The organism is Nonomuraea endophytica (assembly GCF_014203235.1).
Classification (GTDB): domain Bacteria; phylum Actinomycetota; class Actinomycetes; order Streptosporangiales; family Streptosporangiaceae; genus Nonomuraea; species Nonomuraea endophytica.
The window spans coordinates 506,564-603,932 of sequence record NZ_JACHIN010000007.1; the positions used below are offsets into that span (position 1 = coordinate 506,564).

The 97,369-nt window shown below is 71.3% G+C and carries 75 protein-coding genes (1 of these 75 only partly in view); 25 read left to right on the top strand and 50 right to left on the bottom strand.

All coding sequences use genetic code 11. From position 1 onward, the window contains the following. Window positions 1-356, bottom strand: the beginning of a protein-coding gene (locus tag HNR40_RS27460) for a TIGR04028 family ABC transporter substrate-binding protein (protein WP_184966173.1). It extends 1,270 nt beyond the left edge of the window; the window shows 356 of its 1,626 coding nt (coding positions 1-356); its start codon is at window positions 354-356; the stop codon falls past the left edge of the window. Between the two features lie 85 nt (window positions 357-441). On the opposite strand from HNR40_RS27460, the gene HNR40_RS27465 reads away from it, so the two are divergent. The 3 genes from HNR40_RS27465 to HNR40_RS27475 all read left to right on the top strand — a co-directional run bounded on the left by HNR40_RS27465 (window position 442) and on the right by HNR40_RS27475 (window position 2,716). Beyond that, on the top strand, window positions 442-1,395 hold the full coding sequence (locus HNR40_RS27465; RefSeq protein ID WP_184966175.1) for a hydroxyacid dehydrogenase: 954 nt from the start codon (window positions 442-444) through the stop codon (window positions 1,393-1,395). A gap of 118 nt (window positions 1,396-1,513) precedes the next feature. Then, window positions 1,514-2,266 carry an alpha/beta fold hydrolase gene (locus HNR40_RS27470; protein ID WP_184966177.1) on the top strand — a complete coding sequence of 251 codons (753 nt, stop codon included), beginning with the start codon at window positions 1,514-1,516 and terminating at the stop codon, window positions 2,264-2,266. Window positions 2,267-2,311: 45 nt separating this feature from the next. After that, a complete protein-coding gene (locus HNR40_RS27475) occupies window positions 2,312-2,716 on the top strand; it encodes an SRPBCC family protein (protein ID WP_184966179.1) in 405 nt (134 codons plus the stop codon). Between the two features lie 8 nt (window positions 2,717-2,724). Here the strand turns inward: HNR40_RS27475 and HNR40_RS27480 are convergent, their stop codons facing one another. Then, on the bottom strand, window positions 2,725-3,972 hold the full coding sequence (locus HNR40_RS27480) for a hypothetical protein (RefSeq protein WP_184966181.1): 1,248 nt from the start codon (window positions 3,970-3,972) through the stop codon (window positions 2,725-2,727). A gap of 112 nt (window positions 3,973-4,084) precedes the next feature. Between HNR40_RS27480 and HNR40_RS27485 the strand changes: the two genes are divergently transcribed. Further along, window positions 4,085-4,486 carry a DUF7144 family membrane protein gene (locus HNR40_RS27485; RefSeq protein ID WP_184966184.1) on the top strand — a complete coding sequence of 134 codons (402 nt, stop codon included), beginning with the start codon at window positions 4,085-4,087 and terminating at the stop codon, window positions 4,484-4,486. Between the two features lie 30 nt (window positions 4,487-4,516). Here HNR40_RS27485 and HNR40_RS27490 read toward each other — a convergent pair whose 3' ends face one another. From HNR40_RS27490 to HNR40_RS27505, 4 genes are all read right to left on the bottom strand, one after another. Then, window positions 4,517-5,011 (bottom strand): beta-class carbonic anhydrase, encoded by a 495-nt coding sequence (locus HNR40_RS27490; RefSeq protein ID WP_184966186.1) that lies wholly within the window; start codon window positions 5,009-5,011, stop codon window positions 4,517-4,519. Between the two features lie 53 nt (window positions 5,012-5,064). Then, the gene (locus HNR40_RS27495; protein ID WP_184966188.1) at window positions 5,065-6,546 is read right to left on the bottom strand and encodes an alpha/beta fold hydrolase; all 1,482 of its coding nucleotides are present in this window, start codon (window positions 6,544-6,546) and stop codon (window positions 5,065-5,067) included. A 283-nt stretch (window positions 6,547-6,829) separates the two neighbouring features. Further along, window positions 6,830-7,786, bottom strand: coding sequence for an aldo/keto reductase (locus HNR40_RS27500; RefSeq protein WP_184966190.1), 957 nt, complete (start codon window positions 7,784-7,786; stop codon window positions 6,830-6,832). Between the two features lie 34 nt (window positions 7,787-7,820). After that, window positions 7,821-8,444 (bottom strand): serine hydrolase domain-containing protein, encoded by a 624-nt coding sequence (locus tag HNR40_RS27505; protein ID WP_312896526.1) that lies wholly within the window; start codon window positions 8,442-8,444, stop codon window positions 7,821-7,823. Window positions 8,445-8,485: 41 nt separating this feature from the next. On the opposite strand from HNR40_RS27505, the gene HNR40_RS27510 reads away from it, so the two are divergent. Beyond that, a complete protein-coding gene (locus tag HNR40_RS27510; protein WP_184966194.1) occupies window positions 8,486-11,521 on the top strand; it encodes an AfsR/SARP family transcriptional regulator in 3,036 nt (1,011 codons plus the stop codon). Window position 11,522: 1 nt separating this feature from the next. Here HNR40_RS27510 and HNR40_RS27515 read toward each other — a convergent pair whose 3' ends face one another. The 6 genes from HNR40_RS27515 to HNR40_RS27540 form a co-directional block, all read right to left on the bottom strand. Then, window positions 11,523-12,809: an MFS transporter gene (locus HNR40_RS27515; protein ID WP_184966196.1), complete on the bottom strand. Its 1,287-nt coding sequence runs from the start codon at window positions 12,807-12,809 to the stop codon at window positions 11,523-11,525. A gap of 43 nt (window positions 12,810-12,852) precedes the next feature. Next, window positions 12,853-14,103 (bottom strand): erythromycin esterase family protein, encoded by a 1,251-nt coding sequence (locus HNR40_RS27520; protein ID WP_184966197.1) that lies wholly within the window; start codon window positions 14,101-14,103, stop codon window positions 12,853-12,855. Window positions 14,104-14,253: 150 nt separating this feature from the next. Then, complete coding sequence (locus HNR40_RS27525) at window positions 14,254-15,555, bottom strand: mannitol dehydrogenase family protein (RefSeq protein WP_221340846.1); 1,302 nt, start codon at window positions 15,553-15,555, stop codon at window positions 14,254-14,256. After that, window positions 15,552-16,760, bottom strand: coding sequence for a D-mannonate dehydratase ManD (gene manD, locus HNR40_RS27530; protein WP_184966198.1), 1,209 nt, complete (start codon window positions 16,758-16,760; stop codon window positions 15,552-15,554). The genes HNR40_RS27525 and manD overlap by 4 nt, the downstream gene beginning before the upstream one ends. Continuing rightward, window positions 16,757-17,482, bottom strand: coding sequence for a 6-phosphogluconolactonase (locus HNR40_RS27535; RefSeq protein WP_184966199.1), 726 nt, complete (start codon window positions 17,480-17,482; stop codon window positions 16,757-16,759). Before HNR40_RS27535 ends, manD begins: the two co-directional genes overlap by 4 nt. Continuing rightward, window positions 17,482-18,681, bottom strand: coding sequence for an AGE family epimerase/isomerase (locus HNR40_RS27540; protein ID WP_184966200.1), 1,200 nt, complete (start codon window positions 18,679-18,681; stop codon window positions 17,482-17,484). The genes HNR40_RS27535 and HNR40_RS27540 overlap by 1 nt, the downstream gene beginning before the upstream one ends. Before the next feature lie 81 nt (window positions 18,682-18,762). Between HNR40_RS27540 and HNR40_RS27545 the strand changes: the two genes are divergently transcribed. The 3 genes from HNR40_RS27545 to HNR40_RS27555 all read left to right on the top strand — a co-directional run bounded on the left by HNR40_RS27545 (window position 18,763) and on the right by HNR40_RS27555 (window position 22,500). Next, on the top strand, window positions 18,763-19,746 hold the full coding sequence (locus tag HNR40_RS27545) for a LacI family DNA-binding transcriptional regulator (RefSeq protein WP_184966201.1): 984 nt from the start codon (window positions 18,763-18,765) through the stop codon (window positions 19,744-19,746). A gap of 467 nt (window positions 19,747-20,213) precedes the next feature. Continuing rightward, a complete protein-coding gene (locus HNR40_RS27550) occupies window positions 20,214-20,978 on the top strand; it encodes a sugar isomerase domain-containing protein (protein WP_221340847.1) in 765 nt (254 codons plus the stop codon). Window positions 20,979-21,015: 37 nt separating this feature from the next. Beyond that, window positions 21,016-22,500 carry a sodium:solute symporter family protein gene (locus HNR40_RS27555; RefSeq protein ID WP_184966202.1) on the top strand — a complete coding sequence of 495 codons (1,485 nt, stop codon included), beginning with the start codon at window positions 21,016-21,018 and terminating at the stop codon, window positions 22,498-22,500. On the opposite strand, the gene HNR40_RS27560 is transcribed toward HNR40_RS27555, so the two are convergent. From HNR40_RS27560 to HNR40_RS27590, 7 genes are all read right to left on the bottom strand, one after another. Then, on the bottom strand, window positions 22,484-22,621 hold the full coding sequence (locus HNR40_RS27560) for a hypothetical protein (RefSeq protein ID WP_184966204.1): 138 nt from the start codon (window positions 22,619-22,621) through the stop codon (window positions 22,484-22,486). The two genes, HNR40_RS27555 and HNR40_RS27560, sit on opposite strands and share 17 nt — an antisense overlap. Window positions 22,622-22,736: 115 nt before the next feature. Further along, a complete protein-coding gene (locus tag HNR40_RS27565) occupies window positions 22,737-24,647 on the bottom strand; it encodes a M14 family metallopeptidase (protein WP_221340848.1) in 1,911 nt (636 codons plus the stop codon). Window positions 24,648-24,912: 265 nt separating this feature from the next. Further along, a complete protein-coding gene (locus HNR40_RS27570; protein WP_184966208.1) occupies window positions 24,913-26,850 on the bottom strand; it encodes a family 10 glycosylhydrolase in 1,938 nt (645 codons plus the stop codon). A 22-nt stretch (window positions 26,851-26,872) separates the two neighbouring features. Next, window positions 26,873-28,549: a glycosyl hydrolase family 28-related protein gene (locus HNR40_RS27575; protein WP_184966210.1), complete on the bottom strand. Its 1,677-nt coding sequence runs from the start codon at window positions 28,547-28,549 to the stop codon at window positions 26,873-26,875. A gap of 11 nt (window positions 28,550-28,560) precedes the next feature. Next, entirely contained in the window at window positions 28,561-31,392 is a 2,832-nt protein-coding gene (locus HNR40_RS27580) for an alpha-L-fucosidase (RefSeq protein WP_184966212.1), read from the bottom strand. 75 nt (window positions 31,393-31,467) lie between these two features. After that, window positions 31,468-32,244: an SDR family oxidoreductase gene (locus tag HNR40_RS27585; RefSeq protein ID WP_184966215.1), complete on the bottom strand. Its 777-nt coding sequence runs from the start codon at window positions 32,242-32,244 to the stop codon at window positions 31,468-31,470. 48 nt (window positions 32,245-32,292) lie between these two features. After that, complete coding sequence (locus HNR40_RS27590; RefSeq protein WP_184966217.1) at window positions 32,293-33,153, bottom strand: 3-methyladenine DNA glycosylase; 861 nt, start codon at window positions 33,151-33,153, stop codon at window positions 32,293-32,295. Window positions 33,154-33,208: 55 nt separating this feature from the next. On the opposite strand from HNR40_RS27590, the gene recD2 reads away from it, so the two are divergent. Both recD2 and HNR40_RS27600 read left to right on the top strand, forming a co-directional pair. Continuing rightward, window positions 33,209-35,311, top strand: a complete 2,103-nt coding sequence (gene recD2, locus HNR40_RS27595; RefSeq protein WP_312896527.1) for an SF1B family DNA helicase RecD2 — start codon at window positions 33,209-33,211, stop codon at window positions 35,309-35,311. A 412-nt stretch (window positions 35,312-35,723) separates the two neighbouring features. Further along, complete coding sequence (locus HNR40_RS27600) at window positions 35,724-36,008, top strand: hypothetical protein (protein WP_184966219.1); 285 nt, start codon at window positions 35,724-35,726, stop codon at window positions 36,006-36,008. Window positions 36,009-36,013: 5 nt separating this feature from the next. On the opposite strand, the gene HNR40_RS27605 is transcribed toward HNR40_RS27600, so the two are convergent. Continuing rightward, entirely contained in the window at window positions 36,014-36,358 is a 345-nt protein-coding gene (locus HNR40_RS27605) for a hypothetical protein (protein ID WP_184966221.1), read from the bottom strand. Window positions 36,359-37,300: 942 nt separating this feature from the next. On the opposite strand from HNR40_RS27605, the gene HNR40_RS27610 reads away from it, so the two are divergent. From HNR40_RS27610 to HNR40_RS27620, 3 genes are all read left to right on the top strand, one after another. Continuing rightward, window positions 37,301-38,071, top strand: a complete 771-nt coding sequence (locus HNR40_RS27610; RefSeq protein WP_184966223.1) for a GntR family transcriptional regulator — start codon at window positions 37,301-37,303, stop codon at window positions 38,069-38,071. Between the two features lie 10 nt (window positions 38,072-38,081). Beyond that, window positions 38,082-38,732, top strand: a complete 651-nt coding sequence (locus HNR40_RS27615; protein WP_312896528.1) for a YdcF family protein — start codon at window positions 38,082-38,084, stop codon at window positions 38,730-38,732. Between the two features lie 534 nt (window positions 38,733-39,266). Next, window positions 39,267-40,094, top strand: a complete 828-nt coding sequence (locus HNR40_RS27620; protein WP_184966225.1) for a class I SAM-dependent methyltransferase — start codon at window positions 39,267-39,269, stop codon at window positions 40,092-40,094. A gap of 168 nt (window positions 40,095-40,262) precedes the next feature. Here the strand turns inward: HNR40_RS27620 and HNR40_RS27625 are convergent, their stop codons facing one another. The 8 genes from HNR40_RS27625 to HNR40_RS27660 all read right to left on the bottom strand — a co-directional run bounded on the left by HNR40_RS27625 (window position 40,263) and on the right by HNR40_RS27660 (window position 49,530). Beyond that, entirely contained in the window at window positions 40,263-40,613 is a 351-nt protein-coding gene (locus HNR40_RS27625; protein WP_312896529.1) for a nucleotide pyrophosphohydrolase, read from the bottom strand. Beyond that, window positions 40,610-41,062 (bottom strand): hemerythrin domain-containing protein, encoded by a 453-nt coding sequence (locus tag HNR40_RS27630; RefSeq protein ID WP_221340850.1) that lies wholly within the window; start codon window positions 41,060-41,062, stop codon window positions 40,610-40,612. The genes HNR40_RS27625 and HNR40_RS27630 overlap by 4 nt, the downstream gene beginning before the upstream one ends. A gap of 11 nt (window positions 41,063-41,073) precedes the next feature. Further along, a complete protein-coding gene (locus HNR40_RS27635) occupies window positions 41,074-42,519 on the bottom strand; it encodes an alpha/beta fold hydrolase (RefSeq protein ID WP_184966229.1) in 1,446 nt (481 codons plus the stop codon). A 133-nt stretch (window positions 42,520-42,652) separates the two neighbouring features. Beyond that, window positions 42,653-43,981, bottom strand: a complete 1,329-nt coding sequence (locus HNR40_RS27640; protein WP_184966231.1) for a family 2B encapsulin nanocompartment shell protein — start codon at window positions 43,979-43,981, stop codon at window positions 42,653-42,655. After that, window positions 43,978-46,128, bottom strand: coding sequence for a terpene synthase family protein (locus HNR40_RS27645; protein ID WP_184966233.1), 2,151 nt, complete (start codon window positions 46,126-46,128; stop codon window positions 43,978-43,980). Before HNR40_RS27645 ends, HNR40_RS27640 begins: the two co-directional genes overlap by 4 nt. Then, window positions 46,128-47,516 (bottom strand): family 2B encapsulin nanocompartment shell protein, encoded by a 1,389-nt coding sequence (locus HNR40_RS27650; RefSeq protein WP_184966235.1) that lies wholly within the window; start codon window positions 47,514-47,516, stop codon window positions 46,128-46,130. Before HNR40_RS27650 ends, HNR40_RS27645 begins: the two co-directional genes overlap by 1 nt. After that, complete coding sequence (locus HNR40_RS27655; RefSeq protein WP_312896530.1) at window positions 47,513-48,466, bottom strand: 4-hydroxy-3-methylbut-2-enyl diphosphate reductase; 954 nt, start codon at window positions 48,464-48,466, stop codon at window positions 47,513-47,515. Before HNR40_RS27655 ends, HNR40_RS27650 begins: the two co-directional genes overlap by 4 nt. After that, window positions 48,463-49,530, bottom strand: coding sequence for a polyprenyl synthetase family protein (locus tag HNR40_RS27660; RefSeq protein WP_184966239.1), 1,068 nt, complete (start codon window positions 49,528-49,530; stop codon window positions 48,463-48,465). Before HNR40_RS27660 ends, HNR40_RS27655 begins: the two co-directional genes overlap by 4 nt. A 164-nt stretch (window positions 49,531-49,694) precedes the next feature. Here HNR40_RS27660 and HNR40_RS27665 point away from each other — a divergent pair, with 164 nt between their 5' ends. Both HNR40_RS27665 and ispG read left to right on the top strand, forming a co-directional pair. Next, window positions 49,695-51,431 carry a 1-deoxy-D-xylulose-5-phosphate synthase gene (locus HNR40_RS27665; protein WP_184966241.1) on the top strand — a complete coding sequence of 579 codons (1,737 nt, stop codon included), beginning with the start codon at window positions 49,695-49,697 and terminating at the stop codon, window positions 51,429-51,431. After that, window positions 51,428-52,522 carry a flavodoxin-dependent (E)-4-hydroxy-3-methylbut-2-enyl-diphosphate synthase gene (ispG, locus tag HNR40_RS27670; protein WP_184966243.1) on the top strand — a complete coding sequence of 365 codons (1,095 nt, stop codon included), beginning with the start codon at window positions 51,428-51,430 and terminating at the stop codon, window positions 52,520-52,522. The genes HNR40_RS27665 and ispG overlap by 4 nt, the downstream gene beginning before the upstream one ends. On the opposite strand, the gene HNR40_RS27675 is transcribed toward ispG, so the two are convergent. The 3 genes from HNR40_RS27675 to HNR40_RS55020 form a co-directional block, all read right to left on the bottom strand. After that, window positions 52,516-52,674, bottom strand: a complete 159-nt coding sequence (locus HNR40_RS27675; RefSeq protein WP_184966245.1) for a hypothetical protein — start codon at window positions 52,672-52,674, stop codon at window positions 52,516-52,518. The two genes, ispG and HNR40_RS27675, sit on opposite strands and share 7 nt — an antisense overlap. A gap of 67 nt (window positions 52,675-52,741) precedes the next feature. Continuing rightward, window positions 52,742-53,302 carry a Rossmann-fold NAD(P)-binding domain-containing protein gene (locus HNR40_RS27680; protein ID WP_246509499.1) on the bottom strand — a complete coding sequence of 187 codons (561 nt, stop codon included), beginning with the start codon at window positions 53,300-53,302 and terminating at the stop codon, window positions 52,742-52,744. Then, a complete protein-coding gene (locus tag HNR40_RS55020) occupies window positions 53,260-53,538 on the bottom strand; it encodes an SDR family oxidoreductase (protein ID WP_246509570.1) in 279 nt (92 codons plus the stop codon). Before HNR40_RS55020 ends, HNR40_RS27680 begins: the two co-directional genes overlap by 43 nt. 105 nt (window positions 53,539-53,643) lie before the next feature. Here HNR40_RS55020 and HNR40_RS27685 point away from each other — a divergent pair, with 105 nt between their 5' ends. Further along, window positions 53,644-54,933, top strand: coding sequence for a sulfatase family protein (locus tag HNR40_RS27685; protein WP_221340851.1), 1,290 nt, complete (start codon window positions 53,644-53,646; stop codon window positions 54,931-54,933). On the opposite strand, the gene HNR40_RS27690 is transcribed toward HNR40_RS27685, so the two are convergent. From HNR40_RS27690 to HNR40_RS57385, 4 genes are read right to left on the bottom strand one after another with little or no spacing between them, the layout of a single operon-like run. After that, window positions 54,910-55,302, bottom strand: coding sequence for a VOC family protein (locus HNR40_RS27690; RefSeq protein WP_184966249.1), 393 nt, complete (start codon window positions 55,300-55,302; stop codon window positions 54,910-54,912). The genes HNR40_RS27685 and HNR40_RS27690 overlap by 24 nt on opposite strands. Next, the gene (locus HNR40_RS27695; protein ID WP_184966252.1) at window positions 55,286-56,599 is read right to left on the bottom strand and encodes a HAMP domain-containing sensor histidine kinase; all 1,314 of its coding nucleotides are present in this window, start codon (window positions 56,597-56,599) and stop codon (window positions 55,286-55,288) included. The genes HNR40_RS27690 and HNR40_RS27695 overlap by 17 nt, the downstream gene beginning before the upstream one ends. Beyond that, window positions 56,596-57,270, bottom strand: coding sequence for a response regulator transcription factor (locus HNR40_RS27700; RefSeq protein WP_184966254.1), 675 nt, complete (start codon window positions 57,268-57,270; stop codon window positions 56,596-56,598). Before HNR40_RS27700 ends, HNR40_RS27695 begins: the two co-directional genes overlap by 4 nt. A gap of 52 nt (window positions 57,271-57,322) precedes the next feature. Beyond that, window positions 57,323-60,424 carry a bifunctional cytochrome P450/NADPH--P450 reductase gene (locus HNR40_RS57385; protein WP_184966256.1) on the bottom strand — a complete coding sequence of 1,034 codons (3,102 nt, stop codon included), beginning with the start codon at window positions 60,422-60,424 and terminating at the stop codon, window positions 57,323-57,325. 239 nt (window positions 60,425-60,663) lie between these two features. Between HNR40_RS57385 and HNR40_RS27710 the strand changes: the two genes are divergently transcribed. Further along, the gene (locus HNR40_RS27710; RefSeq protein ID WP_184966258.1) at window positions 60,664-61,296 is read left to right on the top strand and encodes a TetR/AcrR family transcriptional regulator; all 633 of its coding nucleotides are present in this window, start codon (window positions 60,664-60,666) and stop codon (window positions 61,294-61,296) included. 87 nt (window positions 61,297-61,383) lie between these two features. After that, entirely contained in the window at window positions 61,384-61,581 is a 198-nt protein-coding gene (locus tag HNR40_RS27715) for a hypothetical protein (RefSeq protein WP_512699315.1), read from the top strand. Here HNR40_RS27715 and HNR40_RS27720 read toward each other — a convergent pair. Continuing rightward, the gene (locus HNR40_RS27720) at window positions 61,566-62,543 is read right to left on the bottom strand and encodes an aldo/keto reductase (RefSeq protein ID WP_184966260.1); all 978 of its coding nucleotides are present in this window, start codon (window positions 62,541-62,543) and stop codon (window positions 61,566-61,568) included. The two genes, HNR40_RS27715 and HNR40_RS27720, sit on opposite strands and share 16 nt — an antisense overlap. Before the next feature lie 189 nt (window positions 62,544-62,732). Here HNR40_RS27720 and HNR40_RS27725 point away from each other — a divergent pair, with 189 nt between their 5' ends. Then, the gene (locus tag HNR40_RS27725) at window positions 62,733-63,539 is read left to right on the top strand and encodes a phytanoyl-CoA dioxygenase family protein (protein WP_184966262.1); all 807 of its coding nucleotides are present in this window, start codon (window positions 62,733-62,735) and stop codon (window positions 63,537-63,539) included. 14 nt (window positions 63,540-63,553) lie between these two features. Then, window positions 63,554-64,582: a polysaccharide deacetylase family protein gene (locus HNR40_RS27730; protein ID WP_184966264.1), complete on the top strand. Its 1,029-nt coding sequence runs from the start codon at window positions 63,554-63,556 to the stop codon at window positions 64,580-64,582. Between the two features lie 9 nt (window positions 64,583-64,591). On the opposite strand, the gene HNR40_RS27735 is transcribed toward HNR40_RS27730, so the two are convergent. Beyond that, a complete protein-coding gene (locus tag HNR40_RS27735; protein WP_184966266.1) occupies window positions 64,592-65,755 on the bottom strand; it encodes an MFS transporter in 1,164 nt (387 codons plus the stop codon). Between the two features lie 88 nt (window positions 65,756-65,843). Here HNR40_RS27735 and HNR40_RS27740 point away from each other — a divergent pair, with 88 nt between their 5' ends. Continuing rightward, entirely contained in the window at window positions 65,844-67,001 is a 1,158-nt protein-coding gene (locus tag HNR40_RS27740; RefSeq protein ID WP_184966268.1) for a glycosyltransferase, read from the top strand. Window positions 67,002-67,014: 13 nt separating this feature from the next. Beyond that, window positions 67,015-68,301 carry a D-arabinono-1,4-lactone oxidase gene (locus HNR40_RS27745; RefSeq protein WP_184966270.1) on the top strand — a complete coding sequence of 429 codons (1,287 nt, stop codon included), beginning with the start codon at window positions 67,015-67,017 and terminating at the stop codon, window positions 68,299-68,301. Window positions 68,302-68,578: 277 nt separating this feature from the next. Here HNR40_RS27745 and HNR40_RS27750 read toward each other — a convergent pair whose 3' ends face one another. Together HNR40_RS27750 and HNR40_RS27755 are read right to left on the bottom strand one after the other, a co-directional pair. Then, window positions 68,579-69,319, bottom strand: a complete 741-nt coding sequence (locus tag HNR40_RS27750) for an LLM class F420-dependent oxidoreductase (RefSeq protein WP_184966272.1) — start codon at window positions 69,317-69,319, stop codon at window positions 68,579-68,581. A 51-nt stretch (window positions 69,320-69,370) separates the two neighbouring features. Beyond that, on the bottom strand, window positions 69,371-70,090 hold the full coding sequence (locus HNR40_RS27755) for a GbsR/MarR family transcriptional regulator (protein ID WP_184966274.1): 720 nt from the start codon (window positions 70,088-70,090) through the stop codon (window positions 69,371-69,373). A gap of 262 nt (window positions 70,091-70,352) precedes the next feature. Between HNR40_RS27755 and HNR40_RS27760 the strand changes: the two genes are divergently transcribed. The 3 genes from HNR40_RS27760 (at window position 70,353) to HNR40_RS27770 (ending at window position 73,960) form a co-directional block, all read left to right on the top strand. After that, the gene (locus tag HNR40_RS27760) at window positions 70,353-71,486 is read left to right on the top strand and encodes a serine hydrolase domain-containing protein (protein WP_184966276.1); all 1,134 of its coding nucleotides are present in this window, start codon (window positions 70,353-70,355) and stop codon (window positions 71,484-71,486) included. Between the two features lie 635 nt (window positions 71,487-72,121). Further along, entirely contained in the window at window positions 72,122-73,105 is a 984-nt protein-coding gene (locus tag HNR40_RS27765) for a GlxA family transcriptional regulator (protein WP_184966278.1), read from the top strand. Between the two features lie 246 nt (window positions 73,106-73,351). Beyond that, window positions 73,352-73,960, top strand: coding sequence for a cysteine hydrolase family protein (locus tag HNR40_RS27770; protein ID WP_184966280.1), 609 nt, complete (start codon window positions 73,352-73,354; stop codon window positions 73,958-73,960). Window positions 73,961-74,357: 397 nt separating this feature from the next. On the opposite strand, the gene HNR40_RS27775 is transcribed toward HNR40_RS27770, so the two are convergent. From HNR40_RS27775 to HNR40_RS27825, 11 genes are all read right to left on the bottom strand, one after another. Next, the gene (locus HNR40_RS27775) at window positions 74,358-77,261 is read right to left on the bottom strand and encodes an AfsR/SARP family transcriptional regulator (protein WP_184966282.1); all 2,904 of its coding nucleotides are present in this window, start codon (window positions 77,259-77,261) and stop codon (window positions 74,358-74,360) included. Between the two features lie 194 nt (window positions 77,262-77,455). Beyond that, a complete protein-coding gene (locus HNR40_RS27780; RefSeq protein ID WP_184966284.1) occupies window positions 77,456-86,008 on the bottom strand; it encodes a non-ribosomal peptide synthetase in 8,553 nt (2,850 codons plus the stop codon). A gap of 18 nt (window positions 86,009-86,026) precedes the next feature. Further along, the gene (locus HNR40_RS27785; RefSeq protein ID WP_184966286.1) at window positions 86,027-86,194 is read right to left on the bottom strand and encodes an MbtH family protein; all 168 of its coding nucleotides are present in this window, start codon (window positions 86,192-86,194) and stop codon (window positions 86,027-86,029) included. Between the two features lie 13 nt (window positions 86,195-86,207). Further along, window positions 86,208-89,306 carry a non-ribosomal peptide synthetase gene (locus HNR40_RS27790; protein ID WP_184966288.1) on the bottom strand — a complete coding sequence of 1,033 codons (3,099 nt, stop codon included), beginning with the start codon at window positions 89,304-89,306 and terminating at the stop codon, window positions 86,208-86,210. Continuing rightward, entirely contained in the window at window positions 89,303-90,664 is a 1,362-nt protein-coding gene (locus HNR40_RS27795; RefSeq protein ID WP_184966290.1) for an AMP-binding protein, read from the bottom strand. Before HNR40_RS27795 ends, HNR40_RS27790 begins: the two co-directional genes overlap by 4 nt. Next, window positions 90,661-91,386: a thioesterase II family protein gene (locus tag HNR40_RS27800; protein WP_184966292.1), complete on the bottom strand. Its 726-nt coding sequence runs from the start codon at window positions 91,384-91,386 to the stop codon at window positions 90,661-90,663. Before HNR40_RS27800 ends, HNR40_RS27795 begins: the two co-directional genes overlap by 4 nt. Window positions 91,387-91,388: 2 nt before the next feature. Further along, window positions 91,389-92,549: an acyl-CoA dehydrogenase family protein gene (locus tag HNR40_RS27805; protein ID WP_184966294.1), complete on the bottom strand. Its 1,161-nt coding sequence runs from the start codon at window positions 92,547-92,549 to the stop codon at window positions 91,389-91,391. Beyond that, complete coding sequence (locus HNR40_RS27810) at window positions 92,546-92,782, bottom strand: phosphopantetheine-binding protein (protein WP_184966296.1); 237 nt, start codon at window positions 92,780-92,782, stop codon at window positions 92,546-92,548. Before HNR40_RS27810 ends, HNR40_RS27805 begins: the two co-directional genes overlap by 4 nt. 3 nt (window positions 92,783-92,785) lie before the next feature. Further along, window positions 92,786-93,028 carry a phosphopantetheine-binding protein gene (locus HNR40_RS27815; protein WP_184966298.1) on the bottom strand — a complete coding sequence of 81 codons (243 nt, stop codon included), beginning with the start codon at window positions 93,026-93,028 and terminating at the stop codon, window positions 92,786-92,788. Between the two features lie 14 nt (window positions 93,029-93,042). Next, the gene (locus HNR40_RS27820) at window positions 93,043-96,015 is read right to left on the bottom strand and encodes a non-ribosomal peptide synthetase (protein WP_184966300.1); all 2,973 of its coding nucleotides are present in this window, start codon (window positions 96,013-96,015) and stop codon (window positions 93,043-93,045) included. 69 nt (window positions 96,016-96,084) lie between these two features. Beyond that, window positions 96,085-97,281 (bottom strand): ATP-grasp domain-containing protein, encoded by a 1,197-nt coding sequence (locus tag HNR40_RS27825; protein WP_184966302.1) that lies wholly within the window; start codon window positions 97,279-97,281, stop codon window positions 96,085-96,087. Window positions 97,282-97,369: the final 88 nt, after the last annotated feature.

The window sequence follows — 97,369 nt, forward strand, 5'->3', positions numbered from 1 at the left end:
CTGCCGTCGCTGAAGGTCACGCCGTCGCGCAGGTGGAAGGTGTACTCGGTGGCGTCGTCGTTCACCTGCCACTTGGTGGCGATCCACGGCTCGATCTTCAGGGTCTCGGGGTTCTGCCAGGTCAGCTTGTCGGTGATCTGGTTGAGCACGCCGCCGTTGGGATAGAACCCGGCCGCCGGCAGATAAAGGCACGTGGGCGGCTGGTGTTCCAGGTAGGTGAGCGTGCCGCCGTACACGGGCTTGCCGTCGGCGGCTTTGGCTCCCGCGGCCGATCCGGTGCCGCCTCCACAGGAGCTCAGCAGCCCTACGACGGCGAGCATGGCGACGCTGAAGACCGCAGGTCTGGTTGAGGACATGGAATGACGACCCTTCACTTCTGGGGACTTACGCGACAAAACCCTAATACCTACCAGAAAAGTAGGCAAATGCAGGATCTTCGGTGTGCTGTCCGCGGCCTTCGTGCTCGACCCTCAGGCCTTCCCCGACGTCTACGCACCCGTCCTCGACCGCATCCGTTCTCAGGCCGACATCGTGTACGGCCCCGCCGCCCACCCCGCCCCCACCCAGGCCGACGTGCTCTGCACCAGCTGGGGCGCCCCGGTGCTCGACCGGGCCCTGCTGGAGGCGATGCCCCGCCTCAAGCTCGTCCTCTACGCCGCCGGATCGGTCCGCAAGATCGTCACCCCGGAGTTCTGGGACCGCGGCATCCCCCTCGTCTCCGCCTACACCGCCAACGCCGTCCCCGTCGCCGACTTCACCTACGCGCAGATCGTCTACGCGCTGAAGGGCGGCTGGCGCTACGTCCTGAACGCCCGCGCCACCAGGTCGCCACTCCCCCGCACACCCCAGCCCGGCCTGTACGGCTCCCGCGTCGGCCTCGTCTCGCTGGGCGCGATCGGCCGATTGGTCGCGGACCGGCTCCGGGCGCTGCGCCTGGAGGTGATCGCCTATGACCCGTCAGCCGGCTACGAGGGGGTGCGGATGGCCGGGCTGGACGAGGTGTTCGCCACGAGCGACGTGGTCAGCGTGCACACGCCGCTGCTGCCGGAGACGCGCGGGCTGGTCGGCCGGTCGCTGCTGGCGTCCATGAAGCCGGGGGCGACGCTGCTCAACACCGCCAGGGGCGCCGTCCTTGACCAGATCGCGCTGCTGGAGGTGCTGGCCGAGCGGCCCGACCTGTTCGCCGTCCTGGACGTGACCGACCCCGAGCCGCCCGTGCCGGGCTCGCCGCTGTTCACGCTGCCCAACGTCGTGGTGACCCCGCACATCGCGGGCAGCCTCGGGGCCGAACGCGGACTGCTGGGCGAACTGGTCGCCGCGGAACTCGAACGCTTCGCCACCGGCCAACCGCTCCGGCACGCCCTGACCCGAGAAGCCGCCGCCCGCCTCGCCTGACCCACCACCCTCACCCCGAAACCACGACAAGCGGGCGAAGGGCCTTGTCGCGCGCACGGGAGTGGTGGGGTGGGGGAAGAAGCGCGCGGGGGGTGGGTGGGGCGCGCAGACTGGGGGCATGGAGCTTCCGTGGTCGGAGTCGGGCGCCGGTGAACCGCTGGTCGTGTTGCGGTGGTTCACGCCCGAGCACTCCGCCAAGCCCGCCACCGGCGAACGCCCCGTCCTGAACGCGCTGGGCAAGCACTTCCGGGTCCACGCCGTGAACCGCGCGCCCGGCATGCCCGAGGGCACCACCATGGCCGGCATCGCCGAGCAGCACGCCGAGGCCATCGGCAGGCGGTTCGGCGGGCCGGTGGACGTGCTGGGCATGTCCTCTGGCGGCTCACTGGCCCTGCAACTGGCCGCCGACCATCCCGAGGCGGTGCGCCGCGTGGTGGTGGCCGGAGCCGCGTACACGCTGACGCCGCGCACCCGGCTGGCCCAGCGCCGCTACACCGAGGCCGTCGCGGCGGGCCGCCGGGGCGCCCACTATCTGGCTCCGCTGGCCGGGTCCAACCCGCTGACCAGGGCGTTCTTCACCGCGCTGATGTGGCTGGCCGACCCGGCGATCCGGCCGGCCGACCCGCGTGACATGCTGCGGTTCGCCCAGGCGGAGGACTCCTTCGACCTGCGCGACCGGCTGCCGGAGATCGAGGTTCCCGCCCTGGTCGTCGGCGGGGAGCGTGATCTGGCCTACACGCCGGAGCTGTTCCGGGAGACCGCGGACGGCCTGCCGTACGGGAAGCTTCTGATCTATCCCGGAGCCAGCCACCTAGGGACGTTCCGCCACAAGCGGTTTGCGGCCGACGTCGTCGGGTTTCTTCGCCCTTAAGCCCGCGGGAAGGGGACCGTAAGGGCGGCGGCGCACCGTGGGGCCATGCAGTACTCCATCGAACGCACGCTCGCCGCCTCCCCCGACCAGGTGTACGCCGCCTGGACCACGCCCAGGTGCTTCGCCCGCTGGTTCGGTCCCCGGATCTTCACCACGCTCGCCGACCGGGTCCTCCTCGACGCGCGCCCCGGCGGCGTGTGGGAGGTCACGCTGGTCGGCGAGCACGGCTTCGAGACCACGCTGGGCGGCGTCTACCACGAGGCCCGCGCCCCCGCCAGGCTCGTCTTCACCTCCGGCGACGCGGTCGTGACCGTGACGCTGGCCGGGGACGGAAACGGCACCGCGCTGCGCTTCCAGCACCGGGGCGACGGCCAGGAGCACGTCAGGGCCGCTTGGCTGGAGTCCCTGGACCGCCTCGGCGAACACCTATCAGGCGCTCGACTCAGGTAGCGCCGCGTTCATGGATCTCGTGCCAGCAACTGGACCACGCCCAGGAGCAGCAGGGTCGCGACGGTGATCCCGAACACCACCGCGCCGGTCGGGCGGTCCCAGAAGACGAAGACCAGGGCGGCCAGCGCCACCAGCCCGGCCCGCGCCACCGTGGCGTTGCGGGCCAGCCAGGCCCCGAACCGGCCGGTGTTCAGCCGGGAACCGGCCACGCCGATGGCCCGCTTCAGCGCGGACCGGGTCCTGACGGCGGTCGCGGACGGGCCGGTGAAGAACGCGGCGGCGGCGATCACCAGGCCCAGCACCAGCACCGTGCGCAGCCCGCCTCTGAGGAAGCGGGCCAGCGTGTCGAACAGGTCGGCCGCGGCCGCCTGGTCCAGCCCGTGCCGGGCGACCGACCCGAGGGAGGCGGCGCGGAAGGCGGCCAGGGCGGCGGCCAGCACCAGCATGCCGGCCATCAGCCCGATCCCCACCCCGGCCAGGGCGCGGCGGCGGCTCTTGGCGACGTAGACGCCGAGGGCGAGCAGGATCAGCGCCAGTACCGGCAACGCCCACCTGAGCGTGATCAGCCAGCTGTACCAGCGCTGCCAGGTGACCAGCGCGGCCGAGTCGAACAGCTCGATCGTGGGATGGAGTTCGGGGATGGAGGCGGCCAGGCCGAGGCCGGAGGCGACCAGCTTCTGCTTGACCCGGTCGATGATCGGGCCGAGGTCGAGGCTGACGGCGCCGCCGTTCACCTTGAGGAGCTGACTGCCCTCGCCGGACAGCACCGCGACGAGTTGCTTGTGGGCGGCCCGGTTGGCCTGCACCCACACGGTCTGGAACGTGTCGCTCGCGATGACCTGGCCGACCTTGTCGCGTACGAAGCCCTGGACGCCGTCGGCCATCGGCCCGGAGAGCCCTTTGAGCTTGTCCCCGACGCGCGGCGGGAGCCTGCCGGCGATCTGGCCCACGATCGCCTGGACGTCGAGTGCCCGCATGACCTCGCCGGTGACCCGGTTGGCGGCGGCGTTCCGGATGGCCGGGTCACCGGCCAGCGGCGTCACGTTCTCGACGTAGCGTTCGGTGTCCGAGACCTCGTTGGCGGCCCAGAACCCGACGCCGGCCAGCGGGACGAGCACGCAGCCGAGCGTGATCAGCACCGCGGAGACGACCGCGCGCCACCTTCCCCCGCCGGTACGGCCCCGCAGCTCGGCGACCTCGTCCCGCAGCCGCACCAGCTCCGCCCGCACGTCGGCGTCCAGCGGCTCCTCGGACATGCGCACCCCCTCGTTCAGAGAGGAATGCCCGCTCGGCGGCCATCGGGCGGCAAATTCTCGGCCCGCATCCGGCAAGGGCCTGTCGCGCCCCCTCCCACGGGGGCACGTCCACATGATGAACGCTTACTACACGGAACCCGCCGGCCGCTCGGGCTGGCTCGGGTTCGCCGGAATGCTGGGCGTCATCCTCGGCTTCTTTCACGTGATCCAGGGGATCATCGCCTTCTTCCGCCAGGAGTACTATCTGACCTCCGGCGGGCAGCTCCTGGTCCTCGACTACACGACCTGGGGCTGGATCTGGCTGATACTCGGGCTGGTCCAGGTGGCGGTGGCGCTCGGCATCCTGGCCGGGAAGATCTGGGCCAGGTGGCTGGGCGCCATCTTCGCCGCGCTGGCCATGATCGGCCAGTTCGCCTTCCTCAGCGCCTACCCGGTCTACTCGGTGATCAGCATCGCGCTCTGCGTGCTGGTGATCTACGGGCTGATCGCCGCGCCGCGGCAGGCGACGGGCTGAGCGCCGGAGGCGAGCCCCCGGCGCCCTCCATCAGGCCTTCACCTCGCGGAGCCGGCCGGTCTCCACCTCGTAGACGAAGCCGCGTACCTCATCGCGGTGCGGGATGAAGGGGTCGGCCTTCACCCGCGCCACCGACTGGGCGACGTCGCCTTCCAGGTCGGAGAACGCCTCCGCCGACCAGTCCGGCTTGATGCCGGTCTCGGCCCTGATGGCCTCCTTGAACGCGTCGTCGGTGAAGGTCAGCATGCCGCAGTCGGTGTGGTGGATGAGGATGATCTCAGTGGTGCCCAGCAGCCGCTGGCTGATGGCGAGGCTGCGCCGTTCGTCCGCGGTGATGACGCCACCGGCGTTGCGGATGACGTGCGCGTCGCCCTCCCGCAGGCCGAGCAGGCCGTAGACGTTGAGCCGCGCGTCCATGCAGGCGACGACGGCGATGCCTTTCGCGGGCGGGAGCGGCAGCTCACCCTTGTCGAACGTGGCGGCGTACCGGTCGGCGTTGGCGAGCAGTTCGTCGGTGACGCTCATCGCACTACCTCCCAGGGGTCGGGCCTCTCAAATTACCCTCATTCCCTACACAATCAATAGGGCTTGTTCACTTTGAGTGGCGGGATCTTCGCCAGGCACGAGGTGTCCCCGAGCCGCTCGTCCCTGATGAACCCGCTGACCAGGCCAACGGCGCACCCCGAGGCGTCCATCTCGGCGACGTGCCCGGTGTTCGGGACCGACAGGAACCGCGCCCTGGGGAACTGGGCCGCGCTCAGCCTGCTGTTCTCCGCCGCCGTGTTGTTGTCCAGGTCGCCGGAGACCACCAGCGTGGGCACGTCGGGGAGCCTGCCGCTCAGCGCGTACGGCCGCGCCGTGCCCTCCTTCGGCCACCCGATGCACACCTCGCCGCCGTCGGGGATGCTGTAGGCGTAGCCCTCGCGGCTGAAGGCGCCGAACCCACGGGGGTCGGCCCGCTGGAGCGCCCGCTCGAACTGCCGCCACCGCTGTCCGATCGGCGCGTCCGCCGACCACGGCCGCGTGTAGTCGTTGCAGACCACCGCGATGGTCAGGCCCATGTCCGGGATGTCCTGGTCGGCGGTCTGCTGGAAGAGCGCGGTCATCGCGGTGATCAGCGGTCCGGTGTCGCCCCTGGCCGCCCGGTGCAGGTGCGCGGGCATCGTGCCGATCAGCGAGACCTCGTCGGGGCTGCCGCCCAGGCCGCCGCTGGCGGTGAACGTGAGGATCTGGGCCAGGACGCTCTCGGTCAGCTTCACCGTCTGAGGCCGTCCGCCGACCGTGATCGTGAGGTCGACCGGCCGCGCGCGCAGCACTGCGGCCACCTTGCGCAGATCGCGTACGGCCGCGCCGCCGTCACAGGCGCCGCTGCGCTCGCAGATCCGGCGCAGGCTGAGCGAGATCGCCCGAGCACTGGGGCCGCCGAAGGGGTCGAAGGTGACCGGGTAGGCGCCCGACAGGATGATCGAGCGCACGGTGCCCGGGTGGCGTTCGGCGTAGATCGGCATCAGGTAGGTGCCGTAGGAGATGCCGTACAGGACGACCTTGCCGAGGCCGAGCTTCCCCCGGACCGCGTTGAAGTCGTCGGCCGTGGCGGCGGAGGTGTATCCGGCGGCGCGCGGGCCGAGCGTGGCGCCGCACCGGTCCACGATGCGCCGCTGCTCGGCCCGGCCGGCCCACAGGAAGCCGTCGGTGCCGCAGGCCACCGGACCGGAGTGGCCGGTGCCGCGCGGGTCGATCAGCAGGAGGTCGTGGTCGGGGCCCAGGGAGCCGAGCAGCATGGAGAACCAGCCGGCCAGGTCGATGGGCGCGCCGCCCGGCCCGCCCGGGTTGACCATGACGGTGTTCTTGGCTGGGGCGGCCTCGTTCTCGCGGCGCACCAGCGCGTAGGCCACCTCGACGACGCCCAGGTCCGGCCTGCCGGCGACCAGCGGGCGCGGCTCGGTGCCGCACTCCACCCGCCGGCCCGGCACCGCCGGACACCAGGGCGGCGCGCCGGGCTCGGGGGTGTGCGGGGCCTTGGACGCGGTGTCCAGGCCAGACGGCAGCGGAAAGGGCACGGGCGCCACCGGGAAGGGCACGGGCGCCGCTGGGTAGGGCCGGGCCTGCTGCGTACCCGGGACGGGCTGCGTACTCGGGACGGGAGGCGGCGGTGTGGGGACGATCGGTGAGAACCCCACGGCCGCCGCTAAAACCACGGAAATCAACGACATACGGCAAGCCTGGTGGAGCCGCGATCAGCCCACCACCGCCGCAGGTCTCATCCTCCTAGTACGGCCGCGCCAGGGTCCGGCTCATCCTCAGGTGCCAGGCCCGGCGGCGGGAAATCCTCCCTGAGAGCCGTCACGCGTGCCCGCTCACAGCGTGCGGCCGGTAGGGCGCCTCCAGCGCGGCGACCTCGTCCGCGCTCAGCGAGACGTCGACGGCGGCGATCGCGTCCTCCAGTTGGGCGAGCTTGGTGGTGCCGACGATGGGCGCGGTGACGCCCGGCCGGCCGAGCAGCCACGCGAGCGCGACCCTGGCCGGGGGCAGGCCCTTGGCCTCGGCCACCGACCTGACCACGTCGACCACGGCCAGGTCGCTCTCGTCGTACAGCTCGTCGGCGTAGGCGTCGCTGCCCGAGCGGACCGTCTCGCCGGAGCGGGCCAGCAGTCCGCGGGCCAGCGGGCTCCACGGGATGACGCCCACGCCCTGGTCGAGGCAGAGGGGCAGCATTTCGCGCTCCTCCTCGCGGTAGACCAGGTTGTAGTGGTTCTGCATGGAGACGAACTTCGTCCACCCGTTCTTCTCGGCCACGTGCTGGGCCTTGGCGAACTGCCAGGCGTACATGCTGGAGGCGCCGAGGTAGCGGGCCCGGCCCGACCTGACCACGTCGTGCAGCGCCTCCATCGTCTCCTCGATCGGCGTCTCGGGGTCCCAGCGGTGGATCTGGTAGAGGTCCACGTGGTCCACGCCGAGCCGGTCGAGTGAGGCGTCGATCGCGCCGAGCACGTGCTTGCGCGACAGCCCTCGGTCGTTGGGCCCCTCGCCCATGGGGAAGTAGACCTTGGTGGCCAGCACGTAGTCGTCGCGCTTGGCGAAGGTCTTCTTCAGCAGCGTGCCGGTGATCTCCTCGCTGGCGCCGGCCGAGTACATGTCGGCGGTGTCGAAGAAGGTGATCCCCGCCTCGGCCGCACGCCGGACGATCGGCTCCGCCGCGTCCTCGCCGAGCTGCCAGGCCCGCGAGTAGCCGAAGCTCATCATGCCCAGGCAGACGCGCGAGACCTTCAGTCCCGAGGACCCCAGCCGGGTGTATTCCATGCCAACCCCTCCACGCTCGATCAGGTCATTCACGTTACCCGGCGATCGCCTCCCGCTCCTGGTCGATGATCTTCTGCATGTCCCGCAGGTCGTCGTTCCACTCGGTGTCGAGGTAGATGGCCCAGCTCGTCGAGCCGCCGGCGATGCCGCCGCCTCCCCCGATGAAGCCGCGGGCCGAGTTCGAGCCCTTCACGCCGAGCGTGCCGCCCTTGTCGAGGTTGCGCACGCCGTCGATGCGGGAGCCGTCCTCCTGCAGCATGTACGGGTGCGCGATGCGCTCGTCGTCCAGCCATTGGGGCCTGGTGTAGTAGGCCGAGTGCTTCATCCCGGCGGGCAGGAAGACGTGCTCGCGCATGTACTCGTGGAACGGCATGCCGGAGACCGCGGCCACGATCTGGCCGAGGACGGTGTAGCCGGTGCTGGCGTACTCCTTCTTGGTGCCGGGGACGAAGCGCAGCTTCTGCTCGCGGACCTGCTTGCGGGCCTCCGCCTCGGCCTCCTCGACGCTGTTGAAGATCCGGGTGTCGGGGCCGGTGTCGGTCGGGTCGGACATGCCGCCGGTGTGGGTGAGCATCTGGTGCACGGTGACCGCGCCGACGTCGGGACTCCGGGGTTTCGATGGTGCCGCCGATACCACTGGAACGCCTGCTAACTCCACGTAAGAGCGGGCATGTCGTCCAGCGCCTTAGGGTGCTTCGTATGCGTTTTGGAGTACTGGGACCGCTGACCGTCTGGACGGACGCCGGAGAGGTCGTCTCGATTCCGGGGTTGAAGGTGCGTGCCCTGCTCGCCGACCTGCTGGCCCACGACGGCCGGGTGGTGTCCACGGACCGGCTCGTGGACGACCTGTGGGGCGACGACGCGCCCGCCAACTCGGCCGCGGCGCTGCAGGTGCGGGTCTCCCAGCTGCGCAAGGCGCTGGAGGACGCCGAGCCAGGCGGCAAGAACCTGATCGTCTCGCGGGCGCCCGGCTACCAGCTGCAGGTCTCGCCGGATGCGGTGGACGCGCTGCGTTTCGCCCGGCTGGCCGGTGAAGGACGGCTGGCCGAGGCGCTGGAGCTGTGGCGCGGCTCGCCGTACGCCGACTTCTCCGACATGGAGTTCACCCGCGCGCCGATCACGAAGCTCGAGGAGCAGCGGCTGACCGCCGTCGAAGAGCTCGCGGAGGTACGGCTGGCCGCCGGCGAGCCGGTCGACGTGGCCGAACTGGTGGCCGAGCACCCGCTGCGCGAGCGGCTGCGTGCCGTGCACATGACAGCCCTGTATCGGGCGGGACGGCAGAGCGACGCGCTGGCCACCTACGGCGAGCTGCGCGAACGCCTGGCCGACGAGCTGGGCCTCGACCCGTCCCCCGAGCTGGCCGACCTGCAGGCGCGTATCCTGCGCCAGGACCCGGGTCTCAGCGGCCCGGACCGGCGCCCGCTCACCAACCTGCCCGCCACCGTCGACGACCTCATCGGCCGCGACCAGGCCGTGGCCGAGGTACGCGAGCTGCTCGACACGAGCCGGCTGGTCACGCTCACCGGCTCCGGCGGCGTCGGCAAGACCCGCCTGTCCATCGCCACGGCCGCCCAGCTGACCTTCCCGGACGGGGCGTGGCTGGTCGAGCTGGCCGCCTACGACCGCGACACCGCCTCGCTGGCCGACGCCGTGCTGGCGGCGCTGGACATCCGCGACAGCGCCGGGCCCGGCGACGCGCTCGACCGGCTGGCCGACACGTTGCGCGCGCGGCGCATGCTGCTCGTCCTGGACAACTGCGAGCACGTCATCGACCAGGCGGCGAAGCTGGCCGAGTCGCTGCTGCGGGCCGCGCCGGGGCTGCGGATCCTGGCGACCAGCCGGGAGCCGCTGAGCGTGGCCGGCGAGACGCTGTGGAGCGTGCCGCCGCTGGGGCTGCCCGAGGAGGAGGGGCTCGACGCGGTGGCGGGCTCCGACGCGGTACGCCTGTTCATGGCCAGGGCCACCGCGTCGGCGCGCGGGTTCGTGCTCGACGAGTCCACGGCGGCGGCCGTGGCGCAGCTGTGCCGGCGGCTCGACGGGCTGCCGCTGGCGCTGGAGCTGGCGGCCACCCGGGTGCGTTCGCTCGGCATCCACGAGCTGGTGGCGCGGCTGGACGACCGGTTCCGGGTGCTGTCCGGATGGCAGCGCGGGGTCTCCGACCGGCAGCAGACGCTCATGGGGATGATCGACTGGAGCTGGACCCTGCTCACCGACGACGAGCGGGTGGTGCTGCGGCGGCTGGCCGTACACGCGGACGGGTGCACGCTGGAGGCGGCCGAGGAGGTGTGCGGCGACGGCGGGCTCGACGTGATGGAGCTGCTCGCGCGGCTGGTCGACCGGTCGCTGGTGACCGTGGTGGAGGGGCCGTCCGGGGTGCGGTACCGGCTGCTGGAGTCGGTCGCCGCCTACTGCCGCCGCCGTCTGGACGACGCCGGGGAGATCGATCGGGTACGGCGGGCGTACGTGGCCTACTACACCTCGCTCGCCGAGCGGGCGGAGGGTCACCTGCGCGGCGCGGAGCAGGTGCGCTGGATGCGCGACCTGGACGCCGAGGCCGCGAACCTGCGCGGCGCCCTCGACTCCGCACCCGCCCCCGAGGCGTTGCGGCTGGTGAACGCGTTGTCCTGGCACTGGTACCTGCGCGGCCGCCTGCACGAGGCACTCCGCTCCCTCGACCTCGCGCTGTCGGGTTCTGACCTGCCGGACGGGGTCGAGGTGGAGAAGGCGCGGGCCTGGCGGGCCGGGTTCGCGTTGCTGCTGGGCGAGAGCGTGGACTGGGAGGCGGCGCTGGAGATCGCCGACCCGGCCGTGCGGGCGCGGGCGGAGCTGTTCGTGCAGTACGGGGTGACCGACATGCCGACCGCGACCGCCGTCGTGGACCGGGCGCTGGCGGCCTGCCGCGAGCTCGGCGACCGGTGGGGCGTCGCGGTGGCGCTGAGCCGGCAGTCGCGCGACGCCTTCACCCTGCGCGAACTGGACAAGCTCGACCGGGTCGGCCACGAGAGCAGGCGGCTGTTCACCGAGCTCGGCGACCGGTGGGGAGTGTTGCAGGCCAACGAGTGGCTGGGCGGCCTGGAGGAGATCCGCGGCGACTACGACGCGGCCGTCCGGATCTTCACCGAGGACGCCGGAGTGGCCGAGGAACTGGGCCTGTGGCCGGACAAGGTACGCCGCCTGTCGTGGCTGGGCTGGATCGCCACCTACCGGCGCGACTACGACCGCGGGATCGAGACCTGTCTGGAGGCGCTCCGCCTGGCCGACGGCCAGGGCTACAAGGAGGGCACGATCTTCGCCAGGATGGGCCTGTGCATCGCGGCCCGGCGCTCGGGACGGCTGGAGCTGGCCGAGGAGCACATCGCCGCCATGCTGCGGGGGGTGCCGCGCGGCCCGGACGTCGATCCGCTGCTGTTCATGCCGACCGTGCTGAACGAGCTCGGTCATGTCCGGCAGCTGCAGGGCAGGGAGCCGGAGGCCCGCGAGCTGTTCCGGGAGTCGCTGGTGGCCTCCAGGAAGATCGGCGACCCGCGGACGATCGCGGGCACGATGGAGGCGCTGGCCACGGTGGCCGAGCCCGAGGAGGCCGCCCGCCTGCTGGGCACGGCCGCCGCCGCCCGCGCCGCCCACGGCACCCCGGCCTCCCCCGACGAGATCGACGACATCGCCCGCGCGACGGACCGGGCCAAGGCCGCCCTGGGCGAGGCGGCCTTCGCCGCCGCGTACACGAGCGCCCCGTGAGTCAGGGGCGCAGGCGTTCGGTGTGGGCGGTGCCGCGGAGCGTCAGGAGGGCGGCGGTGCTGATCAGGCAGGTGGCCATCACGTAGTAGGCGGGGATGTCGGCGTCGCCGGTGTTCTTGATGAGCTGGGTGATGATGAGCCCGGCCGAGCCGGAGAACACCGCGTTCGACAGCGAGTAGGCCAGGCCCAGGCCGGTGTAGCGGACGTTGGTGGGGAACATCTCGGCGAGCATCGCGGGCCCCGGCCCCGCCATCAGGCCGACCACGGCTCCGGCCACGAAGACGGCGGCGGCCTTCAGGGTCAGGGAGCCGCCGGGGTCCTGGAGGACGTTCATGAGAGGCAGCGCCAGGACGACGATGAGGGCGGCGCCGGTGGTCATGACGACGCGCCGGCCGTAGCGGTCGCTGAGCATGCCGGCCGGGATGATGGCCAGCGCGAACCCCAGGTTGGCCACGACGGTGGCGATGAGCGCCTGCTGGAAGGTGGCGTTGAGGGTGGTCTGCAGGTAGGACGGCATGACGACGAGGAAGGTGTACCCGGCCGCCGACCAGCCCATGAGGCGGGCGATGCCGAGCAGGATGGCGCGCGCGGTCTCGCCCGCCGAGGGCTTCACCTGGGTCTCGCGGTTGGTGAACGACGGCGTCTCCTCCAGCCGGAGCCGCAGCCACAGGGCCAGCGCCCCGAGCGGGACGGCGAGCAGGAAGGGGATACGCCAGCCCCACGCCTTGAGATCGGCCTCGGTCAGCAGGGTGGCCATGACCGCCGCCGCCCCGGCCCCGCCGAGCAGCCCGAGCGCCACCGTGAACGACTGCCACGACCCGTAGAGGCCGCGCTTGCGGTCGGGGGCGAACTCGGTCATCAGCGATACGGCCCCGCCGAACTCCCCGCCCGCGGACAGCCCCTGCAGAATCCGGACGAGCGTCAGCAGCCAGGGAGCCGCCGCGCCGATGGTGTCGTAGGTGGGCAGGACGCCGATCAGCGCGGTCGCGGCCGACATGAGCAGGACGACGAGGATGAGCAGCGGGCGGCGGCCGATCCGGTCCCCCAGTCGGCCGAAGACGGCCGCGCCGAGGGGCCGGAAGAAGAACGCCAGCGCGAACGAGGCATAGGTCTTGACCAGGGCTTCGAGGTCGCTCGCCCCGGCGGGGGCGAAGAAGTTCGCCGCGATGATCGTGGCGAAGTACCCGTAGACCCCGAACTCATACCATTCGATGAAATTTCCGACTGATCCGGCTACGAGCGCGCGACGTGACCGCGCCGTGCCGGTTCCATCCGCCTTACCCGTCATGCGCGAAAAGCTTCACGCACCGGCTGCATCGTGTCAATAAGCTTCAGCCCAGCATGCGCAGCGGGGTGACGGACTGCCGGTGCACGATCACGTCGAACCACTGGGTGATCGCGCCGCCGTACATGTAGTAGTCGAAGGGGCGTTTGGGGTCGTAGTTGGCGATGCCCCGCATCTTCTTGGGCTGGTTGAGCTGAGGTGGCGTCTTGACCCGCAGGTCGATGGCGTACTGGGAGATTCCGGCGTCGCCGAACGGGCGGTCGGCGAAGCTGCGGGGCGGGCGGGGGATGCGCACCGGCTTGCCGCCGACCTTCAGGGTGCCGTGGTCGAAGGTGAAGCCGATGGACAGGTAGCGCGGGCCGTACCAGCGGCGCAGGTGTGAACCCGCGCTGGCGAAGCGGCGCTCGGGGGCGGGCGGCAGCGACAGGCGCAGGTCCGGGGCGTTGGCGGTGTGCGCGCTGGCGGCCCAGTAGGCGACCTTGTCGCCGGAGAAGCGCTGCCACCAGCGCAGGTTGCGCGAGGACTGCTGGTCGCGGTAGCCGGTGTCGGCCTTGCGGTCCAGGTACTCGAAGAACGAGACGATCTGGCGGGCGTTGTGCAGGGCCAGCGCCTGCGCGCGGGAGTCCGGCAGCGCCTTGACCACGTCGTAGGCGGCGCGGGCGTGGGCGATGTACGGCTTCATGTCCCGGCCGCTCTCGAACAGCTCGCGCAGGTACTTGCCGACGTCGTCGGAGGGCGGGCGGATCTCCGCCAGGTGCTCCCTGACCGCGTCGAGCTTGGCGGGCGCCGCCTTCGCCACGTGCTTGATCACCGCGTCGTACGCGGCGGGGCGGGTGGCGTAGAACTCCACGCCGACGAAACGCACCTTGTCGGCGTGCTTCGCGTTGTAGGCGCGCAGCCAGCGCAGCACGTCCCTGACCTCCTCGGCCTGCCAGGTCGTGGTCATCTGCTTCACCACCGCGTCCAGGTCGCCCTTGCCGGTGACGACGTAGCGGTCGACGAGCTGTCCCGTGGTCCAGTCCTCCTCCCACGCGATCGTGCGGAACCCGCGCTTCTCCACCAGGTACCGCAGGAGCCGGTGCTTGAGCAGCGCCTCCTCGCGCGCCCCGTGCGTCGACTCGCCCAGCCCCACGACCTTGGCGTCCCCGACCATCCTGGCCAGCGGCGCGAGGTCGTCCAGCGGCGCGGCCGGGTCGATCGTGGCCAGCGGGACCGCGTGTTCCTTCACCCAGTCGACGACCGGTCCCGTGGTGAGCGAGAACGCGGTGGCGGCGGCGAGGGCGGCGTGCGTGATCATCTGAGGTCTCCTTCGCGATCGGCTACGCCCCCTACCGTCCTGCGGGCCGCCGTCCGCCGCGTCCGCCGCGGAGCGCCGTCACCGCTACCCCAGCCGATGTAGCACCGCGGGCCGGTCTCCTCCCGGGAGCGGATTCCGGGAGCGGTGACCTTATGGCGTGGCGAGGTACGCGCGCACGGTCGCCGCCGCCCCCTCGGCCATGAGCCGCTCCAGCGCCTCGGTCACGAGCTCACGGAACCCCGCGTGCTCAGGCAGGTCCTCGCCGAACACCTCCCTGACCGCCAGCAGCAGCCCCGCCACCCGCGCCGCGTCACCGGTGACCCTGAGCCGACCGGCCAGCGGGTCGTCCACGGCGGCAGCCGTACTCACGTGTGCCATCCACCCCGCCACGACCAGCGCGATCCACCGCGGCTCGCGCCCGGCGGCGAGCAGTTCGCGGGCCGGATCGAGCAGCCGCTGCGGCAGTTTCTGCGAGCCGTCCGCGGCGATCTGCGCGGTGCGGTGGCGCAGCTCGGGGTTGGCGAACCGCTCCAGCAGCGAAGCCTTGTACGCGCCCAGATCCACGCCGTCAAGCTCCCCCAGGGTCGGCGTCACCTCGTCCATGAGGCGCACGAGCGCCTCACGCAGCTCGCCGAGCGCCTGCGCGACGTGCTCGCGCGCGCTGAGGTAGGCGAGCGCGGAGTGGCTGCCGTTCAGCAGCCGCAACTTCATCACCTCGTACGGCCCCGCCCGCGCCACCAGCAACGCCCCCGCCTTCTCCCAGACGGGCCGCCCGGCGGCGAAGTCGTCCTCGATCACCCACTGCCTGAACGGCTCGGCGACCACCGCGCCCCGGTCCTCCAGCCCCAGCCGGGCCGCCGCCTCGGCCAGGTCGGCGGGCGTGCTGGCGGGCACGATCCGATCGACCATCGTGCACGGGAACCGGACCTGCTCGTCCAGCCAGCCGAGCAGCCGCGAATCCGCCGCCTCCCTGACCAGAGTGCCCAGCCTGACCCCGTTGGAGGGCAGGTTGTCGCAGCTCAGCACCGTGATCGGCCCCGCGTCAGCGGCAGCTCGGGCCCGCAACCCGCGCACCAGCCGGTCGACGGCAGGCCCAGCGCGATAGCCCTTCTCGGTGATCGTCACCGTGACCACCTGGGTCCCCGGCGCGGCCAGCCGGTCGGTGAGCAGGTCGTCGCCGGGCCGTAGCACCTCGGTGACCGCGCCGACGACGCGCAGGTCCGCGCCCGCGCGCACGCTGTAGAGGCCGTCCTGCGGCCCGAGCTGGTCGGCCACACCGGGACCGCGCATGGTGGCGCCGCAGATCCCCCACCGGTCGTCGCCGGTGGCCGCCATGGCCTCCTCGGTGAAGACGGCCTGGTGCGCGCGGGCGAAGGCGCCGATCCCGAGGTGCACGATCCCCGTCGCCCCCGGCTGGAAAGCCCCCTCATACGAGGTACGGCTGAGCCTCACCAATGGTGCATGCTCCCGTCCAGCAGCCGGTTGACCGGCAGGTAGGCCGGGTCGTAGGGGTAGCGCGCGGCGAGCTTCTCGTCGATCTCCACCCCGAGCCCGGGTTCCTCGCCCGGATGCAGGTAGCCGTCGGCGAAGCGGTAGCCGTGCGGGAAGACCTCGTCGGTCAGCTCGGTGTGGCGCATGTACTCCTGGATGCCGAAGTTCGGCACCGCGATGTCCACGTGCAGCGCGGCCGACATGCACACCGGCGACAGGTCGGTGGCGCCGTGCGAGCCGGTCCTGACGTGGTAGAGGGCGGCCAGGTCGAAGATGCGCCGCAGGTGGGTGATGCCGCCCGCGTGCACGACCGTGGCCCGGATGTAGTCGATGAGCTGCTCGGTGATGAGCTGCTGGCAGTCCCAGATCGAGTTGAACACCTCGCCGACCGCGATCGGCGTCGTGGTGTGCTGCCTGATGAGCCGGAAGCCCTCCTGCAGCTCGGCCGGGACCGGGTCCTCGATCCAGAACGGCGCGTATTCCTCCAGGCTCGCGCCCAGCCTGGCCGCCTCGATCGGGGTCAGCCGGTGGTGGACATCGTGGAGCAGGTGAAGGTCGGGGCCGAAGCGGTCACGCGTCGCGGCGAACAGCTCCGGGACCATGCGCAGATACTTCTCGCTCGACCAGGTCGCCTCCACCGGCCGTCTGGCGGCGGCGGGCTCGTAGAACATCTTGTCCTGGCTGACGCCGTAGGTGACGGGCAGGCCGGGGACGCCGCACTGGACGCGCACCGCCTTGTAGCCGAGCTCGGTGTAGCGGGCCACCTCGTCCAGGACCTCCGCGACGGTCTCGCCGTTGGCGTGGCCGTACACGGTGACGCCGTCGCGGGAACGGCCGCCGAGCAGCTGATAGACCGGGAGCCCGGCCACCTTGCCCTTGATGTCCCACAGAGCGGTGTCGACGGCGGCGATCGCCGTCATCGTGACCGGGCCGCGCCGCCAGTAGGCGCCTCGGTAGAGGTAGTTCCAGGTGTCCTCGATGCGGGCGGGGTCGCGGCCGATGAGCAGCGGGGCCACGTGGTCGCGCAGGTAGGAGGCGACCGCGAGCTCGCGGCCGTTGAGCGTGGCGTCGCCGAGACCGGTCACCCCGTCGTCCGTGGTGATCTTCAGGGTGACGAAGTTGCGGCCCGGGCAGGTGACGATGACCCGCGCGTCGACGATCTTCATCCGTGTGCCTCCTGGTCGGCGAAGAGCGTACAGCGAGGGTGGGTGCGCAGGGCGGAGGCCGGGCAGGCGGTGGTGAGCGGGCCGTGCAGGGCGGCCTGGAGCGCGGCCTTCTTGCGCGCGCCCGGGACCGTGACCACCAGGCGGCGCGCCGCGAGCAGCGCGGGGACGGTCAGCGTGACCGCGCGGCGCGGCACCTCGTCCAGGGTGGCGAAGCAGCCGTCGCTCACCTGCTGCCTGCGGCACGGCCCGTCCAGTTCGACCACCTTCACCGCGAGCGGGTCGGCGAAGTCGGCGACCGGCGGATCGTTGAACGCCAGGTGGCCGTTGTCGCCGATGCCCAGGAAGGCCAGGTCGAGCGGGGCTTCCGCGAGCAGCGCGGCGTAGCGTTCCGCCGCCGCGTCCGGGTCGGCGCCCGGCACGATCTCGTGCACGGCCCCGGGCCCGACTCCCCCCCAGATCTCCTCGCGCAGAAAGGCCGCGAAGCGCTGGGGCGCGTCCGGCGGCAGATCCACGTACTCATCCAGATGGAACGCCACCACCCGCGACCAGTCGATGCCGGGGGCGGCGCGCAGACCGGCGAGCATCTCGCGCTGCGACGGCGCCGCGGCGAAGGCCACCCGCGCCTCGTCCCGCTCCGCCAGGATCTCCCGCAGCGCCTCGGCCGCCGCCAGCGCCGCCGCCGCGCCGGTGGCCGTCCGGTCGGCGTGGACGCTGACCCGCATCAGCCCTCCCCCAGTTCGACGATCTGCATGAGGTTCCTGGCGATGTGGTACGGATCCTTGACCGGCAGCGCCACCACCTCGTCCAGCGGCCGCCCGTCCCGGTCACGGATCTGCACCCACTCCGCCCCGTCGTCCCGCCCGGGAAAGATGTCCAGCGTGTAGTCCCAGACCTTCCCGAACCACCTTTCCGCCGATTTATCGCCATATTTCACGGCGGCGAGGCGGGTGCTGTAGGCGGCCTCCGTGTGCACCCACCACAACTTCGTGGTCCACGTCCTGACGATCAGTTCCTCGTACGGCCCGCCGCCCCTCCGGCCCGTCACGTCGGTATAGCGCAGCAGCCCGCCCCGCTCGATGTCCCAGCCGGTGGCGCAGAGCTTGGAGATGCTGTCCAGCACCGGCTTGTCCGCCCGGTGATCCCCGAGCAGCTCCCCGGCCTCCAGCACCATCCACGCGCCTTCGAGGGCGTGGCCGGGGTTCCGGTGCCTGGCCAGGACGGTGTCCCGCTGGCCCGGATCGTCGACCAGGATCTCGGCGAACAGCCCGGTCTCCTCCCGATGCGCCAGCACCCCCTGCAAGGCGCCGGCCAGCTCCCCTCGCGGCCCCGCCGCCTCTCCCCCGGTGCGCTCGTGGGCGCGGACCTGGTCGAGGCGGGCGTTGAGCAGGATCATGCGGGCGCCGAAGCCCGAGTGGCCGGGCGGCAGCGGGTAGGGCGGGGTCGGCGGGTCGCCGTCCATGATGTCGGCGGCGACCCTGGCCAGGATCGGGTCCACCACGTCGAGCCACTGCGCCTGTCCGGTCTGCCGTGACAGCTCGGACAGGCCCATGGCCACGAAGCAGTCGGCGTAGACGCTGCGTTCGGACGGCTTCTCGGCGCCTGTCTCGTCGAGGAGGTAGGCGCAGGTGCCGCCGGGGCGTACCGCGTGATCGACCAGGAAGCGGGCGCCGCGCTCGGCGTGGGCGAGGAGCTCTTCCGGGTCCAGGGCGAGCAGGCCGCGCTCGGCGAGGCGGGCCGCGCGGGCCAGCAACCAGACGAAGCGGCCCTGCGACCACGTGTACTTGTCGGTCGACAACCTGGTCCTGCCCCGGTTGTCGAAGCAGGTGTAGTAGCCGCCGTTGACCTCGTCGATGCCGTTGGCCAGCCAGAACGGGAAGATGACGTCCTCGAGTTGCCGTCGTGCCGCGTGTTCCGGCCCCATGCCGCCCCTAGGGTCGTGAAATGAAAGCGATTGCATGGATTCTGTCTTCGCTAGAGTTACCCGTCAAGAAGGGAGCGTGAGGTGGGCCGCGCGACGATCTACTCCATCGCCGCCATGTGCGGGGTGTCGGCGGCGACCGTGTCGCGCGCGTTCAACCGGCCGGAGCTGGTCAGCCCCGTCGTCCGTGAACGGGTGCTGCGGGCCGCCCGCGAGCTCGACTATCAGCCCAGCTCGGCGGCGCGCGGGCTGGTCACCGGGCGGGCCGGGATGGTCGGGCTCCTCGTCCCCGACATCACCAACCCGTTCTTCCCGCTGCTGGTACGCGCCGTGCAGCGCACCGCCGACCGGATCGGCAGCGCGCTCATGCTCATCGACGCCGAGGAGAGCGCGGCCACCGAAGTACGCCTGGTCAACCAGCTCCGCGGCAAGGTGGACGGGGTGATCGCCGCCTCGCCCCGCTCACCCGCAGCCGCCCTGCGCGAGGCGGCCGGCGAGCTGCCGATCGTGCTGGTGAACCGGACGTTGCGCGAGATGTCCTCGGTGGTGTGCGACAACACGGCCGCGCTGTTCGACGCCGGTGAACATCTTTACGGGCTGGGCCACCGCTCGTTCGCGCTGCTCGCCGGGCCGAGCGCGTCATGGGCCGCGGGGCGGCGCGCGCAGGCGGTGCGGCGGTGGGCGCGCGGGCGGGGCGTGGACCTGGTGGAGCTCGGGCCGTTCCGCGCCACGTACAAGGGCGGGCGGCAGGCCGGCGAGGCCCTGATCGGCACCCCGGCCACGGCCGCGTTCGCCTTCGACGACCTGATGGCGTGCGGGGTGCTCGCCGAGCTGGCGGCGCGTGGGGTGTCGGTGCCCGGCGACCGCAGCGTGGTGGGCTGCGACGACGTCCTGCTCGCCCAGACCGTCACCCCCCGCCTGACTACGGTGTCTGCCCCCATGGACGACCTTGGCCAGACCGCCATGGAGGTCCTGACCAGGCACATCGAGGCCCCCGACGCACCCCCGGAGTCCCGCCGCCTCCCCGGCGTCTTCACCCCCCGCGACTCCACCGGCCCCACCCCCTGACCAGGACACCGCCCGCCTCCCGGACCAGGCGGCACCCGCACTGCGTGCTCCAGGCAACGCCCGACAGAAGCCGTCCCGGCACACACGCGGCACACGACGCCCATGCCGAGACGCAGCGGGCATGGCGAGGGGGCGCAGGCAAAGCCTGGCGCGCTGTGGCGCAGCGCAGCGTGCCGCAGCGCAGGGCGGCACAGGGGAGCGCAGCGTGGCGCGGCACCGCGTGGCGCAGCGCAGCGCAGCGCAGCGCAGCGCGGCACGGCACGGCGCGGCGCGGGCAAGGCCTGGCGTGACCTGGCGTTGTGAGGCGTGGCGTGGCCAGGCGGGCGAGGCGAGGGGTGTGCGGGCTGGGGTGGTGGGGTTGGTGGTGTGGTCAAGGGTGGAGAGGTTGTGGGGGGTTGACCTCGGGTGAGGGGGCGGCCTAGATTCCGTGCAATCGCTTTCATGCCCCGGCCGGAGGAGTCGAGCCCGTGACCGGACCCGCCGCGCTCATGCGCGCCTACTTCGAGACGATCACCGACCTGCTGGCCCGGATCGAGGCCGAGGAGGCCGACAGCATCCGGGCCGCCGCCGTGCTGGTCGCCGACCATGCCGCGCGAGATCGGCTGATCCATGTGTACGGACCTGGCGGCCATTCCAACCTCGCGGCCCAGGAGGTGTTCTTCAGGGCGGGCGGCCTGGTCAACGTCTCGGCCGTGCTGGACGAGGGCACCCTGCTGTCCGGTGGCGCGCTGCGCTCGATGGCCATGGAACGCACCCCCGGCTACGGCAGGCTCGTGGTCGAGGACAACCGGATCGGCGCCGGAGACCTGCTCATCCTGGTCAACGCCTACGGGATCAACGCGGCGCTCATCGACGCGGCCCTGACGGCCGGGGAGCGGGGCGCCACGGTGATCGGGGTGTCGTCGCGGATTCATGCCGATTCCACCGCCCCTGATCACCCGGCCCGTCATCCGTCGAAGAAGAACCTGCACGACCTGGTGGACGTGCACGTGGACACGAAGGTGCCGGTCGGCGACGCCGTACTGGAGATCGACGGGATCGATGAGCGGGTCGGCGCGATCTCCACGTTCGCCAACGCCTACGCCCTCAACTGCCTGATGGCCGCGGCGATCGCGCTGCTGGCGGAGCGGGGCGAGAAGCCTGACATCTGGCGCAGCGGCAACGCGCCCGGCGGTGACGAGGCGAACGCCGTGTTCCTGCACCGCTTCCGGGGGCGGGTGCGCTGGTTGTGATCTGACCTCCTTCCCTCAACCCCCCAAGGGAGCCTCGATGGGCGTGCTCGACTGGTTGGTCATCTGCGGATATTTCCTCGTGATGCTGGCGATCGGATGGTGGGCCAAGTCCCGCATTCATGACGCCAGGGACTTCTTCACCGCGGGCGGCCGGATGCCGTGGTGGTTGTCGGGCATCTCGCACCACATGTCCGGCTACAGCGCCGCGGTGTTCGTCGGCAACGCGGCCATCGCCTACACGGCCGGTTTCACCCTCTACGTGTGGTGGGCGCTGGGCATCACGATCGCGATGCTGATCGGGTCGGCGTTGTTCGCGCCCAGGTGGCCGAGGTTGCGCCGGCGGCTGGGCATCATCTCGCCGCTGGAGTATCTGTCCACGCGCTACAACGTGCCCACCCAGCAGGTGCTGGCGTGGAGCGGCACCGCGCTGAAGGTGTTCGACGTGGGCGCCAAGTGGGCGGCGACGGCGCTGCTGCTGCAGGTGTTCGCCGGGGTGCCGATCGCGTGGGGCGTGCTGCTGACCGGCGGCGTGACGCTGATCTACTCGACGATCGGCGGGCTGTGGGCGGACGCGCTGACCGACCTGGGGCAGTTCGTCATCCAGCTCGTCGCCGGGATCACGTTGTTCGTGGCGGTGCTGGCGAAGCTGGGCGGCGTACCTGCTATCTGGACTCTTTGGGACCGGCTGCCGGAGGGGCACGGACAGCCGTTCAACGGCTCCTACACGATGGCGTTCGTCATGGTCTACCTGCTGATCAACACGCTGTCCTACAACGGCGGCACCTGGAACCTGGCCCAGCGCTTCATCGCCGCGCCCGACGGGGCGTCGGCGCGGCGGGCGGCGCTGCTGTCGGCCGGGCTGTATCTGGTCTGGCCGCTTGTGTTGTTCTTCCCGATGTGGGCGGCGCCTGTGCTGCTGCCGGGGCTGGAGCAGCCGGACCAGTCGTACGCGCTGCTCACCCAGTCCTTGTTGCCCAGCGGCCTGATCGGGCTGGTGCTGGCCGGGATGTTCGCGCACACGATGGCCATGACCTCCTCCGACGCGAACGCGATCTCCTCCGTGGTGATCCGCGACATCGTCCCCGCGGTCTGGAAGCGCGCGAGTCACCTGTCGTCGGCCACGGAGCTGCTGGCCGGGCGGGTGGCGACGTTCCTGTTCATCGCGCTGTCGATGGGCATCGCGCTGACCGCCGACAGCTTCGGCGGGGTGCTGGGGCTGATCATCCTGTGGTTCGGCGCGCTGGTCGGGCCGATCGCGATCCCGATGCTGCTGGGCATGCTTCCGGCGTTCCGGCGCTGCGGGCCGTTCGCCGCGATCGCCTCGTGGGCCACGGGACTGGTCGTGTTCGCGCTGGTCAAGTATGTCGTGGTGGTTCCGCGGTGGGTGGAGGTCGGCGGGCCGGTGCTGTGCTCGCTGGCGGTGTTCGTGCTCATCGGCCTCCTGCTGCCGTGGCGCAGTCAGGAGGCCGACGAGCTCGTGGACTCGCTGGACAGTGAGCCCGAGGTCAGCGCCCGAGCTTGATCCGGACCAGGTTGCGGGCCTTCAGCGCGTAGAGCGTGTCGCCGCCGGGGGCGGCGGCCAGCAGCGGCTGGTCGCTGTAGGCCTGGGCGGCCAGGCCGTCGACGACGGTGGTGACGGTCATCGCGCGCGGTCCAGCCAGTAGATCTGCCCAGGCCGTTATTTGCGCAATTCGTGTCACGCACGCGCAGAAGTGAGCAAGAGTGGTGCCCGCCCCTCACGGAGCGGGCACCCGTGACTCAACCCTTGTGCCGGTAGTCGGCCGCGACCCCGATCAGGCTGATCAGCCCGGTGGCGAACTCCAGCGCCTCCTGATGCCCCTCCTCGAAGGGCGGCTGGAAGCCGACTCCCTGCCACGTCTTCGTGACCGGGTCCCAGATGTCGCTGCCGACCTCGAAGTCCCAGCCGTAGACGCCGTAGTCGTACCAGAGCTCGTCGGCGGAGTTGCCGGCCGCCGAGTAGAGCACGTCGGTGACCGGGCCCGTCTGCTGCGGCCAGGTCACGGTGCCGCGCGAGGAGGCGATGGCCTCCTCGATCGTCCGCGCCGACTTGAGGAAGTAGGCCTCCTCACTGGCGCTCGGCCGGGGCAGCGGGACCCGGCCGTCGAGCTTGTAGGCTCCGGGCGGCCACATGAAGTAGCCGCCGTAGCTGTGGACGTTGAGCGCGAACTTGATGTTGCGGAAGGTCTTGGCCAGCCAGATCACGTTGCGGCTCTCGGCCTCGGAGTGCTCGGCGGGACCTGCGTAGTTGCCGCTCTGGCAGTTCGGCGAGGCGCCGAAGTAGCCGTCGAACAACGAACCGGTGGCGTAGTTGCGGTTGATGTCCACGCCCCACGTGTTGCGCAGCGCCGGGTCGGCCTGCTGCGCGGGGCAGTGGTTGACCATGTTCTTCCGCTGCAGGTTGAAGTCGTAGAAGCTGTAGTTCGCGCCGTCCGGGTTGACCGTCGGCACGATGAAGATGTCCGTGCGGTTCAGCAGCCTGCGGGTGGCCGGGTCCCGGTGGTAGTTGCGCAGCAGCCGCTCGGCCGCCTCGATCGTGACCAGCGGGGTCACCCATTCACGCGCGTGCTCCTGGGCGTAGGCGAGCACGCCGGTGCGCGAGCCGTCCCGCCGCTCGCCGACGCGCAGCGCCAGCACCGTCGCGGGCTTGCGCGAGACGCTCGCGGGCGCCTTCAGGAAGTCGGTCAGCTGGGTGAGCGCCGCGGCCGCCACCACGCCCGTGCCCGGGTCGTTGCGGTACGGCGCCGCCTTGACCAGCGTGCCCGCACCGGCGTTGATGGCGGCGATGACCTGGGCCGAGGTGCTGACGAGCGCGCCGGTCGGCCCGGTGGCGAGGCTCACCGAGATGAGCTTGCCGTTGACGGTCACCCGCAGCGGCCGGTCGGGCGCGCCCGGGTCCACCAGCTCCACGGCCAGGTCGTTGCCGCCCTCGGAGCCGTAGGCCAGCGAGCTGACCACCACGGTCCCGAACTGCGCCTGGGCGTGGCGGCGGTAGCCGTTCGTCTTGTTGGGCAGCGCGATGATGTCGGTCAGGTGGGGATAGCGCCGGTGCAGCGCCCGTACGCGCTCGTTGAGCTGGTCGGGCGGCATGTACTGGGTGACGAAGTCCTTCTGGTATCCGGGCACGTTGCGGTCGGGCCGCTCGCCGTCCGGCCATTCCCTGACCCGGGCCTGCGCGGTGCCGCCACCGGCCGAGGTGACCGTGACCCATTGCGGACGGCTCGTGACCGCGGACGGCGTCGCGAACTGGTGCCCGAGATAGGCGCCCGCGTCCACGTACGCGACCATCGGCACCTGGCCGCCACTTCCTCTGGAGCCGCGCCAGGCGGCGGTCAGCTGGGCGGGGCCGCCCGCGCTGCTGGTCGCCTCGACCGACAGGAAGTAGCCGTCGCGCGTCTTCCACCGGACGGCGCGCTCGATCACGATCTGGTCGGCGACGGCGGCGCCCTTGGCCTGGGGCGGGGCGGGCGCGGGGGCGGCCGGGTCGGCCTTGGCGACGCCGAGCGGCTGGAGTTCTGCCAGCTGGCTCGGGGTGAGGACGGCGTCGACTCTGATGCTGCCGTCCGGTTGCGGGCGTACCCGCTCGGTGAGGTCGGCGCCCTGGGCGACCAGGCGTTCGAGGGTCGCGCGGTCGGGGACCGAGAGGGTCATGAGTGAGGTGGGTTCCGGTTCCGCCGGGGGCGCCGCCGTCACGGCGGCGGGCACGGCAGGGGTCGCGGACAGGACGGCCAACAGGGTTAACGCGAGGACACTTGCTGACGCACGTAAGCCACGCACGGGCTCCTCCTAGATCAGCCTAGGAGATCATTGAAAGCCGCCACGGCGGGCCCGGCAAGGCTCGCGTGCTTGCACGGACGCCGTGGAAAACGGTTTCCCGGGCGCGGTCGGCCTTTCCACCTGCGCGTCTGCTGAGGGCTCAGACCTTGGTGATCCGGACCGCGTCCGCGATCACGTAGCCGGTGGTGGAGGTCCACCTGCTGACGCCGACGACGTTCGCGGTGCCCTCGGGCAGCGTGAAGGTGCCGAGAACGCGCCACGCCCCGCCGCCCGTCCGCTGGTCGACCCTGATGGTCTGCCCCGCGACGAGGTACGGCGTGGCGCTGTTGTATCCCGGATCGGCCGGATACCAGACCTCGACCCGGTAGCTGCCGGCCGCCGGGATCGCCGCGCTGAACCACGCCGGGTCGCTGGCCGCCACCGGCGGGGCGTAGCGGTAGTCGGCGCCGTGCCGCTGTGCGGAGAAGGTGGAGGTGCCCCAGTTCGCCCCGGCGGTGAACCCGGCGCCCGCGTTGTCGACGATGACGCTGAACGTGCCGCCGTCGCCGCCGGTCACCACCCGGCCCGCGCTCTGACCGCTCTCCTGGTGGGTCCGGTTGAGCGCGCTCACGTAGTAGGTGTAGGTGCTGCCCGCCGCTGCGGTGGCGTCGGTGAACGTGGTGGCGCGGGTGGTGGTCAGCAGGTTGCGGGCGTCGGCGAAGAAGCAGGGGTCGGCGGCGGGCGAGCCGTTCACCCGGTAGACGGCGTAGGCGGTGCCGCCGCCCTGCCAGGCGAGCGCCACACCCCCGCTGCCACGCGTGGCCGAGGTGATCGACGGTACGGCCGGCGCCGCCGCCGAGCCGTGCTCGGGCAGGAGGGCGGGCTTGGTGTAGTGGGCGGCGGTCATCGTGGAGACGCTGTTGATCCGGTTGGCCTTGACGTCCTTGGCGCTGAAGAAGACGTCGCCGCGTACCTCGGGATGCTGGCGGTTGTAGGTGAGGTGGTCCGACAGCTCGGCGGTGCGCTGCCAGGCGGGGTCGACGCCGGCGCGGTAGGCGGCCTGGCCCACGTAGAGCTGCACGTCCGTGCCCCTGACGACGCCGGCCCACCAGGCGGTCAGCACCTTGTAGTCGGCGACGTTGTAGCCGAGGTGCCAGTAGAGCTGGGGCGTGATGTAGTCGAGCCAGCCTTCCTTCACCCACCGCCGCGAGTCCGCATATATCGCGTCATAGGACTGCAGGCCGGAAGTGTTGGAGCCGAGCGGGTCCGCGCTCGCGTTCCGCCAGATGCCGAACGGGCTGACGCCGAACCGCACATGCGCCTTGGCCGCGTGGATGCGCTGGCCCAGCTCCTTGATCAGCAGGTTGACGTTGTTGCGCCGCCAGTCGTTGATGTTGGTGAAGCCGTTCGGGTACTGCGCGAACGTGCCCGAGTCGGGGATCGCCTGCCCGCTGACCGGATACGGATAGAAGTAGTCGTCGAGGTGCACGCCGTCCACGTCGTACTTGGTGACCGCGTCCATCATCGCGTCCTGGATGAAGGACCGGACGGCGGGAATGCCGGGGTTGTAGTAGAGCTTGCCGCCGTACGCGAAACGCCAGCCGGGGTTCTTCCTGGCGGGATGCGTGGAGATGAGGCGGTTCGGATCGGCGTGGTTGGCGACCCGGTAGGGGTTGAACCAGGCGTGGAACTCCAGGTTCCTGGCATGCGCCTCGGCCACCATGAACGCCATGGGGTCGTAGCCGGGGTTGCTCCCCTGCGTCCCGGTCAGCCAGTTCGACCACGGCTCGAACGGCGACGGCCAGAACGCGTCGGCCGTCGGCCTGACCTGCACCACGACGGCGTTCATCCGCTTCTGCACCGCCAGGTCCAGCCATGAGCGGAACTCGGCCTGCTGCGCCGCCACGCTCAGCCCGGTGGCGCTGGGCCAGTCGATGTTGGCGACGCTGGCCACCCACATCGCGCGGAACTGCCGCTTGGGCGTGGCCGGATCCACGGCGCAGGCCACGGCCGCCGAGGCGGCTGCGGCCGGCGCCGGGTTGAGGAGGGACGTGAGGAGGAGGGCAAGGACGGCTAAGACACCACGACCTGTCGTCACGAAAGAAAGCTTCTTCTCCCTATCAGTCCCTGTCAATAATCTCCCGCTGCGCTTGGTAAAGGTCCTGGACGCGTGGCCGTACCCCGTGATCGCCCTGGAAGGTCTCCAGGTCACCGGTGAAGTCGGGGGTGAGCTCGCTGCCGCCGCTCGCGCCCTGGATGCCGATCGACACGCCGCGCGGGGCCACGTCGGCGATGGTCAGCGCGTACGGGCTGCCGCCGGTGACGCGGACGTTCCAGTGCGCGATGCGCGCGCCGAACAGCGGGCCCGAGGCGCCCGAGCCGCCCACGCGGCCGTTGTTGACCAGGGTGATGTCGGTCCTGACGTTCTCGAACGGCAGGCCGCGGTGGGTGTCGAAGGTGCCCTCTGCCATGGTGCCGCGCCGCCAGACGTTGCCCGAGGACAGGCCCTCCAGGTTGAGTCCGTGGTGCACCGCGCCCGTGGGGACGGGGACGGTGAAGGCCTCGATCTCGAAGTGCTCGACCAGGTTGTCGTGCGACTGCATCCGGCAGGCGAAGCTGTGGTGCGCGGCCCGGCCGCCGACGGTCACCCGGCTGAGCGTGTTCGACTTGGCCGTGGTGAAGCCGAAGCCGAGGTCGCAGTTCTCCACCCGGACGTCGTAGGCCCAGCAGTCGTGCACCGCCTGGAAGCAGACGCCGTTCGAGCCGGGGTGCCGGTTGTGGGCGGTCATCGGGACGACGGCGTTGCGTACCGTCAGGCGCTCGACACCGCTGTCGTGCACGGTCGGGCCCAGCGTGCGCAGCCGGGCCGGCCATTCCGGGCGCAGGTCGTAGCGGATCGGCTCGGCCAGCCTGACCAGGCGCGGGCCCAGGACGGCCGCCACCCTGACCGGCCACTGGAAGGACGAATACTGCACGTACTGCCCGCCGGATCCGGTCACCAGCTGCGGGGCCCGGCGCGGCCAGTCGTAGGTCCTGGTGCCCGGGATGTCACCGGCCACGTGCTTCAGCAGCCCGGCGTCGGGCCGGTTCTCGGTCTCCAGCAGCACCATGTCGCCCGCGCGGAGCTTGGCGGTGTCGGAGACCATGAGCGTGCGCGCGCCCCGGGTGGCCGCGGACACCTCGGCGAGCGTCTCCCCCATCAGCCAGTTCTCGGTGCCGGCGAAGTCCTCCGACTCCGACAGCGCCCGGCGCTCCGGCGAGATGAACCACACCTGTCCGCCCGTCCACGACCAGCGGCTGTTGCCGTTCGACTGGCGGGCGGGCCGGTAGCCGTCGTCGAGGCTCCTGGCGAAGTGCAGGATCGTCCGATCCCTGCCCGAGCCGCGCAGGACCACGTTCGACCAGTGCATGAAGACCGGGCAGTTCAGCAGGTACGTGCCCGGCGGCACCAGCACCACACCGCCGCCCCGCTCCCCGGCCGTCTTGAGCGCGGCGTTGAAGGCCGGGGCGCAGTCGGTGCTCCCGTCGGCCTTGGCGCCGTGGTCGGTCACCTTCGTCACCACGCGGCCGTTTTTGGGCAGCCGGGATCCGAGGCGGTAACCGGCGCGGGAGACGTCGGGGACGAGCGGGTGGGCGCCGGGGGCCAGCGCCCAGTGCTCCAGGAGGGCGGCCGAGTCGTCCTTGGGTCCTCGGTCTTTCGCGGATAAGGCCCCGTGCGCCGGGGTCGCGAGGGCGGGGACCGCCGCGGCGGCCACCGCCACGCCCAGCAGGGCGCGGCGGGTCACGGTGTCGTGCATGCTGGTGCTCCTCAGCCGAGGGAGAGCCGGTCCAGGTCGGGTGCGGAACCGGTGTCGTTGTGGATCTTGATGGTGTTCTGCCCGGCGCCGAGCGTCACCGGGACCCGGGTGGTGTAGGGCGTGTTGTTGCCGACACCGTCCACCCGCACCTCGACCGGCGTGCCGCCGTTGACGGTGACGAAGAACGAGCGGGGGCCGTTGACCGTGTAGTCGGCGAACAGCGTGTAGGTCCCGGCCGAGGGCACGCTCACGTTCTCGAACAGCACGTACGCGTCGGGCCCGCCGCCAAGGTTGCGCACCTTCTGCCCGCCTGAGCACGGGCCGCAGCCGGTGATTCCGGCGCTGCCGAGCTGGTTGACCGAGTCCTCGGCTTCGCGCATCCACACCCGGTCGGCCGGGCGGGGCCGTACCCGGACCTGCTTGGAGGTCTGGGCGGGGCGGCCGAGCACCTGGAAGGCGGCGGTGATCGGGATGTCGGCCGGGGTGACGTCCTGGCCGGGCGGCGAGGTGAGCGTCCAGGTCGCGGAGAGCGTCTGGCCGAGACGCAGCGTGGCGGCGGTCGCCGGGTCGCCCTGGACCGTCCAGCCCTGCGGGGCCGCCGGCGCCAGCCTGACCTGGTCGAGCTGGTCGTCGGCGTCCAGGCGCAGCGTGGCCGAGACCTTGATCGCCTGCTGGCCCGGCCCGGCCCACTGCAGGCCGCCCGGCTCGACGGTCAGCGTCGTGGTCGGGACCTGGGAGGCGGGCGGCAGGGGCGCGACCGCGATCCGGTCGATCCCGGCCGCGCTCGCCGACAGCACGATCGTGTTCGCGCCCTTCCTGAGCGGTACGGCCAGCGCCGTCGCGACCGGCACGTCCCTGGCGTCGGCCTTGACCGGGACCTCGATGGGCGCGGCCCCGTTCACCGCGACCTTCACCGAGGTGTCCGTGCCGGAGGTGTGGTCGAGCTGGAGCCGGTAGGTCCCGTCCTCGGGCGCCGTCACGTCGTCGAAGGTCAGCGTGCCGTGCCGCAGGCCGGTGATCCGGAGGTGGCCGGAGCAGGTGCGGCACAGGTCCGGGCGGGCGCCGCCGGCGCGGTCGGCGTGCTCGGCCTCCAGGGGCGCGGCCGGGCCCACCGAGAACGGGTGCGCGTAGGCGACCTTGATCTCGTCGATCTGGAGCTGGCGGTGGTAGCGCGGGGCCTGCGGGCCGCCCCAGGTGTTGAGCACCTCCAGCTTGACGTAGCGGGCACGCTGTTCGCCGAGGTCGATGAACTGCACGCCGCGGGCGCTGGGCAGGGCGCCGGTGCGTACGGGCTTGCCCCAGATCTTGCCGTCGGAGCTCAGGTAGACGCGGTAGTCCTTGACGCGCGCGGAGTCCTCGGGGCGGCCGAAGCTCTCGCGGGCGTAGGTGGGCGACCATTCGCGCTGGTTGACCGCCAGCGAGGTGAGGGCGCGGCGGTGGCCCAGGTCGAGGGTGGTGGAGATGGGGAGCTGGCCCTTGTTATCCCAGTAAGTCGAGAAATTTCCGTCTACGAGCTCCGGGGCGGTGGCGCGGATCTTGTCGTGGTAGAAGCGCTGGCCGGCGGTCTCGACCTTGAAGACGGTGTCGTACGGGTCCCAGTCGGTGACGCCCAGGATCGTCAGGTGCCCGGCCGACTGGTGGAAGCGCAGGCTCCTGCCGGTGCGCAGGTCGCTGACGCGGGTGACCCAGTATCCATTGTCGCGCAGCCGTACATGGTCGGTGCGGGGGCGGGTCACCACGTGGACGTACTGGGTGCGCGCGCCCGGCTCCACCGTGACCACCCCGTGCGCGCCGTCGTTCCAGAAACCGGGCTGCATTCCGCCGTACATGTAGCCGCCGCCCTCGGTGCCGTAGAGGGAGGAGCGGATGGGCGGGACCCACCCGGCCATGAAGTCGTTGAACGCCTCCTGCTGGGGCGGGAACCTGCCGTTGACCATCGGGGTCTCGGCCATGAGCGACTTCATCGACGAGCCCGCGTTGGTGATGTAGCGGCCGGTGCTGAGCCGGGTGTCGACGGGGTGGTTGCCGCCGTCGTACCACCACTGGCCGGTGGTCGGCAGCTTGTAGTCGGCCTCGACCAGGCGCGGCATCGGCGTCCACGCGGCCTGCGGGTAGTCGTAGGACGGGGTCATGCCGGTCTTCTGCTCGTTGCTGACCGTGTCCATGATCGGCGTGTCCTCGTTGTTGTTGCTCAGCAACCAGGACGGGCGCCGCTCCCTGATCTGCTCGTAGAGCTTGTTCTGCTCCCAGTAGGCGTTGTCGTTGTCGATCCAGAAGCCGGCCAGGTCCGCGTAGTTTTCCATGACCTCGAAGAACAGGTCGTAGGAGTACATGCCGAAGCCGTCGCGCGTGGTCAGGTCCACCTGCCGGCCCTTGTAGGCGGAGTAGGCGGCCGAGTCGAGTGTCTGGACGCCCTGCTCGCTGTGCCACTGCGGGTCGTCGGTCATGTAGAGGATGATCCGCACGTCCTTGGCCTTGCCGGCCGCCACCAGCTCGCCGAGCAGGTCGCGCTCCGTGGCACAGCTTCCGGGGATCTTGGACGGCCACGGGCGGGCGTACCCGAGCCTGCTGTGGAAGGTCGCGAGCACGATGTACGAAGCGCCGAGCTTGCGCGCCTCGTCCACCCAGTAGTCGGCGGTCCAGCCGCCCCCGGTGACGTCGCGCTCCCAGGCGGCGCAGTCGAGGTGGCGCGGGGCGGTGAACATGCCCCAGTGAAGGAAAAGCCCGGCGGTGGAGTCGCGCATCCACTTCTGGCGCGGATGCTCGACCTCCGCCCGGGCAGGTTGGGCCCAGAGCAGGCCGGATAACAGGACCAGGATGACGGCGAGCGCGCGAGATCGCATGGCACCTCCAGACATCCGATGATTGCAAGCGGTTGCACTGGGGTCAAGCGCGCTGTCCGCCGGATGGTCCGGGGGCTACAGCGACTCCACGAACCTCGACATCCCGGCCAGCCACCGGTCGGGATCCTCGGCCTTGCGGCGCACGTACTCGGGCACCTCGGGGTGCGGGAAGATGAAGAACCGCTCGGCCTCGACGCCCGCGACCACGGCGGCCGCGACCTCCTCCGGCTCCAGGATCGGGCCGGAGGCGCCGACCGCCCGCGCGGTGAGGTGGTCCTCCTCGACGCCGCGCCGGAGCATCCCGGTCCGCACGCCCTGCGGGCACAGCACGCTGACCTTGACGCCCTTGCCCGCGTAGTGGATGGAGACCCATTCGGCGAAGGAGATCGCCGCCGCCTTGGTGACCGCGTAGGGTGCGTCGCCGGGGCAGCTGATCAGCCCGGCCGCCGAGCAGGTGTTGACCAGGTAGCCGCCGCCCCGCTCGACCATGCCGGGCACCACGGCGCGAGCGGCGTACACGTGCGCCATGACGTTGACCCCGAACAACGTGCCCCACTCCGCGTCGCTCGCGTCCAGCCCGTGGCCGGCGATGACGCCGGCGTTGGAGCAGAAGAGGTCGACGGGGCCGAAGGGCGTGCTCGCCAGCGCCGCCACCCCGCTCTCGACGGACACATCAGCCTGTACGGCTACCGCCCGCTCGCCGATCTCCTTGGCCACGGCGGCGGCGCCGTCACCGTCCAGGTCGGCGACGACGACCCCGGCGGCGCCTTCGGCGGCGAAGCGCAGTGCCATCGCCCGCCCGATCCCGCCCGCCGCTCCGGTGACCACGGCGACCTTGCCCCTGATGTGCATACACCACGCTCCTGTACCGACCAGCCGGTATCTAGAACATAGTTCTCCTCACGCCGGGGCGTCAATCGCCATCAGCTCCTCGCACACGCCCAGCAACCGCCCGCGCAGCGGCGCCGCCCGCTCAGCGAACCCCCGCTGCAGCGCGGCGTACTCGGTCCGCCCCGCCACCGTCTCGATCGGGATCGGCCGGTAGCCCAGCGCGCTCAGGTCGTACGGGCTGGCGCGCATGTCCACCTCGCGGATCTCCCGCGCCAGCGCGAAACAGTCGGCGATCAGCTCGCTCGGCACCAGCGGCGACAGCTTGTAGGCCCACTTGTAGAGGTCCATGTTCGCGTGCAGGCAGCCGGGTTGTTCCATTTCGGCCTGGCGTTCGCGGGTGGGCTTCAGCACGTTGAGCGGCCGGGCCGCCTCGGTGAAGAACCGGAACGCATCGAAGTGGCTGCAGCGCACCCCGCGCGCCTCCACCACCGCCGCGACCTCCTGGGGCGCCATTCTGAGGGGCTGTTTGGCGTGCCGTACCGCGTCGGTGCGATAGACCATGGCCCACTCGTGCATCCCGAAACATCCGAACTGTCCGGTACGGCCGGCCGTCGCCCCCAACAGCCGCGCCGTCCACTCGACCATGGCCAGCCGCTTGTCCAGCAGGCTCTCGGTGTCCAGTCGCTGGCCGCCCTCGACGTCCACGTACTCGGCCCCGAGGCCCTCGGCCCCCAGCAGCACGACCCCGGCGCCCGGGTGCCAGCGGCGCAGCTTCGCCGGGCGGAAGCTGTAGTAGCTGAACAGGAAGTCCTCGACCGGATGCGTCTCGCGCTCCTGTCGTCTGCGCAGATGAGGGCCGACCCAGGCGTCGACCCGGCGCTCGTGCGCCTCGGCCCGCGGCCGCCACTCCCGCTCCTCCAGCGTCTTCACCGCATCATGGTAGGCGTGACTTTCTCTGTCGGTGCCATGGCCTAATGTTCGAGACGTGGAAGCGTCCGTCGAACAGCTGGTCTTCGTGCGTGACGACGCCTACACCGTCGCCCGCATGAGCGGCGACGGCCAGCCCGGTTTCGTGGCGGCCGGACGGGCGCTCGGCGGCGTGCAGCCCGGGGAGACGGTCAGGCTGCTGGGCGCCTGGGAGGAGCATCCGCGCCACGGCCGCCGCTTCGCCGTCACCGGCTGCGAGCGGGTCACCCCGTCGACCGTCCGCGCCATCCAGCTCTACCTCGGATCCGGCCTGATCAGAGGCATCGGGCCGAGGCTGGCACAGGCCATCGTCGGACACTTCGGCGAGCAGAGCCTCACCGTCATCGACGCCGAGCCCGGCCGCCTGCGCGAGGTCATCAACATCGGCCCCGTCCGCCAGGCCCAGATCGTCGAGGCCTGGCGGGAGCAGAAGGCGGTCGCCGAGCTGATGGTCGTGCTCCAGGGCTTCGGGGTCAGCCCGCTGCTCGCGGCCAAGATCTACCAGGTGTTCGGCGCCGAGTCCGGCGAGGTGCTGGCCAAGGACCCCTACCAGCTGATCGACCGGGTCAGGGGCATCGCGTTCGCCACCGCCGACCGGATCGCGTTGCGCTCCGGCGTACCCGAGAGCAGTCCCCAGCGCATCCAGGCGGCGCTGCTCGACCGCCTCGACGCCGCGGCCAGCGGCGGCGGCCACTGCTTCCTGTCCCCCACCGCGCTCGTCACCCAGACCATCGACCTCATCGAGCAGGACGAGGACCTCATCAGGCAGGGCCTCGACGCGCTGACCGCGGAGCGCCGCGTCGTGCGCGAGGCCGACGCCGTCTACCCCAAGGAGCTCCACAGCCGCGAGCTCAGACTGACCACCGAACTGGCCCGCCTGGCCCGCGCCCGCTCCACGCTCACCCTGCGCTCCTACCAGGAGGACGAAAGCCTCGACGACGACCAGCGCGCCGCCGTCACCATGGCGCTGACCAGCACCCTGTCGATTCTCACGGGCGGGCCAGGCTGCGGAAAGAGCCACACGATCAAAGCCCTGGCCGCGACCGTACGCGCGATGGGCGGCGCCGTCACGCTCTGCGCCCCCACCGGCAAGGCGGCCAAACGACTGTCGGAGCTGGCCGGGCTGCCCGCGATGACCATCCACCGCGTGCTCTCCCACGAGCCCGACCCCGACGCGCTGTTCGACGAGACGCCCGTCCGGGCCGACCTGGTCGTGGTAGACGAGGTCTCCATGCTGGACCTCGGCCTGGCCACCAGACTGGCCGCGGCACTGCCGTCCGGCACCCACCTGCTGCTCGTCGGCGACAGTGACCAGTTGCCCAGCGTGGGTCCCGGCAGCGTCCTCGCCGACCTGCTCGCCGTCGAGAGCATTCCCCGCGTACGCCTGACCCGCGTCTTCCGCCAGGCCGAGGGCAGCGCCATCATCAAGGCCGCCCACCGCATCCGAGCCGGAGACCTGCCCGCGCTGCCGGGCGGCGGCGGCTTCTGGTTCGAGGAGCTCGACGACCCGGAGGCGATCGCCAACCGGGTCGTCCACCTGGCCACGGTCGCGATCCCCCGCAAACAGCAGATCACCCCCGCCCAGGTCCAAGTCCTCTCCCCCATGCGCAAAGGCACCACCGGCACCGCCGAACTGGGCCGCCGCCTCCAGGAAGTCCGCAACCCCGCCGCCGACGACAAGCCCGAACACTGGTCCGGCGCCACCCTCTTCCGCGTGGGCGACCGCGTCATGCCCATCCGCAACAATTACGACAAGGGCGTCTTCAACGGCGAAACCGGCACCCTGACCCGCCTGGTCCCCGAAGAACGCCAAGCCGACGTCCAGATCGACGACGGCGACCTGGTCACCTACACCTTCGACGAACTCGACGACCTCACCCACGCCTACGCCATCAGCGTGCACCGGGCCCAGGGCAGCGAGTACCCGTTCGTGGTCGCCCCGATGGTGGCCGAATCGGGCGGCATCATGCTGAGGAGGCGACTGCTGTACACGCTGGTCACGCGGGCACGTTCCTGGGTGGTCCTGGTAGGCCAGCGCAACGCCCTCGACCTGGCCGTCCACCGCCTCGGCCACCGCCGCAACACCACCCTGACAGCCCGTCTGCAGGCGGCGGGCCTCTGAAGGCAAGGTGCTCCGCTTCGCTCCGCGCGTTTCCTGGTCAAAGGACCTCGCTCCGCTCGGGCGCCCTTTCCAGGATCAAAGGGCCTCCCTTCGGTCGGGCGCTCTTTCTTAGGTCCCACCCGTTGCCCAGCCAAGTGGTTAGGCAGATTGGGCCCCACCCTGGTCAAAGGACCTCGCTCCGCTCGGACGCCCTCAATCGTGCGCCTCCGGCGCGGCTCGCGCGTACAGTCGGGCGGTTCCCCGCCCAAACAGTCACCCACCAGATAGCCGCGTCGCTCCAGCCACCCGGAACCCAGATCACCGGTATGCCAGAGATCGTCCTCCAGCCGGCAGGCGGGCGACGCTGCCCGCCGTACCCCCGACCTGCAGCATTGCCGAACATCAAACAGAGCCCAGTCGTATCATCGAAGCTGTGACAGAGCAGGTGTGGACCGTCGCATGGTGGCAATCCGGATGGGGCGTCTGGCAAGGCGAAGAACCCGACCTCACGACCGAACCCACGTACACCACCCTCAATCTTCCGCACGTGGCATCCGAGGGTGCCACCTACTGGGCACTAGGCGTCATTCCGCACGGTTCAGGATCGGTACGTTGCCAGTTCGGCGGAGACCCCGACGGCATGGCCAAGTGGGAAACCTGGATCGAGGAGCAGCGCGCGATCCGCCGCCGACGCCGCCGCCGACTCTGGCTCTTCTAGACCGCCTACGAGATGTCCCGGGCGTTCTCGCAATCCACCGACGCCGTCTGTTGGTCCGTCGCACGGAACTCCTTGCCCGTGTCGAACGTGCCCGCCTGCGACACCTCCGCCTTATACCGCCCCGACTTGCACGGCGACAGCGCGTAGGAGTACGTGTGCTCACGCCCCGGCAGCTCGGTGAACGGTTGCGAACCCACGTCGAACCATTCCCCGCCGAACCGGCTCTCCTTGTACGACACCTTGATATGCGTTACCTGCGTGGCGATGACGTCCGGCTTCGAGCACTTCTGACGGACCTGCACCCGCACCCGGGGGGCCGCACTGCCGAACCGGACCGCCTCTATGACCACCTCCTGAAAGCAACCGACCGCTGCAGCCGGGGGCGGTGGCGGGGGATCGGTCGTGCTACCGCCGCAGCTTTGCGGAGCCGCGCCGAGGACGAGGACCGCCGTCGCTAAGAGCCTGAACCTCGCACCCTGCATACTTCGCTCCTCTCTGACCACTCGCGAACATGCCGGTACGGCAGCGCGGTTAGGGCCACGGTCTCCTAGGGCGCCCCCTCAGAGACCAACCGCGCTGCCGTACCTCATCGAAGCGATGACGCCGAGCCGCAACCCAAGCCCGTCATCCCCACCGGTTACGGCGGTGCAGGAACACGCCACACGTCACCGCTCCGATCCGCCCAGTACCACGCTCCTCATGCGAGGCGGACCACAGCGCGACACCGAACGTCTCACGCGGATGACAGGCACGACGCCATATGCGACCCCGAGGACGACGACGCAGGACGATCGCAGACACTCACACCCCTCGTGATGGAAACGTCCGCTCCCCGCGCCGCCGTCCAGCTCAACCCCGGCGATACACCCGCACGCCCACCTCGCACGCAATCTGATCATCCGCAGAGAACGGCAACGCCCAATGGTCGATGAACCATGACTTCACCTCGCTCCCGCACACCGCCCACGCGCGCTCCAACCCCTCCGGCGAGCCGTACCCGACCGGATGACCGGCCCGGCCCGCCTCGTTGCCCTTCGGGCCGAGTTGTCAGCGCAAGACGCACCAGCTTCACCGACTCCTGCTCAAACGCCCAGGTCCGCCCACGCCGCCAAGGCCCCGGCCGGTGTTTGCCCATCACGTACGGGGCTGACTTCTATTGACTGAGATCGCCAACCCGCCGTTAGTGCTACCTCTATACAACTCCCTTGGATAGCATCCCGTCAATAGAGGTAGCACTATTGAAAAGGCCAGGTCGCAGACACCTGCCGAACCAGCCCAGATCGGAGAACTACATGGTCATCGGATATCGGGAGCTTGCTGGCATACTTCGCGAACGCATCGAAAGCGGCATATATCCCGAGCCTTCTCACAACACCTTGCCCAAGCACGCCGATCTAGCCGCAGAGTTCGACATCAACGTCAAAACTGTCCGCATGGCGGTCCGACTGCTTGAAGCAGAGGGGCTGGTTACCGCCATCCGGAGGAGAGGAACCGTGATTCGAAGGCCACCGGCCATGACGCGGCTCGGAGCGGAGCGCTACGCCAAGAACAAGTGGAGGAGCGGCGTGGTGGCTTTCGCAGCCGATCGGGAGGCGTCAGGGCGATCATGGGAGCGCGGCGACCAAACGAATCGTGTGCGACTGGTTGAGGCCGACGCCGAGGCGGCAGCCGCATTGGGCTTGCCCGAAGGAGCGCCAGTGTACGAACGCGCACGACTTGTCCGAGATCAAGGGTCCCCAACTCACAAGCTCACCAGCTTCTATCGCCCCGAAGACGTCCAGGGCACACCTCTAGTTAGCCCGGAGCCAGGGCCAGCCGGGCACGGCGGAGGATTCGCAGTCCTGGCTAGCATCGGGCTGGAACCCGACGTCATCACCGAATCGCTCTACTCTCGCATGCCGACGCCGGACGAGGTGGCGGAACTTGAGCTGCCTACCGGAGTGCCGGTGGTAGTACTAAAGCGCAAAACCAGCACGAGAGAAGGCCGAATCATCGAGTTCGCTCGGGGCGTCCATTCCTCTCTGCACTTTGAATGGACTTACACGTTCAAGATTCCCGAATGAGGGGCCGACAGTGGGACGTCTTTCTCCACAACAAGAGCGAGATCTCGAAGTCCTCTGGGGCTACCATCAAATGGGTCACAAACTCCAGCCCACAGACGCGATCATCGGGCTTGGCAGTCACGATCTTGGTGTCGCACAATTCTCGGCACAGCTCTTCAAGCGCGACATCGCGCCCCTCGTTATCTTCACGGGCGCAAACGCCCCAACAACCATTGAGAGATTTCCCCGAGGCGAAGCCGTTCACTATCGCGAGGAAGCCATTCGACTCGGCGTACCCGATGCCCGGATACTTCTGGAGACCAAGGCTTCCAACACAGGTGAGAACATTCAATTTACTCGCGACCTGCTAGCCAGTCGCGGGCTCCATGTGGATAGCATCACTCTGGTCTCACGGCCCTATCAACAGCGTCGCGCGTTTGCCACGTGCCGCAAGCTGTGGCCTGAAGTCGATGTTATCTGTGCTTCGCAACCACTTCCGCTCGGCGAATACATACTCTCCATCGGAGACGCCAAACGTGTGGCAGACATGATGGTAGGGGATACTCAACGGATCAATATCTATGCGAAGCGCGGTTTTGCAATACCGCAGGACATTCCCTCGCATGTCGTTGAGGCTTACGAGCGCCTTGTCGCCGAGGGATTCACGAGTCGCCTGATCTAGCGCGCCTCTTTGTTCGCCAGAAGGGCTTCTACTCCAGCTCGCGCAACTTCCGGACTAACAACCATGGCAACCACTTCGCCATCTACGGTGAGAGGCACAGGGCCGTCCGTCCGCGCCTGCTCGGCAAGCATGGCCAGCGTACTAACAAGCAGACTCGCGTCCGCGTACTCATAATTTCCCTTACACCCGCATCGCCGCAGGTCAGAAACACAACAGCCCAGATCGCGGACTACGCACCGCCCGTTCCCTCACCTCTGACATGGGGTGAGTTCTCCCTGGGAACCCCCACGCCTGGGGCTGATCATCGCCCAAGGGGAGGCGACCCGTGGACCACGTGGCGAAGTCAAGGCCAAGAGCGGCAGAAGCCCCGAGGGACGGGCAGGCAACCCAGGAGGTGCCGAGATATCTGAGGTCAGGAAGCTGGAGGGGCGTGAGGCCGGGGGCGGGCAGGCTGCAGCAGCGTCGGCAGGAGCGCGTCAGCAGCTGGCGTTATCCGGTGGCCCCCCGTGGATGAGTCTCATAGCCTGTGCGCTCATGGGTGATGATCCGAAGACGCGCCCGGAGCGACGTGACCTCGGTCGGGTGTTCAACGAGGTGCCGGAGCTCTATGACCGGGTCCGGCCGGGGTATCCCGACGAGTTGTTCGCGGACCTCGTCAGCGTGACCGGGATGGACGAGAGGTCGTCGGTGCTGGAGGTGGGCTGCGGTACCGGTCAGGCGACGCGCTCGCTGGCAGCGCTCCGATGTTCGGTTACCGCGGTCGAGCAGGGTACGGAGATGGCCGCACTCGCGAGCCGGCGGCTCGCCGGCCTCGGCAACGTCGAAGTCGAGAGATCGGCGTTCGAGGAGTGGGACGACCGCGGTCGACGCTTCGATGTCCTCGTGGCTGCGTCTTCGTGGCACTGGGTGGACTCGTCGATTGGCTGGCGGCGAGCGCACGACGTGCTCAATCCCGGAGGCTGGATGGCGCTGCTCGGCAACGTCGTGGTCCGGCGGCAGGGAGAGCCCGAGGTTTATGCCGAGACCGCCGATCTCCACGAGCGTTTCTGCCCTGGGAACCCTGGCTGGGGTCATCCGCCGCTGGAGGACGACGTGCGTACCACCGATGAGGGTTGGGGTCTGGTCGACGATCCCGGTGGCTTGTTCGGCCCGACGATCGTGCGCTGGTACCCGACCGTTCAGTGGTTCGATGGGGACGGGTTCGCCGATCTCCTTCGCTCGACGTCGTTGTACCGCAGGCTCGATCGCGACGTCCGTGAGCCTCTGCTCGACGCCATGGCCGAGCGCATCCGCACGCGGATGGGCGACCGAGCATCACGCCGCTACCTGAGCGTCCTCCGTGTCGGACAGCGCGCCGTGTGAAGTCCAGGGGTGCCGGAGAACCCGAGGTCGAGAGGCCGGAGGGCCGGGAGGCAGCAGCCCGGAGAGGAAGCCTGGGCGGAAGGCCAGGGGCCGCTCGCGGGGGCCGAGAGGCACACGGCCGGAGTGTCTGGAGACCGGAAGCCGGAGGGGGCAGGTGGCCGGGTGGGGTCAGGGGGGCAGGGGTGGGGCTTTGCGGGCTGAGCCGCGGTAGGTGTCGGCGTCGTACCGCTTCTCGCTCTGGTCCAGCTTCGCATGAGCGTCAGCGATCAGGTCCACACCCAGCACATCAGCCAACCGCACCAAATACCCAATCACATCCCCCAGCTCAGCCCGCACCCGCCCCATGGCAGCCTCATCCAGAGGCTCACCGGGAGCCAGCCACTGAAACTCGGCCACCAACTCCCCCACCTCACCGGCAAGCGCCATCACCAGGTTCTTGGGCGTATGGAACTGCTCCCAATCCCGGGCCTCCACAAAGGCCCGGAATCGGGCGGCCAGCTCCTCGATCTCGGTGCTCACGAGCCGCCCCGCACCAGGTAGTCAGGCCGCTGGTCCCGCCATTCAGGCAGATCAAGAGCGTCAAGGGCGGCGACGATCTTGCGTTCCTCGAAGGTGAAGTGTGACTCCAGGATCGCGGTCAGGCCGTCCAGTTCGGACAGCGCGGCTTCGGGGTCGCTGCCGTCCAGGGATTCGATGCGTTCGAGGAGGTGTGCCACCAGCTGATGGTCCTCCTCCAGCTGCGCGATGACGGGCCGCAGCTCGGGGTGGCGTTCGGCGAGCGCGGGGAAGGCGACGCCGTCCTCGCCGGTGTGGTGCCGGGTCACCGCCGTACAGAATGCCAGGCAATGGGCGCGCAGGTCGGCCGGGCGCCCGCCGGAGGCGAGGTCCTGGCGCAGCCGTTCGAGCTCCCCTCTCAGCCAGTCGTGCACTTCGATGAGCTGGGTTCCGAACGCGGCGATCTGGTCCACGGGCCCCGATCCTAGAGGGTGACCCCGGGCGGCGTGCTGGTGCATGCCGGGTTCGCGGGCGGGAGCTTGAGCGTGGTCAGGTAGTCGACGGCGTAACGCGCCTGGCAGCCCTTGTTGTGGAGCTTCATGGCATGGGTCCAGTCGGGCAGCACGGTCAGGCGGGCGCGTTCGCCCAGCTGCTTGGCGACGTTCGCGGCCCAGGCGACGGGGGTGGCGTTGTCGTAGCGGCTCTGGAGGAGCAGCAGCGGGGTGGTCGCCTTGGAGACGGACTCGCGTTGGGGGTTTTTGACCGGCGCGGGCCAGCCTTGGCAGGTCAGGACCGTCTTCATCGCGTTCGGGGAGTAGCGGACGGTGGGCGCCACGGCGGCCGCGGCGGCCAGGTCGGCCTTGATCTCGGCGGCGTCGCGGTAGGCCATGGCGTAGTCCTGGCAGACGATGGGGTCGGCGTAGTTGATCCGCTTGGGGAGGGTGTCGTCGCCGTCGGTGCGCCACGGCTTGCCCTTGTCGAGCGTGTTCAGGAACATGCCCGCGGCCGGCCACGACGGCGTGAACAGCATCGCGTCGATCGTCGCGGTCACCGTGTACGGCGTCCACGCCCGCCCGTTCTCGTCCTTGCCCAGCTTGCCGCGCTCCGCCTTGGCCAGCACCCGCCGGTAGGCCGCGACCGGATCGTCCACCTCGCACGTCTTGTCCTTGGCGCACCACGCCACGAACTCCCCGAAGGACTCCTCCAGCGCCCTGGCCGCGCTGACGGTGAAGGTCCGCCGGTCCAGGCTGTGGTCCATCACGCCATCCAGTACGGCTCCGCGCAACCGCTGCCCGAACCTGGCGGCGTACTCCTGGGCCAGCAGCGTGCCGTACGAGTGGCTGTAGATCGTGATCTTGTCGGCGCCGATGGCCTGCCTGACCCGGTCGAGGTCCTGGGCGGCGCTGGCGCTGTCGAGGTGGTCGAACGCGGGCCCGGTGGCTTTCCTGCACGCCTCGGCGAGCCCGGTGGAGGCCTGGCGCAGTTGGCGCAGTTGGGCGTCGGTCGTGGGGAGGCGGTCGGGGCCGAGTGCCATGACCTGCTCGGCCGGGCAGGTGAGCGGGCTGCTGGCGCCGACGCCGCGCGGGTCGAGGCTGACGATGTCGTAGCGGCGTTCGAGGCCGCCGAACTCCTTGCTCCCGATGAGCGTCTCGACGCCCGCCTGACCTGGGCCGCCGGGCAGGTACACGATCGTGCCCTCGGACTTGGGCGCCTTCCTGCGGGCCACGGCGATCTCGATGGCCGGGCCGCCCGGCTCGCTCCAGTCGAGCGGGACCTTGACGTCCGCGCACTCGACCCCCTCGCCGCCGGGACACGGACGCCAGGCCGCGGCGGGCGCGCTCGGCTTGGGCTTGGCCGTGGTGGCGACGGTGCCGCAGGCGGCCACGGCCACCAGCGGGGTCAGCAGGACGAGGGCGGTACGGATGTGCACTGCGGGCCTTTCTTTCGTGTTCCCGATGGATACTCCAGGAACACCGGCACCCCGCGGATCAGCCGAAATGCCCAGCGTCGCGCCCCGAGGGTCGGCCGGACGGCCGACCCCGGACGTCATCCCGCCGACGTACTCAGACCTCGACGTTCTCCAGTACGCCGAGCGCGTCGGGCACCAGCACCGCCGCCGAGTAGTAGGTGGTCACCAGGTAGCTGATGATCGCCTTGTCGTCGATGCCCAGCTTGCGCACCGACAGTCCGGGCTCGTACTCGTCGGGCAGCCCGGTGCGGTTCAGTCCGATGACGCCCTGTTTCTCCGTCCCGGTACGCATGACGATGATCGAGCTGAGCCCCTGGTCGCTGATCGGGATCTTGTCGCTGGGCAGGATCGGCACCCCGCGCCAGGCCATCACCTTGGCGCCGTTGAACTCGGTGACGTCCGGCTGGATGCGGCGGGCGGTGCACTGCCTGCCCAGGGCGGCGATCGCGCGGGGGTGGGCGAAGAAGTAGTGGGAGCTGCGCCGGCGGGACAGCAGCTCGTCCATGTCGTGCGGGGTGGGCGGGCCGGTGCGCGTCTGGAAGCGCTGCTTGAGGTCGACGTTGTGCAGCAGCCCGAAGTCGCGGTTGTTGACGAGCTCGTGCTCCTCCCGTTCGCGCACCGCCTCGATGGTCAGGCGCAACTGCTGCTGCGTCTGGTCCATCGGCCCGTTGTACAGGTCGGCGACCCGCGTGTGCACGCGCAGCACGGTCTGGGCCACGCTCAGCTCGTACTCGCGGGGCCCGCGGTCGTAGTCGACGTACGTGCCGGGCAGCGTCGGCTCGCCCCGGTGGCCGGCGGACATGGCGATCTCGGCCTCGCCGTGCTTGTTGCTCGGGCCGGTCCTGGCCGGGCGGTCGAGGTGTTCGCGCAGGCTGTCGGAGCGCTCGCGCAGCCGGTCGGCGTCCTCGCGGGAGAGCACCAGCACCGTGCAGGCCGTCACCGCCCTGGCGGGCTGGGCGCCGTCGCCGGTCAGGTCGCCCAGGTGGTCGCCGTCGGCCAGCATGCCGACGACGGTGGCGCGGCCGTACCCGCCGATGCCGGTTTTGGCGACCTTGCCATGTGCGACCAGCACGATCTGCCCGTCCGGCACCTCCTGCCCCTCGACCAGGTCGTGCTGGACGAAGCGTTCGGCGAGCGCCTGCAGTTCGGCCGCGTCCTCGAAGTCGTGCAGCGACGGCAGCTCGCGTAGTTCATCCGGAATCACCTGTACGGCGGCGCCGACCGAGGTGAAGCTGACCCGCCCGTCCCCCACGGTGTAGTTGAGCCGCCGGTTCACCCGGTAGACGCCGCCGACCGCCTCGACCCACGGCAGCGCGTGCAGCAGGTGGCGTGGCGTGATCTCCCGCATCTGCGGGACGGTCTTGCTGGTCGTGGCGAGCTTGCGCGCCGCCGCGGTCCCGAGGCTGAGCAGGGATTCTGTCATGGCGCGCCCATCGGTAGCAGGGAGTGGATCCGGCTGACCGCCGTGCCGAGGCCGGTGGGGCCCTGGGTCCAGCGGACGGCCGAGCCGCGGCGGAGTTCGCTCTCGGTGTAGCGGGTGCACCGCCCGTGCCAGCGCAGGATGCCGGCCATCCAGTCCTGCAGCCCGGTCACGTAGCGGGCGACCGCGCCGCGCAGTTCGTCGTCGGCGCCGCGGGTGTCGAGCATGGCCGGCAGGTCGTTGCCGACGACGTGCTCGAACTCGGCCATCCTGGCGGCCAGGAGCTTGGCGACGACGGCCACGGCCTCGTCCACGTCGCAGTCGAAGAAGTTGCGCATGACCAGCACGGAGTTGTGCAGGTCGCCCTCGAACTGGATCTCCTTCTGGCCGGAGAAGAGGTCGTTGACCAGGCAGCTGTAGTCCGCCGCCGCGTTGGTCATGGCCAGGAACTCGCGGGTGCGGAAGAGCTCGTCGGGCAGGGGTTGCGGGCTGGTGAGCCGGTTCAGCCGGATCGTCAGCCCGGTGCCGAACGTGAGCCTGCGCATCTCGATGTAGTCGACCGGGTCGGGCACCCGGTTCTGGATGAGGTTGACGACCTCCCACTCCCAGCTGTGGATCATGATCGTGACCTCGTCGCGCAGCGCCCGCCGCTCGGCTTCCGGCAGTGGTGTGGCGGTCCGTGCCCACAGGTCCGCCAGCCCCCTCTCCACGGCGGTGAGCGGCAGCGTGATCGGGATCAGGTCGATCGGCATGAGGTCGCGCAGCCGCCGGTTGGACAGCTTGGCGCCGGTCAGGTCGTGGCCGCCGCCGTAGACCTTCGGGTAGTAGTCGTCGGCGTAGGTGCCCCAGGCGAGCCAGTCGGCCGCCAGCTCAAGCGCCCGCGCGTCGACCTCCGGGGCCAGGCCGGAGGCGCACAGCGCCATGTCGAAGCCTTTGACCTGGCCTTCCGTCCACAACGCTGTGGACGGAAGGCCAGGCAGGGCGGTGGTGAAGCCCATCTCCACGCACCACCGCTCGTTGTGGGCGCGGGCCCGGTCCAGGTGCGGGTTGTCGCGGACGGTGAACGGCATGGGGAACTGCGGCAGCCGTACCGTCGTCTCGGAGAAAGGGCGGTAGGTGAAGTTGCGCAGGCCGCTCTTCACATGGGCGGGCGAGACGTTGAGCGGGCCGCGCTCGCGCTGGGCCTTGGTGTAGCGGCTGGAGGCCAGGTGCCAGGCGTGGCCGCCGGCCTGCCAGTCCTGCAGGCCCTTGACGTAACGCATCACCCGTTCCTGCTCGTGCGGCGCGAGCGCGTGCTCGGCGAGCAGGGCGGGCAGTTCGGTGAGCGCGGTGTGCTCGAACTGGTGCAGCCGCGAGGTGATCATGTCGTTGGTGATCTCGACGCCGCGCTGGGTGCCGCAGCCGAAGAAGTTCTCACAGACCAGCACGGAGTTGGACAGCTCGCCTTCCGCGACCACCTCCCGCTGGTAGGAGAACAGGTCGTTGCGCAGGTGTACGGCGTCGGCGAACGTCTCGGTGAGCACCCGGATCGGCCGGGTGTGCGCGACGCGGGCGGGCAGTTCGGCGGCCGCCGCGTGCTCGACCAGGCAGGCCGACCAGGGGGCGCCGCCGACCTTTCTGCGCTCCTCGATGTACTCGATGGGGTTGGAGACGAGGCCCGACTCGATGTGGAACAGCTCCCACATCGACTCCTGGGTGAGGTCGCGGGTGACGGAGACGAAGCGGCGCCGCCACCCGTCCGTCATCGCGGGCACCGTCCTGGCCCACAGGTCCTTCAGGCCCAGCTCGACCGGGTTGGTCGGCTCGGGCGGGTCGTCGGCCATGAACAGGTCGATGCGGTCCAGGTAGGCCTGGGCGCCCTTGAGGTCCTTGGTGCGTTTGAAGGCGTGCAGGAAGTGGTCGTCGAAGAAGAACACCCAGGCGTACCAGTCGGTGATGAGGTCGAGCTCTTCGGCCGGGCAGTCGGGGTGGGCGTAGGCGCACATCAGGCCGTAGTCGTGCGCCTCCAGGTCGGCCGGGCCCCAGATGTCGGGGTCGTCGAAGAAGCCCATCCGGGCCGCCCACGCGCGGGTGTGCGCGCGGGCGGTCTCCAGATGAGGGTTCAGTCTGGGCGGATACGGCAGGTAGAAGTCCGGCAGCTCATACGCCATCAGCCCACCTCAACGCTCTCCAGGATGCCGAGAGCGTCCGGCACGAGCACCGCCGCGGAGTAGTAGGTCGTGACCAGGTAGGAGATGACGGCCTTGTCGTTGATGCCCATGAAACGCACCGACAGGCCGGGCTCGTACTCGTCCGGCAGCCCGGTGCGGGTCAGGCCGATGACGCCCTGGGCCGCCTCGCCCACCCGCATCGCCATGATCGAGCTGAGGCCGGAGTCGCTGACCGGGATCTTGTTGCACGGCAGGATCGGCACCCCGCGCCAGGACGGCGCCTTCTGCCCGTTGATCTCCACGCTCTGCGGGTAGATGCCCCGCTCGGTGCACTGGCGGGCGAACGCGGCGATCGCCCGCGGGTGCGCGATCAGGACGGCCGGGTTCTTCCAGACCAGGGCGAGCAGCTCGTCGAAGTCGTCCGGGGTGGGCGGGCCGGTCAGCGTGTGGATGCGCTGCTTGAGGTCGGCGTTGTGCAACAGGCCGAACTCGCGGTTGTTGACCAGCTCGTTCTCCTGGCGCTCGCGCAGCGCCTCCACCGTCAGCCGCAACTGCTGCTGCGTCTGGTTCATCGGCTCGTTGTAGAGGTCGGCCACGCGGGTGTGCACCCGCAGGATCGTCTGGGCGACGCTCAGCTCGTACTCGCGCGGCGCCGCGTCGTAGTCGACGAACGTGCCGGGCAGCGTCGGCTCGCCGGTGTGGCCGGAGGCCAGGGCGATCTCCGCCTCACCGTGGGCGTTCAGCGACCGGTCGGGGTCGGCTGCCCACGCCTCGACGTGCTCGCGCAGGCCGTCGGTCTGGTCGGCGACCTCGTCGAAGGCCGACCTGGGCAGCGCGAGCACGGTGCACGCGGTGACCGCCTGGACGGTCAGGTCGTAGGTGCCCGCCTCACCGGCCAGCGACCTGTCGCCGAAGTAGTCGCCGTCGGCCAGCACGCCGCGCACGGTCTGCTTGCCGTAGGCGCCCTCGCCGAGCAGGCTGACCTTGCCGTGCGCCACCAGCACGACCTCGGTCGCCGGGGTGCCGGCCTCGACGATCACCGATCCGGCCTCGTACTCGCGCTGGGTGAAGCGGTCGGCCAGGGCGGTCAGCACGTCGATATCGTCATAGCCGCGCAGCGCGGGCAGCTCGCACAACTCGGCGGGGATCACCCGCACAGCCGCTCCGGTGTTGGTGAAGGTGACCCTTCCGTCCCCGACCGTGTAGGTGAGCCGCCGGTTGACCCGGTACGCACCGCCGACGACCTCGACCCAGGGCAGCGCCTTGAGCAGATGCCGGGAGGTGATCTCCTGCATCTGCGGCTGCGTCTTGGTCGTGGTCGCCAGGTTGCGCGCGGCCTTCGTACCGAGACTGAGGGGGCTCTCGTTGTTCAGGACGGATTCGGTCACAGGACACCACCTATCGGGGAGCGGAGCTCACGGAGCTCGGGCGGGAGGGAGAAGATCAGGCTTTCTTCGGCCAGCGTCACGGTCTGGACGTCGGCGAAGCCGCGCTCGGCGAGCCAGCCGAGCAGTTCGGCCACGAGGTGCTCGGGGACGGAGGCGCCGGAGCTGACGCCGACGGTCTGCACGCCGTCCAGCCAGCTCTCCTCCGCCTCGGCCACGCCGTCCACGAGGTAACCGGCACGGGCGCCGGCGGCGAGCGCGACCTCGACCAGGCGCCGGGAGTTGGAGGAGTTGGCCGAGCCGACCACGATCACCAGGTCGCACTCGGGAGCGATGGCGGTGATCGCTTCCTGGCGGTTCTGGCTGGCGTAGCAGATGTCGTCGCTGGGCGGGTCGACGAGGCCGGGGTAGCGCTCGCGCAGCCGCTCGACCGCGCCCATGGTCTCGTCCACCGAGAGCGTGGTCTGCGACAGCCAGCTGATCGGCCGGTCGGTCGGCAGATCGAGCTCGTCGGGGCGGGCCGGGTCGACCACGTGCATGCGGTCGGGGGCCTCGCCGAGCGTGCCCTCGACCTCCTCGTGCTCGGCGTGGCCGATGAGCACGATGTCGTAGCCGGACTCGGCGAACCTGACCGCCTCCTTGTGCACCTTGGTGACCAGCGGGCAGGTGGCGTCGATGCTGCGCAGGCCGCGGCCGGCCGCGGTGTCCTTGACCGCGGGCGAGACCCCGTGGGCGGAGAAGACGACCAGGGAGCCGTCGGGCACCTCGTCGAGTTCGTCCACGAAGACCGCGCCCCGCTTGGTGAGGTCGGCGACCACGAAGGTGTTGTGGACGATCTGTTTACGGACGTAGACCGGCGGGCCGTACCTTTTCAGGGCCTCCTCGACGGCGCGGATGGCACGTTCCACCCCGGCGCAGTAGCCGCGCGGGGCGGCGAGCAGGACCCGCTTCACGCGCTGCGGTGGGTGAGCCGCTCGGCCATAAGGGTCAGGCCCTGCCGGGCGTGCCGGTCGATCGCGCATGTCCGCAACTCCTCAAGTCCGGTTCGGGCCCGGCCGTCGATCATCGTCTCGACGCGGGCGAGTGCTCGGGTGTCGACGATGATCTGCCGCAGGTCGGCGGCGCGCTTCTCGTCGAGGTCGGGGTTGCCGTGCCAGGCGCGCAGCAGACGCAGCGCGGGCCCGGCGGCCTCGGCGAAGGCGTGCGCGATCAGGACGGTGGCCTTGCCCTCGCGCAGGTCGTCGAGGACGGGCTTGCCGGTGACGCCCGGGTCGCCGAACACGCCCAGGACGTCGTCACGCAGCTGGAACGCCTCGCCGAGCGGCTGCCCGAAGCGCGAGTAGGACTCCAGCAGCGACCGGGAGGCGCCGGCCAGCGCGCCGCCGATCTGCAGGGGCCGTTCGACCGTGTACTTGGCGGTCTTGTAACGGATGACGGTGAGCGCGCGCTCGGCGTCCGGGTCGAGGTGCGACTGGATGTCGAGGTACTGCCCGGCGATCACCTCGGCGCGCATCCGGTTGAACAGCCGCCGGGGCGCGCCGCCCGTGTCGCCGAAGAGCTCGTCGGCCCAGGCCTGGGCGAGCACCCCGAGCAGGACGGCGGCGCTGTGTCCGAAAGGCACCGCCGATGACACGATGCCCGGGTGCCGCAGCGGCCGCGCCAGGCTCCGGTGCAGGGTGGGGCGGCCTCTGCGCAGGGCGCTGCCGTCCATGATGTCGTCGTGGATGAGCAGGCCCGCGTGGTAGAGCTCCAGCGCGGCGCCCGCGGCGACGGGGGCCGTCTCGTCCGTGCCGCCGGCGCCGCGCGCTCCCCAGTAGCAGAGCAGGGGCCTGATCCGCTTGCCGCCCTTGACCACGAACTCGCGCAGGAGCCGGTGGCCCTCGGCCAGTTCCGGGTCGGCGACGGGAGCGGGGTGGGCGTCGATGAACTCGCTCAGCAGGTCGTCGACCGCTGTCCTGACCCTGTGGATGGTCGTGTCGACCGGCTCCACGGGGGGTTCCGCAACCTCCGCCGTCATGATCCGTTCTCCTCTTTCGAGATCGTCGGACACACACGAGAAGCTAGGTCACGAATACCGAGAGTGAAATCGGTCGTTCCATTGACCGGAACACCCGGTTCACGGACGTCCCTTGGCGGAGCCAGTATTCGACCACGACAGCAGCCGACCCTTGCGGAGCACCCATGGCGGCCCCTCCTGGACTGGACGAATCTCTGCTCCAAACCATCTCCGGCCCCCGCGACCTGCGCCTTCTCCCAGCTGCGCATCTGGGGGCACTGGCTCGCGAGATCCGCGAGTTCCTCATCGCGAAGGTCATGGCGAGGGGCGGGCACCTCGGCTCGAACCTCGGCATGGTCGAGATCACGATTGCTTTGCACCGCGTCTTCCATTCCCCGGAGGACACACTTCTGTTCGACACCGGACATCAGGCATACGTCCACAAACTGCTCACCGGCCGACGCGCCGACTTCGACAGCCTGCGCGCCCACGGCGGCCTCAGCGGCTACCCCTCGCGCGAGGAGTCGCCGCACGACCACATCGACAACTCCCACGCCTCCACCGCGCTCGCCTACGCCGACGGCATCGCCAAGGCCCGCAGGCTCAAGGGCGAGGAGAGCCGCGCGGTGGTGGCCGTGGTCGGCGACGGCGCGCTGACCGGCGGGCTGGCCTGGGAGTCGCTCAACAACCTGAGCGACGGCGAGAGCCGCCCGGTCGTCATCGTGCTCAACGACAACGGCCGCTCCTACGCCCCCACTCACGGCGGCTGCGCCCGCAACCTCGGCACGCTGCTGGAGAACCTCGGCTTCGTCTACCTCGGCCCCGTCGACGGCCACGACATCGCCGCCGTCGAGCGCGCGCTGCGCACCGCGCGCACGCTGCCGAGCCCCAGCGTCGTGCACTGCAAGACCCGCAAGGGGTACGGCTACCGCCCCGCCGAGCTGGATCTGGGCGAGCACATGCACGCCATCCCGGCCAGCGACCCGCGTACCGGGAAACCGCTGTCGGCCGGGGGCCAGACCTGGACCCACGTCTTCTCCGAGCGGTTGTGCGCGCTCGGCGAGGCCAGGCCCGACCTGGTGGCGATCACCGCGGCGATGGCCGGGCCCACCGGGCTTGAGGCGTTCGGCCGGCGCTTCCCCGGGCGGATGTTCGACGTGGGCATCGCCGAGCAGCACGCGATGGTGTCGGCGGCCGGGCTGGCGCTGGAGGGCTTCCACCCGGTGGTCGCCGTCTACGCCACCTTCCTCAACCGCGCCTTCGACCAGGTGCTCCTGGACGTGGCCATGCAGCGGCTGCCGATCACGATCGTGCTGGACCGGGCGGGCATCACCGGTCCCGACGGCCCCAGCCACCACGGCATGTGGGACCTGGCGATCCTGTCGGCGGTTCCGGGCCTGCGGGTGGCCGCGCCGCGCGACGTCCGGCGGCTGCGCGAACTGCTCGACGAGGCCGTGGCGGTGGACGGCCCGACCGCGCTGCGCTTCCCCAAGGCCGGGGCGGGCGCCGAGCTGGCCGCCGTGGAACGTTCCGAAGGCCTGGACGTGCTGTGGAGCACCGGCGACGACGTGCTGCTCGTCGCGGTCGGCGCGACGGCCGAGGCGTGCGTGGAGGCGGCGGCGACGCTGGCCGCGGAGGGCGTGGGGGTGCGGGTGGTCGACCCGCGCTGGGTGCTGCCCGTCGCCCCCGGCCTGGTCGGGGCGGCGGCCGCGCACCACCTGGTCGTCACCGTCGAGGACGGCGTGGTGACCGGTGGGGTCGGCGCGGCGATCGCGCAGGCGTGCGCGGGCGGGACGCGGGTGCGCCAGCTCGGGCTGCCCCCCGCGTTCATCCCGCACGGCTCGCGCGAGCGGTTATTGGCCGACGCGGGACTGACCGGTTCGGGGATCGCGCACGCCGTACGGAAGGAGCTGGCCCGATGATCGAGCTCGGAATGCCGACGAGGAGGCCGAGGGTCTCGCGGCAGGTGATGGTGGGCGGCGTGCCGGTCGGTGGCGGTGCGCCGGTGAGCGTGCAGTCGATGACCACCACGCCCACCCACGACGTCAACGCGACCCTGCAGCAGATCGCGGAGCTGACCGCGTCCGGCTGCCAGATCGTACGCGTGGCGGTGCCGACGCAGGACGACGCCGACGCGCTGCCCGAGATCGCCCGCAAGTCGCAGATCCCGGTGATAGCCGACATCCACTTCCAGCCGCGCTACGTCTTCGCCGCCATCGACGCCGGGTGCGCGGCGGTGCGGGTGAACCCGGGCAACATCAGGAAGTTCGACGACAAGGTGGGTGAGATCGCGCGGGCGGCGGGGGACGCGGGCGTCCCGATCAGGATCGGGGTCAACGCCGGCTCCCTGGACCCCCGGCTGCTGGAGAAGCACGGCAAGGCGACGCCGGAGGCCCTGGTGGAGTCGGCGCTGTGGGAGTGCTCCCTGTTCGAGGAGCACGGCTTCCGCGACATCAAGATCTCGGTCAAGCACCACGACCCGGTGGTGATGATCGCCGCCTACCGCCGCCTCGCCGCGCGCTGCGACTACCCGCTGCACCTCGGCGTGACCGAGGCGGGGCCACTCATGCAGGGGACGGTCAAGTCGGCGGTGGCCTTCGGCGTGCTGCTGGCGGAGGGCGTCGGCGACACGATCCGGGTGTCACTGTCGGCGCCTCCGGTGGAGGAGGTCAAGGTCGGCATCGGCATCCTCGAATCTCTGGGGCTGCGGCAGCGCAAGCTGGAGATCGTCTCGTGCCCGTCCTGCGGACGGGCACAGGTGGACGTCTACCGCCTGGCCGAGGAGGTGTCGGCCGGGCTGGAGGGCTTCCCGTTCCCGCTACGTGTGGCGGTCATGGGCTGCGTGGTGAACGGGCCGGGCGAGGCCCGCGAAGCGGACCTGGGCGTGGCCTCGGGCAACGGCAAGGGACAGATCTTCGTGAAGGGCAAGGTGATCAAGACCGTTCCTGAGTCGCGGATCGTGGAGACCCTGATCGAGGAGGCCCTGCGCCTCGCGGAGGAGCAGCCTCAGTAGGAGCTCCTGCGCGGGGCGGCGGTCGGGCGGCGCGACAGGTTGGCGCGGCCGGTGGGCTGGATGTCGCGGACGGCGAGCTCGCGCTTGGCGGCGCGGCCGTTGGCCCGCTCGGTGGTGGTGCCGGTGATGGAGCTGGGGAGCTTGATTCGCATCTGGTTCCTTTGTTTGAGACCACTTCGTTTGAAGTGCTGTCAACGTAGTACTACAGACGGAGTGGTGTCAACCCCATGTCGCGTCGGCCGCGAAATCCTCGAAGGACTTGGGCGGCCGGCCCGTGACCCGCAGCACCACGTCGGTCGGTACGGCGTCGCCGACGGCACGCAGCGCCGCGAACGCCTCGATCTCCGCCCGCACGTCCGGCTCCGGCAGCCCGAACCCGGTCATGACCGCCAGATAGTCCGCCGCCGAGCCCAGATAGCGGACCGTCCGCCCCGAGGCCCGCCCGATGATCTCCACCACCTCGGCGAACGTCAGCGCGCGCGGCCCGGTCACCTCGTACGAGCGCCCCGCGTGCCCGTCCTCGACCAGCGCCGCCGCCGCCACGGCCGCGATGTCACCGGCGTCCACGAAGGCCTGACGGGCCTCGCCCAGCGGGACCGCGACCTCGCCGGCCAGCACCGCCTCACGCATCGCGCCCTCGTCGAAGTTCTGGTCGAACCACGACGGCCGCAGGATCGTCCACTCAGCGCCGGAGCCGCGCACCACCCGCTCGGCGGCCAGCAGCCGCTCGTCGCCCATCACCTCGATGCCGCCGCTGGACAGCAGCACGATGCGGCGCACCCCGCCTCGACCGCCGCCGCCACGAACTCCGGGTCCACCGGCAGGTCGTCCGGCGCCATCAGATACATGCGGTCGGCTCCGGCCAGCGCGGGCCGCCAGGTGCTCCGGTCGTTCCAGTCGAAGCGCACCTCGCCGTGCCGTGACGCCGGCCGTACCGGATGGCCGGAGGACCTCAGAAGGTCCGTCACCCGACGCCCCGTCGAGCCCGTCGCCCCCAGAACCAGGATCTCGTTCATACTGCACCCCTTCTTAAGGAAAGCTGGGAATGCCCCATTCGGCGGGAAATCAACCCACAAGAGCGGCCAATAATTGCGGACTACCGCTTTCTGGAGGTCAGCGACGTGAGTCAACTCAGCAGACGAACCTTCATCGCAGGTACGGCTGCCGCAGCCGCGGTCACCAGCGCGCCGGCCGCCGCGGCCAAGCCGAAACGCCCCAACATCCTGCTGATCGTCACCGACGACCACAGGCGAGAGACCGAGTGGGCGATCCCGTCGATCGTCGACCTGATCGGCGGGCAGGGAGTCACGTTCTCCCAGGGCTGCGTCACCACGCCGCTCTGCTCGCCCTCACGCTCGTCGATCATGTCCGGCCGCTACGCCCGCAACCACGGCGTCGTCGACAACACCGCACCCGGCCGGCTCGACCAGGACACCACCGTGCAGAGCCACCTGCGCGCCGGCGGCTACCGCACCGGCCTGTTCGGCAAGTACCTCAACGCCTGGGACCTGGCCCAGGCCCCGCCGAACTTCGACGACTTCGCGATCATGCGCCCCGCCTACCGGCGCGCCCAGTGGAACGTCAACGGCGCCGTGGGCCGCCGCCCCGGCTACACGACCACGCTCATCAGGCGGCACGCGCTGGAGTTCATCAAGGCCAACAAGGACCAGCCCTGGTTCCTGTACCTGTCGCCGTACGCCTCCCACGGGCCCAACACCCCCGAGGACAAGTACGCCAACCTGCCCGTGCCCGCCTGGGACGGCAACCCCGCCGTAACCGAGACCGACAAGAGCGACAAGCCACCCTTCATCCAGAACGCCACCCAAGACCTGGCCGCGGGACAGAAGGTCCGCCAGGCCCAGCTACGCACGCTGAAGTCGGTGGACGACCTGTTCAAGGCGGTCAGGGCGGAGCTCGTGGCCCAGGGCAAGCTGGACGACACGCTGATCATCTTCATCGGCGACAACGGCTTCAGCTGGGCCGAGCACGGCCACATCGGCAAGAGCGTGCCCTACCAGCCGGCCTTCCGCGTGCCGTTCTACCTGTCGTGGCCGGCGGGCGGCTTCGGCAAGGGCACCGACGACGACCGCCTGGCCGCCAACATCGACGTCGCCCCGACCATCCTGGACGCCGCCGGGATCCGGCCGCGTACCCGGATGGACGGCACCTCCCTGCTGCGCGGCGGCCGGCGCAGCCACCTGTTCCTGGAGTTCCACGGCCAGGCCGACGGCCCCGGGCCGGGCGTCTGGGCGTCGATCTACACCGGCTCCCGCATCTACACCGAGTATTACGACGGCGGCGGGGTGAAGTTCCGCGAATACTACGACCTGCGCGCGGACCCCCACCAGTTGGAGAACCGGGTACGCGCCGACGACCTGGCCAAACGGCTAGCCACCGCCCGCGGGCTGTAGGCAGAACTCGTTGCCCTCGGGGTCGGCCAGCACGATCCAGTTCTGGTGCCTGGCCACCTCGACGGCGCCGAGCGCCCGCAGGCGTTCGCCCTCGGCCTCGACGTCGGCCGCGCGGACGTCGAGGTGCACCCGGTTCTTCACCGTCTTGGGCTCGGGCACGAGCACGAACCACACCCTCGGCGCACCCTGCGGCCCTTCGACCAGCACCGTCGGGTCCTCCTCCGGGCCGGACAGGCCGAGAGCGCGCAGCCGTTCCAGTTCGGCCTCGTCGTACGGGGCCACGGCGTAGTCGTCGAGCAGTTCCGCCCAGAACCTCGCCAGCGCGGCGGGGTGGCGGCAGTCGAACACGATGTCATGGAGCAGAGCCATCCGCCCATGCTGGCAGGCGGAGCCGGAACACCGCACCCGACGGCGACTCCTCGCAGGTCAGCGTGCCGCCGTGGGCCAGGGCCAGGCCACGGGCGATCGGCAGGCCGAGCCCGGCGCCGCCCGAGCTGGTGTCCCGGCGGACGAACCGGTGAAAGATCAGGTCGCGCGCCGACGGCGGCACCCCGGGACCGGTGTCGGCCACGTCCACGATCGCCTCGCCGTCCGCCCCCTTGACCGTCACGGTGACCAGGCCGTCCGGCGGGGTGTGCCGGCGGGCGTTGTCGAGCAGGTTGGCGATGACCTGGCCGAGCCGCTGGGCGTCGCCGATCACCGTCGCCTCCTCCCCCTCGACCGCCACCGTGATCTCCGGCGCGCGCAGCATGACCCGGTCGGCCTCCGCCTCACACAGCGCCCGCAGCTGGACCGGCTCGCGATGCAGGCCGAGCCCCGCGTCGATCCTGGCCAGCGCGAGCAGATCGTCCACCAGGCGGCCCGCCCGCCGCGTCTCGCGCACCAGCAGCAACTGCATGCGCTCGCGCTCCTCGGCCGGCATCGCGGCGGGCGCCTGGAGCACCGCCTCGGCCGTCGCCTGGATGCCGGCCAGCGGTGTGCGCAGCTCATGGGCGACGTCGGCGAGGAACTGCCGCGAACGGTTCTCCGACTCGCGGGCCTGCAGCTCGGCGCCCTCCAGCGAGTCGAGCATGGAGTCGAACGCGGCGGCGGTGCGGCCCAGCTCGGTGTCGGTACGCTCCGGCGCCAGCCGCTTGCCCCGCTGCCCCTGGGCGATCTGCCTGGCCAGCCCCGCCAGGTCGTCCATCGGCCGGGTCGCGCGCCGCAGCGCGACGGGCAGCACGAAACCCAGCGCGGCCAGCGCAGCCAGGCCCGCGACCAGCATCAGCATGCGCAGCGTGGTGCGCGGCCCGTCGATCGTCTCGGTGTCGGCATAGAGCGTGAGCAGCCCGCCGCCCGGCAACCGCCTGGTCAGGGTCAGGTCGCCGAGGTCGGCCGCGAAGCCGCCGAGCGTGTGGCGGCGACCGGCCAGGTCCACGAGCTCCGCCTCGATGCCGGCGCCGCTGACCCGGCGCACCAGCCGGTCCGGCAGGACCTTGCGCCGGTCGAGCTGGACGGCGAACTGGGCGCGGTCCACGAGCCGGTCCTGTGCCTGGTTCCTGGCCAGCAGGCCGAACAGCGCGTCCACGGCCACCAGCAGCACGACCAGCGTGACGGCCACGACCAGCAACGTCGCCCCGGCGACCCGGCCGCGCAGGGAGCCGGCAGGCCTGCCGTACCGCCTCATCGTGGACCATCCAGAACGTAGCCAAGCCCGCGCACGGTGTGCAGGACCCGCTCCCCCGAGCTTTCGAGCTTGCGGCGCAGCGCGCTGACGTGCACCTCGACCAGGTTGGGGTCGTAGGCGTCGTAACCCCAGACGCTGGTGAGCAGCTGTGTCTTGCTCAGCACCTGGCCGCGGTGGAGCGCCAGGTGGCCGAGCAGCCGCAGCTCGGTCCTGGTCAGCTCGACCGGCCGGCCGTCCCGCAGGACCAGTCCCTTGTCCACGTCGATGATCAGGCTGCCGATCTGCAGCGTCGACGGCGTACGGCGCAGCCGCCTGAGCACCGCGCCGACCCGCGCGGTCAGCTCGGACAGCTCGAACGGCTTGACCACGTAGTCGTCGGCGCCCGCCTGCAGCCCGCGCAACCGGTCCGAGACGCCGTCCCTGGCCGTGAGCACGATGACCCCGGCGTCGCTGCGCCCACGCACCACCTCCAGCAACGCGAACCCGTCGCGGCCGGGCAGCATGAGATCAAGCACGACCAGGTCGGGCTGGAAGGTGTTGAGCTCCTGCTCGAACCCGGCCCCGTCAGGCACCCCACGAGCCACGTACCCCGCCGACCCCAGCCCGGACAGCACGGCGAGCCGGATCGCCTCCGCGTCCTCGACCACCATCACCCGCGCCGAACTGGTCATCCGCCCATTATGCGAACCCCGCGGACCGGACAAAACGCCCCTCAGCCAATCTTCAGCCTTCCCAGATGTCCTCGCAGTAGCGTTCCGTCGCGCGTAGTTCCTCCAGCCAGGTCTCGCTCGCGGCCTGGTCGGCGGCGGTGCGCTCGCGGTGGATGCGGGTCAGGGCCGCGCGTACCGCGGGGGCCATGCGGGTGCCGTCGCCGCAGACGTAGACGCGGCCGCCGGCCTCCAGCACGTGCCACACCTCGTCCGCCTCGTGCAGCAGGCGGTCCTGGACGTAGCGCTGGCCGTTCTGCGGGGTCTCGCTGAATGTCGGGCGCAAACTGACCACGCCTGCTGCTTCGGCCGCCTCCAGTTCGGCGCGGTGCAGGTAGTCGATCTCCGGGGCGTCGCAGCCGAAGTAGCACAGCAGCGTGCCGCTTGCGCGGCGGTGCAGACGTTCCATGACGACGCCGCGGAACGGGGCCAGGCCGGTGCCGGCGCTGACCAGGATCGCCGGGATGTGTTCGTCCGACAGGCCGTGGAAGGCTGTCGGGCCTGGTACCACCCGGGCCTGCACTATGGCGCCTGGCTCCACCTCGGCCAGGTGGCTGGAGGCGACGCCGTGGAACCATCCGGCGCCGGTCCGGCTCGGGGCGCTCAGCTGCGAGACCATCAGGTCCACCGCGCCTGGGTGGGTCAGCGGGGAGGTGGAGATCGAGTAGTTGCGCGGGCGCAGGGCCGGCATGAGCTCCAGGAACACCTCGAACGGCAGCTCGCACGCCGGATGCTCGTCCAGCAGGGTCAGGACCGTGGTGCTTGCCGGGTCCTCGGCTTCCAGGGCGGCCTTGGTGTTCGGGCAGCGGGTGTGGGCGGCCAGGGCGCGTATCTGGGTGGCGGTGGCCGGGCGTTGGAGTTCCAGGAAGCCCGACAGGAGTTCGCGCACGGTTACCGGGGTGTCCACCGGGAGCTGGGTGCGGGTGCGGCGGGCCTGGCGGAGCCGTACCAGCTGGGCGGGGTTGAGGCCGAAGCGGGCGGCGGCGCGCTCGACCAGGTGCGGCGGGTTCTCCGGCAGGACGGCCAGGTGGTCGCCGGTGCGGTAGGTGGCGCCTTGCGGGAGCTCCAGGCGGAGGTGGCGCTTCTGGCGGCCGTCCGGGTGGGTGAGCGGTTCGGCCAGCAGGACGCGCATGGGGCGCACGCCGTGGTGCTCGGCGCGCTCCTCGGCCGGTGTTCTGGTCACGGGTTCGAGGCGGAAGGCTGGACCCTCCGGCACGGCGCTGACCTGGGTCTTTTCGGGGCCGGTCAGGGCCGGCCACAGGTTGGCTGACCAGGCGTCGATGGCGCCTTCCAGGTCGCCTGAGGCGTCCGCGACGCCCCGCTCGGCCAGGCGGGTCGCGCCCGTGGCGGCCAGCCGTTCGTCGATGAGCTTCGGGACGCGCTGGAACGTGGCCGCCCAGTTGCGGTCGCCCACCCCCAGCACCGCGTACGGCGTGCCGGGCACCGTGTCCGCCTCGGCCAGCCAGTCCACGAACCGGGTCGCGTCGTCGGTCGGGCGGCCGTTGTAGGAGGCGGCCACGATGACGACCGGGGTGTCGGCCAGCGTGCCGGCGGCCTCGTCCAGGGAGGAGACCTTGGCCGCGAAGCCGCGTTCCTCCGCCTCGGCGGCGAGGTCGTGGGCGATGGCGGAGCAGGTGCCCATGTTGGAGCCGTAGAGGATGGTGAGGGGCGAGCCGGGTGCGGCCAGCTTCTCGACGGGCTCCGGCCGCGGCGCCGTGGCCGCTGGGCGCGTGCGGCGGTCGGCGGTCGTGCGGGGTTCGACCTGGAGCGTGAAGCCGTCGGGCTTCAGCGTGAGGGTCTCCTTGACCTCCAGGTCGTAGTCCGCCGCGCCGGCCAGGTGGAAGCGGTGCGCCAGCAGCCCCAGCACCAGCGTCGCCTCGTGCAGCGCGAACTGCCTGCCGATGCAGGCCCGCTCACCGCTGCCGAACGCCTTGAACGCGTGCGGCGGCCGGGCGTCCTGCGCCTCGGGGGCGAAGCGGTCGGGGTCGAACAGCTCCACGTTCCTGCCCCAGGCCGGGTCCCGGTGCAGTTGCGGCGTCAGCACGAACAGCGACTCGCCCTGCTTGATCTCGTACCGGCCGCCGATGACCGTGTCGGCCAGCGCCTCCACCGCGAAGCCCGGGGCCGTCGGCCACAGCCGCAGGCTCTCCATCAGCACCTGGCGGGTGTAGCTCAGCCTGCCCACGTCGGCGTACGACGGGTCGGGCTCGGCCGCGTCGCCCCACAGCGTGTCCACCTCCTCCTGGACCCTGGCCAGCACCACCGGGTTCCTGGCCAGGTAGTACAGGGCGAAGGAGAGGGCGCCCGAAGTGGTCTCGTGCCCGGCGATCAGGAACGTGATCACCTGGTAGCGGATGTTGAGGTCGTCGAGCGGCTCGCCGGTCTCGGGGTCGATGCTGTGGAGCATGCGGCCGAGCAGGTCGCCGGTGCTCTGGTCGCCGGACTGCCTGCGCAGCCTGATCAGCTCGTCGACGAGTTCTTCCATGGCGCGTACGTCCTGGTGGAACTGCCGGGTGCGCTTGCGGTAGAGGACGTCGAGGCCGGGGATGAAGGCGCCCTTGGCCTGCGCGTATCCCAGGGCGCCGACGAGCGAGCCGATGAACGGGTGCGGCTGCGCGCTCTCGAACGAGGCGAAGTCGTAGCCGAATCCGCACAGGCCGATGGTGTCGAGCGTCAGCCGGGTCATGTCCGCGCTCACTTGCACGGGCTCCGGCCCCTTTCGCGACCAGGAGTCGACCAGCTTCCTGGCGACGTCGAGCATGGTCGCGTGGTAGCCGCGCATGGCGGCGACGGAGAAGGCGGGGAGCAGGATGTCGTGCGCCTTGCGCCAGTTGGGCTCATCGCCGTAGGCGGTGAACAGGCCGTCACCCGCCAGAGGGCGCAGGTTGACCAGGTCGGGGTGGACGTTCTTGCGGAATCGGGTCTCGTCGCAGAGTTCGGTGACGAGGTCGAGCCCGGTGACGATCACGGACTCCTCCCCGAAGGCGCCCAGCTTGAAGATCGGGCCCCAGGTGCGGGCCAGCTCGCACAGGTGAGCGACCTGCCGGTCCACCGGCGTGCTCAGGGCGTGGCCGACGATCGGCAGGGCGGGCGGCGACGGAATCTCGGCTGTGGACACGCGAACGTTCCCTTCTCCAGGTGTACGTCTTCGCCGTCAGGCTAGCACGAGACTTTGTCACTCGACTAAGTCACTCGAACAAACTCTTCGTGACCCACCTCCCACCACCCCGGAAGGCCGATGACCGGCGAAACCCTGGAGCTCGGGGGCTTCGCGGGTCAGCCCGTTCGCGGCGCTTTCCCCTTGCTCGGCCTGTGACGTGGGAGCTTCGTGCAGGTCACAGCCGATAGGGTGCGGGCATGGCTCATGTTCCCGCCGCCGAGCGGCGCCCGCAGATCGTGGAGGCGGCGATCGGGCTCATGGCCCGGGAAGGCGTCGCGGCCGGGAGCACCAGGGCCATCGCCGCCGAAGCGGGTGTCGCGCAGGCGATGGTGCACTACACCTTCGGCTCCAAGCAGGCGCTCTACCGGTCGGTGCTGGAGGAGCTCGGCAGGTCTCTGGTCGCCCGCGTTCAGGCGGCGCTGCCCACCGACGCCGACTTCGGCGAGACGGTCTCGGCACTGGTCAACGAGCTGTGGCGAACGGTCACCGAGGAGCGCGAGCGCTACCGGCTGCTGACGGAGCTGATCATGCTCTCGCTGCGTGACCCAGTGTTGCGGCAGGTGGCCTCCGAGTTCACCCACAACCTCGACGCCACCGCGGCGCGCCTGCTCTCCGACGCCGCCACGCGCGCCGGGCAGGATCTCGCGCTGCCCGCCGAGGAGATCGCCCGCTTCTTCCTCAGCGGCTTCGACGGGATCGTGACCCGATACCTGACCGACGACTACGACCTCGCCGCCTGCGAGTCGACCCTGCGCCTCATGCTCGACACCACGATCGCGCTCGCCGTATCGGATGCTCGCCTTGAGCCGGGTGCTCGCCTTGAGCGGTGAGGTACGCACGCGCGTGTCCGCGAACTGCGCGAGGAGACCGGCCTCGACCTCACCGCCGCACGCCTGGTGGCCGCCAGGACGTACGCTGTGACGCGGCTCGGGGTGAGCTCGCACCTGGTCGGCCTGTTCCACATCGCCGAGGTCGCCCCGGGCTCTCCGGCGGTGACCGAGGTGAACGGCACCACGGACGAGGTGGCCTGGCTGCCGATCACAACCCTCACAGACGCTCTTTCCCCAGCCGCAGCCGACGCCCTACGCCTGATCAGCGGTTACCAGCGGTCGTGAACCTGGGCGCGGATGCGGCGGTCGTAAAGGTCTTCGACGGCGGCCAGTGTCTCGGGCGGCAGGGCGGGCAGGGCGGCGGCTGCGGCGTTGGCTCTGGCCTGGTCCACCGTGCTGGCGCCCGGGATCACCGTGGTCACGCCGGGCTGCTGGATCACCCAGCGCAGGGCCGTCTGGGCAGGGGTAGCACCGGCCGGGGCCAGGGCGGCGAACTCGGCCGCCGCCTCCAGGCCGGTCTCGTAGTCGACGCCGGAGAACGTCTCCCCCACGTCGAACGCCTCGCCGTGCCGGTTGTAAGCACGATGGTCGTCGACGGCGAAGACGGTGTCGCGGCGGAAGCGCCCCGACAGCAGGCCTGACGCCAGCGGCACCCGGGCGATGATCGCGACCCCGGCCGCCCGCGCCGCCGGGAGCACACGTTCCAGCGGCTTGCGGCGGAAGGCGTTGAGGATGATCTGCACACTGGCCACACCCGGCCGGGCGATCGCGGCCAGCGCCTCGTCGCAGGTCTCGACGCTCACGCCGTAGGCGGCGATCCGGTCATCCCGCACGAGCGTGTCGAGCGCGTCGTAGACCTCGCCGGTGTCGAACACCGGGGTCGGCGGGCAGTGCAGTTGCACCAGGTCGAGCCGGTCGACGCCGAGATTGGCGCGCGAACGGTCGGTCCACTCGACGAAGTTCTTCAGCGTGAACTCGGCCGGGTCCTGCGGGCCGCGGCGGCCCATCTTGGTGGCGACCGTGAGGCCGTCGTGCTCGCGCAGGAACCGGCCGATGAGGCGTTCGCTGCGGCCGTCGCCGTACACGTCGGCGGTGTCGAGGAAGGTCACGCCCGACGCGACGGCGGCGTCGAGGATGGCGAGCGCGTCGCGCTCGTCCACGTTCCCCCAGTCGGCGCCGAGTTGCCAGGTGCCGAGACCGACCACCGAAGCGGATTGTCCTGATCTGCCAAATGCTCGCTGCTCCACGGGTTCCACCCTAGAACGCCGCGGCCGGGCAGGACACCCGTAAGGGGCGGCCACTAGATCGACGAGCCATCCCCCTAGTCGCACCTTTCAGCATATCCACTATCGCCCCCGTTGGGCAGCATGAATGGCGCAAGGTTGTCAAATCTGGCAACAACCTGCCAACCCCTTCCCGGAATGGAGATTGGTCCCATGACGCCTAGGTACGCCTCCACTGTCGAACTGCCGCGCCTGGACGACCTGACCCTCGACCGGTTCGCCGAGGACGGCTACCTGGTCCTGCCCGCCTTCCTGCCCGAGGGCCTGGTTGCCAGGCTGCGCCCCGAGGCCGACAAGTGGGTGGACGACGGCCTGCGCGCCCGTTCGATCGCCTCCACCACCAACCCCGAGCTGTACGGGCTGCCGCCGATCATGGAGCTGGAGCTCGACGCGCATGGCGAGCTGATCGGCCACCCGCCGCTCATGGCCGTGCTCAGTCAGCTGATGGGTCCCTCCTTCGTCTTCCACCACCTGCACAGCGACCGGCAGGCTCCCGGTCTGGCCGGCAAGCCCTGGCATCACGACTATGAGCAGCGGCCGCAGGCCCACCGGGCGTACACGATGATCCACACGCTGCACTACCTCGACGGGCTGGACGAGGAGACCTCGGCGCTCGCGGTGCTGCCCGGTTCGCACCGGGAGGTCGCGGAGAAGGACGCGCGGGCCCGGTACGGCACGGCGTGGCTGCCCGGCGAGGTGCTCATCGAGGACCTGCCGCCCGGCTCGACGATCGTCATGCACTCGGCCCTCTTCCACGCCCGCCGTCCCCGGCCCGGCCTGCCCGGCAAGCCGCGCTACCTGGTCGACACCTCCTACTGCCAGGCCGGGACGCTGTGGCCGCCGGTGAAGCCGTACTGGCGGCACATGCTGCGGCGGGGCAGGGAGCTCGGGCTCGACCGCGGGCTGTGGCCCGATCTGTTCGACGCGCGGCACTTCGCCGAGTACGTCAAGCCGGCCTGACGGGAGCGCCGGTCATGTTGTATTCGGGAGTCTCGTGGGGCGCCGACGGCTACGAGGTCGAGGTCCTGGACGTCGACGGGCGGGCCGCGCTGCCGCCGGCCAGGTTCGGCGCCGGGCAGATGGAGAGCTTGATCGGCCACCTGACCAGCCTCGGGGACGGGCTCGTCACGGTCGTGGAGAGCACGATCGGCATCCTGGACGGCCGGATGATGAGCGCCGGTCTCGACGTCTACCGCGCCGATCCGCAGATCGTGCCCGGCCGGCCGGCGTTCGGCTCGGTGCCCGCGGGGCGGCTGGCCCGCGCCGCCTACCGCGACCTGGCCGCGCTGACCAGGCTGGATCCCGGCCGCGGCACACAAACCGGGCGCGAGGGCGACCTTGAGGCGGGCATCGCCGACGGGGCCGCCGCCCTGGCCGCGCTCGCCGCCGCCGGTCGCTGCCTGAGCCATGGGCCGCGTGAACGCCGCGAGGTCGCGCTGACCTTCGACGACGGGCCGCAGCCGCCGTACACGGGACAGGTTCTCGACGTCCTGGAGAGGTACGGCGTGCGCGCCACCTTCTTCTGCGTCGGCCTGAACGCCGGGGCCCATGCGGAGGAGATCGCCAGGATGCGGGAGCAGGGGCACGCGGTGGGCAACCACACCTGGTCGCACCCGTTCCTGCCCGAACTGTCGCGGGCGCAGCTGGCCGAGCAGATCGAGCGGACCGGGGCGGCCATCGCGGGAGCGGGCGGCGGGCGGGCGCCGGTGTTGTTCCGCCCGCCGTACGGCTCGCGCAACGCCGAGGTGATGGGCTGGCTGCGCGAGCTTGGCACGACGGTGGTGTTGTGGGACGTGGAGCCGTTCGACTGGGCGATGCCCGGCGCGCGGGAGATCGCCGAGATCGTGCTCGGCCAGGTGCGGCCGGGCTCGATCATCCTGCTGCACGACGGCGGCGGCGACCGCTCGCAGACGGTCGGCTCACTGGCGCCGATGATCGAGGGGCTGCTGGATCGCGGCTACCGGTTCGTGCTGGTGGACGAGCTTCAGCGAGTGACCAGGTAGCCGCCTCGCTCAGATGCGCCGCAGGCCGATGGCCAGTGTGACGGCGGTCAGCGCGACCAGTCCCGCGAGCGTGGTGGTCAGCCCGGCGGCGTCGGCGAACCAGCCGACCAGCACCGGCCCGATCAGCAGCCCGCTGTAGGTGAGCGTGTTGACCTTGGCCAGGGCGGACGCGGGATTGTCGGCGCCGTGCCCGATCGAGCTGAAGATGATCGGCACGAGCACCGACAATCCCAGCCCGACCAGGGCGAACCCGGCGATCGACAGCCACGCCACCGGTGCGGCCACCGCGAGCGCGAACCCGGCCACCGCGATGACGCCGCTCCAGCGGACCAGGCGGGCGGGGCCGTACCTCTCGTGCAGGCGGTCGCCGACCAGGCGCCCGCCCGCCTCGCAGACGCTGAAGCCGACGTAGCCGAGCGAGGCGGCGGCCAGCGTGGCGCCGAGGTGCTCGTGCAGGAAGATGCCGCTCCAGTTGCCGACCGCGCCGGAGACCACGAGCACGACCGTCCCGGTGAGGCCGAACACGAGCACCCGCGCGGTCCAGCCGCCGCGCGCCCGCTCCTCGGGCGCGCGGGCGCCCGTCCTGTCGGCGCGCCCGGAAAGCATGCCCCGCCCAGCCGGTACGGCCAGCGCCACCATGGCCACGGCCACCAGCGTGAAGTGCTGGCCCATCGTGAGCCCGGCCTTGAGCGAGAGCCCGCCGAGCACGGAGCCGATCGCGGCGCCGATGCTCCAGGCGGCGTGGCAGCTGTTCATGACGTGCCGCTTGAGCGTGCGTTCGACGGTGATGGCGTGGGCGTTCATCGACACGTCGATCACCCCGTCGACCGCGCCGAACAGCACCAGCACCACGCCGAACCAGACGAGGTCGCCGGCGAGGGCGTAGCAGGGCAGCAGCAGGGGCAGCGCGATCACGGCGGCGCGTACGACCGGCGCGCTGCCGTGGCGGGCGACGAGGCGGCCGGTGAGCTGCATCGCGACCAGCGCCGACAGGATCGGCAGCGTGAACAGCAGGCCGAGCTGCCCGTCGGAGAGCCCGAACTGGAGCTTCATGGACGGGATGCGCACGAAGTAGCTCGCGAGGACCATCCCGGTGACGAGGAAGGGGACCGCGGCCATCCAGGGTGCGCGGCGGTCAGGAAGAAGGCCGGTGGCCCGCGTCGTCTCGATCAAGGCCGCTCCCGCATCGTGGGTTGCCAAGAATGACACACAGCTTGGCACTTTATTGCCTTCCAATGCAAACCCGTGTCAATCTGGGGGCATGAAGGTCAGCATCGTGATCCCGTACAAGCGGCGCCTGCACACCATCCGCGGCACGTTCGCCGCGCTCGCGGAGCAGACCATGGACCCCTCGCGGTTCGAGGTCCTCGTCGGGGCGATGGAGTACGAACCGGAGTACGTGGCGGCCTGCCGGGACTTCCCCACCCTCGGCATTCGCACGGTCATGACCGGCGAGGACTGGAACACCGGCCGCGCCAGGAACCTGCCGCTGCCGCTGGCCCGCGGGCAGGTCGTGGTGTTCCTCGACGCGGACATGGCGCTGCCGCCCGGCCTGCTCGACCGCCTCTACGACCACTACTTCCAGCACGGGCAGAACGTCTGCGTCCTGGGCCAGACGCTGGGCTACGACGAGGTCGTCGAGAGCGACGTGGCCGAAGCGGAGGCGCTGCCGTACAGCCACTATCGGCAGGTGCTCGCCGATTTGGAGGCCGGACCCGAGCTGAGGGCGGACCCGCGCTGGACCGACGCGTACGCGCCCGCCTTCGCCCGTTTCCCCTGGGCCTTCACCCGCACCGGGCTCGTGGCGCTGCCCGCCGCGACCATCAGGCGGCACGACCTCACCTTCGACCAGGGCTTCCACGGCTGGGGGCCCGAGGACCAGGAGTGGGGGCTGCGGGTCGCGCGGACCGGCACGCCCATCGTCCTCGGCCGCGACATCTACGGGCTGCACCTGCCGCACCACCGCGACGTCGCGGCCAACGGCGCGACCGCCTGGCGCAACAACCGCTACTACCTGGGCAAATGGCCGCGCAGGGAGCTGGAGCTGGCGCTCGCCTACGGCTGGCTCGGCGCCGACGAGGTCTACCCGGCGGTCGAGCGCGAGCTGGCCGGCAACCCGCTGAGCGTGGTGCGCGGCCTGGTCGACGGCACCGACATGCTGGTCGTCGGCGCGCCGATCGCCGACCGGGCGCAGGTGCCCCACACACCCGAGCTGAGCTCGCTGTTCGACGGGCGGGCTCCCTACGACGTGCTGCCGCTGGCCGGGTTCGCCCTGCCGTACGGTGACAAGAGCGTCGACGAGTGCCGTATTCTGCCGCCCATCCAGCGGCTGAGCGAGCGCTTCCAGGACACCATCGTGCGCGAGGCCGAACGCGTCTCCCGCAAGCTCGTCGCACCCGCGGGGGACGAGCGACGCTAGACCAGGAGCCGACATGCCGATCACGAACTGGGCGGGCAACGTCACCTTCGGCGCGGCCCGCGTGCACCGGCCGGAATCCCTCGACGAACTGCGCCGCGTGGTGGCGGCCGGGCCGCGCGTACGGGCCCTGGGCAGCGGCCACTCCTTCAGCCTCGTCGCCGACACCAGCCACGACCTGGTCCGCCTGGACGGCCTGCCGCCCACGGTCGAGATCGACGCCGAGCGCTCGACCGCCACCGTCGCCGCCGGCCTGCGCTACGCCGAGGTCGCCGAGCACCTGCACCGCGCCGGGTTCGCACTGGCCAACATGGCCTCACTCCCGCACATCTCGGTCGCCGGATCGTGCGCGACCGGCACCCACGGCTCCGGCGACAGCCGCCGCTGCCTGGCCGCCGCCGTCGTCGCCCTGCAGCTCGTCGGCCCCGACGGCGACCTGGTCGAGCTGAGCCGCGAGCACGACCCCGGCGTCTTCCCCGGCGCCGTCGTCGCACTCGGCGCGCTCGGCGTCGTCACCCGGCTGACGCTGGAGATCGAGCCCGCCTTCGACGTGGCGCAGCGGGTCCGGCTCGACGTGCCGCTCGATGAGGTCTCCGAGCGTTTCGACGAGGTGTACGGCGCCGCCTACAGCGTCAGCACGTTCACCGACTGGCGCGGCGGCAAGGCCGAGGTGTGGCTCAAGCACCGCCTCGACGAGGAGAGCTCCGGCTGGCTGTCCGGCGCGGGCTTCGGCGACGGCTGGTCGGAAAGCGGGTGGGCCGGCGGCCGCGCAGCCGAACGACCGGTGCACCCGGTGCCCGGCATGCCGCCCGAGTCCTGCACCGAACAGCTCGGAGTGCCGGGCCCCTGGCACGAACGGCTACCGCACTTCCGCCCCGAGTTCCTGCCCGGCGCGGGCGAGGAACTGCAGTCGGAGTACTACCTGCCCCGCGAGGCGGCCCGCAAGGCGTTCGAGGCGATCAGGGAGATCGGCCCGCTGGTGGCGCCCGTGCTGCACGTCTCGGAGGTGCGTACCGTCTGCGGCGACGACCTCTGGCTCAGCCCCGCCTACGGCCGCGACACCGTCACCCTGCACTTCACCTGGATCCGCGACGCGGCGGCCGTCATGCCCGCCCTGGCCGAGGTCGAGGAGCGCCTCATGCCGCTGGGCGCCCGCCCGCACTGGGGCAAGCTCACCACGGCCAGACCCCGGCAGATCAGCGCGATGTACGAGCGGGCGGCCGAGTTCGGGCGGCTGGCCCGCAAGCTCGACCCGTCGGGCAAATTCCGCAACGCCTACGTGGACGCGCTCTTCCCCGCCTAGGCACTCCTGGTTTTCCAGTCGGCCCTGACCTGGGCGATCATGTGCACGGCGGTGGCCTCCAGCGCCGTGCACGGCGAGCGCAACCGCTCCGAACGACAGCGCCCATCCTCGGGCCCTGGTCCAGGTCGCGTCGTCCACGGCCAGTTCGGCGCGCCCCGAGCACCGCGTCCCACACCGCTTCCAGCGCGACCGCCCGCACCGCTTCGCGCGTGACGGCGTCCCACTCGACGGGCAGCCCCTGCGCCGCGAGCAGGTGCGCGTCGATGACCCGCCCCGTTCACTCCAGCAAAGGCTTCAGATCGTACGGCGCGGCCAAGGAGACGATCAGATGCTCCACCCCCGCCGCCTCGAACTCCGCCGCCAGGTGCACCTGCTCCACGTCGATCATCACGGTCCGCTCGATCGCGCCCGGGTCGCGCCCGGCGGCCGCGCATCGGGTGTCCAGGTCGCGGCTGAGGCGGGTGAACTCGGTGACCGGGTCGGGGTGGCTCCAGCCGTACCAGTTCCAGAGGTCGGCGTGGCGGGCGACGGCGTCCAGCGTGCGGGGGCCCGCGCCCCCGATGAGCAGGCGCAACCCGCTCGCGGGCGGCACCAGCAGCCCGAGGCGCTCGCGCACCGCGGTGACGGCGCGCTCGAAGGCGGCGGCGCGTTCGGCCGCGGGCGGGAAGGGGTAGCCGTAGGCGAGATGTTCGCGCTCGTACCAGCCCGCGCCGAGCCCGAGCACCAGCCTGCCACCGCTCAGCAGGTCGACGGTGCGGGCCATGTCGGCCAGCAGGTGCGGGTTGCGGTAGGCGGTGCAGGTGACGAGGGGGCCGATGGCGGCGTTCCGGGTCTCCACGGCCATGGCTGCCAGCAGCGACCAGCACTCGTAGTGGGCGCCGTCGGGGCGGCCGTGGTGGGGGATGAAGTGGTCCCAGGTCCAGATGGAGTCGAGCCCCGCGGCGTCCGCGGCGCGCCAGGCGGCTCGCAGGTCGCCGAGTTCGCAGTGCTCAGGACGGAGCTGCACGCCAAGCCTCATGCTCCTTATCCAACACTCTTTGGCAAGTGCTTGGCAACCAATTGCCAGGCGCTATTGCTTCTGCTGCTGCTCTGGCGCGTAGATGTGCCGCCAGTGTTCCGCCGAGCGCTGCAGGTCGTCGCTGACCAGGATGAGGAACTGGCCCAGTTTGTCCAGCCGGGTTCCGGCGGGCGTGTCCACGCCGAGCGCTTGGGCGCTGCTCCGCGAGGCCTCGGCGATCAGGGTGTTGATCCGGACGCTGGCCAGCATGGCCTGGTACCACACGTCGTCGTCCATGACGTAGCGCTCGGCGCGGCCACGGGGGTCGCGCTCGCGCTTGATGATCTCCATCTCCTCCAGGTAGGCGACCGCCTTGGAGATCGAGGCGGGGCTGACGCCCAGGCGTCGCACGAGTTCGGCCGAGGTGAGGCTGCCCCCGTCGGTGGTGAACAGCGCGGCGACCACCCTGGCCATCATCTGCGGCAGCCCGCTCTGCATGAGCAGTTCGGTGAGGTGCTTGGACACCCGCTCCACGACCCGCGGATCACGCGCGCCGAGGTCGGCCGCCCTGCCTGACGCCGATCGGCCGGAGCCCTGGCGTACTGGTTGCCTGCTGGCCCGGTGGGCCTGGTCGGCGCGGTAGTCGTTCGGGCCGCCGTTGCGCATGACCTCGCGGGTGATGGTCGAGGTGGGCCTGTCCAGGTTGCGGGCTATGGCGGCGTAGGTCAGGCCGTCGCGCAGACCGGCGGCGATCTGACGACGGTCCTGCTGGGTGAGCCTCTGTCCGGGCATCGGGCTCCTTGCTCCTGACTTCTCGCATCATGCTGCTTGCTTCACGCCTCGCGCGTCACGCCTCGTGCTGCTTGCTCACGCGATTGAGGTTCAACTTAGCTTAGTGCAAACCACAGTTGCATTAACTCGCAGCACTCACGCAACGATTATGCAGCTATAACCTGCAGCTTTGCGTTCTATTTCGCGGAATCGTGATTGACGAGTTCGTGTATGCAACGTAACTTTTGAGGTGTCGCGAAGATCCCTGAGGCAAGGAAACGACATGACATACACCGAGATCCAGAACGCCCTCGACCGCGCCGTCACCGAGCACGGCGCGCCCGGCATCGTCGCCGAGATCCGCAACGGCGACGAGACCTGGTTCGGCACGGCCGGTGTCGCCGACCTCACCACCGGCGCCAAGCGCGTACCCGGCGAACACCTGCACACCGGCAGCTCCGGCAAGGCCTTCACCGCCGCCGCCATGCTGGCGCTGGAGGCCGAGGGCAAGCTGAGCATCGAGGACCCGGTCGAGGAGCACCTGCCCGGCGTGCTCACCAACGGCTACGACGGCAACAAGATCACCATCAGGCACCTGCTCAGCAACAGCAGCGGCCTGTTCGCCACCGGCCTGGCCCCCGAGGCCACGTACCGCTACGCCACCCGCTCCGGCTTCGCCCAGCACCGCCTCGACGAGTGGACCAAGCAGGACCTGCTGAAGCTCGCGGTCTCCCAGCCGCCCGTCTTCGAACCCGGCGCCGCCTTCACCTACTCCAACGGCGGCTTCTACATCGCCGGCGCCATCATCGAGAAGGTCACCGGCAACAGCTACGCCGACGAGGTCAACCGCACGGTCATCCAGCCGCTCGGCCTGACCCACACCCACGTGCGCCGCCAGAACGAGTCCAGCTACGCCACCCCGCACCCCCGCGCGTACTCCTCCCTGTTCTTCAAGGACGGCACCGACCCTTCCACGGTCACCGCCGAAAACTGGCAGTCAGTCATGGAGGACCCCGGCACCCCGCCCCTCGACGTCACCGAGTTCAACACCTCCCTGGGCTGGTCGGCCGGCGACGTCGTCTCCACCAGCGGCGACATGATCCGCGTCATCGGCGCCCTGGCCTCGGGCACCCTGCTACCGGCGGAGCAGCACCGCAAAATGTGGACCACCATCTCCACCGAAGGCGGCCACTGGATGCCGTACACCCACTACGGCCTCGGCGTCTTCGAGTTCGACCGGGAGATCACCAACGGGCTCGTCCTGCGCGGCGTGGGCGGCAGCCTGTGGGGCTCCTACATCTCCACCGTCAGCACCCCCGACGGCGACCACGTGATCTCCCTGCACACCAACACCGAATGGAAGACCTGGGACATCATGTTCGACCTCGTCAAGGCGGAGTTCGGCAAGGGCCTGTGACACACTCCCCGGCCATGCGGACCGGGGCTTCCCCAGAGGTGCCGCGTACTTCAAGCGGCACCTCTGGGGCGTTCTGCTTCCCAGCGCCGCACCATCCCAAGCGCACCCTCACCTAAGCCCCGCCCTCTCCAGGGCCCGACTCCGCACCCCTTCGCCCCCGCCCCCCTCTCACCCTCTTCGCCCTCGCCCTCTTCGTCCCCCGCGCTCCCGCCTCCTCTCACCGCTCGGCCTTCACCCTCCGCCTTCGCCCTCTCGGCTCCCACCCTCATCCCAGGCCTCCTCATTCCGTCGTCCCATGCGCCCTCAACCCCTCTCGTCGCGGACCGCGCACCTCGGTTTTCGCCCCTCAGCCCTCTCGGCTCTCCGGTCCCGCCTCGCCCCTCCCCTCAGCCCGCCGCTCCCTCGCCCCTCCCCTCCCTCGACCTCCCTCTGTTCCTCGGCCGCTCGGCTTCCCCGGCCCTCTGCCCCTCGCCCCCTTAGCCCGTCGTGCCCGTGCTCCTAGGCCGGTGTTTCTTGAGCCGTCGGCGCGGTGGCCGTTTTGGATCTGGGGCCATGAAGGGCTTCCAAGGGGGATGTCCGTATGTGACAGATAACTGTCGTTGCGGTCACTCCGTGCATTCGGTGACAATCGGGACATGTCCACCGCACACCGCGTTGTGATCGCGCTCTTCCCGAACGTCGACCTGCTCGACGTCACCGGCCCGGCCGAGGTGTTCGCCCTGGCCAACCGGGTCAGCGGCCGCGCCCTGTACGAGGTGCTGCTGGCGGGACCCCAAGGCGGCCACGTCACCACGTCTGCCGGGGTGAAGCTGGTAGCCGATCTGTCGTTCGACGAGGTCGGAGACCGTGTGGACACCCTGCTGGTACCAGGAGCCGTAGACGTAACCCCGCAAGGCCCGCTAGCCCTGACGGACCCCGAAGTAGTGGCATGGGTCCGACAAACCGCTCCGATAGCCCGGCGCGTGGCATCGGTGTGCGTAGGCGCGCACATCCTGGCGAAGGCCGGACTACTGGAAGGCCTCACAGCCACCACCCACTGGTCCACCGCCGCACAACTGGCCGCAGATCACCCGAACATCACCGTCGACCCCGACCCGATCTTCGTACGTTCCAGCAGCCGGGTCTGGACCGGCGCAGGCATCAGCGCCTGCCTCGACCTGACCCTCGCGCTCGTCGCCGACGACCACGGCGAGGAGACCGCGCTGGCGGTGGCCCGAGAACTGGTCATGTACCTGAAGCGGCAGGGCGGCCAGAGCCAGTTCAGCGTCCCGCTGGCCCATGCGGCCACCGGCCGCCGCGACATCGACGACCTGCGCCTATGGATCGCCGAACACCTGACCGAGGAGCTCACCCCGGTCGAAATGGCGGCCCGGATGGGGCTGAGCCAGCGCCAGTTCGCCCGCGTGTTCCGGCAACGTACCGGCACCACTCCCGGCGCCTACATCGAGGCCGCCCGCGTAGAGGCGGCCCGGCGCCTACTGGAAACCACCGACCTGCCCCTGCCCCGAGTGGCGACCGAAAGCGGCTTCGGCTCCGTGGAAACCCTGCACCGCGCCTTCCGCCGCCGCCTCGGCACCGGCCCAGGCTCCTACCGCCGCCGCTTCCGCACCGTGGCCTAAACCCTTTTCCGCGGTACGGCGGCGCCAACCCGACCCACCCCAAATACCCACCACTCACCAGCGGCGACGACCCAAGCCCGCACCCGTGTCGGCGCAAGCCTGCCCAAAACCCCGAGGCGCACACACCCAGCCCACATGGGCGCGTATCCAGCAAAACACCTAGCAAGCTCCAGGAACGCGCCCCCACCAAGCCACCCAGAAATCCCGAGGCGCAAGCCTGCAAGACAACCCGAGAGGAACGCCATCATGAGCACCACCGCTTCGCCCACCCTCCGCCAGGTCTCCGGCCTGCCCACCGACCCCGCCCGCCTGACCGACGCGACCCTGATCATGATCGACTACCAGAACACCTACACCACCGGCGTCATGGCCCTCACCGCCGCCGACCAGGCCCTAACCGCAGGAGCCCGCCTCCTCGAACGCGCCCGTACCGCCGGCACAAAGATCATCCACATCGTCAACGACGGCGGCCCCGGCACCCCCTACGACATCCGAGCCGAGATCGGCGCCATCGACCCGCGGGTAGCACCGCGCGACGGTGAGCCGGTGGTGGTCAAGACGTTCCCGAACGCCTTCCACGAGACCGACCTCCAGCAGGTCCTGACCGGCTTGAACGCAGGCCCCGACCTCATCCTGGCGGGCTTCATGACCCACATGTGCGTTACGTTCACCGCACAAGGAGCCTTCAACCTGGGCTACCGCCCCACGGTCGTCGCCGACGCCTGCGCCACCCGCCCACTCCCCGGCGCGGACAACACGGTGGTGCCCGCCACCACCCTGCACACCGCCGCCCTGACCACGATCGGCGACCTGTTCGGCGTGGTCGTCCCCAACGCCGACGCCCTCCCGATCTGACATCCCACACCGACCCACCATCGCCCGAGCCTCCGGCCCACGCGCTTACCCACAGCGACCGGCCGGAGGCTCGTGCCGCGGGACCGGTCTCTCCTTGAATCACTCATCCATGCTCTGAAGACCACTTGAGGCTCAGCGAGGTAATCTCCCGGTAGACGAGCGCGCCTGGCGGGTGAGCTTCCGCCTGCTGAGCAGATCCGCCTGCCAAAGGAGACCTGGCGATCCCGGGCAGGGCGAGGCCATGAGGGTGAACCCTGGCGCAAGCGGGGAGTCGGGCTCCGCCCGACGGAAACGCGCGGAGCGAAGCGGGGCACCCTTGTCCTGGGTGGGGTCCAACTGCCTAACCACTTAGCCGGGCAACGGGTGGGCCTGGCAGAACGCGCGAAGCACCTTGCCGTTAGAACTTGCTGCGGAGTTCGTCCACGCGGGCTCGCCACACCTTGGCCTCGCTGTCCGTGAAGATGGCCTCTGCTCGTTCCAGCCGCACCGTAGCCATCTCCGGCTCGTCGCGGGCCAGCGCCAACTCCGCCAACGCCAGCAAGGACTGGCCCTCGCACTGCTGGCTGCCCCCCAAACACGCCGCCATCAAGGCGTCGCCCAGCAACGGCCGGGCCCCGGCCAAATCGCCCTGGGCCAGCCGCACCCGTCCGATCCCCAGGAGCGCGAACGCCTCGCCGATGGAGTCGTTCATGCTGGTCGCCGTGTGCAGGGCGGCGTCGAACGACTCCTCCGCCGCCTCCAGCCGCCCTCGCGTGAGCAACGCCTCGCCCAGCCGGAATCGCACCTGCGCCTCGATCCGGCTCGACCCGGTACGCACGCAGATGGCCAGCGACTCCCGCAGGTACGGCTCGGCCTCCTCCGCCCGCCCCGACTCCAGGTGGATCTGCGCGATGTTGCGCAACACGTGCGCCTCCCCGACGGGATCACCAACAGACCGCAGGTCTTCGAGCGCCTGCTCGTACCACTCCTGAGCGACGGTGTACTGCCCCTTGGTGCGCTCGATGAAGGCCAGGTGCCGCAGAACGAGCCCACGCCCATGCACGTCCCCGCTGGCCTCGAACCAGGCGCGGGCCGATTCGAGGTTCTGCTGCGCCTCGGCCAGCCGCTGCTCGACCAGCTCCAGCCCACTGAGCGAGTACCGGACGACAGCTTCGCCCCGCTTGTCACCGGCCCGCCGTACAGCACCCCAGGCCACTTCGTGCGTCTCCCGCCAAGCCTGCCGATAGGACCGGGTCTCGAAAAGCGTGACGGAGGTGACGGCCAGATCCCAGCAAAGCTCATGCAGCCCAAGGCGGGCAGCCTGATGCACGCTGGACACCAGGTTGGTGAGCTCGATCTGGAACCACTCGATCGGATCGGCGATCAAGCTCTCCACCAGCTCTTCGGGCAGAGTCCACGGCTCGGTGTCGGAGTGCAGGATGGTGTAGTCGCCGCCGTACGCCTGCCGATGCGCCCGGCTGGCCAGGTGAAGCCAGCACCGCAGCAACCGGTGCAGCGCCTCTTCCTGCTCCTGCGCCGGAATCTCCCGAGCCAGCAGCTCACGCACGTAGGTCCTGGTGAGGTCGTGCAGCCGGTACCGGACCTGCTGGTCGTCCCGGACAACAAGGTCGACCAGGCGTTCCTCGACCAGGGTCTCCAGGATGTCGGTGGCGGCGTAGGGGTCCATGTCGAGGAGCGGTCCGGCGATCCAGCCGCCGAAGTCGACCTCGTCCAGCGCCCCGAGCAGCAGCACCAGCCGGGCGGCCGGCGGGTCGAGTTCCTGGCAGGAGATGGAGATGGTGGCCCGGACGCTGGCGTCGCCGAGGATCAGCTCGTCGAGGCGGCGGCGTTCGTCGGCGAGCCTGCGTACCATCTGGTCGATCTGCCAGTGCTGGCGCATGGAGAGCTTGGCCGCGACGATGCCGAGGCCGAGGGGCAGGTGGCCGCAGGCTTCGGCCAGGCGTCTGGCGGCGGCGTGCTGGGTCATGACGCGGCCTTGGCCGATGACCTGGGAGAGCAGTTCGAGGCTGGTGGCCTCGTCGAAGACGTCGAGGTCGACGTGGTGGGCGCCGTGCAGGCCGATGACGGAGCGGCGGCTGGTGACCAGGAGGGCGCAGCGCGGCTCGGCGGGCACCAGGGGCAGGATCTGGCGGGCGCTGGCGGCGTCGTCGAGCACGACGAGTACGCGCCGGTTGGCCATGACGCTGCGGTACATGGTGCCGAGTTCGACGATGCCGCTCGGGAGCACGGAGGGGGCGACGCCGAGGGAGCGCAGCAGGCGTTCGAGCACCTGCTCGGCGGGGACGGGGTGGCCGTCGGCGTCGCGCAGGTGGGCGTAGAGCTGTCCGTCGGGGAAGGCTTCGCGGGCTTTGTGGGCGGCGTGTACGGCCAGCGCCGTCTTGCCCACCCCGCCCGGCCCGGTGACCATGACCACGGCGGCCCGGTGCAGCTGCTGCGAGTTGACCAGGTGGTCGCGCACGTCGGCGATGACCTCGTCGCGGCCGACGAAGTTGGACGGTGCGGCGGGCAGCTGATGGGGCACGATCTTCGCCGGCTCGGCGACGGGCGCGGCGGCCAGGGCGGGGTCCTGCGACAGGATGGCCTGTTCGAGCTGGCGTAGTTCTTCGCCGGGGCTGAGCCCGTGTTCCTCGACGAGCGTGTACTGAACGTTCCTGAGCACTTCGAGCGCCTCGACCTGCCGGTCGGCGCGGTAGAGGGCGAGGGCGAGCTGCATGTGGAGCTCTTCGCGCAGCGGGTGGACGGCGACGAGTTCCTTGAGCTCGCCGAGCAGCTCGTGGTGGCGTTGCAGGCGTAGTTCGAGGTCGATGCACTCCTGGAGCGCGACGAAGCGTTCCTCGTTGTGGCGGGTGGCGGCGGCCTGGACGCGGCGGCTGTTGATGCCTTCCAGCGCCTCGCCCCGCCACAGGGCCAGGCCGGCGCGGAACTCGCTGACCGCTCCTTCGAGGTCCTGGGAGCGTGCGACCTCCCGGCCGCGGGTGACGTGGCGGCGGAAGCGGGTGAGGTCGAGGCAGTCTTCGGGGACCCGGATGAGGTATCCGGCGGAGTGGGTGACGATGATCTCGGCGTCGGTGTACTTGCCGAACCAGCCGCGGAGCTGGGAGATGCAGATCTGAACCTGGGCGTCGGCGGTCTTCGGGGGTTCTTCGCCGTAGAGCGCCTCGACGAGGCGGCCGGTGGTGACCACCCGGCCGGGTTCGAGTAACAGCATCACCAGCACGATCTGGCGGCGGCGGCCCTCGATATTCACCTTGGTTCCGGCGAATACTTCGAGCGGCCCAAGCACCCGAAACTCGAGGATCAACGCCCACCTACTCACTTGACAACGAGTTACCGTTGTTCTGCAGAGATCACTATATGCGTGAAATATGACGTTGGGGAGAACCCCGATTCGGGGGCAGGGTTTCGGCCAGCACAAATGCCAACATACGAGTTAATCTTCATAACAGCACGGGTGCCACCCGCTGAAATCAGCAGGTGGCACCCGGCAAAGTCTGACTACTGTTCCGCCCAGGCGTGGAATCCCGCGTCGAGTTCCACGAGCAGGTCGATGGCGAAGTCCGTTCCCGATTCTCCGTTCGACATCAGGACCACTCCGGCCCCCGATTCGAGGCCGACGCCCGAATAGCAGCGGTACCCGGCGGCCACCCCGGTGTGCCCGAACCAGCGGATGCCGTCGACCTCCCTGACGACGGTGCCCAGCCCGTACGCGGCCCCGGCGGCCGGGGTGAGCAGCTGGCCGGCGGCCCACCGGTCGAGCAGCCGGCCGGTGCCCGTGTGCGCCCGCTGGATCTCCGCGGCCACCCTGGCCAGGTCGGCGGCGCTGGTCCACAGCCCGCCGGTGGCGCTCGGGTAGACCCGCCAGCCGCCGTCGAGCGGCCGGCCGTCCTGGTCGTGGCCGACCGCGGCGCGCTCGCCGAGGGAGCGGGCGAAGGCGGTGCCGTAGCCGCTGTCGAGCATGCCGAGCGGGCCGAAGACGAGCTCGCGCATGAGCTCGGGGAACGGCCGGCCGGTCAGGTCGCACAGCACCTGCTCGACGACGACGAAGTGGTTGCCCGAGTACCGATACCGCTCGCCTGGGGCCAGTTCGGCGCGGATCGGCGCGGTGGCCGCGGGCGGCCGGCCGTCCAGCACGTCGAGAAGGCTCGGCGCCGGATCGTCGGGCAGCCGGGCGCCCGGGCCGCCGAACTCGTCCTGGGTGAGCCCGGCGGTGTGCGCGAGCAGCCCGCGCAGCGTCACGCCGGCGGACGGCAGCCGCCAGCCGCGCAGGTAGCGGTTGACGTCCTCGTCGAGGTCGACGATGCCGTCCTGGGCCAGCCTGAGCACGCCGACCGCGGTGACGTGCTTGCTCACCGAGCCCGCCTGGAAGACGGTGTCCGGCCTGACCAGCGCCCCGGTGGCGGCCGAGGCGAGACCCTCGCCCCACGCCTCGGCCACCGTGCCGTCGGCGACGAGCGCGACGGCGGCGCCGGGCACCCGGTGGCGCTGCAGGCGCAGCCGCGTGGCCGGGATGCCGGGGAAGAAGCGGTCCAGGAACGCGCGGCCGTGCGGCGTGTGTCCCTGGGCCGGGATGAGCAGCGCGACCAGCCGGTCCAGGAAGCGGTCGGCCAGCGCGCCCACGGTCTCCTCGCGGTGGAGGTTGGCCGAGTAGTTCCAGGCGACCTGGAAGACGCCGTCGACGACGGCTCCGTTGATCTCGATGAGGTGGGGCCGGCGCCCGGCGGGAGCGCGGTCGCCGCCGCCCGCCGACCTGATCCGGGTGAACAGCCCGGTCTCGGCGGCGGTGCGTACCTGGCCGTGGTAGTTGAAGCTGATCGGCGCGGCCTCGTGCTCGCCCGCCAGGCCGTGCCCGATGCCGTGGTGCGGCGTGGTGTGCAGGTGCTCGCGGACGATCTTGACGCAGCGGCCGGTGTCGAGGGCGTCGGGCAGGTGGACGTGCAGCGGGTGCAGCGCGGTGAACCAGCCGACGGTCCTGGACAGGTCGACGTCGTCGAAGAGCGGCTCGCGCCCGTGTCCCTCCAGGTCGATGTGGACGTCGGGGCTGCCGGTGTGGTCGGCGGCGGTCTGGGCCAGCGCGGTCACCAGCAGGTCGTGCACGGAGGTGCGGTAGGCGGTGTGCGCCGAGCGCAGCAGCGCCTGGGTGTAGGAGGCGTCGAGGGTGCGGACCACCGTGGCGGTGGAGGACTCGACGTTCTCGCCGCCGGGGGTGTCCACCGGGAAGGGCGCCGGCCGCGGGCGCGGCATCCGCCAGTACGCGGCCTCGGCGGCGAACTCGGCCGACTCCGCGTGCTCCGCCAGCTTGACGGCCCAGTGCCGGAAGGAGGTGGTCTTCTGGGGCAGTGCCAGCCCTTGGTAGGCGGTGGCCAGGTCGTCGAGCAGGATGCCCCACGAGACGATGTCCACGGCCACGTGGTGGATGGTGATGGTCAGCTCGCGGCCGTCCAGGTGGGCGCGGACGAGCGGGCCGTGCTCCAGGTCGAGGCCGCTTCCCTGGGCCGGGCCCTGGTGGAGGAGGTCGGCGTCCTCGGTCGCGGCGAGGTGCTGGGTCCAGCCGTCCGGCGATCTGCGCAGGCGCAGCCGCAGGGCGTCGTGGTGGGCGGTGAGCCGGGCCAGCGCCGCGCGCAGCCGATCGGGGTCGGGGGTCTCGGTCCAGCGCAGCCGTACCGTCTGGTTGTAGTGGTCGTGCGGCCAGTCGAGCGCGGTGAACCAGCGCTGGATGGGGGTGAGCGGGACCGCGCCGGTGACCGTGCCCTGCTCGGCGTGGGCGGCGGCGGGGACGTCGGCGCTCTCCAGGGCGTGGGCGAGCTCCGCGATGGTCGGGTCGGCGAACATCTGCCGCGGGGTCAAGGCGAGCCCGGCGCGGCGGGCCTTGACCATGACCTGGATGGACAGGATCGAGTCGCCGCCGAGGTCGAAGAAGTTGTCGTGGACGCCCACGTCGGGCACGCCCAGGACCTCGCTCCACGCTTCGGCGAGGATCTTCTCCACTTCGGTGCGGGGGGCCACGAAGGCCGAGGCCAGTTCGGGGCGGACGGCGTCGGGCGCGGGCAGGGCCTGCCGGTCCACCTTGGTGTTCGGGTTCAGCGGCATCTCGGCGAGCATGACGAAGGCGCTCGGCACCATGTAGTCGGGCAGCCGGGACTGCACGTGCGCGCGCAGTTCCGAGGTGGTCGGCGTGCGGCCGCGGGCGACCGCGTAGGCCACGAGCCGCTTGGGCGCGCCCTCCTCCTCGCGGGCGACCACGACGGCCTGGTCGATCAGCGGGTGCGTCTCGATCACGGCTTCGACCTCGCCCAGCTCGACCCGGAAGCCGCGGATCTTCACCTGGTGGTCGAGCCGTCCCAGGAACTCCAGTGTCCCTTCGGGCAGCCAGCGCACCAGGTCGCCGGTGCGGTAGAGGCGTCCGCCCGGCGGGCCGAACGGGTCGGGCACGAAGCGCCTGGCGGTCAGTCCTGGCCGGCCGTGGTAGCCGCGGCCCACGCTGTCCCCGGCCAGGTACGCCTCCCCGGCCACCCCGACGGGCACCGGATCGCCGTCGGGATCGAGCACGTACACGCGGGTGTTGGCGATCGGCTCGCCCACCGAGACCCGCTCGGCGGCGGGGTCGCAGACCCACACGGTGGAGTCCACGGACACCTCGGTGGCGCCGTAGAGGTTGAGCAGGCGCGTGTCCGGGCAGCGTTTGCCCCATTCGCGCAGCACGTCGGTGGTGAGCGCCTCGGCGCTGGCGAACAACCAGCGCAGCGGCAGGCCGCCGTCCTCCACGAGCGGCAGCATGGCCCGCAGCATCGAGGGGACCAGGTGCGCGGCGGTGACGTTCTCCTCGGTCATGACCCGGACGATGTAGTGCGGGTCGCGGTAGCCGTCCGGCCTGGCCAGCACGACCGCCGCCCCGGAGGCCCAGGGCCAGAACATCTCGTAGACCGAGATGTCGAAGCTCAGCCCGGCCAGTTGCAGGACCTTGTCGCCGTCGTCGAGGGGGAAGCCGCTCACCATCCACCAGATGTAGTTGACGATGCCCTGGTGCCTGATGAGCGTGCCCTTCGGCCGCCCGGTGGAGCCTGAGGTGTAGATGACGTACGACAGGTTGCCGGGACGGGCCACGCGCTCGGGGCGGCCGGAGTCGCGGGCGGCGATGCGCGCCGCGTCCTGCTCCCCGTCGAGCACGACCACCCGGCCGGTGTGCTCGGGCAGCCGCCCGGTCAGCCGTTCCTGCGTGAGCACGACCGGGGCCGCGGTGTCGGCCAGCATGAACGCCAGCCGTTCCGAGGGGTACTCGGGGTCGAGCGGCACGTACGCGCCACCGGCCTTGAGCACGCCCAGCACCGCCACCGCCATCTCCACGCCGCGCTCGACGCAGATGCCGACCAGCGTCTCCGGCCCGACGCCCAGGTCGCGAAGGTGGTGGGCGAGCCGGTTGGCCCGCGCGTCCAGCTCGCCGTACGTGAGGGAGAGCCCGCCGGAGACGACCGCGACCGCGCCGGGCGCGCGCTCGGCGCTGTCCTCGAACAGCTCATGCAGACAGCGCTCGCGAGGGTACGGCGCCGCGGTGTCGTTGAACTCCTCGACCACGGCGTGCCACTCCTCGGCGGGCAGCGGCGCGAGTTCGGCCAGCGCCGCGCCGGGCCGGGCGGCCAGCGCTTCGAGCAGCATCCGGTAGTGGGCCAGCAGCCGCCCGGCGCCGCCCGCGGTGACCCGGGAGGGCTGGTAGTCCAGCCGCAGCCGCAGCTCGTCGTTGAGGCCGACGTTCAGCACCAGCGGGTAGCCGGTCTGCTCCCACGTCTGGGCCGCGGCGATCTCCAGGCCGCCGGGCTCGCGCTCCTTGTGCGGGAAGTTCTCGAACATGAGGATCGTGTGGAACAACCGCTGGCCCGCGGGCACCCGCGACTGCCGCTGCACCTCGACCAGCGCGCAGTGCTCGTGGTCGCGGTGCTCCACGAGCTGGTCGTGGACCTCGCGCAGCCAGCCGGCGACCGTGGCGCGCTCGGGCACGCGCACCCGCACGGGCAGCGTGTTGATCAGCAGCCCGACGGTCCGCTCGACGCCGGGCAGGCCGCCGGAGCGTCCCGAGACGGTCGAGCCGAAGACGACGTCGCGGGTGCCGGCGTGGCGGCTGAGCAGCAGGCCCCAGGCGGCGTGGGCGATCGCGCTGACCGTGATGCGGTGCTCGCGGGCCAGTTCGCGCAGCCGCCGGGTGGTCTCGGCGGGCAGCCGCTCGTGCAGGAGCGCCACGTCCTGGCTGGTCGCGCCGCGGCCGTCGCCGCGCACGGGCGGCAGGATCGTCAGCGGGGTGGGGCTGGTGACGTCGGCGAGCATGGCCTGCCAGTAGCCGGCGGCGGCGGCCGGGTCGTGGCCGCGCACCCATTCGATGTACTTCCTGAACGGCATCGGCTCGGGCAGCGCGGGCGGTTCGCCCGTCTCGCGCAGGCTCCGGTAGACGTCGCGGACCTCGTCGAGGACCAGGCGGACGCTCCAGCCGTCCAGCAGGACGTGGTGTCCGTGCCAGATCAGCCGGTGGGTGCCGTCGGCCAGCCGGATGAGGTCGAAGCGGCGCGGGGGCTCGTTCTCCAGGTCGACGCCGCGGGCGCGCTCCTCGGCGAGGTGCCCGGCCAGGCGCTCGGCGATCTTGGGCGCGGGGACGCCGGTCCAGTCGAGTTCGCGCAGCCGTACCGGAGCCGAGGGGTGGACGATCTGCATGGGTTCGGGCAGTCCGTCCCACGCGAACGTGGTGCGCAGGATGGGGTGGCGCGCGACGACGTGCTCCCAGGCGCGGCGCAGCGCGGGCACGTCCAGGTCGCCGTCGATGGTGTGGACGAACTGCACGATGTAGTCGGTGCTGTCGGGCTCGAACAGCGTGTGGAAGACCATCCCGGCCTGCAGCGGGGAGAGCGGGTAGCTCTCGGCGGCCGCGTCGTCGTCCTCCTGCGCGGCGGCGGGGACCGCGACGGCGGCCAGTTCCCGCAACGTCTGCTGGGACAGCACCTGGCGCGGGGTGATCTCCAGCCCGGCCGCACGGGCCCCGGCCACGACGTAGATGGCCAGCACGGAGTCGCCGCCGATGTCGAAGAAGTTGTCGCCCGCGCCGACGGCCTCGCGGCCGAGCACGTCCGCCCACACCCGCGCGAGCGCCCGCTCGGCGTCGGTGGCGGGTTCGGCGTCGGCCGGCCCGCCGTCCTCGGGCGCGGGCAGCCGCCTGCGGTCGAGCTTGCCGCTCGGGGTGAGCGGGATCTCCTCCAGTACGGCCAGCGCCGCCGGCACCATGTACCCGGGCAGCGCCCCGGCCAGGTGCTCGCGCAGCTCGGCCACCTCGACAGCGCCGGCCGAGGTGCCGGACGGCACGACGTACCCGGCCAGCCGCAGCCCGCCCGGCCCCTCGACCGGCACGACGGCAGCCTGCCTGACGCCGGGGTGGGCGAGCAGCACGGCCTCGATCTCGCCGGGCTCGACCCGGTTGCCGCGGATCTTCACCTGGTTGTCGATGCGGCCCTGCAGCTCCAGCCGCCCGTCGGGCAGGAACCTGGCCCGGTCGCCGGTGCGGTACATGCGCGAACCGGGCGCGCCGAACGGGTCGGGCACGAACCGTCGCGCGGTCAGCCCGGGACGTCCGTGGTAGCCGAGCGCGAGGCCGCGCCCGCCGATGCACAGCTCGCCGAGCGCGCCCCTCGGCACCGGCCGTGACTGCTCGTCGAGCAGGTAGACGGCGGCGCCGGAGATCGGCCGGCCGATGCAGAAGGGCGGCGCGCCGGCGGGCACGTCGGCGTACGTGGTGTGGACGGTGGTCTCGGTGGGCCCGTAGCCGTTGACCAGCCGGCGAGCCCGCGCCCTGATCTCGACGGCGAGGGTCTCGGGCATGGGCTCGGCGGTGTAGAGCGCCACCTCCAGGGAGGTTCCGACGTCACCGGCCATGAGCAGCCGCCAGCCGGACGGGGTGGCCTGCACGTGGGTGACGCCGTGCTCGCGGATCACCCGACACTGCTCGGCCCCGTCGGCCCGCGCCGACTCCGGCGCCACGACCACGCGCGCCCCGGAGATCAGCGGCAGGTACAGCTCCAGCGTCGAGGCGTCGAAGCCCATCGAGGCGAGCAGCAGCCACCGGTCGTCCGGGCTCGCGCCCAGGTACTCGCGCGCGCCGTGCAGCAGGTTCACCACGGCCGCGTGGGTGGCGTCGGTCCCCTTGGGCAGCCCGGTCGACCCCGAGGTGTACACCACGTAGGCCAGATCGCCCGGCCGCGGCTCGGGCAGCTCCCCTTCGTCCGCCCCCAGATCGCCGAAGCGGTCGTCGGTGATCACGAGCGCCGCGCCGACGTCCTCCAGCATGTACGCCAGCCGCGCCGCCGGATAGGCGGGATCCAGCGCCAGATAGGCGGCGCCCGCCTTCATCACGGCCAGCGCCGACAGCACCAGCTCAGCCCCCCGCGGCAGCGCCAAGCCGACCACGTCCCCCGGCCGCACGCCCTCGGCCACCAGCCCGCGCGCCAGCCGGTCGGTGACCGCGTCCAGCTCGCGGTAGCTGAACACCTGCTCACCGCACACCAGGGCGGTCGCCCCGGGCGAGGCCGCCGCCTGCGCCCGGACGAGGCTCACCACCGTCCCGGTAGGTGGTTCCCCTCTGACGGGCCCGGCCCAGGTGCGGGTGAGCAGGTGCGTCTCGGTGTCCCCCAGGACCGCCTCGCTCCCGACGGCCTCGCCGGGATTCGCGACCACGTGCTCGACGACGTTCACCAGGTAGCCGAGCAGCCGCCTGGCGGTGTCGGCGGTGAACAGGTCGGTGGCGTAGTTCAGCGACAGCTCGATGCCTTCACCGCCGTTGACCGCGATCAGCGTCAGGTCCACCTTGGCGGTGGGGTCGGCGAAGCCGACCGGCTCGCCCTTCAGCGCGGGCAACTCCCCGGCCCGCTCGCCGGTCTCGAAGCACTGGTAGAGCACCTGGTAGACGGGGTTGCGGGCGGCCGACCTGGTGGCCTTGACCGCCGCCACCACCTGGTCGAAGGTGACGTCCTGGTGGTCGAAAGCGCCCAGGACCACCTCGTGCGTACGGCGCAGCAGTTCCGTGAAGGCCGGTTCACCCGACAGGTCCATGGGCAGCGCCACCGCGTTGGCGAACAGGCCGAGCAGCGCCTCGGTCTCGGCGGCGTTGCGCCCCGACAGCACCGAGCCGATCGCGAACCTGCGCTGGCCGCAGTAGTGCCTCAGGACGATCGCGTAGCAGGCCAGCAGCACGGTGTACACGGTGACGCCGTGGTCGGCGGCCAGGGCGCGGACCCGGCCGCTCAGCTCGGGGGCGAGTTCCAGGTCGACGGCGTCGCCGGCGTGCGACTCGGTCGTCGGCCTGGGCCGGTCGGTGGGCAGCTCAAGGACCTGCGGGACGCCGTCCAGCGCGGCGCGCCAGTAGGCGAGCTGGGCGGGTTCGCGCTCGGCGACGCGGCGCGCCTGCCAGTGGGCGTAGTCGGCGTACTGGATGGGCAGCGGGGACAGGGACGGGGTGCGGCCGGCCACGGCGGCGGCGTACAGCTCGTCGAGCTCGCGCACCATCAGCGTGCACGACCAGCCGTCGGAGGCGACGTGGTGCGTGGTGAGCGCGAGCAGGTGCTCACCGGGCTCGGCGACGCGGATGAGCAGCGCGCGGAAGACCGGGCCCGCCGCCAGGTCGAAGGGGGTGGCGATCTCGGCGAGTGCCAGGGCGAGCGCCTCGTCCCGGCCGGCCGCCTCCGTCAGGCGCAGGGCGGCCGGGGCCGGAGGGGCGACCTCCTGCAGCGGCGGCGTGCCCCGGTAGGCGGTGCGCAGGATCTCGTGCCGTTCCACCAGGGCGTCGAGGGCGCGGCGCAGCGCGTCGACATCCAGTTCGCCCGGGATCCGCAGCAGCCGGGGGACGGTGTAGACCGCGTTCGAGTCCAGGAACTGGTTGGTGACCCACATGGCGTGCTGCACCGGCGAGAGCGGCGCGGCGCCGTCCGGGCGGCGCGGGATGCCCCCGTCGCCGCCCCCGGCCCGGCCCTGCAGGCGCCTGCGCAGCAGGGCTTGCTTCTCGGGCGAAAGGCTGTCGAAGTTCATCGTCGCTCCCTCAAGGACTCAGGTGCGCAGGCTGCGCGGGCGCATGTCCACCCACACCCGCTCGATGTGGGCGGTGCACTCCTCCTCGGTGCCGCTCGTGCCCTCCTCGTGCCAGCCGGCCGGGACGTCCCGGGCGGCGGGCCAGATGGAGTACTGCTCCTCGTCGTTGACGACGACCTTGTACATGGGGGTTGCCTCCTCACGTTTCGGCGACCATGAGGCGGGCGGCCTCGTCGTCGCTCATCGCCTCGATCTCGGCGAAGATCAGCTCTTCGAGCCGGGCGGCCGCGGCGCGTACCGTGGAGTGCTCGAACACCAGGCGCAGCGGGATGTCGAGGGCGAAGGCCTCCCGCATCCGGTTGACCGCCCTGGTGACCAGCAGCGAGTGTCCGCCCATCGCGAAGAAGTCGTCGTTGGCGCCCAGCCGGGGCACGCCCAGCACGGCCGACCACACCTCGGCGATCGCCACCTCGGTGTCGGTGCGCGGGGGCACGAACGGCTCGTCGCTCAGCGTGTCGGGGTCAGGCTCGGGCAGCGACCTGCGGTCCACCTTGCCGCTGGGCATCCTGGGCAGCTTCGGCAGCGCGACGATCGCGCTGGGCACGGCCTGCGGGGCCAGCCGTTCGCCCAGGAACGCGCGCACCTCGCTCACCGCGGGCGCGGGCCCGTCGAAGCTCACATAGGCGGCCAGGCGTTTGTCGCCCGGGAGGGGTTCCCAGGTGGCGACCACCGCGTCGGTCACACCGGGGTAAGCGCGCAGAGCCGCCTCCACCTCACCCAGCTCGATCCGCACCCCCCGCACCTTCACCTGGTGGTCACGCCGGCCGCGGTACTGCAGGGAGCCGTCGGGCCGCAGCCGTCCGGTGTCGCCGGTCCGGTAGACGCGCTCGCCCGCCCGCCACGGATGGGGGACGAAGGCCCGCGCCGTCTTGCCCGGATCGCCCACGTAGCCGCGGGCCAGCCCGACCCCGCCGATGCACAGCTCGCCGACCGCCCCGTGCGGCACCGGCTGAAGGGTGTGGTCAAGCACGTACACCTCGTGGTTCTCCATCGGCCGCCCGAGGCAGACCGCCTCGCCGCCGTCGGCGTCGGCGGGCGTGCACACGTGGTGGGTGGAGTCGATGGAGACCTCGGTGGTGCCCCAGTGGTTGTTGAGCCTGGGCCGGCAGCCGAGCCGGTCGTAGAAGGCGGCTACGGTCTCCGGCCGCAGCCGGTCGCCGTCAGAGACCACGTGCCGCAGGGCGTGCAGGCCCTCGCGCGCATCCGTCCCGATCTCGTCCAGGAACATCACCAGCATGCTCGGCACGAACTGCAGCCAGACCACCTCGTGCTCGATCGCCGCCCGCAGCAGCGCCTGCGCGTCCCGGTGCAGGCCGGGCGGCAGCACCACGACGCGCGCCCCGGCCATGAGCGGCCAGAAGATCTCCCTGGCCACGTCGTCGAAGGTCAGCGGCGTCTTGAGCAGGACGGCCTCGCCGGGTGCGAGCTGGTAGCGCTCCTGCAGATTGGCCATCTGGCCGACCCAGCCCCGGTGGGTGCAGGCCACGCCCTTGGGCTCGCCGGTCGAGCCGGAGGTGAAGTAGACGGCGCACAGGTGGCCCGGCCGTACCGGATCCGGGTCCGGGCCGTCGCCGAGCAGCAGCTCGGCGACGTCGTCCGCGCTCACGCAGAGCTCCGCGCCGGCCAGGTCGAGAAGCCTGCGCACGCGCGCGGGCGGGGTGTCGGGCTCGATCGGCAGGTACGCGCCGCCGGCCTTCAGCACCCCGAGCACCACGGCCACGAGGTCGGCCGAGCGCTCCAGCATGACGCCGACCGGCGTGTCGGCGCCGACACCGCGGGCGGCCAGCGCGCGGGCGATCGCGTCGACCCGGCGCTCCAGCTCGGCGTAGGTGAGCGTGTCCGCGCTGTCCTGGACGGCGACGGCGGCGGGCGTGCGGGCGGCCTGGTCGGAGAAGAGCTCGTGCAGGCAGCGCTCGGGCAGCTCGACCCGGCCGGGCTCGGCGTGCGCGCGCAGGCCGATCACCTCGGCGTCGGCGAGCACGGGCACCTCGTCCACGCGCAGCGAGGGGTCGGCGGCGACCGCGTCGAGCACCGCCCGCAGGTGCGCCATGAGCCGCATGACGGTGGTGCTCTCGTAGAGCGCGGTGTCCCATTCGACGGAGTAGGCGACGCCGTCGCCCTCGCGGCGGAACTCGATGGTGAGGTCGTACTTGGAGCCGCCGCCGGGGGTCAGGATCTCGTCGACCTCGATGCCGTCCAGGTCGGGCAGGGTGACGGGGGCGGTGAGGTCCACGAGGATCTGGAAGAGCGGCGTCCTGGACGGGTCGCGCTCGACCCGCAGCTCGGTGACGAGGGAGTCGAAGGCCAGCGCCCGGCTGTCGTAGGCGTCCAGGGCGGCGTCGCGCACGCGGCCGACCAGCTCGGTGAAGGCCGGGTTGGCCGAGACGTCGCCGGGCAGCACGAGCATGTTGAAGAACGGGCCGATCACCGGCTCGCGCCGGGTCGAGGAGGACGCGCCGGTGGTGACGTCGCCCCGCCCGCTGTAGCGGTAGAGCAGGGCGTGCACGCCCGCCAGCAGCACCATGTACAGGGAGGCGCCCTGGGCGCGGGCGAGCTCGGCCAGGCCGCGGGCGGTCTCGTCCGACAGCGCGAACCCGTGGCGCAACGCTCCCTCGCCGCCGCGGATCTGCGGCCGTGGATGGTCGGGGGCCAGCTCGAACGGGCTCAGGTCGGCCAGCGCCTCGCGCCGCTCCGCCACGATCGAGGCGAGTTCGCCCGCGTCGTACGCGGCGTCGTCGGCGGCGGCCAGGTCGCGGAACTGCCGGGGCACCGGCGGCAGGTCGCGCCCGGCATACAACTCGGTCAGCTCGCGGTAGAGGACGCCGACCGAGCCCCGGTCGAAAGCGAGATGGTGCACGGTCAGGCAGAGCACATGATCGTCCGGCGCCAGCCGAAGCAACAGCGCGCGCAGCGGCAGACCGGCGGAGATGTCCAGCGGCGTCGCCGCCTCAGCCGCGAGCGCCGCGCCGAGCGCGTCCTCGCTGATCGAGCGCGTGCCGAGACGGAAGCCGGCGGCCGGCCTCAGCACTCCGGCCAGCTCGCCCTCGCGGGTGTCCAGGGAGGTGCGCAGCACCTCGTGCCGGGTGACGATCGTGGTGAGCGCCCGCTCCAGCGCCCCGGTGTCGAGGGGGCCGCGCAGGCGCAGGAAGGTGCTGCCCAGATAGCCGGCGTCGCCGGGGGTGAGCTGGTCGGCCAGCCAGAGGCGGTGCTGGACGCGGGGCACGCGGACGTGGTTCACGGGCTTCCCCTCAGGGCGTCGACGTCGATCTTGCCGTGGCGGGTGAGCGGGAGCGCGTCCATCGCGGCGATCTCCGACGGGATCATGTACGCGGGCAGCAGGTCCTGGAGGTGGCGCTGGATGTCCTGCTTGTTCGCGGTGGCCGGGGTGACGGCGGCGGCCAGCCGTACCTCTCCCGAGGCGGTCTCGCGGGTGTAGACGACCGCGTCGGTGAGGCCGGCGAGCATGAGGATGGCGTGGACGATCTCGGCCGGCTCGGTCCTGCGCCCGCCGATCTGGATCTGGTCGTCGGCGCGGGACAGGTAGTGGAGCACGCCGTCGGCGTCGGCGGAGACGAGGTCGCCGGTGCGGTACCAGCGCTCGCCGTCGTGGCGGACGAACGCCTCGTCGCCCGCGCCGAGATAGCCGAGCGCCAGGGCGGGCCCGCCAAGCCAGAGCTCGCCGTCGCCGCTGACGCGCACCCGCACGTACGGCAGCGCCCGCCCGATGGGCGGCGGCCCGTCACCAGGCCCTATCTGCTGGCAGGTCGCGGCGACCGTGCACTCGGCGGGCCCGTAGATGTTGTAGAAGGCGAATGGGTGGCGCGGCTCAGGCCGCCGGGTGAGCCGGTCGCCGCCGGTGAACAGCATGCGGGTCGGGAAGCCGGCCGGCCAGTCCTGGTCGAGCACGCCCGCGACCATCCCCGTCGGCACGAACGACGCCCTGACCTCGTGTACGCGCAGGAAGTCCTGGTAGTCGACCGGGTCGAGCACGGCGTCGAGCGAGGGCACCGCGAGTGCGGCGCCGTTGGCCAGCGCGCCCCAGATCTCCAGCACGCTGGCGTCGAAGCTGAGCTGCGCCACCTGTCCGGCCACGTCACCGGGCTCCAGCGTGGTGATCTCCTTGTACCACCTGGTCATGGGGCCCAGCCCGGCGTGGCTGACGACCACGCCCTTCGGCTTCCCGGTCGAGCCCGAGGTGAAGATCACATACGCGGTCGACGGGTCGATCTTGGCCGGATCGTCGAGCAGATGGCAGATGCCGGAGCCCGGACCGTCACCGTCGTCGTCCGTGAGCACGACGGCGGGCCGGGCGGTGTCGAGGATCGTCCGCACCCTGGCCTTGGGCAGCCCGTGGGCCAGCGGCAGGTAGGCGGCGCCGACGGACCAGGCCGCGAGCATGCCCGCGATCGCCTGTCCCCGGCCCACGCAGGCCACGGCCACGAGGTCGCCGGGGCCGACGCGGGCGCGGGCCAGCTCGGTCCTGAACGCCTCGATGTCCCTGAGCATGCGGCCGCAGGTGTAGACCCGGCCGCCCTCCAGCACGCAGGCCCGCTCGGGGTCCTTCCTGACCCAGCTCATCACCTGGTCGTAGATCATGCCGCCCGCCAATGCCGGTCCACGGCCCCGGCGAGCACCGCCGGGTCCTGCAGGTAGAAGAAGTGGTCGCCCTCGTTCGACTCGCAGCCGAGCCAGGCGGCGGTGTGGCGACGCCAGGTCGCCAGGTGCGCCTCGGTCATCACCGGGTCGTGCCGTCCGGCCAGCGCGAGCACGGGGGTGGTCAGCGGCGCCGGGTGGTCGTCCACGTACTCCCTGCCCAGGGCGAGGTCGGCCCGCAGCGCGGGCAGCACCAGCTCCATCAGCTCCTCGTTGTCGAGCAGCTCGGCGGCGGTGCCGCCCTGGCGGGTGAGCGAGGCGATCAGCGATCCGGCGCTCAGCCGTTCCGGCGACAGGTCGGGCATGGGCGAGCCGGGCGCCGCCGAGCCGGAGACCACCAGCCCGGCGGCGGGCCGCTGCTTGGCGGCCAGCAGCTGGGCGGTGTCGTAGGCGGCGAAGGCGCCGAAGCTGTGGCCGAACAGCAGCAGCCGGCCGGGCGCCCGCAGCAGCTCGGGCAGGCAGCCCACCGCGATCTCCCTGACCGAGGCGGCCTGCGGCTCGCGCAGCCGGGGGCCGCGGCCCGGATACTGCACGCTCCACAACGACCACCCATCGGGCACGGCGTCGGCCAGGGCCAGCGCCGCCGAGGCGCTCGAACCGGCCGAGGGGAAGAAGACGAACCTGTCCCTGCCCTGCTCACGGATTGGCTGAAGCCACTCGCTCATGATCATTCTCCGCCCGGGATGTGGAAGATGGTCTCCTTGAGCAGTTCGGAGGCGCCGTCCACCATGCGGAAGACGCGTGCCTCCCGGTAGGCCCGCTCCAGCCCGTACTCCTGCAGCCAGCCGCGCCCGCCGAGCGTCTGCATGGCGTCGTCGATGACCTCGCAGGCCGACTCGGTGGCGTGGAGCTTGGCGATCGCCGCCTCACGCACCGCGATCCGGCCCTCGTCCAGCGCGCGGGCGGCCTGCCTGATCAGCGCGCGGGAGGCTTCGATCTTGACGTCGGAGCGGACGATGAACTCGCGGATGTACTGCTTGTCGCTGAGCCGCCCGCCCGCGATCCTGCGCTGGGAGGCGTGGGCCCGCGCGACGCCGAGCGCCCATCGGGCCAGGCCGATCGCCCGCGCGGCCAGCGAGACCCGGCCGTAGGGCAGCCACTCGATGGCCATGCCGTTCGCGCCGCCGACCTGGCCGGGGCCGCCGAGCACCGCCTCGTCGCCGACCTCGATCCCGTCCAGCTCGACCTCGTACGGGTCGTAGCCGGGCTCCATGCCCGGCAGCCGCCGGACGATCCGCCAGCCGGGGACGTCGGTGGTGAAGATGAAGAACGTCGGCCCCGCCGTAGGCTCGCCCACGACGTTGGCCAGCACGACCGCGGCGTCCGCCGTCTCCGCGTTGCTGATCATGAACTTGCGGCCGTTCAGCACCCAGCCGCCGGGCGCGCGGGTCGCGGTCGTGCTCATGGCCGACACGTCCGAGCCGCCGCTCTCCTCCGTCATCGCCAGGCAGCGCCGCATCCGCCCCTCGATCATCGGCCGCAGCCACCGCTCGCGCTGCTCGGGGGTGCCGCACAGCACGATCCTGCTCGGCCCGTCCGGGCAGGACAGAATGTGGCGCGAGTACGGCAGGCCGCTGGCGGCCGCCTCCTCCCGCAGATCGGCGACGACCAGCTCCGGCAGCGACCAGCCCCCGTACTTCTCGGGGAACTCCGCCGCGAACAGCCCGGAGGCGACCCCGGCCGCGCGGGCCAGCGCCCGCTGCTCCTGCTCGGGCCGGTCCGCCGCGTGCTCGCGCAGCCAGTCCAGCACCTCGGTGAGGATCGCCCGGGAGACCCAGGGGTCCTTGAGCATCTCCTCCGGTGACGTCGAAGGCACGAAGTCGTTCATGGCCGCTTCTCCCGCACGATTTCGGAGACCGCGTTCACGTAGGCGTCGAAGCGCGGGTTGTCGAACAGCACCCTGAGCCTGGGCCGTACCTGGCACGACTCCTCGACCTTGGCGCAGATGGTGATGGCCTTCATCGAGTCCCCGCCGAGCCGGAAGAAGTCGGCGTCGTCACCGACGGACACGTTGAGGCTCTGTTCCCATGCGGCCCGCACGGCCGTGGTCAGCTCGTCCATCGCTCAGGTTTCCGCCAGGACGAAGTCGGCGACCCGGCCGGCGTAGCACTCGAGGGTCTTGGACTCGAACAGCACCGAGACGGGGATCCTGACGGCGAGGTCCTCCCTCAGCGCGGCGGTCAGCCGTACGGCCAGCAGCGAGTGCCCGCCCGAGAGGAAGAAGTCGTCGTCCTGCGCGACCTGCGGGGTCTCCAGGACCTCGCACCAGCGCTTGCGGACGATCTCGGCGACCTGTGATTCGATCATCTTGACTCCTATCATCAGAACTCTCCGTTCCGGTTGTCGCCGGCGGGCGGCCACGGCTGGTCCGGGTGCGCGCAGGCATGGTCCAGCAGCCGGGTGAACCGCCGCTGGAGTTCGGTGACCACGTGGTCGGGGAATCGGGTGAGCTCGTGTTCCCAGCGCAGCGCGTAGGCGCTGGCGTCGCGGCGGCCGGTGCTTCTGCCGTGCTGGAGTCCGCGGTTCATGACGATCACGTTGAGGTCGGTCTTGCCGCGCCCGTTGCCCAGCTCGCGCACGCGCGGCCGCCAGTCGCCCAGGCTCAGCTCGGGCAGCGGCGAGTCGTGCTGGCTGAACATGATCGGGTAGAGCGGGCTCCTGGCGCCCGGCGCGCTGACCCGGAGGATCTCGGGCGTGGGCAGCCTCTGGTGCCGGTCGGCCGCGACGACCAGGGCCATCTCGGCGCGGGCCGCGTCCGCCGGGCTCTCGCCGTGGAGCCGGGTCCTGACGAGGGGCAGCACGTTCACGAACAGGCCGACCAGTTCCTGGGTGTCGACGTCGCGGTTGGCGAAGCTGGCGCCGACCACGCTCTCCGCCGTGACCTGGCGGAAGACGGCCAGCATCAGCGCGTACGGCGTGACGCCCAGCCGGGCGGCGGCGGACTCAAGCAGTGCCGAGCGCTCCTCGCCCAGCGGCTGGAGGGTGAGGTGGGTGCGCAGCTCGTCGGGCGGATCGGAGTCCGGGCTCCAGTCCTTCAGCTGCTCGTGCCAGTAGGCCCTGGTCGCCGCGCTGCGGTCGCCGTCGGCCCACTCGCGCTGGTCTCTTGCCCAGTCGAAATAGCTGACCTGGCTCTCCTGCGGCTCCGTGCCGTCGTAGGCGGCCTGGAGCTCGCTGAGGAAGACGCCCACCGACCAGCCGTCGTGGATCAGGTGGTGCTCGCGCTGGAGCAGGACGGTGCCGCCCGGGTGAAGGATGAGGTCCCAGCCGACCAGGGGGAAGTCGTCGTAGCGGAAGGGCCGGTCCACGAGGCCGGCCACCAGGGCCTCGACCTCTTCCGTCTCCACCCGGTGCAGGGCGAGCGGGACGGTGTCGGGCTCCTCGCGCCGGCCTTCGAGGCCCGCGGCGGTGATCCGCCAGCGGCAGCTCAGCGCCGCCTGGTTCCTGAGGACCGCCAGCAGCGACTTCTCCAGCAGGGAGACGTCCGGCGTGCCGGGCCCTTCCAGGATCATCTGGTACTGGTAGCCCATGCCGCTGCCGGTCAGCTCCTCCAGGAAGACGACCGCCTCCTGCCCCAGGCTGCCCGGCCCCTCGTGCGCCCGCGCGGCCCGCACGGGCACGGCGGCGCCGGGCTCGATCCCGGCCAGCAGCCGGGCCTGCTCCTTGAGCGGCTGGGAGAGGTTGAGCAGAGCCGCGGGGACGGGCAGCCCGATCCGGTCCGCGAGCCGCGCCTGCAGCATGATCAGATCCAGGGAGCCGGCGCCGAGCACGACCAGGCTGTCGTCGGCGTCGCGCGCGGTGACCCCGCACGCCTCCCGCCAGTCCTCGGCCAGCGCCGCCTGCGCCGGGTCGAACCCGGCGGCCGGGCGGAGCTCGACGGCGTGGTCGGCGGGATCGGGAAGGGCGGCCCGGTCGAGCTTCTGGTTGGGGGTCAGCGGCAGGCTGGCCATGGGCACGATCACCGCGGGCACCATGTGCTCGGGCAGCCGTTCGGCCAGCAGCGACCGTACGCGGGCGGCGTCGAACTCACCGCAGGCGTACCCGGCCAGGCGGGGGAAGCCGCGCTCCGGCTCCCACACGACCACGGCCGCCTCGCCCACGCCGGGACAGGCGCGCAGCTGCGCCTCGACCTCGCCCAGCTCGATCCGGAAGCCGCGGACCTTCACCTGGTCGTCGGTCCTGCCGACGAAGCGCAGGTTGCCGTCGGCCAGCCGGCGCACCAGATCACCGGTGCGGTAGAGCCGCTCGCCGTCGCGGACGACGAAGCGCTCGGCGGTCAGCTCCGGGCGGCCCAGATAGCCCCGGCCGACCCCGGCGCCGCCGAGGTACAGCTCGCCCTCGGCCCCGTCCGGCACCAGCGCGCCGTCCTCGTCCAGCACGTACGCGGTCGTGTGCGCGATCGGCGCCCCGATCGGCGGCGGCAGCTCGGCGCCCGGCGCGACCTCGGTGCAGGTGGCGACCACGGCGGTCTCGGTGGGCCCGTACATGTTGAGGAACCGGTAGCCGGCGTCCTGGGGCGGCGCGACCAGCAGCCGCTCGCCGCCGGTGGCCAGCACGCGCAGCGCCGAGCCGTCCAGCCAGCCGTGCTCGATGGCGAGCTGGGCCAGCGGGGTCACCATGAACAACACGTCCAGGCGGCTGTCCGCGGCCCAGCGGCAGAGCTCCTCGGGCGACTTCCTGGCCTGCTCGGGGGCGATGCGCAGTTCGGCGCCGGCGATGAGGGCGCCCCAGATCTCGCATCCGGCGATGTCGAAGCCGCTCGCCGCCGTCTGCCCCACCCGGTCACCCGGGCGGATGCCCAGGACACCGGCGTACCACTCCAGGGTGTTGGCGATGCTCCGGTGTTCGATCATGACGCCCTTGGGCAGGCCCGTGGAGCCGGAGGTGTAGATCACGTAGGCCAGGTCCCCGGGCTCGACGCGCGCTGCGGGCGCGTCGGGTCCGGGGGCCTCGGGCCCGTTGATCCCAAGGACGTCAGCTTCGGAAAGGACCAGCTCGGCGCCCGAGTCGTCGAGCATGAAGCGCAGCCGCGCCTCGGGGTAGGAGCCGTCCAGGGGTAGGTAGGCCGCCCCGGCCTTCAGGACGCCGAGCCAGGCCGCGACCATCGCCGCCGACCGGCCCAGCCGGACGCCGACGATCGAACCCGGGCCGGCGCCTTTCGCGCGCAGCCGGGCCGCCACGGCGTCCGCCCGGCGGTTCAGCTCGCCGTACGCGGTCGATCCGGTCGAGTCCACGATCGCTATCGCGTCGGGCGAGGCCGCCGCACGCGCTTCCACCAGCGCCGTTACCGTCTTCACCGCTCCTCCGTTCGCTGCCTTCACGGTGGTCAGCCCGCCCTTCGTCTCCCTATCGGCGCCCTATCGCGCTTATGTCGTGATGTGTGCCTTGAGTGCGTGGAGTCCTGTCGTGGCGGCCCTGGCCGCGGCGGGGCCGGTGTCGGCGGCCGCGATCACGTAGCAGAGCCGGTCCTGGAACGAGCGGCGCAGCACCAGGTACTGGCCGGGCGCGCGGGTGAACCCCACCTCGACCACGCCCGGCACGCGGGCGGCGGCCTTCGTCCCGTCGATCCCGGTCAACATGCCTTCCCGGTCGGCCACCAGGAACCGGATCGAGGCCGCGCGTTCCCGGGTGGCCCGCAGGGGCTCGTCGCGGCCGGCCGCCTTGGCCACGGTGTGCCGGATGAGGTCGATCCCGGTGGCCTCCTCGACCATGCGCGGGATCATGCCGCCGGCCAGCCGGGGGTTGACCTCGATGATGCGGACGCCGGCCGCGCCGTACCGGATCTCGACGTGGGCGGGACCCCAGCACAGCTCCAGCGCCTTCAGCGCCGCGTGCGCGAGCTCGCCCGCCGCGGCGCGCGCGGCCGGGTCGAGCGGCGCGGGAAAGTCGTGCCCGACCTCCACGAAGTACGGCTCCGCGCCGAGGTGCTTGCGCGTGACGCCGACCACCTGGTCGTCGAAGGTCTCGACCGAGTATTCGGCGCCGCGCAGGTATTCCTCGACCATGACCGCGCTCTGCGGCGGCAGCCCGTCGGTGTTCAGGACGTGATGGGTGGCCGCCTCGACCTCGGCGGCGTCCCGGCACAGGCGGGTGGCGACCGAGCCCGACCCGGCGACGGGCTTGACGACGACGGGGTAGCCGATGCGCTGGGCTGCCGCGACAGCGGTGCCGGGGGTGCGGGCGGGCGCGAAGGCGGCGCTCGGCACCCCGGCCTCGCGCAGCACGGCCCGCTGGACCGCCTTGTCGCGGCAGGCGCGGATGGCGCCGGGGTCGGGGTGCGGCAGGCCGAGCCGTCTGGCCACCTCGGCCGCGGTCGCGATGTGGTACTCGGAGCTGCTGGTCACGCCCGCGATCTGGCCGCCGAGCCGGCGGCAGGCGGACAGCACGACCGCGGGGTCGCCGGTGTCGACCTGCCTGGCCTCGACGCCGTCGGCGGCGACATAGGGGTAGCGGGCGGGGTCGCGGGCCAGCACGACCGGCCGCAGCCCCAGCTCGCGGGCGCGTTCGCAGAAGACCCGCCCGGAGCCGGTGGTGTTGCTTTCGACGAGCACGAACCAGCTCACTGGTGCACCATCCTCTTGTCGGTAGCCGTGAGGCTGCTGATGCACCCGAGGTGCCGCCGGGTCATCGCCCCGCTCGCTCGACGCGTGG

Coding starts and splice junctions, on each gene's coding strand:
- HNR40_RS27470 (WP_184966177.1), top strand. CDS start 1,514: ATGGAGCTTCCGTGGTCGGAGTCGGGCGCCGGTGAACCGCTGGTCGTG.
- HNR40_RS27475 (WP_184966179.1), top strand. CDS start 2,312: ATGCAGTACTCCATCGAACGCACGCTCGCCGCCTCCCCCGACCAGGTG.
- HNR40_RS27480 (WP_184966181.1), bottom strand. CDS start 3,972: ATGTCCGAGGAGCCGCTGGACGCCGACGTGCGGGCGGAGCTGGTGCGG.
- HNR40_RS27485 (WP_184966184.1), top strand. CDS start 4,085: ATGATGAACGCTTACTACACGGAACCCGCCGGCCGCTCGGGCTGGCTC.
- HNR40_RS27490 (WP_184966186.1), bottom strand. CDS start 5,011: ATGAGCGTCACCGACGAACTGCTCGCCAACGCCGACCGGTACGCCGCC.
- HNR40_RS27500 (WP_184966190.1), bottom strand. CDS start 7,786: ATGGAATACACCCGGCTGGGGTCCTCGGGACTGAAGGTCTCGCGCGTC.
- HNR40_RS27510 (WP_184966194.1), top strand. CDS start 8,486: ATGCGTTTTGGAGTACTGGGACCGCTGACCGTCTGGACGGACGCCGGA.
- HNR40_RS27515 (WP_184966196.1), bottom strand. CDS start 12,809: ATGACGGGTAAGGCGGATGGAACCGGCACGGCGCGGTCACGTCGCGCG.
- HNR40_RS27520 (WP_184966197.1), bottom strand. CDS start 14,103: ATGATCACGCACGCCGCCCTCGCCGCCGCCACCGCGTTCTCGCTCACC.
- manD (WP_184966198.1), bottom strand. CDS start 16,760: ATGAAGATCGTCGACGCGCGGGTCATCGTCACCTGCCCGGGCCGCAAC.
- HNR40_RS27535 (WP_184966199.1), bottom strand. CDS start 17,482: ATGCGGGTCAGCGTCCACGCCGACCGGACGGCCACCGGCGCGGCGGCG.
- HNR40_RS27540 (WP_184966200.1), bottom strand. CDS start 18,681: ATGGGGCCGGAACACGCGGCACGACGGCAACTCGAGGACGTCATCTTC.
- HNR40_RS27555 (WP_184966202.1), top strand. CDS start 21,016: ATGGGCGTGCTCGACTGGTTGGTCATCTGCGGATATTTCCTCGTGATG.
- HNR40_RS27560 (WP_184966204.1), bottom strand. CDS start 22,621: ATGACCGTCACCACCGTCGTCGACGGCCTGGCCGCCCAGGCCTACAGC.
- HNR40_RS27565 (WP_221340848.1), bottom strand. CDS start 24,647: ATGACCCTCTCGGTCCCCGACCGCGCGACCCTCGAACGCCTGGTCGCC.
- HNR40_RS27575 (WP_184966210.1), bottom strand. CDS start 28,549: ATGCACGACACCGTGACCCGCCGCGCCCTGCTGGGCGTGGCGGTGGCC.
- HNR40_RS27580 (WP_184966212.1), bottom strand. CDS start 31,392: ATGCGATCTCGCGCGCTCGCCGTCATCCTGGTCCTGTTATCCGGCCTG.
- HNR40_RS27585 (WP_184966215.1), bottom strand. CDS start 32,244: ATGCACATCAGGGGCAAGGTCGCCGTGGTCACCGGAGCGGCGGGCGGG.
- HNR40_RS27610 (WP_184966223.1), top strand. CDS start 37,301: ATGGTCATCGGATATCGGGAGCTTGCTGGCATACTTCGCGAACGCATC.
- HNR40_RS27620 (WP_184966225.1), top strand. CDS start 39,267: ATGGGTGATGATCCGAAGACGCGCCCGGAGCGACGTGACCTCGGTCGG.
- HNR40_RS27640 (WP_184966231.1), bottom strand. CDS start 43,981: ATGACAGAATCCCTGCTCAGCCTCGGGACCGCGGCGGCGCGCAAGCTC.
- HNR40_RS27645 (WP_184966233.1), bottom strand. CDS start 46,128: ATGGCGTATGAGCTGCCGGACTTCTACCTGCCGTATCCGCCCAGACTG.
- HNR40_RS27660 (WP_184966239.1), bottom strand. CDS start 49,530: ATGACGGCGGAGGTTGCGGAACCCCCCGTGGAGCCGGTCGACACGACC.
- HNR40_RS27665 (WP_184966241.1), top strand. CDS start 49,695: ATGGCGGCCCCTCCTGGACTGGACGAATCTCTGCTCCAAACCATCTCC.
- ispG (WP_184966243.1), top strand. CDS start 51,428: ATGATCGAGCTCGGAATGCCGACGAGGAGGCCGAGGGTCTCGCGGCAG.
- HNR40_RS27675 (WP_184966245.1), bottom strand. CDS start 52,674: ATGCGAATCAAGCTCCCCAGCTCCATCACCGGCACCACCACCGAGCGG.
- HNR40_RS55020 (WP_246509570.1), bottom strand. CDS start 53,538: ATGAACGAGATCCTGGTTCTGGGGGCGACGGGCTCGACGGGGCGTCGG.
- HNR40_RS27690 (WP_184966249.1), bottom strand. CDS start 55,302: ATGGCTCTGCTCCATGACATCGTGTTCGACTGCCGCCACCCCGCCGCG.
- HNR40_RS27695 (WP_184966252.1), bottom strand. CDS start 56,599: ATGAGGCGGTACGGCAGGCCTGCCGGCTCCCTGCGCGGCCGGGTCGCC.
- HNR40_RS27700 (WP_184966254.1), bottom strand. CDS start 57,270: ATGACCAGTTCGGCGCGGGTGATGGTGGTCGAGGACGCGGAGGCGATC.
- HNR40_RS27710 (WP_184966258.1), top strand. CDS start 60,664: ATGGCTCATGTTCCCGCCGCCGAGCGGCGCCCGCAGATCGTGGAGGCG.
- HNR40_RS27725 (WP_184966262.1), top strand. CDS start 62,733: ATGACGCCTAGGTACGCCTCCACTGTCGAACTGCCGCGCCTGGACGAC.
- HNR40_RS27730 (WP_184966264.1), top strand. CDS start 63,554: ATGTTGTATTCGGGAGTCTCGTGGGGCGCCGACGGCTACGAGGTCGAG.
- HNR40_RS27740 (WP_184966268.1), top strand. CDS start 65,844: ATGAAGGTCAGCATCGTGATCCCGTACAAGCGGCGCCTGCACACCATC.
- HNR40_RS27745 (WP_184966270.1), top strand. CDS start 67,015: ATGCCGATCACGAACTGGGCGGGCAACGTCACCTTCGGCGCGGCCCGC.
- HNR40_RS27750 (WP_184966272.1), bottom strand. CDS start 69,319: ATGAGGCTTGGCGTGCAGCTCCGTCCTGAGCACTGCGAACTCGGCGAC.
- HNR40_RS27755 (WP_184966274.1), bottom strand. CDS start 70,090: ATGCCCGGACAGAGGCTCACCCAGCAGGACCGTCGTCAGATCGCCGCC.
- HNR40_RS27760 (WP_184966276.1), top strand. CDS start 70,353: ATGACATACACCGAGATCCAGAACGCCCTCGACCGCGCCGTCACCGAG.
- HNR40_RS27765 (WP_184966278.1), top strand. CDS start 72,122: ATGTCCACCGCACACCGCGTTGTGATCGCGCTCTTCCCGAACGTCGAC.
- HNR40_RS27770 (WP_184966280.1), top strand. CDS start 73,352: ATGAGCACCACCGCTTCGCCCACCCTCCGCCAGGTCTCCGGCCTGCCC.
- HNR40_RS27780 (WP_184966284.1), bottom strand. CDS start 86,008: ATGAACTTCGACAGCCTTTCGCCCGAGAAGCAAGCCCTGCTGCGCAGG.
- HNR40_RS27785 (WP_184966286.1), bottom strand. CDS start 86,194: ATGTACAAGGTCGTCGTCAACGACGAGGAGCAGTACTCCATCTGGCCC.
- HNR40_RS27795 (WP_184966290.1), bottom strand. CDS start 90,664: ATGATCTACGACCAGGTGATGAGCTGGGTCAGGAAGGACCCCGAGCGG.
- HNR40_RS27800 (WP_184966292.1), bottom strand. CDS start 91,386: ATGAGCGAGTGGCTTCAGCCAATCCGTGAGCAGGGCAGGGACAGGTTC.
- HNR40_RS27805 (WP_184966294.1), bottom strand. CDS start 92,549: ATGAACGACTTCGTGCCTTCGACGTCACCGGAGGAGATGCTCAAGGAC.
- HNR40_RS27810 (WP_184966296.1), bottom strand. CDS start 92,782: ATGGACGAGCTGACCACGGCCGTGCGGGCCGCATGGGAACAGAGCCTC.
- HNR40_RS27815 (WP_184966298.1), bottom strand. CDS start 93,028: ATGATCGAATCACAGGTCGCCGAGATCGTCCGCAAGCGCTGGTGCGAG.